Source organism: Nocardia gipuzkoensis (assembly GCF_021183645.1).
Taxonomy (GTDB): Bacteria; Actinomycetota; Actinomycetes; order Mycobacteriales; family Mycobacteriaceae; genus Nocardia; species Nocardia abscessus.
On record NZ_CP089225.1, the window covers coordinates 2,001,047 to 2,113,850 of the forward strand.

The 112,804-nt window shown below is 69.3% G+C and carries 115 protein-coding genes (2 of these 115 cut by a window edge); 58 read left to right on the forward strand and 57 right to left on the reverse strand.

Annotated elements, in window-relative coordinates:
- Both aceA and LTT66_RS09160 read right to left on the reverse strand, forming a co-directional pair.
- Positions 1–17, reverse strand: partial view of an isocitrate lyase gene (aceA, locus tag LTT66_RS09155; RefSeq protein WP_195066410.1) — the 5' portion only. The gene continues 1,273 nt to the left of window position 1, outside the view; the window shows 17 of its 1,290 coding nt (coding positions 1–17); its start codon is at positions 15–17; the stop codon falls past the left edge of the window.
- Positions 18–462: 445 nt separating this feature from the next.
- Positions 463–1,308, reverse strand: a complete 846-nt coding sequence (locus LTT66_RS09160; protein WP_233065880.1) for an alpha/beta fold hydrolase — start codon at positions 1,306–1,308, stop codon at positions 463–465.
- 71 nt (positions 1,309–1,379) lie between these two features.
- Here LTT66_RS09160 and LTT66_RS09165 point away from each other — a divergent pair, with 71 nt between their 5' ends.
- A complete protein-coding gene (locus LTT66_RS09165) occupies positions 1,380–1,814 on the forward strand; it encodes a MarR family winged helix-turn-helix transcriptional regulator (RefSeq protein ID WP_233065883.1) in 435 nt (144 codons plus the stop codon).
- Positions 1,815–2,072: 258 nt separating this feature from the next.
- On the opposite strand, the gene puuE is transcribed toward LTT66_RS09165, so the two are convergent.
- From puuE to uraD, 9 genes are all read right to left on the reverse strand, one after another.
- Positions 2,073–2,993 (reverse strand): allantoinase PuuE, encoded by a 921-nt coding sequence (puuE, locus tag LTT66_RS09170; protein WP_233065885.1) that lies wholly within the window; start codon positions 2,991–2,993, stop codon positions 2,073–2,075.
- Positions 2,990–3,967: an allantoicase gene (alc, locus tag LTT66_RS09175; RefSeq protein WP_233065887.1), complete on the reverse strand. Its 978-nt coding sequence runs from the start codon at positions 3,965–3,967 to the stop codon at positions 2,990–2,992. The genes puuE and alc overlap by 4 nt, the downstream gene beginning before the upstream one ends.
- A gap of 44 nt (positions 3,968–4,011) precedes the next feature.
- Positions 4,012–5,226: a DUF6986 family protein gene (locus LTT66_RS09180; RefSeq protein WP_233065889.1), complete on the reverse strand. Its 1,215-nt coding sequence runs from the start codon at positions 5,224–5,226 to the stop codon at positions 4,012–4,014.
- On the reverse strand, positions 5,223–8,018 hold the full coding sequence (locus LTT66_RS09185; RefSeq protein WP_233065891.1) for a molybdopterin-dependent oxidoreductase: 2,796 nt from the start codon (positions 8,016–8,018) through the stop codon (positions 5,223–5,225). The genes LTT66_RS09180 and LTT66_RS09185 overlap by 4 nt, the downstream gene beginning before the upstream one ends.
- Complete coding sequence (locus LTT66_RS09190; protein WP_233065893.1) at positions 8,018–8,860, reverse strand: FAD binding domain-containing protein; 843 nt, start codon at positions 8,858–8,860, stop codon at positions 8,018–8,020. The genes LTT66_RS09185 and LTT66_RS09190 overlap by 1 nt, the downstream gene beginning before the upstream one ends.
- 290 nt (positions 8,861–9,150) lie before the next feature.
- Complete coding sequence (locus LTT66_RS09195; RefSeq protein WP_233065895.1) at positions 9,151–10,512, reverse strand: 8-oxoguanine deaminase; 1,362 nt, start codon at positions 10,510–10,512, stop codon at positions 9,151–9,153.
- Positions 10,500–11,405, reverse strand: coding sequence for a factor-independent urate hydroxylase (gene pucL / locus LTT66_RS09200; RefSeq protein WP_233065897.1), 906 nt, complete (start codon positions 11,403–11,405; stop codon positions 10,500–10,502). Before pucL ends, LTT66_RS09195 begins: the two co-directional genes overlap by 13 nt.
- 7 nt (positions 11,406–11,412) lie before the next feature.
- Positions 11,413–11,730 carry a hydroxyisourate hydrolase gene (gene uraH / locus LTT66_RS09205; protein ID WP_233065899.1) on the reverse strand — a complete coding sequence of 106 codons (318 nt, stop codon included), beginning with the start codon at positions 11,728–11,730 and terminating at the stop codon, positions 11,413–11,415.
- Entirely contained in the window at positions 11,727–12,230 is a 504-nt protein-coding gene (uraD, locus tag LTT66_RS09210) for a 2-oxo-4-hydroxy-4-carboxy-5-ureidoimidazoline decarboxylase (protein WP_195066402.1), read from the reverse strand. Before uraD ends, uraH begins: the two co-directional genes overlap by 4 nt.
- A gap of 149 nt (positions 12,231–12,379) precedes the next feature.
- On the opposite strand from uraD, the gene LTT66_RS09215 reads away from it, so the two are divergent.
- Positions 12,380–12,976 (forward strand): nucleotidyltransferase family protein, encoded by a 597-nt coding sequence (locus tag LTT66_RS09215; protein ID WP_233065902.1) that lies wholly within the window; start codon positions 12,380–12,382, stop codon positions 12,974–12,976.
- A gap of 13 nt (positions 12,977–12,989) precedes the next feature.
- A complete protein-coding gene (locus LTT66_RS09220) occupies positions 12,990–14,027 on the forward strand; it encodes an XdhC family protein (RefSeq protein WP_233065906.1) in 1,038 nt (345 codons plus the stop codon).
- Here the strand turns inward: LTT66_RS09220 and LTT66_RS09225 are convergent, their stop codons facing one another.
- The 4 genes from LTT66_RS09225 to LTT66_RS09240 all read right to left on the reverse strand — a co-directional run bounded on the left by LTT66_RS09225 (position 14,028) and on the right by LTT66_RS09240 (position 17,722).
- Entirely contained in the window at positions 14,028–15,116 is a 1,089-nt protein-coding gene (locus LTT66_RS09225; protein WP_233065909.1) for an ABC transporter substrate-binding protein, read from the reverse strand. It lies immediately after the preceding gene.
- A 90-nt stretch (positions 15,117–15,206) separates the two neighbouring features.
- Positions 15,207–16,004 (reverse strand): ABC transporter permease, encoded by a 798-nt coding sequence (locus LTT66_RS09230; protein WP_233065912.1) that lies wholly within the window; start codon positions 16,002–16,004, stop codon positions 15,207–15,209.
- 49 nt (positions 16,005–16,053) lie between these two features.
- On the reverse strand, positions 16,054–16,800 hold the full coding sequence (locus LTT66_RS09235) for an ABC transporter permease (RefSeq protein WP_233065915.1): 747 nt from the start codon (positions 16,798–16,800) through the stop codon (positions 16,054–16,056).
- A 118-nt stretch (positions 16,801–16,918) separates the two neighbouring features.
- Positions 16,919–17,722, reverse strand: coding sequence for an ABC transporter ATP-binding protein (locus tag LTT66_RS09240; protein WP_181720689.1), 804 nt, complete (start codon positions 17,720–17,722; stop codon positions 16,919–16,921).
- Positions 17,723–17,876: 154 nt separating this feature from the next.
- Here LTT66_RS09240 and pnuC point away from each other — a divergent pair, with 154 nt between their 5' ends.
- A complete protein-coding gene (gene pnuC, locus LTT66_RS09245; protein WP_233065917.1) occupies positions 17,877–18,566 on the forward strand; it encodes a nicotinamide riboside transporter PnuC in 690 nt (229 codons plus the stop codon).
- A 15-nt stretch (positions 18,567–18,581) separates the two neighbouring features.
- Here pnuC and LTT66_RS09250 read toward each other — a convergent pair whose 3' ends face one another.
- From LTT66_RS09250 to LTT66_RS09270, 5 genes are all read right to left on the reverse strand, one after another.
- The gene (locus LTT66_RS09250) at positions 18,582–19,373 is read right to left on the reverse strand and encodes a DeoR/GlpR family DNA-binding transcription regulator (RefSeq protein ID WP_043699159.1); all 792 of its coding nucleotides are present in this window, start codon (positions 19,371–19,373) and stop codon (positions 18,582–18,584) included.
- A 135-nt stretch (positions 19,374–19,508) separates the two neighbouring features.
- Complete coding sequence (locus LTT66_RS09255) at positions 19,509–20,252, reverse strand: TetR/AcrR family transcriptional regulator (RefSeq protein WP_233065919.1); 744 nt, start codon at positions 20,250–20,252, stop codon at positions 19,509–19,511.
- 113 nt (positions 20,253–20,365) lie between these two features.
- Entirely contained in the window at positions 20,366–21,250 is an 885-nt protein-coding gene (locus LTT66_RS09260; protein ID WP_233065921.1) for a carbohydrate ABC transporter permease, read from the reverse strand.
- Positions 21,247–22,101, reverse strand: coding sequence for a carbohydrate ABC transporter permease (locus LTT66_RS09265; RefSeq protein ID WP_233065923.1), 855 nt, complete (start codon positions 22,099–22,101; stop codon positions 21,247–21,249). The genes LTT66_RS09260 and LTT66_RS09265 overlap by 4 nt, the downstream gene beginning before the upstream one ends.
- Positions 22,102–22,129: 28 nt before the next feature.
- Positions 22,130–23,380 carry an extracellular solute-binding protein gene (locus tag LTT66_RS09270; protein ID WP_233065924.1) on the reverse strand — a complete coding sequence of 417 codons (1,251 nt, stop codon included), beginning with the start codon at positions 23,378–23,380 and terminating at the stop codon, positions 22,130–22,132.
- Between the two features lie 160 nt (positions 23,381–23,540).
- Between LTT66_RS09270 and LTT66_RS09275 the strand changes: the two genes are divergently transcribed.
- The 6 genes from LTT66_RS09275 (at position 23,541) to LTT66_RS37370 (ending at position 30,051) form a co-directional block, all read left to right on the forward strand.
- Positions 23,541–24,452 carry an SIS domain-containing protein gene (locus LTT66_RS09275; RefSeq protein ID WP_233065926.1) on the forward strand — a complete coding sequence of 304 codons (912 nt, stop codon included), beginning with the start codon at positions 23,541–23,543 and terminating at the stop codon, positions 24,450–24,452.
- A 457-nt stretch (positions 24,453–24,909) separates the two neighbouring features.
- Positions 24,910–25,986: an ROK family protein gene (locus LTT66_RS09280; protein WP_233065929.1), complete on the forward strand. Its 1,077-nt coding sequence runs from the start codon at positions 24,910–24,912 to the stop codon at positions 25,984–25,986.
- Between the two features lie 362 nt (positions 25,987–26,348).
- The gene (locus LTT66_RS09285) at positions 26,349–27,509 is read left to right on the forward strand and encodes an N-acetylglucosamine-6-phosphate deacetylase (RefSeq protein ID WP_233065932.1); all 1,161 of its coding nucleotides are present in this window, start codon (positions 26,349–26,351) and stop codon (positions 27,507–27,509) included.
- 14 nt (positions 27,510–27,523) lie between these two features.
- Positions 27,524–28,459 (forward strand): hexose kinase, encoded by a 936-nt coding sequence (locus LTT66_RS09290; RefSeq protein WP_233069084.1) that lies wholly within the window; start codon positions 27,524–27,526, stop codon positions 28,457–28,459.
- 385 nt (positions 28,460–28,844) lie between these two features.
- The gene (locus tag LTT66_RS09295) at positions 28,845–29,669 is read left to right on the forward strand and encodes a class II fructose-bisphosphate aldolase (protein WP_233065935.1); all 825 of its coding nucleotides are present in this window, start codon (positions 28,845–28,847) and stop codon (positions 29,667–29,669) included.
- 52 nt (positions 29,670–29,721) lie between these two features.
- Positions 29,722–30,051: a VOC family protein gene (locus tag LTT66_RS37370; protein WP_408638762.1), complete on the forward strand. Its 330-nt coding sequence runs from the start codon at positions 29,722–29,724 to the stop codon at positions 30,049–30,051.
- Between the two features lie 71 nt (positions 30,052–30,122).
- Here LTT66_RS37370 and LTT66_RS09300 read toward each other — a convergent pair whose 3' ends face one another.
- Together LTT66_RS09300 and LTT66_RS09305 are read right to left on the reverse strand one after the other, a co-directional pair.
- A complete protein-coding gene (locus tag LTT66_RS09300) occupies positions 30,123–30,323 on the reverse strand; it encodes a DUF397 domain-containing protein (protein WP_233065937.1) in 201 nt (66 codons plus the stop codon).
- A gap of 10 nt (positions 30,324–30,333) precedes the next feature.
- Positions 30,334–31,194: a helix-turn-helix domain-containing protein gene (locus tag LTT66_RS09305; RefSeq protein ID WP_233065942.1), complete on the reverse strand. Its 861-nt coding sequence runs from the start codon at positions 31,192–31,194 to the stop codon at positions 30,334–30,336.
- Positions 31,195–31,383: 189 nt separating this feature from the next.
- Between LTT66_RS09305 and LTT66_RS09310 the strand changes: the two genes are divergently transcribed.
- Together LTT66_RS09310 and LTT66_RS09315 are read left to right on the forward strand one after the other, a co-directional pair.
- Complete coding sequence (locus tag LTT66_RS09310; protein ID WP_233065943.1) at positions 31,384–31,686, forward strand: hypothetical protein; 303 nt, start codon at positions 31,384–31,386, stop codon at positions 31,684–31,686.
- A 55-nt stretch (positions 31,687–31,741) separates the two neighbouring features.
- Positions 31,742–32,182, forward strand: coding sequence for a DUF4254 domain-containing protein (locus tag LTT66_RS09315; protein WP_233065945.1), 441 nt, complete (start codon positions 31,742–31,744; stop codon positions 32,180–32,182).
- Between the two features lie 160 nt (positions 32,183–32,342).
- Here LTT66_RS09315 and LTT66_RS09320 read toward each other — a convergent pair whose 3' ends face one another.
- The 6 genes from LTT66_RS09320 to LTT66_RS09345 form a co-directional block, all read right to left on the reverse strand.
- A complete protein-coding gene (locus tag LTT66_RS09320) occupies positions 32,343–32,633 on the reverse strand; it encodes a DUF3349 domain-containing protein (RefSeq protein WP_233065947.1) in 291 nt (96 codons plus the stop codon).
- A 14-nt stretch (positions 32,634–32,647) separates the two neighbouring features.
- Positions 32,648–32,983, reverse strand: a complete 336-nt coding sequence (locus LTT66_RS09325; protein ID WP_233065949.1) for a DUF3349 domain-containing protein — start codon at positions 32,981–32,983, stop codon at positions 32,648–32,650.
- Between the two features lie 11 nt (positions 32,984–32,994).
- Positions 32,995–33,279 carry a hypothetical protein gene (locus LTT66_RS09330; RefSeq protein ID WP_181720704.1) on the reverse strand — a complete coding sequence of 95 codons (285 nt, stop codon included), beginning with the start codon at positions 33,277–33,279 and terminating at the stop codon, positions 32,995–32,997.
- An 11-nt stretch (positions 33,280–33,290) separates the two neighbouring features.
- Positions 33,291–34,508 (reverse strand): inorganic phosphate transporter, encoded by a 1,218-nt coding sequence (locus LTT66_RS09335; RefSeq protein WP_233065951.1) that lies wholly within the window; start codon positions 34,506–34,508, stop codon positions 33,291–33,293.
- Between the two features lie 89 nt (positions 34,509–34,597).
- On the reverse strand, positions 34,598–35,851 hold the full coding sequence (locus LTT66_RS09340) for a lipase family protein (protein ID WP_233065953.1): 1,254 nt from the start codon (positions 35,849–35,851) through the stop codon (positions 34,598–34,600).
- 172 nt (positions 35,852–36,023) lie between these two features.
- The gene (locus LTT66_RS09345; RefSeq protein WP_233065956.1) at positions 36,024–37,535 is read right to left on the reverse strand and encodes an ATP-dependent DNA ligase; all 1,512 of its coding nucleotides are present in this window, start codon (positions 37,533–37,535) and stop codon (positions 36,024–36,026) included.
- A 93-nt stretch (positions 37,536–37,628) separates the two neighbouring features.
- On the opposite strand from LTT66_RS09345, the gene ramB reads away from it, so the two are divergent.
- Positions 37,629–39,035: an acetate metabolism transcriptional regulator RamB gene (ramB, locus tag LTT66_RS09350; protein WP_233065958.1), complete on the forward strand. Its 1,407-nt coding sequence runs from the start codon at positions 37,629–37,631 to the stop codon at positions 39,033–39,035.
- A gap of 82 nt (positions 39,036–39,117) precedes the next feature.
- Complete coding sequence (locus LTT66_RS09355) at positions 39,118–39,363, forward strand: hypothetical protein (protein WP_233065959.1); 246 nt, start codon at positions 39,118–39,120, stop codon at positions 39,361–39,363.
- Between the two features lie 44 nt (positions 39,364–39,407).
- On the opposite strand, the gene LTT66_RS09360 is transcribed toward LTT66_RS09355, so the two are convergent.
- The gene (locus tag LTT66_RS09360) at positions 39,408–40,634 is read right to left on the reverse strand and encodes an MFS transporter (RefSeq protein ID WP_233065961.1); all 1,227 of its coding nucleotides are present in this window, start codon (positions 40,632–40,634) and stop codon (positions 39,408–39,410) included.
- A 74-nt stretch (positions 40,635–40,708) separates the two neighbouring features.
- Here LTT66_RS09360 and LTT66_RS09365 point away from each other — a divergent pair, with 74 nt between their 5' ends.
- Entirely contained in the window at positions 40,709–41,554 is an 846-nt protein-coding gene (locus tag LTT66_RS09365) for a TetR/AcrR family transcriptional regulator (protein WP_233065963.1), read from the forward strand.
- A gap of 469 nt (positions 41,555–42,023) precedes the next feature.
- On the opposite strand, the gene LTT66_RS09370 is transcribed toward LTT66_RS09365, so the two are convergent.
- A complete protein-coding gene (locus LTT66_RS09370) occupies positions 42,024–43,853 on the reverse strand; it encodes an acyl-CoA dehydrogenase (RefSeq protein WP_233065965.1) in 1,830 nt (609 codons plus the stop codon).
- Positions 43,854–44,227: 374 nt separating this feature from the next.
- Between LTT66_RS09370 and urtA the strand changes: the two genes are divergently transcribed.
- The 6 genes from urtA to LTT66_RS09400 all read left to right on the forward strand — a co-directional run bounded on the left by urtA (position 44,228) and on the right by LTT66_RS09400 (position 50,071).
- Positions 44,228–45,502: an urea ABC transporter substrate-binding protein gene (urtA, locus tag LTT66_RS09375; protein ID WP_233065967.1), complete on the forward strand. Its 1,275-nt coding sequence runs from the start codon at positions 44,228–44,230 to the stop codon at positions 45,500–45,502.
- Between the two features lie 299 nt (positions 45,503–45,801).
- On the forward strand, positions 45,802–46,686 hold the full coding sequence (gene urtB / locus LTT66_RS09380; protein WP_233065969.1) for an urea ABC transporter permease subunit UrtB: 885 nt from the start codon (positions 45,802–45,804) through the stop codon (positions 46,684–46,686).
- Positions 46,683–47,825, forward strand: coding sequence for an urea ABC transporter permease subunit UrtC (gene urtC, locus LTT66_RS09385; RefSeq protein ID WP_233065972.1), 1,143 nt, complete (start codon positions 46,683–46,685; stop codon positions 47,823–47,825). Before urtB ends, urtC begins: the two co-directional genes overlap by 4 nt.
- Complete coding sequence (urtD, locus tag LTT66_RS09390; protein ID WP_233065975.1) at positions 47,822–48,676, forward strand: urea ABC transporter ATP-binding protein UrtD; 855 nt, start codon at positions 47,822–47,824, stop codon at positions 48,674–48,676. The genes urtC and urtD overlap by 4 nt, the downstream gene beginning before the upstream one ends.
- On the forward strand, positions 48,669–49,361 hold the full coding sequence (gene urtE / locus LTT66_RS09395; RefSeq protein ID WP_233065978.1) for an urea ABC transporter ATP-binding subunit UrtE: 693 nt from the start codon (positions 48,669–48,671) through the stop codon (positions 49,359–49,361). Before urtD ends, urtE begins: the two co-directional genes overlap by 8 nt.
- Before the next feature lie 8 nt (positions 49,362–49,369).
- Positions 49,370–50,071 carry a GntR family transcriptional regulator gene (locus tag LTT66_RS09400; protein WP_233065981.1) on the forward strand — a complete coding sequence of 234 codons (702 nt, stop codon included), beginning with the start codon at positions 49,370–49,372 and terminating at the stop codon, positions 50,069–50,071.
- A gap of 4 nt (positions 50,072–50,075) precedes the next feature.
- Here the strand turns inward: LTT66_RS09400 and LTT66_RS09405 are convergent, their stop codons facing one another.
- Positions 50,076–50,951 carry an NERD domain-containing protein gene (locus LTT66_RS09405; RefSeq protein WP_233065983.1) on the reverse strand — a complete coding sequence of 292 codons (876 nt, stop codon included), beginning with the start codon at positions 50,949–50,951 and terminating at the stop codon, positions 50,076–50,078.
- A 226-nt stretch (positions 50,952–51,177) separates the two neighbouring features.
- On the opposite strand from LTT66_RS09405, the gene LTT66_RS09410 reads away from it, so the two are divergent.
- The gene (locus LTT66_RS09410) at positions 51,178–51,711 is read left to right on the forward strand and encodes a carboxymuconolactone decarboxylase family protein (RefSeq protein WP_233069090.1); all 534 of its coding nucleotides are present in this window, start codon (positions 51,178–51,180) and stop codon (positions 51,709–51,711) included.
- Here LTT66_RS09410 and LTT66_RS09415 read toward each other — a convergent pair.
- A complete protein-coding gene (locus LTT66_RS09415) occupies positions 51,708–52,475 on the reverse strand; it encodes a TetR/AcrR family transcriptional regulator (protein ID WP_233065985.1) in 768 nt (255 codons plus the stop codon). The genes LTT66_RS09410 and LTT66_RS09415 overlap by 4 nt on opposite strands.
- A 125-nt stretch (positions 52,476–52,600) precedes the next feature.
- On the opposite strand from LTT66_RS09415, the gene LTT66_RS09420 reads away from it, so the two are divergent.
- Positions 52,601–52,978, forward strand: a complete 378-nt coding sequence (locus LTT66_RS09420; protein WP_233065987.1) for a VOC family protein — start codon at positions 52,601–52,603, stop codon at positions 52,976–52,978.
- 388 nt (positions 52,979–53,366) lie between these two features.
- On the opposite strand, the gene LTT66_RS09425 is transcribed toward LTT66_RS09420, so the two are convergent.
- Entirely contained in the window at positions 53,367–54,218 is an 852-nt protein-coding gene (locus tag LTT66_RS09425; RefSeq protein ID WP_233065988.1) for an SDR family oxidoreductase, read from the reverse strand.
- Positions 54,219–54,318: 100 nt separating this feature from the next.
- Here LTT66_RS09425 and LTT66_RS09430 point away from each other — a divergent pair, with 100 nt between their 5' ends.
- Both LTT66_RS09430 and LTT66_RS09435 read left to right on the forward strand, forming a co-directional pair.
- Complete coding sequence (locus tag LTT66_RS09430; RefSeq protein ID WP_195066372.1) at positions 54,319–54,717, forward strand: winged helix-turn-helix transcriptional regulator; 399 nt, start codon at positions 54,319–54,321, stop codon at positions 54,715–54,717.
- Positions 54,718–54,761: 44 nt separating this feature from the next.
- Positions 54,762–55,187, forward strand: coding sequence for a PPOX class F420-dependent oxidoreductase (locus LTT66_RS09435; protein ID WP_233065990.1), 426 nt, complete (start codon positions 54,762–54,764; stop codon positions 55,185–55,187).
- 204 nt (positions 55,188–55,391) lie between these two features.
- Here the strand turns inward: LTT66_RS09435 and LTT66_RS09440 are convergent, their stop codons facing one another.
- Both LTT66_RS09440 and lpdA read right to left on the reverse strand, forming a co-directional pair.
- Entirely contained in the window at positions 55,392–56,099 is a 708-nt protein-coding gene (locus tag LTT66_RS09440) for a polysaccharide deacetylase family protein (RefSeq protein ID WP_233065992.1), read from the reverse strand.
- A gap of 127 nt (positions 56,100–56,226) precedes the next feature.
- Complete coding sequence (gene lpdA / locus LTT66_RS09445; RefSeq protein WP_195097229.1) at positions 56,227–57,630, reverse strand: dihydrolipoyl dehydrogenase; 1,404 nt, start codon at positions 57,628–57,630, stop codon at positions 56,227–56,229.
- A gap of 130 nt (positions 57,631–57,760) precedes the next feature.
- Here lpdA and LTT66_RS09450 point away from each other — a divergent pair, with 130 nt between their 5' ends.
- Positions 57,761–58,831, forward strand: a complete 1,071-nt coding sequence (locus LTT66_RS09450) for an AraC family transcriptional regulator (protein ID WP_233065995.1) — start codon at positions 57,761–57,763, stop codon at positions 58,829–58,831.
- Positions 58,832–59,055: 224 nt separating this feature from the next.
- Positions 59,056–60,081, forward strand: coding sequence for an NADP-dependent oxidoreductase (locus tag LTT66_RS09455; protein WP_233065997.1), 1,026 nt, complete (start codon positions 59,056–59,058; stop codon positions 60,079–60,081).
- Positions 60,082–60,165: 84 nt separating this feature from the next.
- On the opposite strand, the gene LTT66_RS09460 is transcribed toward LTT66_RS09455, so the two are convergent.
- The gene (locus LTT66_RS09460; RefSeq protein WP_233065999.1) at positions 60,166–61,140 is read right to left on the reverse strand and encodes a dipeptidase; all 975 of its coding nucleotides are present in this window, start codon (positions 61,138–61,140) and stop codon (positions 60,166–60,168) included.
- Between the two features lie 223 nt (positions 61,141–61,363).
- Here LTT66_RS09460 and LTT66_RS09465 point away from each other — a divergent pair, with 223 nt between their 5' ends.
- Entirely contained in the window at positions 61,364–61,906 is a 543-nt protein-coding gene (locus LTT66_RS09465; protein ID WP_233066001.1) for an AMIN-like domain-containing (lipo)protein, read from the forward strand.
- A gap of 33 nt (positions 61,907–61,939) precedes the next feature.
- The gene (locus LTT66_RS09470) at positions 61,940–63,997 is read left to right on the forward strand and encodes a prolyl oligopeptidase family serine peptidase (protein WP_233066003.1); all 2,058 of its coding nucleotides are present in this window, start codon (positions 61,940–61,942) and stop codon (positions 63,995–63,997) included.
- Between the two features lie 266 nt (positions 63,998–64,263).
- Here LTT66_RS09470 and LTT66_RS09475 read toward each other — a convergent pair whose 3' ends face one another.
- The 3 genes from LTT66_RS09475 to LTT66_RS09485 all read right to left on the reverse strand — a co-directional run bounded on the left by LTT66_RS09475 (position 64,264) and on the right by LTT66_RS09485 (position 66,933).
- Positions 64,264–65,121 (reverse strand): alpha/beta hydrolase family protein, encoded by an 858-nt coding sequence (locus LTT66_RS09475; RefSeq protein ID WP_181720731.1) that lies wholly within the window; start codon positions 65,119–65,121, stop codon positions 64,264–64,266.
- Between the two features lie 48 nt (positions 65,122–65,169).
- Positions 65,170–65,802 (reverse strand): TetR/AcrR family transcriptional regulator, encoded by a 633-nt coding sequence (locus LTT66_RS09480; RefSeq protein WP_043699260.1) that lies wholly within the window; start codon positions 65,800–65,802, stop codon positions 65,170–65,172.
- 324 nt (positions 65,803–66,126) lie between these two features.
- Positions 66,127–66,933 carry an HAD-IIA family hydrolase gene (locus tag LTT66_RS09485; protein WP_233066005.1) on the reverse strand — a complete coding sequence of 269 codons (807 nt, stop codon included), beginning with the start codon at positions 66,931–66,933 and terminating at the stop codon, positions 66,127–66,129.
- A 54-nt stretch (positions 66,934–66,987) separates the two neighbouring features.
- Between LTT66_RS09485 and LTT66_RS09490 the strand changes: the two genes are divergently transcribed.
- Positions 66,988–67,674 (forward strand): ZIP family metal transporter, encoded by a 687-nt coding sequence (locus tag LTT66_RS09490; RefSeq protein WP_233066007.1) that lies wholly within the window; start codon positions 66,988–66,990, stop codon positions 67,672–67,674.
- Between the two features lie 194 nt (positions 67,675–67,868).
- Complete coding sequence (locus LTT66_RS09495; RefSeq protein ID WP_233066010.1) at positions 67,869–68,069, forward strand: hypothetical protein; 201 nt, start codon at positions 67,869–67,871, stop codon at positions 68,067–68,069.
- Positions 68,070–68,122: 53 nt separating this feature from the next.
- Here the strand turns inward: LTT66_RS09495 and LTT66_RS09500 are convergent, their stop codons facing one another.
- On the reverse strand, positions 68,123–68,575 hold the full coding sequence (locus tag LTT66_RS09500; RefSeq protein WP_233066013.1) for a MarR family winged helix-turn-helix transcriptional regulator: 453 nt from the start codon (positions 68,573–68,575) through the stop codon (positions 68,123–68,125).
- A gap of 101 nt (positions 68,576–68,676) precedes the next feature.
- Between LTT66_RS09500 and LTT66_RS09505 the strand changes: the two genes are divergently transcribed.
- Positions 68,677–69,696 (forward strand): SMP-30/gluconolactonase/LRE family protein, encoded by a 1,020-nt coding sequence (locus LTT66_RS09505; RefSeq protein WP_233066015.1) that lies wholly within the window; start codon positions 68,677–68,679, stop codon positions 69,694–69,696.
- Positions 69,697–69,774: 78 nt separating this feature from the next.
- Here the strand turns inward: LTT66_RS09505 and groL are convergent, their stop codons facing one another.
- On the reverse strand, positions 69,775–71,400 hold the full coding sequence (gene groL / locus LTT66_RS09510; RefSeq protein WP_181720734.1) for a chaperonin GroEL: 1,626 nt from the start codon (positions 71,398–71,400) through the stop codon (positions 69,775–69,777).
- 223 nt (positions 71,401–71,623) lie between these two features.
- The gene (locus LTT66_RS09515) at positions 71,624–71,917 is read right to left on the reverse strand and encodes a hypothetical protein (protein WP_043733678.1); all 294 of its coding nucleotides are present in this window, start codon (positions 71,915–71,917) and stop codon (positions 71,624–71,626) included.
- A 190-nt stretch (positions 71,918–72,107) separates the two neighbouring features.
- On the opposite strand from LTT66_RS09515, the gene LTT66_RS09520 reads away from it, so the two are divergent.
- Both LTT66_RS09520 and LTT66_RS09525 read left to right on the forward strand, forming a co-directional pair.
- Entirely contained in the window at positions 72,108–74,165 is a 2,058-nt protein-coding gene (locus LTT66_RS09520) for an NAD(+) synthase (RefSeq protein ID WP_195066363.1), read from the forward strand.
- 61 nt (positions 74,166–74,226) lie between these two features.
- Positions 74,227–74,901, forward strand: a complete 675-nt coding sequence (locus LTT66_RS09525; RefSeq protein ID WP_233066018.1) for a suppressor of fused domain protein — start codon at positions 74,227–74,229, stop codon at positions 74,899–74,901.
- Between the two features lie 242 nt (positions 74,902–75,143).
- On the opposite strand, the gene LTT66_RS09530 is transcribed toward LTT66_RS09525, so the two are convergent.
- From LTT66_RS09530 to LTT66_RS09555, 6 genes are all read right to left on the reverse strand, one after another.
- Positions 75,144–75,869 (reverse strand): Clp protease N-terminal domain-containing protein, encoded by a 726-nt coding sequence (locus LTT66_RS09530; RefSeq protein ID WP_233066020.1) that lies wholly within the window; start codon positions 75,867–75,869, stop codon positions 75,144–75,146.
- A gap of 54 nt (positions 75,870–75,923) precedes the next feature.
- Positions 75,924–77,012, reverse strand: a complete 1,089-nt coding sequence (locus tag LTT66_RS09535; RefSeq protein ID WP_233066023.1) for an NAD(P)/FAD-dependent oxidoreductase — start codon at positions 77,010–77,012, stop codon at positions 75,924–75,926.
- An 81-nt stretch (positions 77,013–77,093) separates the two neighbouring features.
- The gene (locus tag LTT66_RS09540) at positions 77,094–78,062 is read right to left on the reverse strand and encodes an RNA polymerase sigma-70 factor (RefSeq protein WP_233066026.1); all 969 of its coding nucleotides are present in this window, start codon (positions 78,060–78,062) and stop codon (positions 77,094–77,096) included.
- A 92-nt stretch (positions 78,063–78,154) separates the two neighbouring features.
- On the reverse strand, positions 78,155–79,075 hold the full coding sequence (locus LTT66_RS09545) for a CDP-alcohol phosphatidyltransferase family protein (RefSeq protein ID WP_233069091.1): 921 nt from the start codon (positions 79,073–79,075) through the stop codon (positions 78,155–78,157).
- On the reverse strand, positions 79,075–79,803 hold the full coding sequence (locus tag LTT66_RS09550; RefSeq protein ID WP_233066028.1) for a phosphatidylserine decarboxylase: 729 nt from the start codon (positions 79,801–79,803) through the stop codon (positions 79,075–79,077). The genes LTT66_RS09545 and LTT66_RS09550 overlap by 1 nt, the downstream gene beginning before the upstream one ends.
- Positions 79,804–79,907: 104 nt before the next feature.
- Positions 79,908–80,180: a GlsB/YeaQ/YmgE family stress response membrane protein gene (locus tag LTT66_RS09555; protein WP_181720741.1), complete on the reverse strand. Its 273-nt coding sequence runs from the start codon at positions 80,178–80,180 to the stop codon at positions 79,908–79,910.
- Positions 80,181–80,400: 220 nt separating this feature from the next.
- On the opposite strand from LTT66_RS09555, the gene LTT66_RS09560 reads away from it, so the two are divergent.
- Positions 80,401–81,429 (forward strand): beta-ketoacyl-ACP synthase III, encoded by a 1,029-nt coding sequence (locus tag LTT66_RS09560; RefSeq protein WP_233066030.1) that lies wholly within the window; start codon positions 80,401–80,403, stop codon positions 81,427–81,429.
- An 84-nt stretch (positions 81,430–81,513) separates the two neighbouring features.
- Here the strand turns inward: LTT66_RS09560 and LTT66_RS09565 are convergent, their stop codons facing one another.
- On the reverse strand, positions 81,514–81,969 hold the full coding sequence (locus LTT66_RS09565) for an SRPBCC family protein (RefSeq protein ID WP_195066357.1): 456 nt from the start codon (positions 81,967–81,969) through the stop codon (positions 81,514–81,516).
- Between the two features lie 205 nt (positions 81,970–82,174).
- Here LTT66_RS09565 and LTT66_RS09570 point away from each other — a divergent pair, with 205 nt between their 5' ends.
- The 13 genes from LTT66_RS09570 to mnhG all read left to right on the forward strand — a co-directional run bounded on the left by LTT66_RS09570 (position 82,175) and on the right by mnhG (position 96,425).
- On the forward strand, positions 82,175–82,372 hold the full coding sequence (locus LTT66_RS09570; protein ID WP_233066032.1) for a hypothetical protein: 198 nt from the start codon (positions 82,175–82,177) through the stop codon (positions 82,370–82,372).
- Positions 82,373–82,425: 53 nt separating this feature from the next.
- Complete coding sequence (locus tag LTT66_RS09575; RefSeq protein ID WP_195066355.1) at positions 82,426–84,093, forward strand: FAD-dependent oxidoreductase; 1,668 nt, start codon at positions 82,426–82,428, stop codon at positions 84,091–84,093.
- A 13-nt stretch (positions 84,094–84,106) separates the two neighbouring features.
- On the forward strand, positions 84,107–85,609 hold the full coding sequence (locus tag LTT66_RS09580) for an ATP-binding protein (RefSeq protein ID WP_233066034.1): 1,503 nt from the start codon (positions 84,107–84,109) through the stop codon (positions 85,607–85,609).
- Positions 85,606–85,959, forward strand: coding sequence for a UBP-type zinc finger domain-containing protein (locus LTT66_RS09585; protein ID WP_195066353.1), 354 nt, complete (start codon positions 85,606–85,608; stop codon positions 85,957–85,959). The genes LTT66_RS09580 and LTT66_RS09585 overlap by 4 nt, the downstream gene beginning before the upstream one ends.
- A gap of 72 nt (positions 85,960–86,031) precedes the next feature.
- Positions 86,032–86,472 carry a hypothetical protein gene (locus LTT66_RS09590; RefSeq protein ID WP_233066036.1) on the forward strand — a complete coding sequence of 147 codons (441 nt, stop codon included), beginning with the start codon at positions 86,032–86,034 and terminating at the stop codon, positions 86,470–86,472.
- A gap of 77 nt (positions 86,473–86,549) precedes the next feature.
- On the forward strand, positions 86,550–88,817 hold the full coding sequence (locus tag LTT66_RS09595) for an AAA family ATPase (RefSeq protein WP_233066038.1): 2,268 nt from the start codon (positions 86,550–86,552) through the stop codon (positions 88,815–88,817).
- Between the two features lie 135 nt (positions 88,818–88,952).
- Positions 88,953–90,260, forward strand: coding sequence for a hypothetical protein (locus LTT66_RS09600; protein WP_233066041.1), 1,308 nt, complete (start codon positions 88,953–88,955; stop codon positions 90,258–90,260).
- Positions 90,261–90,370: 110 nt separating this feature from the next.
- Entirely contained in the window at positions 90,371–93,280 is a 2,910-nt protein-coding gene (locus tag LTT66_RS09605) for a Na+/H+ antiporter subunit A (RefSeq protein ID WP_233066043.1), read from the forward strand.
- Positions 93,277–93,654 (forward strand): Na(+)/H(+) antiporter subunit C, encoded by a 378-nt coding sequence (locus tag LTT66_RS09610; RefSeq protein WP_181720752.1) that lies wholly within the window; start codon positions 93,277–93,279, stop codon positions 93,652–93,654. Before LTT66_RS09605 ends, LTT66_RS09610 begins: the two co-directional genes overlap by 4 nt.
- Before the next feature lie 29 nt (positions 93,655–93,683).
- On the forward strand, positions 93,684–95,264 hold the full coding sequence (locus tag LTT66_RS09615; RefSeq protein WP_408638833.1) for a Na+/H+ antiporter subunit D: 1,581 nt from the start codon (positions 93,684–93,686) through the stop codon (positions 95,262–95,264).
- Entirely contained in the window at positions 95,261–95,836 is a 576-nt protein-coding gene (locus LTT66_RS09620) for a Na+/H+ antiporter subunit E (RefSeq protein ID WP_233066047.1), read from the forward strand. Before LTT66_RS09615 ends, LTT66_RS09620 begins: the two co-directional genes overlap by 4 nt.
- Positions 95,833–96,093 carry a monovalent cation/H+ antiporter complex subunit F gene (locus LTT66_RS09625; protein WP_233066049.1) on the forward strand — a complete coding sequence of 87 codons (261 nt, stop codon included), beginning with the start codon at positions 95,833–95,835 and terminating at the stop codon, positions 96,091–96,093. Before LTT66_RS09620 ends, LTT66_RS09625 begins: the two co-directional genes overlap by 4 nt.
- A complete protein-coding gene (gene mnhG / locus LTT66_RS09630; RefSeq protein ID WP_233066051.1) occupies positions 96,090–96,425 on the forward strand; it encodes a monovalent cation/H(+) antiporter subunit G in 336 nt (111 codons plus the stop codon). The genes LTT66_RS09625 and mnhG overlap by 4 nt, the downstream gene beginning before the upstream one ends.
- A gap of 15 nt (positions 96,426–96,440) precedes the next feature.
- On the opposite strand, the gene LTT66_RS09635 is transcribed toward mnhG, so the two are convergent.
- The 5 genes from LTT66_RS09635 to LTT66_RS09655 form a co-directional block, all read right to left on the reverse strand.
- The gene (locus tag LTT66_RS09635) at positions 96,441–97,799 is read right to left on the reverse strand and encodes a phosphatase PAP2 family protein (RefSeq protein WP_408638763.1); all 1,359 of its coding nucleotides are present in this window, start codon (positions 97,797–97,799) and stop codon (positions 96,441–96,443) included.
- A 76-nt stretch (positions 97,800–97,875) separates the two neighbouring features.
- Positions 97,876–99,021 carry a glutamate--cysteine ligase gene (locus LTT66_RS09640; protein ID WP_181720758.1) on the reverse strand — a complete coding sequence of 382 codons (1,146 nt, stop codon included), beginning with the start codon at positions 99,019–99,021 and terminating at the stop codon, positions 97,876–97,878.
- Between the two features lie 11 nt (positions 99,022–99,032).
- Positions 99,033–99,716, reverse strand: coding sequence for a superoxide dismutase[Cu-Zn] (gene sodC / locus LTT66_RS09645; protein ID WP_233066053.1), 684 nt, complete (start codon positions 99,714–99,716; stop codon positions 99,033–99,035).
- A 160-nt stretch (positions 99,717–99,876) separates the two neighbouring features.
- Entirely contained in the window at positions 99,877–100,440 is a 564-nt protein-coding gene (locus tag LTT66_RS09650; RefSeq protein WP_233066055.1) for a LytR C-terminal domain-containing protein, read from the reverse strand.
- Positions 100,441–100,488: 48 nt separating this feature from the next.
- Positions 100,489–100,842, reverse strand: coding sequence for a DUF3263 domain-containing protein (locus tag LTT66_RS09655; protein ID WP_181720761.1), 354 nt, complete (start codon positions 100,840–100,842; stop codon positions 100,489–100,491).
- 182 nt (positions 100,843–101,024) lie between these two features.
- Between LTT66_RS09655 and LTT66_RS09660 the strand changes: the two genes are divergently transcribed.
- The 6 genes from LTT66_RS09660 (at position 101,025) to fahA (ending at position 106,640) form a co-directional block, all read left to right on the forward strand.
- On the forward strand, positions 101,025–101,615 hold the full coding sequence (locus tag LTT66_RS09660) for a peptide deformylase (protein WP_043699366.1): 591 nt from the start codon (positions 101,025–101,027) through the stop codon (positions 101,613–101,615).
- Positions 101,605–102,612: an N-acetylglutamate synthase, CG3035 family gene (locus tag LTT66_RS09665; RefSeq protein ID WP_233066057.1), complete on the forward strand. Its 1,008-nt coding sequence runs from the start codon at positions 101,605–101,607 to the stop codon at positions 102,610–102,612. The genes LTT66_RS09660 and LTT66_RS09665 overlap by 11 nt, the downstream gene beginning before the upstream one ends.
- A gap of 35 nt (positions 102,613–102,647) precedes the next feature.
- Positions 102,648–103,478, forward strand: a complete 831-nt coding sequence (locus tag LTT66_RS09670) for an exodeoxyribonuclease III (protein ID WP_195097277.1) — start codon at positions 102,648–102,650, stop codon at positions 103,476–103,478.
- A gap of 86 nt (positions 103,479–103,564) precedes the next feature.
- Positions 103,565–104,173, forward strand: a complete 609-nt coding sequence (locus tag LTT66_RS09675; protein WP_233066059.1) for a TetR/AcrR family transcriptional regulator — start codon at positions 103,565–103,567, stop codon at positions 104,171–104,173.
- Positions 104,174–104,259: 86 nt separating this feature from the next.
- Complete coding sequence (locus LTT66_RS09680) at positions 104,260–105,456, forward strand: homogentisate 1,2-dioxygenase (RefSeq protein WP_233066061.1); 1,197 nt, start codon at positions 104,260–104,262, stop codon at positions 105,454–105,456.
- On the forward strand, positions 105,453–106,640 hold the full coding sequence (gene fahA / locus LTT66_RS09685) for a fumarylacetoacetase (protein ID WP_233066063.1): 1,188 nt from the start codon (positions 105,453–105,455) through the stop codon (positions 106,638–106,640). Before LTT66_RS09680 ends, fahA begins: the two co-directional genes overlap by 4 nt.
- Positions 106,641–106,747: 107 nt before the next feature.
- Here the strand turns inward: fahA and LTT66_RS09690 are convergent, their stop codons facing one another.
- The gene (locus LTT66_RS09690; RefSeq protein ID WP_233066065.1) at positions 106,748–107,407 is read right to left on the reverse strand and encodes a TetR/AcrR family transcriptional regulator; all 660 of its coding nucleotides are present in this window, start codon (positions 107,405–107,407) and stop codon (positions 106,748–106,750) included.
- Between the two features lie 128 nt (positions 107,408–107,535).
- On the opposite strand from LTT66_RS09690, the gene LTT66_RS09695 reads away from it, so the two are divergent.
- The 3 genes from LTT66_RS09695 to thiC all read left to right on the forward strand — a co-directional run bounded on the left by LTT66_RS09695 (position 107,536) and on the right by thiC (position 111,329).
- Positions 107,536–107,982 carry a hypothetical protein gene (locus LTT66_RS09695; RefSeq protein WP_233066067.1) on the forward strand — a complete coding sequence of 149 codons (447 nt, stop codon included), beginning with the start codon at positions 107,536–107,538 and terminating at the stop codon, positions 107,980–107,982.
- Positions 107,983–108,078: 96 nt separating this feature from the next.
- Complete coding sequence (locus LTT66_RS09700; protein ID WP_233066069.1) at positions 108,079–109,479, forward strand: lipase family protein; 1,401 nt, start codon at positions 108,079–108,081, stop codon at positions 109,477–109,479.
- Between the two features lie 197 nt (positions 109,480–109,676).
- Complete coding sequence (gene thiC / locus LTT66_RS09705) at positions 109,677–111,329, forward strand: phosphomethylpyrimidine synthase ThiC (protein WP_233066071.1); 1,653 nt, start codon at positions 109,677–109,679, stop codon at positions 111,327–111,329.
- Between the two features lie 45 nt (positions 111,330–111,374).
- Here thiC and LTT66_RS09710 read toward each other — a convergent pair whose 3' ends face one another.
- Positions 111,375–111,836, reverse strand: coding sequence for a MarR family transcriptional regulator (locus LTT66_RS09710; RefSeq protein WP_233066073.1), 462 nt, complete (start codon positions 111,834–111,836; stop codon positions 111,375–111,377).
- A gap of 90 nt (positions 111,837–111,926) precedes the next feature.
- Here LTT66_RS09710 and LTT66_RS09715 point away from each other — a divergent pair, with 90 nt between their 5' ends.
- Positions 111,927–112,388 carry an SgcJ/EcaC family oxidoreductase gene (locus LTT66_RS09715; protein ID WP_233066075.1) on the forward strand — a complete coding sequence of 154 codons (462 nt, stop codon included), beginning with the start codon at positions 111,927–111,929 and terminating at the stop codon, positions 112,386–112,388.
- 7 nt (positions 112,389–112,395) lie between these two features.
- On the opposite strand, the gene LTT66_RS09720 is transcribed toward LTT66_RS09715, so the two are convergent.
- Positions 112,396–112,804: the 3' portion of a TetR/AcrR family transcriptional regulator gene (locus LTT66_RS09720; RefSeq protein ID WP_233066077.1), read on the reverse strand. Its footprint extends 149 nt past the window's final position; only the last 409 of its 558 coding nucleotides appear in the window; the start codon falls outside the window, past its right edge — the gene reads right to left on this strand; its stop codon occupies positions 112,396–112,398.

The following is a 112,804-nucleotide window of genomic DNA, read 5'->3' on the forward strand; positions in this document are numbered from 1 at the left end:
GTGCCGGTGGTCGACATCTGTGACTCCACTTCTTCGTTCGGTCCATGCCGCCCGGTCGAGCTACGAGGCAGCTCGTACTGCTGGAGCGGCAATTTGCAGGCTTGCTAGGCCCTTGGGGTGTACTTCCACACGATGGCACACGAAGAAATAGCCGTCTACCTGTTGTTAGTGTGAATCTAAGCTAGGTTTTCCGCACTCTTTGCTAACCCTGCGAAATTTGCCACCGAATTGCAAAGGTGCAATCTACTGGCCGGTAGTGCTGACGTGCGGTTTTAGCGTAACGCTTGTACTGTTAGCGATCGACGGGCGGTCCGGTTCCGGCTCGCCCGGCCATTCCCCACTGTGAGCACCTTCACAAGTCCTGGCGGGCGCCCTTCGTGTGGGCCACGCCACCCGGGGCGGCCCGCGCGCGGTCGACTCCGCGCGGACCGCCCAGGCAAGGAAGCGCCGAGAACCACGCGGCTAGCGGGAGCACTCCGGTTCATCGAGCACTTCACACACGCGCGTGGCATATCCGGCCGGGTGCGTGAGATTCCCGTTGTGCCCGCCGGGAAATTCCACCACCGGCACACCGCGCAGTGCCGCCAGCTCGTGGGCGCACTTGTAGTCGAAGACCTGTCGCGCGGTGGTGCGCCCACAGGCCGGGACTATCCGCACCGGGGACCGCCACAGGGCCGCGACGTCCAAATGGTCCTCCCTGATCGCGGTGAAGTCGTGCCCGAGGAAGTATTCGAAGTTCGCGGCGCGGTCGGGGCCGAGCGGGGGCGCGGTCACGCCGGGTTCGCGCTCCTGGTTCTCCGGATCGATCCCCAGCGTCCGCACCATCGGCGCCAGCGCGGCCCGCCAGCCCTGCGCGGCGAACACCCGCTGACAATGTTCGAGTTCACCGAGCTGGGCGGCGCGATCGGCGGCGGCGAGCAGCCACGGCGTGACGGGCTCGTGCGCGATGAGGGTGTGCAGGCGATCCGGGCGCCGGACGGCCAGATGCAGGCCGATGGCTGCCCCCATGCTGCAACCGAGCATGCGCACCGGCTCGTCGGTCACCGCGTCGAGCAGGCGATACACGTCGTCGGCGTGCGTGGCGACCGATGCGGACACGGCCGGATCACGCGGAGTGCTGCGGGACAGTCCACGCCGGTCGTAGGTGAGGACGGTGAAACGCTTCGCCAGCTGCTCGACCAGATCCCCGCTGCGCCGCGCGTCCCCCTCCCCACTCTGCGCTATCAGCAGCATCGGCCCGCTGCCGCGGATTTCGTAGTAGAGGTCGGCGCCGGAGACCTCGATGGTGCCGGTCGAAATAGTGCTCATGACAGCGAAACTAATCCATTAATTCAGATACATCAATATGGATGCATCTGAATTGATGTAATCTTCCGGTCGTGGACGGAGTCGAACTGTTCCTGCTGGGCCGCACGCTGATGAAGATCGGGGAGGAGGCGTTGCCGACAGCCGGGCTCGGCGGCGGGCACCGGCCCGTGCTTGTCGTGTCCAGCGACATCCTCGAGCACCCGGACAGCACCGTCGGCGAGATCGCCGCGCGCACCGGGCTGCCGCAGAGCGCGGTATCCACCGCGGTCGCCCGGCTCAAGGAAGCGGGCTCGATCACCACCGCGGTCGACCCCCGCGACCGGCGGCGCTCTCTGATCCGCGCGGCCGACAAGGTGTCACCGCGGGTCGCCGAAGTGCGGGCGACACCCGTCGACGACGCGGTAGCGGCGGCACTGACCGACGCAGACCCGGCCGTCGTACGCGAGGTGCTCGACGCGCTCTGGACGCTGGCCCGTCACCTGCGGCCGCGCGAGCCCCGCGCCTAGCTCCGACCTCGCTTACGCACTGTTCCACGGCCGATGCTGTCGCCCGGAATCCGGCGTGATGCGCCCGGCTGCGACCGCGACTGTGCGATCAGGGGAACTCCGCCCGCCCGCGTAACGGGCTCCACACGCGCGGCTCGCAAGGGAACTCGAGACGTAAACACCTTCATCGCAGCCGTACGCGCCAACCATCTGCTGACGAGTGGCACATCAGCGAGAGCCGTACTCGCATTTCGCCACAGCCATGTGCCACTCGTGGGTTCAGGGGGAGGTGGGTGGTGGGTTGAACGTGCGCCAGTGTTCGGCGATGTCGATGCGGCGGGTGATCCAGACTTGGTCGTAGGACTGGATGTGGTCGAGTAGGCGCTCCAGGGCGGCGGTGCGGGCGGGGCGGCCGATGAGGCGGCAGTGCAGGCCGATGGACAGCATTTTCGGGCTGCCTTCGGCGCCTTCGCGGTAGAGGACGTCGAAGGCGTCGCGCACGTGCGTGAAGAATTGGTCGCCGGTCGGGAAACCCGCCGGTGAGGCGAATCGCATGTCGTTGGTGTCCAGGGTGTAGGGCACCACCAGGTGGTCGTGGCCGTGCACGCGCACCCAATAGGGCAGGTCGTCGGCGTAGGAGTCCGCGTCGTAGACGAACCCGCCGTGCTCGACCACCAGTTCCCTGGTATTCGGCGAATCGCGGCCGGTGTACCAGCCCCGCGGCGCGGCGTCCGTCAGGTCGGTCAGGATTCGCACCGCCTCGGCCATGTGCGCGCGCTCGGTGTCGCGATCGGTGAGCTGGTAGGACTTCCAACGCAGACCGTGGCAGGCGATCTCGTGGCCGAATTCCCGGAAGGCCGCCACCGCCTCCGGGTTGCGCTGCAAGGCGCGTGCGACCGCGAAAATCGTCAGCGGCAGTCCGCGCCGTTCGAAGACGCGCAGCACTCGCCACAGCCCGGCGCGCGAGCCGTACTCGTAGAGCGACTCCATGCTCATATGGCGGTTCGGGAACGCTTCGGCGGGCGTCATCTCCGACAGGAACGTCTCGGAGAACTCGTCGCCGTCGAGGACGTTGTTCTCGCCGCCCTCTTCGTAGTTGAGCACGAACTGGACCGCGATCCGCGCCTGCTCCGGCCATTTCGGATCCGGCGGCCGGGAGCCGTAACCGACGAAATCCCGTGTGCCTTCCGACGCGCTCATCCGCCGAGCTCGCCGTACAGCCGCAGCCGCGCCAGTCCGCCGTCCGGGTAGATGTCCAGGCGAACCTCTTCCACCGACGCGGCCATCGGCGCGATCGGGAACCGGTGCCTGGTATCGGGTTGTAGCGCGGTGCGCGGCAGCAGCTCCAGTTCGGTGCCGTCGCTGGTGCGTCCGGTGAGCCGGGCCGCGCCCGGGCTGTTGCCCAGGAAGTAGGAGGTGTCGAGTTCGGCGAGCCGGATCAGTCCCGGTCCGGCCAGGCGGACGCGCACCCAGTCGTTGCCGTCGTCCCTGCGGCGGGCGGTCTCCCAGCCCTCGCCCATGGACCGGGCCCGCCCGGGATAGAGCAGCTGGTTGGGCGAGCTGTAGAAGCGGTTGGAGCAGTCCAGCACCAGCGCGCCGTTCTCCAGCGCGGCCAGATCGAGCGGGCCCAGGCCGAGCAGCCGCGGATCCGGCCGCCCCTCGCCGTGCACTCGCAGCCTGGCCACGCCGCCGTCCGGGTGCATGGTGAGCTTCACGTGCGTCCAGCGCTTCTCGTTCTCGACGGCGAACTGGTTGCGGCTGTCGCCGGTCACCGGAGAGCGATCGACCAGCATCACCCAATCATCGCGCGCGGCTACGGTTTCCGCGGGCGGGTAGTCCTCGATCTCCAGCGCGGACACCGAGACGGCCGGTGGGTAATTGCCCGTGAACCACGCCGTGTCCACGACGATCCCGCGGATCACGCCCGGCACGCCGAGCCGCACGATCGTGGAGTCGTCGCCGGGCTGCCCGCGGTGCCTGCGTGTCTCCCAGCCGTCGTAGATCTGGCCCTTGTGCCCGAAGCTGGACGGCTGGTATAGGGCGGGACCAGGGTTGATCAAATTCTCCTTCTCCGCGAAGAATTCGTCGTTCGCCCAGATCACCGAGCCACCGAGCGGCCGGACCGCCAGATCCGGCAGCAGCGTGAACTCCTCGTCGTCGCCCCGGTCGCGCATCGCGCCTCCTGTGTCTTTCGCAACCGCCCCGTTCGGATGACCGATCACGTCACCTCCGTCGGGATCGGCGCGCGTGCCGCAAGCGCCCGCAGGACCGCCTCGGTCAGCTCGGGAGGCCCTGCGTCCGGGCGGGCGCCGCAGTCGATCCCGCGCAGCACGGTGACGGCCAGCGCTTCCGCGGTGGCGGGCTCGTCGACGACGTCACCACCGCGCCGGGCCAGATAGTCGCGCAAGCGCGGCACCGCCACATCGATCGCCCGGCGGAAGAAGTCGTAGGTGGCCAGCCAGCGTGTGACCAGGTGACCCGGATGCATGTCCCACCCTTGGTAGTACCCCCGCCGCAATGCGCGGGCGACCAGCCGGTGGTGGTTGCGCAGCGCGGCCTCCGGGTCTGCGCCGGGCACGATCTGGGTGGAACCGTCACACAGCCACACCCCGGTCTGCGCGGCCGCCACCTGCATGACCGCCTTCGCGTAATCGGCGGCCGGGTGGTCGAGCGCTTGGTCAGGCGCGGCGACGCCGCAGGCGGCGGTGTAGTCGTAGGTGCCGAAATGCAAGGCGCTACAACGGCCTTCGGACACAGTGAGCATGGGGGCCACCGGCGCGGTGCCGTCCGCCGCGAGAATCGCCTGCGGGCTCTCGATCTGCAGTTCGAAGCGCAGACTGCCCTCCGCTATGCCGTACGCGCGTTCCAGCCCGATACACAGCTGAACCAGAGCCGTCACCTGCTGCACAGCACGGATTTTCGGCACGGTGAAGACGAATCCCTCCGGCACTCCGCCCGCGCTCTCCAACACGAGGTCGAGCGTGCGCAGCGCACGACGACGCTCGCCGCCGGCCAATCCCTTCATCCGGATGCCACTGCGGGCCGGGCCTGCGCAGCGCCGCGCCCAGGCCGCGAGCACGGCGCCCGCCGCCGAGGCCGCGCGGTCCTCCTCGGCGTCGGCGCGCATGCCGTAGCCGTCCTCGAAGTCGATACGCAAATCCTGGACCGGGTCCGCTTCCAGCCGCTTGCGCACGTCGGGCAGCGAGCCGGTCTCGTCCAGCGTGGCCAGCAGATCGTGGTGGCGGTCGAGCAGTTCGACCGCGGTCGCGCCCCATTCCCCTGGCGTCTCCTCGGCGACCCGGTCGGCCGGGACGTAGACGGTATGGATCGGCTGCGACCGGCCATTCGATCCGGGATATCTGCGGCGCAGTTCGGCGTCGACCGCGTCGAGCGTCGACTCGATCCGCGCGCGAACGTTCTCCGGAACCTTCATCGTGACCCCTTCTCCCGCAGGGCGGCCCAGACCCGGTCCGCGGTCATCGGCAAGCGGTCCAGCCGCACGCCCACCGCGTCGCGGATCGCGTTGGCCAACGCCGGTGCGACCGGGTTGTACGGCGACTCGCTCATCGACTTGGCGCCCAGCGGGCCGAGCGCGTCGGCCGTCTCGGCGAAGTACACCTCCGTGCGCGGCACGTCGGCGAACTGCGGCACATGGTAGTGCCGCAGGATTCGCGCACCGACCACCCCGTGCGCACTGCGCATGTCCTCGTACAGCGCCGTGCCGATGGCCTGCGCCGCACCGCCCTCCACCTGCCCGCGACACTGCACCGGGTTGAGCACCGTGCCCGCGTCGGCGGCCTGGATCGACTGGAGGATGCGCACCGAGCCCGTGCCGGGGTGCACGGCGACGCGGAAGGCGTGCACGTTGAAGCTCACCGACCTGGGGCTGCCCCCGTGCTCGGCGTGGGCGGTGAGCTCGCCGCCGGTCAGCAGTTCCTCCGCGCCGAGCAGCCGGTCACCGCAGAACACGCCGCCCGGACCGGGCACGCAGTCCCGCTCCGGGACGCCCGTCAGCTCCGCCGCTCTGGCCAGCACGAGCCCGCGCAACGCGCAGGCCGCCGCGTACACGGCTTTGCCCGCGACCACGATGCCGGTGGAGCCGAAGGCGCCGGTGTCGTAGTCCACCAGGTCGGTGTCGGCGTGCCGGATCACGATGCGGGCGACCTCGGTGTCCAGTGCGGTGGCCGCGAGCTGCGCGTGCACCGTCGTCGTGCCGTTGCCGAATTCCGCCGTGCCGACCCGGATCTCGTAGCGGCCGTCGGGCAGCAGCGACACCGCCGCCGACGACCGGTGCCCGCGCGGCGGGACGGTCGCGATCATCGCGGCGGCCATGCCGGTGCCGATCCGCCACTCCGGGCCGGGCGCGTGCACGTCGTTGCCGCGCAGCAGCGCATGCTCGGCGAGATCGAGACATTGGTCCAGGCCGTAGCTGCCGAAGATCAGGTCGCCCTCGTTCACCGCGGCGCCGACGAACCGGTCGCCGGGCGCCACGACGTTGCGGCGGCGCATTTCGAACGGGTCCATGCCGATCGCGTGCGCCAGCTCGTCCAAGGCCGACTCGACCCCGAAGATCACCTGGCCGAGGCCGTAACCGCGGAACGCGCCGGAGGGAACGTTGTTGGTGTAGACCGCCTGCGCGTCGACCCGCTTGTTGGCACAGCGGTACAGCTCGACGGACTCACCGACGCCGTGATACATCACCCCGCCGCTGTGATTGCCGTAGGCGCCGGTGTCGGCGAGCACGTCGACGGCCAAGGCGGTCAGCACACCGTGGGCGTCGGCTCCCGCCGTCACCGCGACCCGCATCGGATGCCTGCACGTCGCGGAGGTGAACTCGTCGGAGCGAGAGAACTCGTACTGCACCGGACGGCCGGTCCGCAGCACGGCCAGCGCGATCAGATCCTCGGCCAGCATCTCCTGCTTCGCGCCGAATCCGCCACCGACCCTGGCCGCGAACACCCGCACCTGCGCCGAGGACAATCCGAACAGGCGGCACAGTTCGTCGCGCACCAGGAACGGCACCTGGGTGCTGCACCGGATGACCAGCCGCCCGGCGTCGTCCAGCCATCCGACTCCGCCGTGCGTCTCCAGGTGCACGTGCTGTGCGCGTGGCGAATACCAGACGCCGCGCACCACGTGGGCGGCGGCGGCCAGACCGGCCGCGACGTCGCCCACCTCGCCGTGCAGCTCGGCCACCAGGTTGCGGCCGGGATCGGTGATCCGGGCCGAGGCCGGTTTGTCGCCGTGCAGTTTCGGCGCGTCGGCGCGCAGCGCGTCCTGCGGATCGAACACCGCGGGCAAGGTCTCGTAGTCGACGACCAGCAGACGGCATGCCGCGCGCGCGATGGCGACGCTGTCGGCCACCACCGCGGCCACCCGCTGCCCGACGAATCGGACGGTCCGGTCGAGCACATAGGTGTCGTCCGGGTCGTCGGTGCGCAGTTCGTGCCGCGCGGTGGAGAACGGCACGTCCGGCGCGTCGGCGTAGGTGAGTACCGCGTGCACGCCGGGCAGCGCCTCGGCGGCGGCGGCGCCGATCGCGCGGATGCGCGCGTGCGGGTGCGGACTCGTCAACACCGCGAGGTGCAGTGGGGCCGTCGGCGGCGCGGAGGCATCGCCCGGTCGCGGTCCGCCCTCCCCGCGGGGTTCGACCGGCAGATCCAGGGTGAACGGCTCGCTACCGCAGACGATGCGCGGCCCGGCCGGAGCGCCCACACCGGCGCCGGCGGCGGTCGTCTCGGTTCGATCGGGGGCGACAGCGGCAGGATCGTCCGGGGTGAGCGGCTCGCCCAGCGCGGTGCGGATCGCGCGGTACCCCGTGCAACGGCAGAGGTTTCCCTTCATGAGTTCGGCGAGTTCGTCGCCGGACATGCCGGCCTGCTCACCGGCGGCGCATCCCAGCCCGGCCGCCGTGACCACCATGCCCGCGGTACAGAACCCACATTGGAACGCGGCCTTGTCGACGAATCGGCGCTGCACCGGGTGCGGGTGCTCGGGGGTGCCCAGCCCGGCCGCGGTGGTGACGGAACGTCCGGCGGCGCGATAGGCGGGGAAGACGCAGGAGTGCACGGTCATTCCGTCCACCAGCACCGAGCAGGCCCCGCAATCGCCTGTGTCGCATCCTTTCTTCACCGCCAGGGCGCCGCTGTCACGCAGCGCGGTACGCAGGCATTGACCCGGCCGCGCGTCGATCTCGACGGACTTGCCGTCCACCTCGAATCGCATCACTGCCCCCGCAGTTCCCCGGCGACCTCACCGGCGAGCCGCCCCGCGACGTGGCTGCGCCACTGCGGCGACCCGTGCGGATCGTCGAACCAGAGCGCGGGATCGATCGTGGCCATGGCGTCGTGCAGCGCGCCCTCGCTCGGCGGCGCGGCGAAGTCCAGCACAACGGGCCTCGTGGTGGCGGCCGTGATGGTGACCGCGCTGCGGCCGCCGCGTTCGCGCCGCCCCATCACCACGGCGCCGGACCGGCCGAGCGGCGCGAGCGCGATCTTCCGGAAGCTGGTGTGCGCCAACAGGCTCGACCGCGGCAGGCGAATCGATCGCAACACCTCCCCGGGGCGCAGCACCGTGCGCCCAGGACCGATGACGAACTCGCGCAACGGGATATTCCGATCGCCCCCGCCCGCTGCCCACACCACCGCCATCCCGTCCAGCGCGACCAGCGCGCCGAGCACCGCGCCCGCGGGCAACGCGAGACAGACGTTGCCCCCGACGGTGGCGGTGCGCCAGATCTTGTGCGAGGCCAGCAGTGCCCGGCAGGACTGCGCGAACAGCGCGGTCCCCGGCCACAGCTCGCGCAATACCGGCGTCCCCAGCTCACGTCCTGGTCCGGCTCCGGCGAACTCGGCCAGGGTGCAGGTCGCGGCGATCTCCAGTCCGTCGTCCACGATCTCGAACGCGGGCCACCCCAGGCCGGTGATGTCGACCAGGCGCACCAACTGCTCCTGCGGCTCGGAGAACAGGAAGGTCCCTCCGGCGAGCACCGCGGTCGAAGGGCCGAGCACCGCCAGGTCGTCGCGCTCGCGCGCGAGGACCACTTCGCGAATCGTGTCCAGGTCCACGTCTCACCTCGTTCCTGCCTCTCCGTCACCGTAGAGCCAGTCGGTTGCCGCTGTATTGCGCGCGACGCATGTCAGATTGCGCGGCCGTTACCTCGCCGCACGACGACCACCCGCGGCCCGGGAACCATCCCCGTCGAGCGCTCCGCGGGCGTGCCGTCCACGACACCACGGCTCACGCCCGCCTCGACGGGCCGTCCGAGCCGACCTTGCTTCAGTATTGCGCGTCCCGCCTGACCAGGCACGACACCTCGCCCACATCCGCGAGGGAACTTCGGCCCCGGCCGAGTCGCTCACCCGGCTCTGGCGAGCAACGCCGCCTGGGCTCGCGCCACCTCGACGGCGACCACATCCGTGTCGACCGTTCTGACCTCGCCGTCGCGCACCACCTCGCGCCCGTTGACCAGCAGCGCGGCCAGCGGTGGGGCCGAGCCGAGCACCAGGGCGGTCACCGGATCCTCGATCCCGGCGTGCGCGGCCGTGTCCAGCCGCCACAGCGCCAGATCCGCCAGCTTGCCCACCTCGATCGAACCGATCTCGGCCGCCCGCCCCAGCACTCGCGCGCCGCCCATGGTGGCCAGTTCCAGCGCGGTGCGCACGGTCATCGCCCGCGGTCCGCCCCGGTTGCGCGCCCACAGCAGCGCGTGGCGTGGCTCCTCGATCATCGAACCGGCCTCGTTGCTCGCCGCTCCGTCGACGCCGAGCCCCACCGGGACGCCCGCGCGCACCAGGTCGGCGGTGCGGGCGACGCCCGCGCCCAGCCGCGCGTTCGAGGTGGGGCAATGCGCCACGCCGGTACCGGTTCGCGCCAGCGCGTCGATCGCGGCGTCGTCCAGGTGGACGGCGTGCGCGTACCAGACGTCCGGACCGAACCAGTCGAGCCGCTCCAGGTACTGCGCGGGCGTGCAGCCGAAAGTCGCCGCGCAGTAATCCTGCTCATCGACGGTCTCGGCGAGGTGGGTGTGCAGCCGGACTCCGGTGGCGCGGGCCAGCGCGGCCGACTCGCGCAGCAGTTCCGGCGTGACCGAGAACGGCGAGCAGGGCGCCAGCGCGATCCGCACCATGGCGTCGAACGACGGGTCGTGCCAGCGCGCGACGGCCTCCGCACTCGCGGCGAGGATGTCGTCGAGGCGCTCCACCAAGTGATCGGGCGGCAACCCGCCCGCGCTGACCCCCAGGTCCATCGATCCGCGACAAGGGTGGAAGCGCAGGCCGACCTGCGCCGCCGCGGCGATCTCGGCGGCGAGCGGATCACCGCCGTCGCGCGGGAACACGTAGTGGTGATCGGTGGTGGTGGTGCACCCGGTGCGCGCGAGCGCGGCGAGCGCACCCGTGGCGGCCACCCGCACCCCGTCCTCATCGATGCCCGCCCAGGCCGGGTAGAGCGTGGTGAGCCATTCGAACAGCGTGTGGTCGGTGGCCAAGCCGCGGGTGATCCATTGATAGAGATGGTGGTGGGTGTTCACCAGCCCTGGCGTCAGCAGGCAGCCGTGCCCGTCCACCCGCCGCGCATCCGGGCCGAGTTCCGGCGCGTCGCCCGCGCCGACCGCGTCGATCCGGTTGCCCCGCACCACGACGTAGCCGCGGTCGTACTCGGTCCCGTGCGCGTCGATGGTCGCGACGGCACAGTCCGCGATGACGGTCACCTGGTCCACGCGGGCCCCGCTTCCGGCGCGTCGGCACGTGCCACGGTGGCGTGGATCAGCCCGTAGGGCCGGTCGTCGGCGTGGTAGACCTCGCCGCGGTTCTCGAGGCCGAAGCGGGCCAGGTCGTAGTCGAAGTGGTGTTTGTTCGGCGCCGCGAGCCGGATCTCGGCCAGCACCGGGTACGCCACCAGCGCGGCCTTGCCCATCTCGAACAGCGTCTGCTGTAGCGCCTTCGAGTGCAGCGTCGCGAAGGTCTCCACCAACCGGGCCCGCACTCCGGTGTAGACCTCGTCCCAGTCGACGCCTTCGCTGCCCGCGAAGCGCCACTCGGCGACCAGCGAGGTGGCCAGCATCCGGTCGTGCGTCGGCGCGAGCACGGTGAAGTCGTCGGTCAAGAAGTCCGCGAACTCCGAGCCGGTCGACTTCAGGATGGTGAGGTCCTTCACCCCGCCGACCACCCAGGCCCGCCGATCGGCGCCGCTACCGGCCACGGTGACCGCCGCGGTGCGCACCTCGGTCCCCCGGCGCACCCAGGTGTGATCGTGCTCGACGCCGCCCACCGACACGCGCTCCCAGGCGTATTCGTCGACCTCGACGCGTGCGCTGCGCACCGGCTCGATCTCGGCGACGAAATGATCGGCCAGCGCCAGCGCGTAGTCCTCGATGGTCCGCAGGCCCGCCCGCTTCGCGAAGGCGTAGGCGGTGTGCTTCTGCGAGTCGGTGGGCAGGACCTTCGCCTGGTCGCCCGCGATGTACGCGTCGGCGAAGTCGCCACGCAGCACCGTGGAGACGTTCACGTCACGGATCTCGTGCCGTGCGCCCTCCCGGTAGATCCGGACGATCCGGTTCTCCGCCTTGCCGTATCGGTGGTCGGTCAGCACGATCGGCCCGGTCAGTTCCATGCTCGGCTCAGCTCCCTCGATAGGTGGAAAAGGCGAACGGCGACAACAGCAACGGGACGTGATAGTGCCGCTCCTCGGTGACGACGAACGCGATGACCACCTCTGGATAGAAGGTTTCGACGTCCCGGCCCGCGAAGTAGGCGCCGGTGTCGAACACCAGGCGATAGGTTCCGGGTGCGAGCGCTTCGCCCAACGCCCCGACCCGTCCGCCGACATCCGTTTCGCCCGAATCGAGTCGCCGATCCTGCCGGTACAACGTCACCGTGACGCCCGCGGCGGGCGCACCGAGCACCGCGTCCAGCACGTGGGTGCTCAGTGTGCTCATGGCCGCCGCTCCAGCAGCGCGCGCAGCCGGATGCGGTTGATCTTCCCCAGTTCTGTTCGCACGACACGCCTTTCGGTCTCGGGATCATTGCGCAGCCGGGCATTGAGCAGTGCGAGCAACTCCTCGGCCGACCTTCCGCTCGCGCACACCAGGTAGATATGCCCGAACCGTTCCTCATAGGCGCGGTTGCCCGCGGCGAGTGCCGCGCGTACCGCGTCGGCCGCTCCCGCCACCCCGGCCTGCTCCCGGGCCGACGCGGCGGAGTGCGGCCGCTCCCCGATCCGGGGATGCCCCGCGAGCGCCAGGTCGAGTTCGGCCTCCGGCAGTCGCGCCGACGCCGCGTCCGCCGCGTCGAGCAGCGCCGCCACACTGCGGTACGGACGGCCCTCGACCAGCGACCGCGCGAAGCCCGGCGACGAGCAGCAGCCGAGCACCGCCCGGTAGGCCGCGTCGTCGGACAGCGCGTCGAACGCCGCGATTCCGGGTCGCTGATCCGTCATCGGACCAGCATCGAATACGACCCGGTGAGCCGCCACCCGAACGGGATGGATCACGATCGGCGTGTCGCGCGCGCCGACACGGCGGGACCACGTCTGAGCACCGGATTTCCATCGTGCGGCGCAGACCGCCCGGTATTACCTTCTTAGCTATGGCTGACCCTGATCGCCCGGTCGTCGCACCGTGCGCGGGCATCGTGCTCGCCGCAGGCGCCGGGACCCGCTACGGAAAACCCAAAGTGCTCGCCGAGCGCGGCGCCTGGCTGCGCGCGACGGTCGCCGCGCTGCGCGACGGGGGGTGCGATCCGGTCATCGTGGTCCTCGGCGCGACCGGCCCGAAACCGGAGATCGTCGACCTGCCGCCGAACGTGCGCCACGTGTGGGCGCCCGACTGGGCCACCGGGCTGAGCGCCTCACTGCGGGCGGGTCTGATCGCCGCGGCGAGCACCCCCGCCCGCTACGCCGCGATCATGCCGGTGGACACCCCCGATGTCGGCGCCGATGTGGTCGCCCGGGTGCTCGCCGCCGCGCTGGCTGCCCCGAGCGGCCTGGCGCGCGCTGTGTTCCACAACACACCTGGACACCCCGTTGTTATAACCCACAAGCACTGGAATGCGATTTCTGGGTCGTCGGCGGGAGATTCCGGAGCCCGCGCCTATTTGACCGGCAGAAACGATATGGTGTGCGTCACGTGCGACGATTTGGCGACGGGCGTCGATCGTGACTTCCCGGCCACGACCGCACGGTGATCGGAGCTAGCTGATGCGGGACATCGTCGACGACCTGTTGCGGGTGTGGCACTCGGGCCGGACCGGCGGACTCGGCACCGTTGTGCGCACCGTGGGCGCCGCCCCCTTACCGGTGGGCTCGGCGATGCTGGTCGACCCGGAGGGGGGCGTCTACGGTTCGGTCGCCGCGGGCGGGCTGGAGGAGATCGCGTACGAGGCGGTGTTCCAGGCAGCGCGCACCGGCCGTCGCGCGATGCACCGCTTCGGCGTGGCCACCGGCCTGGAGTCGGGCGCCAACGGCGAGGGGATGATGGACGTCTTCACCGAACCGTTCTCTCGAAGACACTTCCCGGAGTTCCCGGATGTCGCCGCCGAGATCGCGGCGCACCGCAGGGTCACCGTCTTCACGGTGGTATGGAACTCCGATGCCGACCTGATCGGCCAGCACCTGATCACCGACAAGAAGCACGCCACCGAACTGGTCGCGCTACCGGATTCCGACGTCTTCGTCTCTTCCTTCGCCCCGCCGCCGCGCCTGATCATCTTCGGCGCAAATTCCTTCGCCGCCGCACTGACCGTGCAGGCCGAGTTGCTCGGCTACCGGGTGACGATTTGCGACTCGCGCCCCAATTTCGCCACGCCGGAATCGTTTCCCGGCGCCGAGGTCGTGGTCGACTGGCCGCACCGCTATCTCAACACGCTCTCCGCTGCCGGTGAAATCGACAACAACACAGCCATAGTCGTCCTATCGCACGATCCCATGTTCGAGATTCCCCTGCTCACCGTGGCGCTGCGACTACCCGAGCTCGGCTACCTCGGCGCCATGGGCTCACGTCAGGTGCACATCCGGCGCATGGAGGATCTCCAGGCAGGCGGTTTCAGCGCGGAGACGCTCGCGCGGCTGCATTCGCCCGCGGGACTCGACATCGGCGCACGCACCGCACCCGAGATGGCGGTCGCCATCGCGGCCGAACTGCTGGCCGCCCGCGCCGCGCAACCGGCGCGAGCGGCCGACCCGCACAGCGGCGAAATCCCGATCACGCCGAAAACCGCTGTGGGGCTTGGCATCTAGTCACTTCAGGCCGGGATTCTCGGCATACACCTCGCGCAGCACGGACAGGTCGAACAGCTGCGCGGCTTTGATATCTATCTTCGCGGTGCGCAGCGCGGCGATGTTCTGCTCGATCAGCGCGTCGGTCATCGAGAGCAAGCCATTCGCGGCCGTGTCCGCCGAGACCACCAGATCGTTCTGCGCGATCGCCTCTTTCGTCTGCTCGGCGAGATCGAGCTTCTGGTCCTTGCCGTACACCTCGACGGCGAGCCGGGCCGACTCGGCCGGGTCCGCCACCGCGTCCTTCCAGCCCTTGATCTCGGCGGCCAGGAACGCCTTCAATTTGTCGCGCTCTTTGTCGATGGTGGACTGCGCCACCGTGAGCGTCTCCGCGACCAGCGGCAGGTTGAAGTCGGCGAACAGGAAGTGCGTGTTCTGGAATCCCTTTGCCGCCAGCGTGATCGGCTCGTTGGTCACATAGCTCACCCACCCGTCGACCTCCCCGTTGGCCAGTGGGGTCGGGTCGAATTGCGCGGGCACGACGGTGACATCGCCCGGCTTCATCCCGTTGGCCGTGAGCAGCGCGTTGAAGATCAGCTGGTTGGTGTCTTGCACGCCGATCTTGCGGCCCCTCATGTCCTCGGGCGAATTGATCGGCCTCGCCGCGGAGGAGACGATCGCGAACGGATTTTTCTGATACGTGGTGGCGACGATCTTGGCCGGGAGTCCCTCCAGGATCGCCGGTGCGGTGGTCTGCGGGGCGGACAGTCCCAGCCACACCTTTCCCGTGTCCAATCCGGCCTCCACCGACGTGCTGGCCGCGCCGCCTGCGATGAGGTCGACCGAGCCGAAACCGGCCTCCCGGAAATACCCTTTCGCGTCGGCGAAGTATTCGCCCGCGAATTCGATGTTCTTCAGCCAGGACAGTTGCACCGCGACCCTGCCGTATTTCGAACCGTCCGCGGTGGTGCCGCCCGAGGAGTCGCCGGAGTTTCCGCCGCAGGCGGCCAGCGCCCCCGCGCCGCCCAGCGCGGCGCCGGCGAGCGCGGAGTAGCGGAGAAACGAGCGTCGGTTCAGGTGCCCGAACGTGGAGCGTTGCACGGGTGTCATGGGCCGAATCTAGGTGTAGCGCGTTTCATTTTCTTTACTTTGACGTTCCGAGCGCGGATTCGCGCGAATTTCGCCGGGATGACCGTCGGATCAAAGCCGTCCCGCTTCCGGCCCGAACCGGGCGAGCACCAGGTTCTCGATGACGCCGACGATCGCGTAGAGCACCACGGAGACCAGCGTGACGAGCACGATCGAGGCCCACAGCTTGCTGTATTGGAATGTGGGGATGGCCCGGATCAAGCTGGCTCCCAGTCCCGTTCCGCTGCCCAGCCACTCGCCGAGCAACGCGCCGATCAGCGCGCCCGGCACCGAGATACGCGCGGCGGCGAACACCGAAGGCAGGGCCGCGGGCACGGCCACCATACGCAACCCGGTCCACCGGGACCCGCCGTAGGCGGCCACCAGCTCCAGCGCCTGCCGCGGCGCGTCGCGCAGTCCCGCCATGATCATGACCAGGGCGGGGAAGAACACCACGATTCCCGCGAGCACCGCGACCCCGGCCAGGCCACGGCCGAACACCAGCACGATGATCGGCGTGAGCGCGACCAGCGGCACCGAGCGCAACAGCATCGCCACCGGGAGAAAGGTCTGCTCGACCGCGGCGAACGACACGAACAGCGCCGCCACCACCACCGCGGCCAGCATGCCCGCGCCGAATCCGATGGCCGCGTCGCGCAGTGTGATCTGCAGGTCGTCCAGGATCGCCTGCCGTGCGGCGGCGGCGTTCGGCGCCGTGACCAAGTAGGTCCAGATATCGCCGGGTGTCTTGCCGACCCGCGGACCGACCTGCGGGAACGCCTTCAGGAAGACGTACCAGATCGCCAGCATCAGCAGCAGCGAGGTGGCCAGCGGCAACAGGAAGATCCCGATCCGTCGCAGGAGCTTCATCGGGCCTCCTCGACCTGGTCGCGCGGAACCCGCTTCGCTGTGGAGCTTTTCATCGCGCCTCCCGCGCGGTCCACGGGGCCGCCAAGCGCGCGGCCAGCGCCACCAGTGCGTATCCGAGTCCGGCCAGCGCCGCCGCGGCCAGCGCCAAACCCCAGGTGCGCGGCACGTTGTAGGAGGTCTGCGCGGCGGTCAGGGCCACCCCGATCCCGCTGTCCACGCCACCGAGGTACTCCCCGATGATCGCGCCCAGCACGGCCGACGGCGCGGCGATCTTCAAGGCCGCGAAGGTGCTCGGCAGCGCCGAGATCGCCTGCACCCGGTACAGCTGCTGCCAGCGTCCGCCGCCGTAGGCGCGCACCAGGTCCAGGCTGGTCCGGTCGGCCGAGCGCAACCCTGCGACGGTGCCGACCATTGTCGTGAAGAAGCAGTACATCGCGGCCAGGAACACCGTCGGCGTGCGTCCGCCGAAGACCACCAGGATGATCGGGCCCAGCGCCAGCAGCGGCGTGCAATAGCTCAGGATCGCCAGCTGGGTGGCCAGCGACTCGATCGGCGGGACCAGCATGATCAGCACGGCCAGCGCGATGGCGAGGCCGTTGCCCCAGATGAATCCCTGCAACGCGCCGAGCGCGGTGATCCGGAAATTGGGACCGTAGAGGTCCCATCCGTCGGTGGACATGGTGTGCAGCACCTGCCAGGGAGTGGGTATGGTGCCGCCCGCCACCCCCAACGCCGCGAGCGCCCACCACACCGCGACCAGCCCGAGCACGCCGAGCGCGCCGCCGAAGCGCTTCACTCCCCACCCCCGGCCCGGACCCAGCACGTGAGCGGGTGCCGCCGCACCGGCCCGCGCGCGCTCGACCGCTGCCTGCCCGGCTTGCCGTGGCGCGGGCAGCGTTCCGAGTGTGACCCGTTCATGCGACTCCTCCTTTCCCCGAAGTCCCGAACAGCAGCTCCGACAGGTAGTCGTGCAACTTGTGGAACTCCGGCGTTCGCATCATCTCCGGCAGCCGCGGGCGCGGCAGGTCGATCTCGACCAGCTCCAGCACCCGCCCCGGCCGCGGGCTCAGCACGGCCACCACGTCGGACAGGAACACCGCCTCCGCGATGCCGTGGGTCACCATCAGCGTGGTCGCGGGCTTCTCGGTCCAGATTCGCAGCAACTCCAGATTGAGCCGCTGCCTGGTCATGTCGTCGAGCGCACCGAAAGGTTCGTCCAGCAGCAGCACGGTCGGCTTCACCACCAGCGCCCGCGCGATCGAGACGCGCTGGCGCATACCGCCGGACAGTTGGGCGGGCTTGGCCTTCTCGAAACCCTCCAGCCCGACCAATCGGATCAGGTCATCGATCTGGCCCGGTTCCGGGGCGATGCCCGCGACTTGCAACGGCAGCTTGATATTCGACTCCACCGATCGCCACGGCAGCAGCGCCGAATCCTGGAACGCGATGCCCAGCGCGTGGTGGCCGCGCAGTTCGGCGGGCGTGGCACCATCGATCAGCGCCGTACCGGCGGTCGGGGTCTCCAAGCCGGCGAGTATGCGCAGCACCGTCGACTTGCCACAACCGGACGGGCCCAGCAGCGACAGGAACGCGCCCTGCTCGGTGTGCAAATCGACGCTCGCCAACGCCTGCACGGTCTTCCGTCCGACCCGGAAGGTCTTGGTCAATCCGCTGAGCTGAATTCCGGTCCCCCCGGCGGTACCGCTCTCCGTCCTCATGACGGCCACGATAAGAGCACCTCATTGCACGGACATTGCGAATCGCGTCGCCGGATTGCGCAATCGTTACGGTCCGCACCGCGGCGGCAGCGTGGATTTCGAATCGCGGCGAGCCGATCGGATGAGATACGCCCCGCCGCGGGTTACACGACAGGTGAACCCGCTCCTCACGCTGCTCGACGCCAAGCTGCACATCGCGGGCTCGGAGATCCTCTGGCGCGAAGTGATCGGCAACGGCTTCGGCCTGGCCTCCGCGATCGGCGGCATGCGGCGGCGTGTCTGGGCCTGGCCGGTCGGCATCGCCGGGAACGCGCTGCTGTTCACCGTGTTCGTCGGCGGCGTGTTCCATACCCCACAGCAGCTGAACATGGCCGGACAAGCCGGACGGCAGCTGATGTTCGTCGCGGTCAGCGTGTACGGGTGGTGGAGCTGGTATCGCCACTCCGCGCGCGAGGCCGGGCTCGAGCACCGCGGCGTCGACCCGCGCTGGGCCGGTCCGCGCGAACGCGTCGTCCTCGTGGTGGCGATGCTCGCGGGCACGGTGGTGTTCGCCCAGCTGTTCGCGTGGCTCGGCTCCTACGGCCCGTGGGCCGAGGCGTGGATCTTCACCGGATCGGTGCTGGCCACCTACGGCATGGCTCGGGGGCTGGCCGAGTTCTGGTTGATCTGGATCGCCGTCGACCTGGTCGGCATCCCCCTGCTGGTGCGGGCGGAGTACTACCCATCGGCCGCTTTGTATCTCGTCTACGCGGGCTTCGTGACCTGGGGATTCCTGGTGTGGACCCGCAGCATACGGCCGGACGCGCAGACCACGCGGCCCCTGGAACAGGCCGCCGTGGAGTAAATCGGTCCGGCTGGCCTACACCACGTCGACCCGCACGCCCGCGGCTCGGATCTTCTCCACTGCGGCCGGATCGGCTTCGGTGTCGGTGACCAGCACCTGCACCTGCTCGATACCGCAGATGCGGGCCAGCGCCGTGCGCTCGAGCTTGTCCCCCGTGGCCACCACCAGCACCCGCCCGGAACGCCGCACCATCTCGGTGGTCACCCCGGCCTCGTCGATGTGCCTGCACTGAGCGCCGCCCTCGGCGGAGATCGCGTTCACGCCGAGCACGAGATCATCGAGCCGCAATTGCGCCAGCGCCCGTTCGGCCAGTGGCCCGTGCAACTCGTAGGATTCCCGCCGCGCCACCCCGCCGAGGACGATGGTGCGCATGTGCGGCCGCAACACCATCTCGCCCGCGATGTTCAGCGCGTTGGTGACGATGGTCAGCTGCTCGTCACCGGCAGGCCCCAAGTCGGTGCGCCGGGCCAGCGCCCTGGCCACGGCCGTGGTGGTGGTGCCGCCGTTCATCCCCACCACCGCGTGCGGATCGACCAGCGACGCGGCGTGTTCGGCGATGCGCTGCTTGGCCTCGCCCGCGGACTGCCGATAGCGCGCGGGCAGGTCGTAGGCCACCGCGGTCGCCACCACGCCGCCGTGCGTCCTGGTCGCCAACTGCTGTTCGGCGAGGGCGGTGAAATCGCGGCGCACAGTGGCGGCGGACACGCCGAGCCGCTCGGCCGCCTCCTCCACCGAGAGCCGCCCGGATTCGGCGAGCAGTTCCAGCAACCGGTTCCATCGCTGCGGACGATCGGTCGGTCCGGTCATCTCACACCGCCCGTTCGCCGCACACGGCGGACGTCGTGCGGCGAACCTGCTGTTTCGGCGAGCACGCGAACAATATGAACACACGCACCCGCCGACCGTAGAGATTCCCCACGTCCGATGCCAAGCCGGGCCGGGTCAGGACACATCGGCCTCTGCTGCCGGTCTGTGCAGCAGCCGCGGCGACTCGGGGCCGCGCCGGTCTTCTCCCTTCGCGCCCAGGTCGACGCGCGGATGGGACAGACCGGAATTCACGAAATACGCGATTTCCTCGCAGATTTCGTCCAGCCCCACCGCCACATCCGGCGCTGTGCTCTGCACCGTTTCCTGGGCGAGGGAGGTGACCGCGCCGATCACCGCCAGCGCGAAGAGATCGAAGCGCCGGGGGCCGGTCTCGCCGCGGCCGACGGCGCGTTCGGCCTCGCTGATCAGCAACGCCGACAGCAGGCGGCGCTGCTGCCTGCGCCACTCCTCCACCGCGGCGCTCACGCCGACCACCTCGACGTAGCACACGCGCGCGCACCGGGCGTCGGCACACGTGACGCCCAGATACGCGCGGAAACTCGCCACCACGCGCGTGGGCAGCGGCTCGTTCTCGGTGGCCGCCAGCGCCGCGAGCGCGCACTCCAGAGCGCGGGAGGTGATGCGGTTGCCCAAGGCGATGAGCAGCGCCTCGCGACTGCCCATGTCCTCGTAGAAGCTGCGTGTGGAGACATTCGCCAGGGTGCAGAGGCGTTCGATGGAGGTGGCCGCGTAACCCTGGGTGCCGAATAGTTCGAGGGCGGCGTCGATCAACCGGGTCTGCCGCTGGGCCACCCGCTGTTCCTTGGACAGCCCGCCGTAGCTGCGACCGTCCTTCAGTCCGTGATCCCGCAGTGTCACCGTTCGATGCTACCGCGCGGCTACCTCCCGGCAGCGCGCCGAACGGACGATTCGATCGCCTCGGCCCTCCAGCGCTCGTGTCATGCGCGGCAACGGATTCCATCGTGTCCGAGCTATTTCACACTGCCCGCCGTCAATCCAGCCACCAGACGCTTCTCGATGACAGCGAACAGCAGCACCACCGGAATGATGCCGACGGTGGAAATCGCGAACACGTACTGCCATGCCGTGTCGTACTGGCCGACGAACTTGGTCAGCGCCACCGACAGCGGCTGATTCTCCGGGGTGGTCAGCACGACCAGGCTCGCGGCGAATTCGTTCCAGCACGCCACCACGACGAAGATCGTGGCGGTGACGATGCCGGGCCAGACCAGCGGGAGGCTCACCCGGGTCAGCGTCTGCCAGCGGCCGAGTCCGTCGAGCATGGCGGCCTCCTCGATCTCCACCGGGATCGCGGCGAAGAAGCTGTGCAGAATCCACACCGCGAAGGACAGATTGAACGCGGCGTTCACCAGGATCATCGCCAGCCAGGTGTCGTTGATGCCGAGCACGAAGAACTCCCGGATCAACCCGGTGACCAGCACCGTGGGCTGCAACATCTGGGTCACCAGCACCACGCCGAGGAACGCACCGCGCCCCGGAAAGCGGTGCCGCGCCGTGTAGTACCCCGCCGGAATCGCCACGACCAGCACCAGCGCGGTGGCGCAGACCGCGATGATGATCGTGCTGGCCAGATTGAACGGCAGCGGCGTCTCCGGGGTGTCCCACATCGTCGCGTAGTTGTCCGGATGCCAGGTCTGCGGCAGATACGTCGGCGGGATGCGCAGGATCTCGGCCCTGCTCTTCAGCGAACCGAGCACCATCACGACGAACGGCAGCAGGAACACCGCGGCGAGCACCACACCGACCGCGGTAAGTTCCCAGCGCCGTCGTCCGGCGCGTTCGGACGACGGCGCGGCCGGGGCGCCCGGCTCGAGTACCTCGGGCCGCGCGGTCATCGGTCGACCTCCCTGGTCGGACGGACCAGCCGAACGTAGATCGCGATGATCACGACGATCAGCGCGAAGTTCAGCACGCTCATCGCGGCGGCGGTGTCGATCTGCTGGTTCTGCCGGATCAGCTTGAACGTGAGCGTCGTGGTGGTGTCCGCCGAGAATCCGGCGATGCTGCCGGTGATCACCTGCAGGATGGGCAGCGAGTTGAACACGTTGATGATGTTGATGATGGTCGCCACCGCGATCGCCGGGCGCAGCTGCGGCAGGGTGAGATAGCGGTAGCGCTGCCACGGGCCCGCTCCGTCGACGCGACCCGCCTCATCGATCTCGGCCGGAATGGATTGCAGTCCCGCCAGAATCGTGTAGGTGGTGAACGGCACCGAGACGAACACCGCGACGCCCATCGCCACGAGGAACGCCTGCGTGGGCTGTTTGGTGAAGCCGTAGCCGCGGTCGAGCACGCCGATGTCGACCAGGAACCGGTTGGCGATACCGACGTCCGGATCGAGCATGTAATAGAAGATCGTCGTCGTCATCACCACCGATGCCGCCCACGGCACCAGGATCGCCATCCGCACCGCGGTGCGTCCGGGGAAGTCCTTGTTCAGGAACTGCGCCAGCGCCGCGGACAGCACCAGGGTGAGCAGCACGACGCCGACCACCCAGACCACGGTGTGGGCCAGCACCGAGCCGAGTTCGGAGATTCCGAACAGGGTGCGGTAGTTGGCCAGTCCGGCGCTGCCCCGGTCCTGGCCGTAGGCGCTGAGGTCCCTGGTGCTGGTCCACACCATGTAGCAGGCCGGGAAGGCGACGATGGCCGCGATCAGGACCAGCGACGGCCCGATCCACGGCAACGCCGCCAGTATTCCTCTGCGCCGCACGTCAATTCGCGGCTTCCTGGATCCGGCGCAATACCTGCGCCGGATCCGCGCCCTGCCCGATGGTGCCCATCTGCTGACGGATGGTGCCCTGCGCCGCGGCCCACTTCGGATTGTTGCTCGGGTAGAACCGCGCCACCGGCAGCGTGGCGGCGAATGCCTTGGTGACCGGGTCGTCGGCGAGCGTCGTCGCCGCGCTGTGGGTGATCGGGATGAAGCCCTCGTGCTTGACGAAGTCGGCGTAGACCGCGGCCGAGTAGAAGTAGTCGAGGAACTTCTTGATCGACTCCGCCTTCCTGCCGTCCTTCTTGAACGCCATCAGGTGATCGGCCACGCCGAGGGTGACCGGCGTGCCGGTCTTGGTCGGCGAGGGCGCGGTCGCGTACCGCAGACCGGGGTTCTTCGCGGTGATCTGGCCGATGGTGGGCGGCAGCGCCTCGATCATGCCGATCTTGCCCTGGATGAAGGCGTTGATCACGTCCTTGCGGTCGGTCGCGCCCGGATTCGGCTGGGTGGCACCGGTATCGATGAGCTCACGCATGGCACGCACCCCCTCCAGGTTCTGCGGGGTGTCCACCGTGATCCGGTCGCCGTCGGCCCAGGAGCCGCCCGCGCCGAAGGTCCAGATGGAGGTCTCGCCCTGCGCCTCCTCGCTGCCCAGCGGCAGGCCGTACCCGGAGACGCCGCCGCCGAGCGCCTGGATCTTCTTCGCCGCGTCGGTCAGCTCGGCCCAGTTCTTCGGCGGCCGGACGATGCCCGCCTTCTCGAACAACTCGGTGTTGTAGAACAGGGTGCGGGTGGAGGCGAACAGCGGCAGCGCGTATTGCGTTCCGTTCAGCGCCGCGTTCTGCGCGAAGGCAGGCTGGATGTCGGCCAGCACCGGCGCGGAGACGATCTCGGTGGCCGGGTAGAGCAGGCCGTCGCTCGCGAAGCCGGCGTAGGCGTCGATGTTGAGGATGTCCGGGGTGGTCGACTGGGACTGCAGTTTCGTGCGCACGACGTCGTTGATCGAGTTCCACGACTCCATCTGCACAGTGACAGTGATTCCCGGATTCTGCTTCTGGAACTCGGCGACGATGCCTTCCCACAGCGCCTTGGTGCCCGTGGCGCCGTCGCTGTAGACGGGGGCGAGGAAATTGATCGTGGTATCGGAGTCCGCGGCGTCTTTCGAACCGAACCCGCAGGACGAGAGGGCCAGCGCGACGCCGGTGACCATCGCGACTCCGGCAAGCACGCGGTGGAATGGTCTTTTCACGAGCAGAACCTTTCAGATTTACCCACCCCGCGCCAGCGCAGGCGCCGATGATGGGAGGACGCACCGTCCGTGCAGCTGAATGTAGCCCGTATTGTGATCATATGTGACTGATTTGATCGTAAATTTGACATGAACGATCACATAGGGTGAAGCTGTTCCGGTGCCAACGCCTGCCGACCACACGCCGGAACCGCATCTGGCCACCGAGGTAGCCACCCAGCCGGACGACTGGACGCACGCCGCGACCGTCGCCGCCGACCATCGCGCCGCACTGCCGAGACCGGGCGAGCGTGTCGCCGTGATCGGCTGCGGCACCTCATATTTCATGTCCCGCGCGATCGCGGCGCTGCGCGAAGGCGCCGGCCTGGGGATCACCGACGCCTGGCCGGCCAGCGCGGTTCGCGATCGCGGATACGAGCGCTACCTGGTGATCTGCCGCTCCGGCACGACCACCGAAGTGGTGCGTGCCATGCGGGACATCCCGGCGCGCACGCCGCGCGCGGTGATCTGTTCCAGCCCTGGCACACCCGTCCTCGAGCTGGGCGATCCGATCCTCATCGACCGGGTCGACGAGCGATCGGTGGTGCAGACCCGCTTCGCGACGACCACCCTGGCCATCCTGCGCAGTCACCTGGGCGAAGACCTGGCGCCGGTGATCGCCCAGGCGCGCGCGGTGCTCGCCGAGGATCCCGCCGAGTCACTGGCCGCGGTACGCCGCGCCGAGCAGATCAGCTTCGTCGGCATGGGATTCGCGGCCGCCCTCGCCGAGGAGGCCGCGCTCAAGCTGCGCGAATCCTGCCAGTCCTGGACCGAGGCGTACCCGGCGACCGAGTACCGCCACGGGCCGATCGCCATCTCGGCGCCCGGCCGGGCGGTCTGGGCCTTCGGGTCACTGGAGCCGGACTTCGCCGACGACGTCGCCGCCACGGGAGCGCATCTGGAACACCGCGACATCGACCCGATGGCGGACCTGCTCCGAGTGCACCGGCTCTGCCTCCTGCGTTCCGCCGACCTGGGCCTCGACCCCGACCACCCACGCGGCCTGAATCGCTCGGTGGTCCTGAAGTCGTGATCGAGGGCGTGCGGTGAATACCGGCCGGGGCTCGGGTCCTTCGATCGCGGACGTTCCGGATACGCCGCGACGAGACCCGGCCCGCCACCGAACCGCCCCGGCGACGGCGATCCTCGGCGTCGACACCCGACTCCGGGCGGCCGCGCGCACCGGCACGCCACCCGAGGTCACCGAACAAGGACATCCGGCGACCACACCGGCGGCGAACACGCCCGGCACCGCCCCACCTAGGACCACTCCGGAGTCCACCACCACACCGAACACGGCCGACACCTCCCCCACCTCGGGGCCGACCACCCAGGCGAACACGGCCGGCATCGCCGCGACCCCATGGATCGCGGACCGATCCGAGCGCGTAGTTGCCCTGGACACGGCGGAGCCCCAGCCCTGTGGCACGACATCACCCCAGGCCGCGCGTGCACCGGCGCGGGAGTTGCCACGAACTACTGTGCCGAGAATGGGAATCGAACAGCCGCGGACGCCGCCGGACTCCGGCGGATCCGGACCGCGCGCCGCGGGAACGGACTGCGCGTGCCGCGACGACCGCCCGGCCGCGCGCCAGGGGTCGGCGGGGCAGTCCGCGGCCGCGCTGGGCACAGCGGCGATCCCGGAGGCGCTGCCGGGCGACGCGCTCGTCCTCGGCGTGGATGTCGGCGGAACCACCATCAAAGGCGAGGTCACCGACGCTATGGGTGCGGCGCTGACCGTGGGTGCGGTCGCCACGCCGTACGGTCCGGCCGCCTTCGACGCGATGGGCGAGCTGGGTGAGCGGTTGCTCGCCGAACTGCCGGAATCCGACCGGCGTCGCGTCCGCCGCGCGGCCGTCGTGCTGCCCGGCATCGTCGACACCGCCCGATCGATCGCGGTGTTCAGCAGCAATGTCGGTTGGCGGGACGTGCACGTCGGTGACCGCTTCACCCACCGCTGGGGTCTGCCGACGCTGATCGAACACGACGTCGCCGTGGCCGGGTGGGCGGAATGGCGGTACGGCGCAGGTCAGGGCTACGACAATGTGTGCGTCGTCATTCTGGGCACCGGCATCTCGGGAACCCTGTCGGTCGGCGGAAGGTTGGTACGCAGCGGCTACGGGCAGGTCGGCGAGTACGGGCACGTGCCGGTGCGGCGTGCGGGCGGGTTGCCCTGCCCCTGTGGCAATACCGGGTGCGTCGAGACGGTCGCGTCGGGCGCGGCCATCGCGCGGGCCTACACCCGCCGCACCGGACATGAGATCGCGGGTGCCGCCGACGTTTTCGCACTGGTATCCACAGACCCCGACGCGGCCGCCGTGGTCGAGGACGCGGTGGACGCGCTCGCCGACGGGTTGGTCGGTATCGTGCACGCCGCCTGCCCGGAACTGGTCGTCCTCGGCGGCGGACTCGCCGGAGCGGGCGCGGCACTCACCGACCCACTGCACCGGGCCCTGGCCGCCCGCCTCCGCCTGGTCCCCCCGCCCCGAGTGGTGCTCGGCCGATTCGGCGCCCGCGCGGGCCTGGCGGGCGCCGCGCTGTTCGCCCGCCAGGGGGCACTGACGTGACGTCGCGTGCGAAACCGCCGAACCGCGTTCCCGCCGGACCTGGACCCGCCCGTCCGGCAGCGCCTCTTCTGCACACAGGGAGGACCCGGCGTGAACAGCGCGTGTGAAACCGCCGATCCGGGGACGCCTCCCGTGCGCGCGTGTGACGCTCGACGACGTGGTGACGACTTCCGCGACTCGAATTCGGCCGGTGCGATCTTGCACCCGGCGACGCACCGCCTCGGGCCCCTCGCGGCCGCCGCACTCCAGTTCACCGGTCGTCGCGCACGGTGGGCGCGTCCCCCGACGTCGCAGCCGGACCCCATACTCGCGGACCGGTCCCGCACGGCGGGCACCCAAATCTCGGGCCGGGAGGCACTGACATGACAGCACACACCGAGCTGATGATCCGGGGCCGCATCGTCTCCGCGAGCGTCGCGTTGGACGACGGCGTGGTGATGGTCTCCGGGGACCGGATCGAGGCGGTTCGGTCGTTCCCGCAATGGCGTGCGGCGCATCCCGGTTTACCTGAGCCGCCATTTTCTGGAACCGTGCTGCCGGGGCTTGTGGATATTCACAATCACGGCGGGTTCGGGTATCGGTTCGACAGCCTGCACGGCGCACAGGCCCGGAAGGCGGCCCAATCGCATCATGCGCACGGCTCGACCACGGTCGTGGCGAGCGTGGTCACCGGTCCCGCCGCGGAGATGGTGGCGCAGACCGCTGCCCTGCGCGAACTCGCCGAGGATGGCGTGCTCGGCGGCATCCATATCGAGGGGCCGTTCCTGTCGCAGGCGCGCTGCGGGGCGCAGGACCCACGCTTTCTGCGCGACCCCGATCTCGGGCTGACCGACGAGCTGCTGGCCGCGGGAGGCGCGCACCTGCGCGCGATGACGCTCGCCCCGGAGCGTCCCGGTTACGCTGCCGTCGCGCGGCGGCTGGTCGACAACGGCGTGGTGGTCGCGCTCGGCCACAGCGACGCCGACTACGCGTCCTTCCGGAAGTCCTTGCTACCTCAGGGATCGGGCCGCCTGGTGACGCACTTGGCGAACGGCATGCCGCCGCTGCACCACCGGCACCCGGGCCCGGTCGCCGCCGCGCTGGTGGCCGCCGCTGCCGGGGACGCGATCGTGGAGCTGATCGGCGACGGCGTACACGTGGATCCGGGCTTCACCGCGCTGGTGTTCGCGACGGCCCCGGGCCGAGTCGCGCTGGTCACCGATGCCATGCAGGCGGCGGGGCTCGGAGACGGTGAATACCAGCTCGGCCCCCAGCCGGTGACGGTGCGCGACGGTGTGGCGCGGATCGCCGACGGGTCGATCGCGGGCGGCGTCAGCACCCTGCTGGAGTGCCTGGCGCGCGCCGTGCGCGTATCCGGTGTCCCGCTGCGGGACGCGGTGCTCGCCGCCACCTCGGTTCCGTCCGCCGCGCTCGGACTCACCGGCGTCGGTGACCTGCGGCCCGGTCATTTCGCCGACATATTGACAGTCAGTGACAATCTCCACTTGCGCGGGGTGCTCAGACGTGGACAGTGGTTGAGGTGATCCTCACCGTGACAATGAATCCCGCGTACGACATGACCTATCGCGTCGAACGCTTCGAACGCGGGCAGGCTCACCGGGTCCGGTCGGTGGAGCAGCGCATCGGCGGCAAGGGCATCAACGTGACCCGGGTGCTGAATCAGCTCGGCAAATACGCCAGGGCCACCGGATTCTCCGACCACGCCTTCGCGGCGGCCGCCGAACTGGAGATGCCGGTCGACTTCGTGCACGCACTGCCCTGGGTGCGCCGCACGGTGGTGATCAGCGAATCCGAGGACGGCACGGCCACCGCACTGTGGGAGCCGGGCGCCCGCGTCTCCAATCCGCATGCCGCCGAGCAGTTGGCGGTGCGGGTGGCGGGGCTGCTGCCCGATATCGCCGGGCTGGTCATCTCCGGTTCGCTACCGGGCGGCATCGAACCCTCGCTGCCCGCCGAGATCGCGCGCACCGCCATCGCGGCCGACGTGCCGACCATCTGCGACATCGACGGCGAGGCGCTGCGGTTGGCCGCCCAGGTGCCGGGCATCGTGCTCATGCCGAACGAGGCCGAATTGCAGTGCCTCACCGGCGCGGAGCCTGAGACCGCCGACGAGGTCGTCGCCGCCGCGAACGCGGTCGTCGAGAACGGGGCGCGCGCCGTGATCGCGACACGTGGCCACGAGGGAATCACCGCGGTGACCGCCGAGGGCGCGTGGTCGGCGACGCTGCCCGAACCGCTCGCCGGGAATCCCACCGGCGCGGGCGATGCCGCGGTAGCGGCGGTGATCGCCGCCCTCTCGTCCGACCCGCGCGCGGATTGGCCCACTCTGCTCGCCGACGCGGTCGCCACGTCTGCGGCGGCCGTGGTCGTCCCGGTGGCCGGTGAGATCGACCGCTGTCTGCGCACCCGCCTCACCCCGACGGTCCGGGTTCGAGAACTGGATTTACCTACACCGCAGAAGGCTTCCCCATGACTGTCGCCCACCACACCCAGCCGGTCGGCCGCCGTTGCGGTTCACCATGCAGCCCGATAACACAGCGCGCGACCGGGCGGGACGCCCGGATGTCACGGCCGGGCCGCGGGTTCCAGCCGCCTTGGTCCCGAGCATCGCCCGGATGGCGAGCCCGGCACAACGTCGACATTCCGACGGCCACCGTCGCCCCATGTGGCGAGCCGCTCATGGCAGGCGAGTCCGCACAGGTGCCGCTGCGGTTCCGTTCGACGGCGCGCAGCACCGGCCGGGTGAGCGCGAAGACCGAAGCGCTGTCCCACTCGCTCGACCGAGTTCCGCCCGACGCCGCCGGTGCCGGAAAGCCCCTGCGCAGCGGGCACATCGCGGTCTCGCGAAAGCACTCACTATGCCGCTGACCTCGATTCCGGAGCTGATCGCCGCGGCACGCCCGGGCGGACTCGGCGCGTTCAACGTGATAACTCTCGAGCACGCCGAGGCGATCGTGGCGGCCGCGGAATCAGCGAACCGGCCGGTGGTGCTGCAACTGTCGGAGAACACCGCGATCTATCACCGGGGCATCGCCCCTCTCGCCCTCGCCTGCCTGCGCATCGCCGCCGACAGCCGTGCCGCCGTCGCGGTCCATCTCGACCACGCCACCAGCGCCGGATTGATCCACACCGCAGTCGATCTCGGTATCGAGTCGGTCATGTACGACGGCTCCGCCCTCGATTACCCCGACAACCTCGACAGCACCGCCGCGATCACCGCTTGGTGCCACGAACGCGGTGTGCACATCGAGGCGGAGCTCGGCGAGGTGGGCGGCAAGGACGGCGCGCACGCCCCCGGCGCGCGCACCGATCCCGACGAGGCGGTCGAGTTCGTGCGCGCCACCGGCGTCGACGCCCTCGCGGTGGCCGTCGGTTCCTCGCACGCCATGCACACCCGCACCGCCGAACTCGACAACGAGCTGATCGCCCATTTGGCCGCGAAAGTCCCCGTCCCGCTCGTGCTGCACGGCTCCTCCGGCGTCCCCGATCAAGGCCTGCGCGCCGCCGTCGAGCACGGCATGACGAAGATCAACATCGCCACCCGCCTCAACATCCGGATGACAACCGCCATCCGCGCGTGCCTCACGAACGACTCCCGCCTCTCCGATCCACGCAAGTACCTCATCCCCGCCCGCGTCGCCATCCAATCGGAAGTCGAACACTTCCTCCACCTCCTCACCTGACAAGCCGCACGGCGTTCGTCACGATGCGCTCGTCGAGTGATCGAGTGGTGCGATGATCCTTCGGCACGTGACGGTCGACTGTTCCTCCCCCTTCGCCCTCGCGTCGTTCTGGAGCGCCGTCACCGGATGGCCGATGGCGGAATCGGACGGCCCCGACGACACCTGGGCGCGACCCTCCACGAAGACACTCCACGAGTGGCACACCACGGAGAGGCCTACTCGCGATTCGCCGCAGCCATGTGCCACTCGCGGCAGAGTGGTCGGCCGGCGGCGCGGGCGAGGGGTGGGGCGCCGCCGGCCGGTTGGGGTGGGCAGGGCAGTTGTCCACCGGTTGGGCTGTCGGTGGATCGCTTCGCACCGACGGAGACACTCTTGTGGATGAAGCTGGGTGCCAGGTGTTGTGGAGCTGAGAGTCGGCTGGGAGACGCGCGCTCGCGGGTGGTTGTCGCTCGGTCAGGCGGGTTCGGAGGCGCGGATCGCGGCGGTGAACGCTGCCCACTGGGTGGGCGTGAACGCCAGCGTGGGCCACGCGTCGGGCGACCCCTGGAACTTGCTGTCCCGGACCAGCACTCGGCTACCGTCGAACCCGACTTCGACGCAGGCGGTGCTGTCGTTCGAATGTGATGACTTGAACCAGCCGACCGCGCTCCCCATGCCGATCACGCTACAGCGCGGCGAGCCTGCGTTCGATCAACGTTATCGACTCGTTCCGCGGGAGCGCGTGCTCGGTGAGAGTGGTGGCGAACATGGTCCCGAGGTGGCGCACCGGTTCGCTCTCCTCGATCACTCCGAGATGGACCAGCGTCTCGGTCCATGCCACGTCGGGTAGGAGTGCCCTCTCGAACCCGAGCAGGTGGAACGACGCACCGGTGAGCAACACACCACCCGGCGCGTCGAACGGTATGACGCGAACGTCGACCGTGTCGGCGTGCGTCTCGGTAACCGACAGCAGATGGCGGAGCTGATCTTTCAGAATCGTCGTACCCCCGGTGCGCTGGGTCAGTGCGGCCTCGTTCACGATCGCGGTGACCCGCAGCGGTTCGGATTCGGTGAGCCTGCGCTGGCGCCGCATGCGGACCTCGACCCAGCGATCGATCTCCACTTGCCGGATTCGCGCCCGGTCGTTGGCGATCACCGCCCGCGCGTAGTCCTCGGTCTGCAAGAGACCGGGGATCAAGATGCTCGTGTAACTCCGGATGCTCTGCGCCCCGTGCTCCAATCCGTAAAGGCGCATCACCTCTTCCGAGAGCATTCCCGCGTACTCCGACCACCACCCGCGCCGCTTCGCGATCTCACGCAGACGCAGCATCTCCGCACGCTCGTCCGGATCGAATTCGAGCAGGCTCATCAGTTTTCGCAGCTTGTCCTCGGCCAGGATTCGTTCCTTCTCCACCTTCGACCAGTACGACAGCGTGAAGCCGAGTTCCTTGGCGATGACCGACGCGGAGACGTCGAACTCGGTGCGGCGGCGCTTGATTCGGAGCATGAGCTCCCAGCGCGCGACCGTGGGCGAGAGTGGTGCCATCGTCCGAGGAATCCTTCCGGCTCCGGCTGTTCGTGCAGATGACCGTACCTGCATCCACGGCGCGCCGAGTTTGTCAAATTGACTGGTCAACTTGACTTATCCAGCGTCCGGCACCTACGCTGCGTGTGCTGTGCATCACAGGCGGGGGCTATGCACTGCCCCCGCTCGGCGGGGATGGAGGGGGTTCTGATGTCCGTGCATGTCGTCGACCGGAACTGGATCGTGAGCGATCGGACGCCGCATCAGGCGCGGCGGGTCAGCGACGACGCGTGGGTGGTGTCCTATCTACGCGGCCGGATGGTTACCACGGAGCAGGCGACGGCGGCGATCCAAGCGGCGGAGATGGTTTCGCTGACGGAGGAGCTGGTGCGCCGGTTCGGGCTCACGGCGCTGGAGGCGGTCGGCCTCGTCGTCCTCGAATCGCCGTGGGACACCGGGCCGATGCGTGAGCGGCACCGATTGCCGCGCCCGGGCAGGCGGCATCATCGGTGATCTTCGCGTCTCGCGTGACGCCCGGTACGACCATTCGATCCAGGGGGTTATCGCAGTGGAACCACTGCCGACGAAAGAGCTCGTCCTGCACGCCTGCCGCACCGCGCCGCGCCGCGACCACCCGATACTGGCGTCCGCCCACTTACTCGCGGGATTACACAAGCGCCGCCTGCGCTGTGAACTGGACGGGGCCAACGATATCGACCGGCATCGCGCCCGGCTCGTCCTCGCCATCGACCGCTGGGTCGCCACCGAGGCGCCACCGCCGCACGGCGGCGCGCACATGCACACCGAAACCGTGGGCATGGTGATCGACCGGCTCGCCCAGTTCTCCGCCTGCGCGTACGAAATCCTCACCGGTGCACCGGAATGGGCAGTGCACAACGCCTGGGAACGCCTCGCCGAACTGGCGCTCGGCTATGAGGATCTCGCGTACGAGGTTGCGGCGGGCCTGCGCCGCCTGCCCTACCTCAGCGGCCCACGCGAACACCCGTGACCCGGTCCGCCCCTGTCTGGCCGACCTCGCCCCTCGATCCGCGCGAACAGCCCAGACTCGAGCCTCACCCCGACCCAGCCGACCACCGCCCTCGATCCGCGCCAACAGCCCGGGCTCGGGCGCGCCCGGCGAAGACGTCGACCGCAGCGAGGAACCGTGCTCACGCCTCATCCGGGTCCGGCCAGGCGTTGGCCTCGACCCGGGCGCGTACCCGGGCCACGTCGGCTTCGGACGGCATGTCGTTGGTGATCTTGGTGATCATCACCTGGATGTCGGTCGCATCGATGTCCGCCTCGGCGGAGCCGGTGAGCGCGGCGGCGATCCGGGCCACCTCCTCGTCGGAGAGGCGGCGGCGCAGCAGCGCGAGCAGCGGGATGTAGTCGGAGTCGGGGACGCCGTCCGGGTAGCCCACCCGCAGCCAGCCGATGATCGCGTTCAGGAAGGGAGGCATCGGCGGCGGCTCGGTCAGTCGGAATCGGCGGGCGGATCGGCCAGCGGCCAGCCGCCCGCGGCCAGATGGGAGGCGACGCGGGCGACGTCCTGCTCGTCCGGCTGCTCCAGGGCGAACCGAGCTATGGCCTGCTCGATCTCGGCGCGGCTGATCTGGCTGTCCGGATTCGACGCGACCAGTTCCTCCGCGATGGCGGCCACTTCGTAATCGGTGAGATGCCGGTGCAGTACAGCGAACAGGGCGACGTAATCCGACTGCGGCACACCTTGCGGGTAGCCCGCGCGCAGCCAGCCCACCACCTTGCCGAGCAGCTTCGGCCGGGTCGGGGCGTGTTTCACTGGATCGGTCACGCTGGCACTCCTCACGCCTGTCCGAACAGATGGATGCCGAATCTGGCGGCGAGGAACGCCTTCGCCGTGTACAGGATTCCGCTGACGATGGCCACGACGACCAGCACGAAGCACGTCAGCGCGAGCGCGAGCGCGGGGTAGTTGCGCCGCACCGTGCCCGTACCCGCGTCGGTCGTCACGGTCATCGACCAGAACCGCACTCCGATCGCGAAGATCATCGGCAGCCCCGCTCCGAGTATCAGCCCGGCCACGGTGACTTTCCACAGCGCGTTCAGATTCGTGACGAGTGTGTGCACGCGTGATCCTCCTACACCTGGGCCGAGTGGTTCGAGTCCGCCGACGGGGTCCGGTCGCCTGCGGCGGGCGGCGGCGCGGCGGGCGTATCGGTCTCGTCGTCCGGCCACTCGTTGACGTTGCCCGTGTGCACCGGATCGCGCCGCGACCGCAGGTACATCAACGCCGACAGTCCGAGCAGGATGCCGAAGACCACCAGCACCCCGGCCAGCCCGCCGATGACGTGGGCAATGGCCCAGCAGATCGCCCCGGCCACCGCGGCCAGCGGCAGTGTGAGCAGCCACGCGACGACCATCCGCCCCATCACGCCCCAGCGCACCTCGGCGCCCTTGCCGAGGCCCGTGCCGAGGATCGAGCCGGTCGCGGTCTGGGTGGTGGACAGCGGCAACCCGAAATGGGCCGAGGTCAGAATGATCGCGGCCGAGGCGGACTCCGCCGCCAGCCCCTGCGGCGAGTCGATCTCGACCAGGCCCTTGCCCAACGTCCGGATGATCCGCCAGCCGCCGAGGTAGGTGCCCGCCGCGATGGCGACGGCGCACGCGGCCATCACCCACAGCGGCAGGTCGTCGTCCTTGGTGAGCGTGCCGTGCGCCACGAGCGCGAGGAAGATCACGCCCATCGTCTTCTGCGCGTCGTTCGTGCCGTGTGCCAGCGAGACCAGCGAGGCGGAGCCGATCTGACCCCAGCGGAAGCCCTCGGTGACCTTGTCCTCTTCGGCGGCGCGGGTGATCCGGTACACCAGCCAGGTGCCGATCGCCGAGACCAGTGCGGCGACGATGGGCGCGAGCACGGCGGGAAGAACGATCTTGGTGAGCACGCCGTCCGATCCGGAGGCCCAGATCACCCCGCTCCAGCCGAGCGCGGCCAGCGTCGCGCCGATCAGACCGCCGAACAGCGCGTGCGAGGAACTCGACGGCAGCCCCAACAGCCAGGTGAGCAGGTTCCACAGGATCCCGCCGACCAAACCGGCGAACACGATCACGAGCAGGTCGTGGCCTCCCACCGCGTCCAGTCGCACGATCCCCTTCGCCACGGTGGCCGCCACCGCGACCGACAGGAACGCGCCGACGAGGTTCAGCACCGCCGAGAGCGCGACCGCCACGCGCGGCCGGAGCGCTCCGGTGGCGATCGAGGTCGCCATCGCGTTGGCGGTGTCGTGGAAGCCGTTCGTGAAATCGAATGCGAGCGCCGTGACGATGACGATCAGGAGAACCAGTAATTCGACGGTCACGCCTCCAGTCTGCTGCACCCTCGATTGCCACAGCCATGCCGGTGAGCGAGAAATCCATCAACCGGCATGGACTAGTCTGGTTCGCCCGGTCAGCCGGAGCGGGTGCAGTGAGCGGCCACCGGACGACCGGCGAACCGATCATCGATCCAGGAGTTCGCGCCGGGGATGCCGCTGAGGCCGACCAGGAAATGTTCGCCGAGATAGACCTGGAAATCCACCGGTGTTCCGGCGCCGCACCAGTCCGCGTAGAGGTTTTCCGCGCCAGCCAGCGGCACCCACGGGTCGTGTGTGGCGTGGTAGAGGAAGACCGGCACCGTCGGCGCGCTCGCGCCCAGCCGATTGGCGGCCAGGATCTCCCTGACCATCGGCAGCTCGGTGGGCGCCGCGGCTTGGGTGAGCGCCTGCACCGGGATCGGCGCCACGACACCGGCGAATTCCTCCGCCGTCATGCACAGGTCCTTGCCGATCTGGGCCAGTCGCCAGCCGTTGTCGTTCATCAGGTCGAGCAGTTCGGGGTATTCCCGCGCCAACCCGAGCGTCGCGGCCAAGAAGACCCCGGATGCGGCGTTGCGGCCGTTCATGGTGGACAGCAGCATGCCGAAGTCGGCGGGGACGCCGCCGAACGCCGCGCCCACCAGATTCAGCTCGGGCGCGTACTCCGGCGCCAGCTGGGCGGCCCACCCGCTGGCGATCGCGCCACCGGAGTATCCGGTGACCACCGTCGGCGCGTCCGGGTGCAACCCGAACTCCGGCGCTCCCACCACGGCCCGGATCGAGTCGAGCACCGCGTGCCCGGCCATCAGTCCCGCCCCGTATGCCTGCCGCGGGCCCTGATGGTCCGGGATGAGCACCGCGTAACCCTTGGCCAGCGGTATGTGGGCGGCCCACAACTTGGCCGACAGCTCGGTCCTGAGTTCGTAGGACGGAGCGCACCGATGCCCCAGCGAGTCGATCGCGGCGTTGAACGACAGCACCGGGCGCGGACCGGGCCCGGTCCATGGCGCGCGCGGCACGAGCAACGTCGCCACCACCGGCACCGGACGATCCTTGGCATCGGTGGACCGGATCAGCAGTTCGGTCGACTGCAACGGGAAAACGGTCAGGCCGGTGCCCCCTGGACGGGACGCGAGAATCGTTCCCGGCGGCAAGGTCTCGAATTCCGGCGGCGGCGTGTAGAACGGATCGTTCAGCGGCGTCGGCAGAATTCCCGAGTATTCGCGGGACGGCGTGAGGAACTGCTCGATCGGATTCGCCTGCGCGGGCGAACCGACCGCACTCACCGTCAAGGCGCCGAGCAGCGCCACCATCAGCCGGACATACCGCCCGCACAGCACAATTCGCATAATCCCACCCGCCCGCCGATTCCTTGTCCGGAAGCACGAACCGGCCGGACCAGGTGCATTGTGGCGGCCATCCGGAACCTTGCGCTGCCCATACTTACAGTGGCTCGACGCGCTCCGCACGCCCGACACGCACCCGGAGCGGGAGCGAGCGCGCTTCACATCGCGGCGACGATTACGGCAGCAACGCGCGGACGGTGTCGATGGTGTCCGCTTCGGCGGGCTCTTTGTCCGGGCGGTAGCGCACCACGCGAGCGAAACGCAGGGCGACACCGCCGGGATAGCGCGGGCTGACCTGCACGCCGTCCAAGGCGATCTCGACGACGAGCGCAGGCCGCAGATACACGGTGTGCTGATCGCGGGAGCGCTCGTGGCGCGGGAATTCCGCCGTCTGCCACTGCAGCAGCGCGTCTGTGAGTCCCTTGAAGGTCTTGCCGACCATGACCGGCTCGCCGGTCTCCGGGTCCCGCGCGCCCAGGTGCAGGTTCGACAGGTAGCCCGTGCGGCGCCCGTAACCCCACTCCGCCCCGAGCACGATCAGATCGAGGGTGTGCGTCGGTTTGATCTTCTGCCAGGCCCTGCCCCGTCTGCCCGCGGCGTATGGCGCGGTCAGCGACTTGATCATGACGCCCTCGTGCCCCGCGGCCAGCGCGCCGTCGAAGTATTCGGCGGCCGTCTCGGCGTCCGGCCGCAGCAGCGCGGGAATGGCATGTTCGCCTGCCACCTTCGTCAGCGCGGCGCGCCGCTCGGACAGCGGAGCGTCGAGCAGATCCCGGCCGTCCAGGTGCAGGCAGTCGAAGAAGTACGGGTGCAGCAGTAGTTCCCGGGTGGAGCTCACCTCGGCGAAGCGGCTCATGGTCTCCTGGAACGGGCGCGGCCGCCCGGAGTCGGTGAGCGCCAGCGTCTCCCCGTCAAGCACGACGCTCGTGCAGTCCAGGGCCGCGACCAGCTCGACGAGTTCCGGAACACCCGCGGTGATCTCGCGCAGCGTCCTGGTGAACACCCGGATCCGATCGCCGTCCCGATGCACCTGGATGCGGGCGCCGTCCAGCTTGTGCTCGACGCTCACCTCGCCCTCGAACTCGATCAGCGCCTCGTCCAGCGTCGCGCCGGGTGAGGCGAGCATGGGCTGGATAGGACGGCCGACTTCGAGCCGGAACTCCGCGAGCGCGGGAGCGCCACCGGTGAGCGCCGCGACGGCGGTGACCGGCAACCGGCCCGACAACATGTACGCCCGGCGCACCAGATCCGGCGGCACGCCCGCGGCGACCGCCACGGCTTCGGCGACCACGGCGGTGAGTGCGCCCTGTCGCAGTTCGCCGGTGAGCAGGCGAACCAGGAAGTTCTGCTCCTGCGCCGTCGCCGCGGACCACAGCGCCGCGAGCAGTTCCTTGCGCCGGACCGCGGACCCGGCGCCGGAGGTACCGGCCAGATCACTCAGCGCGGCGTGCACCGCCGGAACCGACAGCGTCGCCACCGGCGCGGGCGCGCTGTCGAGTGTGGTGAGCGTGCGCCAGCCCGTCCCGATCCGTCCCTGGAGTAGCTCGCCGGACGCCCATGCGACCACCGGGGCGAGCTCCTCGGGCGCGGCCGAGGTCAGCAGCTGCGCCAACGTGGCGATTTTCGTCTTGCGTGACCTGGTCGCGCGCACGGTCTCCGAGGCCACGACGACATCCGAGAACAACACACTGCCGACGGTAGCCGCCGGGTACGACACCTGACGCAACCGAGTGTTAATCATCAATTGGCACAGATGTGAAAGCGCCCATAAACTGGACGCATGGCCAAGACCTACGTCGGCGCTCGGTTGCGTCAGCTGCGAACCGAACGCGGGCTGAGCCAGGTCTCCCTGGCCCAGCAGCTGGAGATCTCGGCGAGCTATCTCAACCAGATCGAGCACGACGTGCGCCCGCTCACCGTCCCGGTGCTGCTGAAGATCAGCGATGTGTTCGGCGTCGACGCCACCTTCTTCTCCGCCCAGGACGACACTCGCCTCATCGCCGAACTCCAAGAGGTGGTGATGGACCAGGAGCTGGGTATCGAGGCCGACGCCCAGGAGATCGCGGACATGGTCTCGGCGCATCCGAGCATGGCCCGCGCGCTGGTCAATATGCACAACCGCTACCGCAACACCTCCGCCCAGCTGGCCGCGGCCACCGAGGACCGGTTCGCCGACAGCGCGGGCAGCGGGGCGATCAGCAAGCCGCACGAGGAAGTGCGCGACTACTTCTATCAGCGGCAGAACTACATCCACGAGCTGGACACCGCGGCCGAAGACCTCACCGCGCGCATTCGCTTCCACGGCGGCGACGTGAACAGCGAGGTCGCCAGGATGCTGCGTGCACACGACGTGCGGATCACCGAGCGCATCGACCTCGGCGAGGGCGTGCTGCACCGCTACGACCCGCAGACCCGGAACCTGGAGATCGCCCCGCATCTGTCCGGCGGCCAGCGGACCTTCAAGCTGGCCGCCGAGCTGGCCTACTTCGAGTGCGGCGAGCTGCTGGAAAAGCTCGTCGAGGAGGGGAATTTCGCGTCCGAGGACGCGCGCAAGCTGGCCATGCTCGGCCTGGCCAACTATTTCGCCGCGGCGACGGTGCTGCCGTACACGCATTTCCACGAGGTCGCCGAAAGCTTCCGCTACGACATCGAACGGCTGTCGGCGTTCTTCACCCAGAGCTACGAGACCATTTGTCACCGGCTGTCCACGCTGCAACGCCCGTCGCTGCGCGGGGTGCCGTTCTCGTTCGTGCGGGTGGATCGGGCGGGCAATATGTCCAAGCGCCAGTCCGCCACCGGTTTCCACTTCTCGGCCAGCGGCGGGACGTGTCCGCTGTGGAACGTCTACGAGACCTTCGCCTATCCCGGCAAGATCATGACTCAGATCGCGCAGATGCCCGACGGCCGCAAATACCTGTGGGTGGCTCGCACGGTGGAACGCCGCGCCACCCGCTTCGGCCAGCCGAGCAAGACCTTCGCCATCGGTCTCGGGTGCGAACTGCGGCACGCGGCCCGCGTGATCTACGCCGACGGCATCGATCTCGACGAAGTGCAGCCGACGCCGATCGGCGCGGGCTGCCGGGTCTGCGAACGCGCCAACTGTCCCCAGCGCGCGTTCCCGCCCTTGGGCAAGGTGCTCGACATCAGTGAACACCGCAGTTCCGTGTCACCGTATGTGCTGAAGTAGTCGCACACCGCCCAGGTCGATTGCCGTCATGGCGGGAGTGGAGGGTTCGCGCCACCCCATGCCCACGGCGATAGTTCTCGTTGTGACGCCGGACGGTTGGCGCCACAGTGTCCTCGACACGCGAGGTGGGATGCTCTGCGGACGCCTGGCGCGTGTCGCCGCTGATGCCACGCCCGAGCAGGCGCGGGCCGCCGCCGTCACGATGCTGCGAGATGCGGCTCGCGAATTCCACGACATGGAGATCGACGTCGCCTGGGATGGTCGGCAGCCCGGGGAGACCTGCACCGGCCGAGTCATTCCGGTGCGGCGGACCGACCGCGGAACATGACGGCCGGTATCGGCGTACCGATACCGGCCGGAGGTCATGGTCGGTCAGGCGGCTTGCGCCCCGCGCTGCATCCTCAGACCGGCCACCGTCATAACCAGCGCGGCGACCAGCAACAGCGCGAGTGTGCAGGCGAGGGTCGCGAAGCCGTGCGGCGCCGCGGCGGCAGCGACCAGCGGGCCGATGGTCGCGCCCACGTAGAAGCTGAACATGGCGACCGACATGGCGGCGGCGCGCGATTCGCCGCCCAGTTCGCCCGCGCTCTGCAACACGGCCGGGGCGATGATGCCGAGCCCGCCGACCAGGACGGCGAGCAGGACGGCCAGCACGGCCGGGTGGGTTCCCTCGAAGGTCGCGATCACCATCGCCGTCGCGGCTATCAGCGCGCCGAGCACGATCTGACCGTGTTCGGACAGCCGGGCCAGCGGCACCGCGAGCAGCGGAAGCGCGATCATCACCGGCAGCGCGCCCGCACGCAGGGCGAGCAGTTCGCCCGAGCCCCGCACCACCCCGGTCAGTTCGAGGCCGGTGTACACCCCGACCATGACCGCCATGCTCATCGCGCCGGCGATCAGCATCGGCAGCAGCGCCCGGATGCGCAGCACCGCGGGAATCGCGGCGTAGCTGTGCCGCAGCGGCTGGTCCCGACCGGTGGGCTTATCCGAGAGCAGCGCGGACCGCAGCACCAGCGCGAGCACGGCGAAAACGATCGCGGAAGCGACGAATACGGTGCGCCACGGGAACGCGCCGACCATCCACTGCGAAACGATCTGCGCGATCACCGTAGCCGCGAGGAACGACGTGGCCACCGACATGGTGGCCACAGCCCGGTGCGCAGGGACGATGCGGGTGGCCACATAGGCCATGATCGCGGGCGGAATGGAGCCGACCACCAGACCCTGCGCGACCCGGAGGGCGACGGCCAGCGGCGCACTGAACGCCAAACCGGTCAATAGTGTGACCACCGATGCCGCCAGCATCCCGGCGACCAGCACCCGGCGGTGACCGTAGCGATCCGACAGCGGCCCGAACAGGACGAAGCCGCCTGCGTAGCCGAAGGCGAACGCGCTGATGATCCAGGTCATCGCGGCCGAACCGACGCCCCAGTCGGCCTGCATGGCGGTGAAAAGCGGAATCGGAACGTACATCTGGCCGGTGGCCAGCAGTGCCGAGAGAACGAAGAAGGGCAGGGTGCGCCCGGTGTGGGCACGCGAAGAGGTGTCTCGGGTGCGTGTGCGGACCGGAGCCGCGGACCGGAAGGTGGGCATTGCCATGAATCGAAGCTAGGCCCGGAACGGACCGGCTGTCAACCAAATAGTTGGTTTAATGGAATGGTAAAGTGCTCGCCATGACGGCCACGATGAAACGCAGTGACGCGACCAGGCAGGCTCTGTTGCGCGCCGCCCGCGACGAATTCGCCCGCTACGGGCTGGCCGGCGCGCGGGTCGACCGGATCGCGGAGGCGGCGGGGGTCAACAAGGAGCGCATCTACGGCCTGTTCGGCAGCAAGGACAAGCTGTTCGACGTCATCCTGATCGACACGCTGCGCGAGTTCATCGACGTGGTGAAACCATTGGCCGACACCGAACCCGGGGACTACGTCGGCAAGCTGTTCGACTACCACCGGGACAACCCGCAACTGTTGCGGCTGATGCTCTGGGAGGCGCTGCACCGCGGCGCGGACGCGCACGACATCGACGGCTGGCGCGCCGCGCACTACGTGCGCAAATCCGACCGCGCCCAAGAGCAGTTCGACGTGGACTCCGCGGACGCGGGCCGCCTGCTGCTGGCGCTGTGCGGCCTGGCCAACTGGTCGCACGCCGTTCCGCAGACCACCAGGCTCCTGCTCGGCGAGGCCGCCGCGGAGGACAAGCACGCCACCCGCGCGTTCCTGATGGAGTTCGCCAGGGCGGCGATGCGCCGCGGCACAGCCCGCGGCGAGCCGGAAGCACGACTCCCGGAGGTCGAACTGGTCAACGATTTGACCGCCAGCGACCAGCAGTCCGAGGTGGACCGGGCCGCTCAGCGCCTCCGCGACGCCCAGGCCGCCGCCGAAGCCGCCCGCACGGACCTGGCCACCGCCCTACGCGCAGCCCACACCGCGGGCGCGAGCGCCAACCAGCTCGCCAGGCAGGTATCCGGCACCCTGTCGCGACCAGTGGTGCTCAAACTGCTGTCCCAGTCCGAGCGCTGACACGACGTCCGCTCCCGCCACGGGCGACCGCAGCTGGTCCGGGTACACCGACACTCCGTCACGGCACCACCGACCTCGACCGTCAGCGCACGGCACCACAGTCGAGGTTTGACGGTAGCCGCCCCCACGCGATCACCCGGCCAATGAACTCATTCGAGCGCATCGAGCGGGACTGCGCCGTGAACGACCCGGCACGCGTGCAAGCGCGGCCGTGCCCCGGCGAACCGCCATACCAACTCGGCCCGGCCTTCACCCGGCCGAGCGCATGCGCTTCGTCCGAAACTCCAACGCCGACGCGCCCAGCGCACCCCAACCCCAGGTTTCGAGCGAAGCGAGACCGAGCATGCGCCGTTCGCGGCCCGGCTCGCGTCCGAGTGGCCGCCGCGTCCGCGACGCAGTCGCCAGCGGCGGTCACTCGGACGCGAGCCACAAGGGGGCCGCGAACACGCGGCGCCGCAGGCGCCGCAAATCAAAACACCGCCTCGTCCAGGTTCATGATGTCGTTGTCGAGTGCGGCGATGATCCCGCGCACCGCGGTGAGGTTCGGCAGCACGTTCTTGGCGAAGAAGCTCGCGGCGGCGACCTTTCCGGCGTAGAAGGGGCGATCCTTCTCCGGCGCGTCGGTGGCCAGTGCGGCGGCGGCGATCTCCGCCTGCACCAGCAGCCGCCAGCCGATGAGCAGGTCACCTACCGCGAGCAGGAAGCGCACCGAACCGAGGCCGATCTTGTAGAGCTCGGCGGGCGTCTGCTGGGCGGCCATCAGGAAGCCGGTCAGCGTGGCCGCCATCGCCTGCACGTCCTCCGCCGCCGTGCGCAGCAGTTCGCGCTCGGTGCCGAAACGACCGGTCTTCGCGTCCAGGAACGCCGCGATCCGCGCGTTGACGTGGCCGAGCGCCACACCTTTGTCGCGAATGATCTTGCGGAAGAAGAAGTCCTGCGCCTGGATGGCGGTGGTGCCTTCGTAGAGCGAGTCGATCTTCGCGTCGCGGATGTACTGCTCGATCGGGTAGTCCTGCAGGAAGCCGGAACCACCGAGGGTCTGCAGCGACTCGGTCAGGTACTGGTAGGCCCGCTCCGAGCCGACACCCTTGACGATCGGCAGCAGCAGATCGTCCACTCGATGCGCCAGATCAGGGTCGGCGCCCGAAACGAGCTGGGCCACATCGGCATTCTGGTGCGCGGCGGTGTACAGGTATACCGCGCGCAAGCCCTCGGCGTACGCCTTCTGCATAGCCAGGGAACGACGCACGTCCGGATGCTGCGTGATGGGGACGCGGGGCGCGGCCTTGTCGGTCATCTTGGTCAGGTCGGCGCCCTGGACCCGCTCCTTGGCGAACTCCAGCGCGTTGAGATACCCGGTCGACAGGGTGCCCGAGGATTTGACGCCGACCATCATGCGCGCGTTCTCGATCACCTGGAACATCTGCGCGATGCCGTTGTGCACCTCGCCGACCAGCCAGCCCTTGGCGGGGACGCCGTGGCCGCCGAAGGTCAGCTCGCAGGTGGGCGAGGACTTCAGGCCCATCTTGTGCTCGACGCCGGTGACGTACACGCCGTTGCGCTCGCCGAGCTCCAAGGTCTCGGGATCGAAGAGGAATTTCGGCACGTAGAACAGCGACAGGCCCTTGGTGCCCGGTCCGGCGCCCTCCGGCCGGGCCAGCACCAGATGGAAGACGTTCTCGGCGGTGTCGCCGACCTCGGCCCCGGAGATGAACCGCTTGACGCCTTCGATGTGCCAGGAGCCGTCTTCTTGGCGGATCGCTTTCGTGCGGCCCGCGCCCACGTCGGAGCCGGCGTCCGGCTCGGTGAGCACCATGGTGCCCTGCCAGCCCTTCTCGAAGCCGACCGTGGCCCAGTGCCGCTGCTGCTCGGTGCCGACGTTGTACAGCACGGACGCCATCACCGGGCCCATGTTGAAGAACGACGCCGACGGATTGGCACAGGTGATCATCTCGGCGACCGCCCACACCAGTACCGCGGGCGCCGGGGTGCCGCCCATGCCCTCCGGCATGCCGAGCCTGCTCCACTCCGCGTCACGCACGGCGGCGACCGTCCTACGGAGCGGCTCCGGAACAGCGATCGAGAACGTGGTCGCGTCGTAGACCACCGGATCGCGATCGGCCGCCGCGAAGGAGTCCGCCACCGGGCCCTCGGCCAGGCGCTTCACCTCGGACAGGATCTCCCGGACGGTGCCGGAATCGAGGTCGCCGTAGGCGCCCGTATCGAGGAGTTTGTCCAGCTCGAGCACTTCGAACAGGTTGAACTCGATATCCCTCAGATTCGCCTTGTAGTGGCCCACCGGGTCCTCCTCGACTCGAGTCCGCGGCCCGCCGCCGCGGCATGGGACGGGTCAGGCGTCGTACGAATCGAAGCGTGCCGCATCGCGGCGACGCTACGCAACCGTAGCCACATCCGCCCCGGCCAGCGGGTTTGCCAGAACCTCACAACTGTTCACCGTCCGTTTACGGGAAAGGTTCACACAGGCGAAACAGACGAAACGGACTTGTCATCGAGAGATATTCCGGCGCAACAACTTCTGTCTACCGTTCGCATCACGAATACAGCCGTTGTATACAGCCCCGTCTACAGCCGTGACCGGGGCGAAGACGGCGATATTCGATGCGGCGCCCAGCCGGCGCCGCCGCAACACCTGATGAGGAGAGGGTTCGCCCCATGCCAGATTCCCGTGCCACCCATCGCTCCAGGCGCTTGATCCGAGCGGTGGCGGCGCCCACCGCGATCGCGCTCGCCGGCCTGTTGCTGACCGCATGTGGCGCCAAGGACGACGCCTCGACCACCGGCTCCAACGCCGCCTCCTGCGTCGACACCTCCAAGGACACGATCAAGGTCGGTTCACTGCACTCGCTGTCCGGCACGATGGCCATCTCCGAGGTCACCGTCGCCAACTCGACCAAGCTGGCCGTCGACCAGATCAACGCCGCGGGCGGCGTGCTCGGCAAGAAGATCGATCTGGTGCTCGAGGACGGCGCCTCGGACCCGAAGACCTTCGCGGAGAAGGCGGAGAAGCTGATCAGCTCCGACTGCGTCGCCGCGGTGTTCGGCGGCTGGACCTCGTCGAGTCGCAAGGCGATGAAGCCGAAGTTCGAGAGCCTGAACTCACTGCTCTACTACCCGGTGCAGTACGAGGGCCTGGAGGACAGCAAGAACATCTTCTACACCGGCGCGACCACCAACCAGCAGATCGTCCCGGCGCTGGACTACCTCAAGCAGAAGGGCATCACCTCCCTCTACCTGGTCGGCAGCGACTACGTCTTCCCGCAGACCGCCAATCGCGAGATCAAGGCGTACGCCGCCGCCAACGGCATCGAGATCAAGGGCGAGGACTACACCCCGCTCGGGTCCACCGACTTCTCCACCATCGTGAACAAGGTCCGCACCGCCAAGGCGGGAGCGGTGTTCAACACCCTCAACGGCGACTCCAACGTCGCGTTCTTCCGCGAGTACAGCAACGCGGGTCTCGAGGCCGCCGAGATGCCGGTGGTTTCGGTGTCCATCGCCGAGGAAGAGGTCGCGGGCATCGGCGCCCAGCACATCGCCGGGCAGCTCACCGCATGGAACTACTACCAGACCGTGGACAACCCGGTGAACAAGAAGTTCGTGGCCGACTACAAGGCCGCCTTCGGCGCCGACAAGCCGACCTCGGACCCGATGGAGGCCGCGTACGCGTCGGTCTACCTGTGGAAGAACACCGTCGAGAAGGCGAAGTCGTTCAAGGTGGAGGACATCCAGGCCGCCGCCGACGGCGTCAGCTTCGACGCGCCGGAGGGCCTGGTCACCATCGACGGCTCCAACCACCACATCACCAAGACCGCCCGGATCGGCGAGATCCGTCCCGACGGGCTCATCTACTCCGTGTGGGACTCCGGCAAGGCCGTGACGCCGGATCCCTACCTGAAGTCCTACGACTGGGCCAAGGGCCTGAAGTAGTCCGCCGCTGTCCGCGGCCCAGCTCTCGGTGACCGCCCAGCGACACAGTCGCAAGGGCGATCACGCGGAGCGAGTAATGAGGGGGGCCGCGGACAGCAACGGACCAGCAGGCAAGGCCGCGAACAACGCGCGAAAACGGCCAAGCAAACCGTTGGTAAAAACGCACGCGCCCCACGTGCCCCGCTCACCAAAACCCCAGGTTTCGAGCGAAGCGAGACCGAGCATGCGCCGTTCGCGGCCCGGCTCGCGTACACGCCGCGACGAAGTCGCGGCAATCAAACACAGGAGCTTTCTCTCCCATGGACGTTGTGATCGGACAGCTCTTCACCGGGCTGAGTCTGGGATCGATTCTCTTACTCGCCGCGCTCGGGCTCTCGCTGACCTTCGGTCAGATGGGCGTGATCAACATGGCGCACGGCGAGTTCATCATGGCCGGTTGCTACACGACCTACGTTGTGCAGAAGGTCATCTCGTCGGCGGGCGTCTCGCTCGTGGTCTCCCTGCTGATCGGTTTCCTCGTCGGCGGCCTGCTGGGCGCCGCGTTGGAGATGGGCCTGATCCGGTGGATGTACGACCGGCCGCTGGACACCCTGCTGGTCACCTTCGGTGTCGGGCTGGTGCTGCAACAGCTGGCCCGCGACATCTTCGGCGCGCCTGCCAAGAATGTGATCGCGCCGGAGTGGCTCAGCGGCGGCGTCACGATCCTGGGCGCGGTGGTGCCGAAGACGCGTATCTTCATCCTCGTCCTGGCGGTCGTCGCGGTGAGCGCGCTGGCCGCGGTGCTCAAGGCCACTCCGCTCGGTCGCCGCATTCGCGCGGTGGTGCAGAACCGCGGATTGGCCGAAACCTCGGGCGTGTCCAGCCGTTTCACCGACATCGGCACGTTCTTCATCGGCTCCGGCCTGGCGGGCGTGGCCGGTGTCGCGCTCACCCTGATCGGCTCGACCAGCCCGACCATCGGGCAGAGCTACCTGATCGACGCGTTCCTCGTGGTGGTCATCGGCGGGCTCGGCCAGATCAAGGGCACGGTGATCGCGGCGTTCGCGCTCGGCCTGCTCAATTCCTACATCGAATACTCGACCACCGCGTCCATCGCGAAGGTCATCGTCTTCGTCGCCATCGTGATCTTCCTGCAGGTCCGCCCGCAAGGTCTGTTCACCGTCCGGACAAGGAGTTTGGCATGACCACGCTCGTACAACGGTGGCGCGCGCACTCCTCGGTCGGCGCGCCTGCCGGATTCGCCGTCGCCGCCGTGCTGTTGTTCGCGGTCGCGCCCGCCGTGCTCAGCGATTTCCGGCTCAACCTGCTGGCGAAGTTCCTGTGCTTCGCGATCGTCGCGGTGGGCATCGGATTGGCCTGGGGGCGGGGCGGGATGCTCACCCTCGGTCAGGGTGTGTTCTTCGGGATCGGCGCCTACATCATGGCCATGCATCTACAGATGGCCGACGCCGCCCGGCTCGGCAACGACGTGCCGGAGTTCATGGAGATCGCGGGCATCCGCGAATTGCCGTCGTTCTGGACGCCTTTCGCGTCGGCTCCGGTGGCACTGCTGGGCATCCTGGTGCTGCCCGCGCTGGTCGCCGCGGTGCTCGGCTACGGGGTGTTCAAGCGGCGCGTGAAGGGCGCCTACTTCGCCATCCTCAGCCAGGCGCTGGCGGCCGCGCTGGCCATTCTGCTCACCGGCCAGCAGGCCATCGGCGGCTTCACCGGCCTGTCGGACTTCCGCGCCTTCTTCGGTTTCAAGCTGTCCGACCCGGTCAACCGGCGCATGCTGTTCTTCCTCGCCGCGGGCACGTTGCTGGTGGTGGTCGCGCTGGTGCGGCAACTGATGCACAGCCGGTACGGCGAACTGCTCGTGGCGGTGCGCGACCAGGAGGAGCGGGTGCGCTTCCTCGGGTACGACCCGGCGAACGTGAAGATCGTCGCCTACGTGGTCGCCGCGTTCTTCGCGGGCATCGCAGGTGCGCTGTTCACCCCGATCGTGGGCATCATCTCCCCCGCCGATATCGGCGTGGTTCCGTCCATCGCGTTCCTGATCGGCGTCGCGATCGGCGGCCGGACCACCCTGCTCGGGCCGGTGCTCGGCGCGATCGGCGTGGCCTGGGCGCAGACGGCGTTCTCCGAGGAGTTCCCCTCGGGGTGGACGTATTTGCAAGGCGTGCTGTTCATCGTGGTGGTCGGTTTCGTCCCGGCGGGGCTGGCCGGACTGTGGCCACTGGTGAAGGGCCTGCGGGACAACCGGTCGCGACGTCCCGCCGCGGCCGCGGCCGTGGTGGCCGAGACGCTGCCGGAACCCGCTGCGGAGAAGGTGGAATCGCGATGACCGAGACGACGCACGAACCGAAGCTCGGCGGCAATGCCGGAATGTCCAGCGAGTATCTCGAGATCCGCGGTCTGTCGGTGAGTTTCGACGGGTTCAAGGCCGTCACCGAGGTGGATCTGACGGTGTTGCAGGGCGATCTGCGCTTCCTCATCGGCCCCAACGGCGCGGGCAAGACCACCCTCATCGACGCGATCACCGGGCTGGTCCCGGCGACCGGGTCGGCGCAGAAGACCGGCGTCGAACTGCTCGGCAAGAAGGTGCACCAGATCGCCCGGCTCGGCGTCGGACGAACGTTCCAGACCGCGAGCGTGTTCGAGCAACTCAGCGTGCTGCAGAACCTCGACATCGCCGCGGGCGCGGGCCGCTCGGCGCTCACCATGCTGCGCCGCCGCCGATCGGTGCTGCCCGCGATCGAGGAAGCGCTGGAGATCACCGGTCTGGCCGAGCTTCGCGACCAGCCCGCCGGGGTGCTCGCGCACGGACAGAAGCAGTGGCTCGAGATCGGCATGCTGCTGGTGCAGAACGCGTCGGTGCTGCTGTTGGACGAGCCGGTGGCCGGGATGAGCGCCGAGGAGCGCGAGGAGACCGGGAATCTGTTGCGCCGCATCGGCGGCGACCGGGTTGTCGTGGTGGTCGAGCACGACATGGACTTCATGCGCGCCTTCGCCAGCTCGGTCACCGTCCTCGCGGGCGGCAAGGTGCTCAGCGAGGGGACCGTCGAACAGGTGCAGGCGGACCCGAAAGTCCAGGAGGTCTATCTCGGCACCGCCGCGGCCGTCGGCACCGAGCTGGAAGACGCCTCGACCGCGCCGGCCCCGGAGTCACCCCAGAAAGGGGACAGCGATGCTTGAACTCACCGATATCCACTCCGGTTACGGCCGCACCGAGGTGATCCACGGCGTCTCGGTGACCGTCCCGGACGACAGCGTGGTCGCCATCATGGGACACAACGGCGCCGGGAAGACCACGCTGCTGCGCACCGCCGTCGGACTGATCGGCACGAAGTCGGGACGGATCGCGTTCGACGGCGAGACCATCACGAAACTGTCGCCGTCGCGGCGGGTGCGCCGCGGGATCGCGTACGTACCGCAGGGACAGCAGAGTTTCCCGCAACTGACCACCGCGGAGAATTTGCAGGTGGTCGCGGACGGCCATAAGCGCGGCAAGGCGCTGATCGACGAATCGCTCGATCTGTTCCCCGCGCTGCGTGAGCTGCTCAGCCGCAAAGCGGGCCTGCTGTCGGGCGGTCAGCGTCAGCAGCTCGCCATCGCGCGGGCGCTGATCACCGAGCCGAAACTGCTCATCCTCGATGAGCCCACCGAGGGCATCCAGCCGTCGGTGGTCGCCGAGATCGAACGCACCATCATCGACCTCACCCGGCGCGGCGGACTCAGCGTGCTGCTGGTCGAACAGCACATCGGCTTCGCCTTGCAGGCGGCGCAGCACTACTACGTGCTGCGATCCGGCCGGGTGAGCTCCTCGGGCGCGGGTGGCGCGGGCGCCGAGAGCGACGTCCGCTCGGCGATGGCGATCTGAGCGCCGCCGTGACCCGCAACAGGGGTCGGATTCCGTTGCGCGAGCAGGTGTACGACTCCTTGCGCCGGGATCTGGCCACCGGAGCCATCGTGCCGACCGAACGGCTCGGCGAAGAACGACTCGCCGAGGCCTACGGGGTGTCGCGCACCCCGGTGCGCGAGGCGCTGGCCCGGTTGCAGGCGGACGGATTGGTCGAGCGGCTCGCCGACGGTCTCTACCCGTACCGTCCCAGGCTGGACGAACTCGATCACCTCTACGAGCTGCGGCTCGTGCTGGAGGCCAGGGGCATGCGGCGGGTGGGCCCGGCCGGCGAGGCGCCCGCGCACGATCTGGATCTCGTGCGCGCCGAACTCGAGACCTGGCGCGCACTGCGGGATCACCCGCCCGAGCCCGGCCCCGCGCTGGTGGCCGCCGACGAACGGTTCCACACCACCTTGCTCACGGCGGCGGGCAACGCCGCACTCGCCGAGGCGCTCACCGCCGTGCACATCCGGGTGCGCCCGGTGCGCACGCTGGACATGCCGACCCCGGAGCGGATCGCAAGGATGACCGCCGAGCACATCGCGGTCGCCGAGCACCTGGTGTCCGGTGCGGTGGACGCGGCGTCGGCCACCCTCACCGCCCATATCGACACGTCGCGAACGCATGTGCTGGCCCGCGCCCAGCACGCGCTGCGCCTGACCAAACTGGGCAGCGCCGTACGGGATTGACGGGTCAGCAGTTCTGCTGGAACGGATAGCAGTCGGTGGGCCGGTACGCGGGCGGTGACGGGGTGACGCTGGTCGTCGGATCGGTCGCCGGACCCGGCTGTGCCGAATCGTGTACCAGCGCGGTGGCGATCACACCGAGCACGAACAGGATTCCGATCACGCCGATCACGACGACCGACCAACCCGCGTAGGCCTGGCTCTTCGTCGCGGCGCCCGGCGTCGGCTCGACACGGGGTTTGGGTGCGCGCGGGATGGCCGTGATCGGCTCCGGCACGTTCTCCTCGAAGCCCGCTTCGAGCAGTTCGGCGCGAGACGGGGCGAGCTGCGCCAAACCGAGCGCGCCGCACGCGCCGATCACCCGGTCGGCGGTCCAGCTGCGCGGCCCGGCGGAGAAGCCCTCCAGGTAGATGCGCAGCTCGGTCGCGTCGGTGACGTTGCCGACGACGACGTCCAAGCCCGGCCGCAGATTCGTGCGGGCCGGGCGCACCACGGCGCCGCGGAACGGGACCAGCACGACGGCGCCGCTGATGTGCCCCGGGTCCTGCAACGCCCGCTGGAGCATGTGCTTGACCGCGTAGATGCCGTGTTCGACTCGGTCGGCAGGGCTGCCGGATTCCGGGTCGTCCAGTTCCACCGGCGCGTCGCTGATCTTCCACTGCCCCTCGGCCGGTGTGCTCAGAATGCCGCTCTGCCTGCGCTGGAACCCGTGCACCTCCAGCACGGTCAGACCACGCGGCGTCCACACCACCGCGTCGACGCGCCGGTTGTCGGCCTCGAGATCGATCACGGCGAGGCCGGTCGTCGGATACGACCGCAGGCACGCGACGAATTCCTGCTCTGCGCCGGAAAGCTCCGCTCCGGGCCTGATCCTCACCAGCATCTGTTCCCCTGCCGACCTGTTGTCCACCTGTCGCCGCGAAAGCCCACTGCGGCTGCGGCCACCCGCACCGGTACTGATGATGACGGGGTACCCGGCCGAAAACCACTCCGAAAGCAAAAGAATCGTGGCCGCTACACGGGATACTGCCAAGTAGGCTCTTTTCTCGGTCGGCACCGACGCCGGCCGCACAGACCACGCGGAGGTGGCAACCAGCATGGTTTCAGCGCTGCAACCACGCATCTCACCCGGACGGCTCCGGGAACTCGGCCCGCTCAACTGGGTTGTCTGGCAAGTGCTTTCCCGCGCGGCGGGCACCGGCGACGCCCACTTGTTCAGCACGCTCGGCCGCACCCGCGGGCTGTTCCGCGGCTGGCTGCACTACTCGGGCAAGCTCATGCCCGGCGGGCGGCTGCCCCGCCACGAGTCCGAGCTGGTCATCCTTCGCGTCGCGCATCTGCGCGACTGCGACTACGAGATGGACCATCACATCCGGCTCGGCAAGCGCGCCGGGGTGACGGCCGAGATTCTCGAGCGGCTGCGCACGGGGCCCGCGGCGGCGGGCTGGTCGGACAAACACCGCGCGCTGCTGGCCGCCGTGGATCAGCTGGTGCAGAAACGCGATCTCGACGACGACACCTGGACGGAGCTGGCCAGCCACTACGACGAGCGCAGCCTGATCGAGATCGTCCTGCTGATCAACCAATACGACGGGCTGGCGTCCACCATCACCGCGCTGCGCATCCAGCGCGACGGAGTCTAGGCGGGCCCCTCGATGCGGCGCGCCAATCCGTCCAGGACCAGCGCCAAACCGAACTCGTAGGCGTGATCGGCGCTGTAGGCGGCGTCGTGTGCCTGGCCCGCGGCCGCGCCGACGCGGGCCGCGAGCGGGTAGCGCTCGGCATCGAAGACTTGCGCCAGCACCGGTGCGGCCCGTTCCCACCACTGCCCGTCGGACATGGCGCTGTCGGACGCCGCACGCTCGCTGTCGATGGCGATGCGGGCGACCGAGGTGACGAAGCCGAGCACGTACGTCAACGCGGCGTCCATGGTGACGTCGTCGAGCCCGAGGTCCGCGAACGCCCTCAACTCGTGGTCGTATTTCGCCGCCGAGCCGGGGCCGAGCGGCGGCCGGGTGGTCGGCAGATAGGCCACCCAGGGATGCCGCGCCAGCATGGCGCGGTTCTCCGCCGCGACCAGGGTGACCCGCTCGCGCCAGGGCAGACCGGTGAGGTCGGCGCGCTCCATCCGCGCGTACACCGTGTCCAGCATCAGATCGATCAGCTCGGCTTTGCCCGGCACGTAGGTGTAGGTGGCCATCGGGGTCAGACCGAGCCGGGTGGCGACCGCGCGCATCGTGAGCGCGCCGATTCCATCCACATCGGCGATCTCGATCGCCGATGTGACGACCGCTTCGACGCTGCTGCGCTGCTTCGGGCCACGACCGGAGCCGGGCGAAATCCGCCATAGCAACTCCAGCGTGCGCACCGGATCACCCGCACCGCTGCGTTCTCTCGGCTGTCCCACCGCCGCCTCCTCACGCCCTCGAAGCACCGATGGTAACGATGTGATCCAGCTCATAGTGCAGTCCATCGAGAAACTCTCTACAACATACAGTGTACCTAGTACAGAGTTTACCGCCGAGGAGGACCATGAACATCACCGCTTCCGTCATCTCGCTCAACGTCCCCGACCCGGTCGCCTCGGCGAAGTTCCTCATCGACCACTTGGGGTTCGAGGAGAAGATGTCCGCCGACGGGTTCGTCTCGCTGGGCCGCGACGATGCCGGGCTGAACGTCGTCTACCTGCGCACCGGATTGGCGAGCTTCAAACCGAAGAGCGCGGCGGGCAGCGCGGGCGAGGGCCTGCTCGTCGCCTTCGTCGTCGACGACATCGATGCCGAATACGCCCGCCTGCAGGGCGAGGGAGTGCCGATCGTGACGCCCATCGAAACCGAGGAATGGGGCGAGCGGTACTTCCAGATGAGCGATCCCAACGGGATCATCATCCAGCTGGTGCAGTGGGTGTGAGCTGGGTTTGATTTGCAGCGCCTGCGGCGCTGCGTGCTCGGTCTCGCTTCGCTCGAAACCTGGGGTTGGGGTGCGCTGGGCGGCATGGAGCGGAGGCCGCCGGATCCGGGCTTCAGCTCGCGAGACCGGGCTGCGCTGATCATCTTCGGTAGCAGGTCCCATCGCGGAGGCGGCCGCCGGAAAGTGCCCGAAGAGCATCGGGCAGGGAAGTGCGGGTGGCTTACCGCGACCACCAGCGCGATCTGCCACACGTCCCGTGCCCGCGCGGGAGGACGGGTTGCCGATGCCGACCATCGGTTCTACCGAGGGGCGCAGCCGCAGCGGAAGATGCCGACGGGCACCACGGCGGCCCTGGGCGGCAGGAGCGGGCAGCGCGTGAGCGGAAGGCTCAGCCGAGCGCTGCGCGGAAGACCTCGACGGCCACGGTAGCCGGTCTGCCGAGAAGTTTCTCCAGATCCCCGGAGCGCACGTCGAGAATGCCCGCGGCGATGCCGGTGTCGGCGTCGGCGAGCGCCTTCGCGTAGGGCTCCGGCAGCCCGGCCTGGATCAGCGCGGCGGCGTAGTCCGCTTCGGGCAGGTCCTCGTAGCGCACCGGCTTGCCCGCGGCTTCCGAGATCGCCTGCGCCAGATCGGCATAGGTGAGCCGTTCGCCGCCACCGAGTTCGTATATCCGGCCCGCGTGACCATCGGTGGTGAGCACTCGCGCGGCCGCCTCGGCATAGTCCGCGCGCGCGGCGCCCGCCACACGCCCCTCGCCCGCGGCTCCGTGCAGCACGCCCGACTCCACCGCGTGCGCGAGGCCGCCCGCGTAGTTCTCCCAGTACCAGCCGTTGCGCAGCAGGACGTGCGGCACCGCCGACGCGGCGAGCACCGCCTCGGTGGCCCGGTGCTCCTGCGCGAGGATCAGCGGGTTGTCGGTCGCGCCCGGAATGCTGGTGTAGGCGAGCAATTCGACCCCCGCGCGCTCGGCCGCGCGAATGATATTGGTGTGCTGCGCTACTCGCGCGCCGAACTCGTTGCCCGAGATCAACAGCAGCCGGTCGACGCCGTCGAGCGCGCGCTCCAGCGCGGCCGGGTCGCCGTAGTCGGCCTGGCGGACGTCCACGCCACGGTCGGCCAGGTCCGCCGCCTTGCGCGGATCACGCACGATCGCGACGACCGGCGTCGACCCCGCGCGCACCAGTTCCTCCACCACGAGTCGGCCCAGCTGCCCACTGGCCCCGGTCACGGCGACGGTCATGACTACCTCCCAAAACTTTGTACGAATCCGTAAGCACTAACTATTCGTAAGTACTATGCATTCCGTAGCCACTGCGGTCAAGTTGGGTACGATGGCTGTCATGACCACCCAGCACGACGTCTCGGCCGAGGCCGACGACCCGACGCTGGAAGCCGACGTCTTCGCCCGCAACTGCACCTCGCGGCCGGTCCTGCAGAATGTCGCCAGTCGCTGGGGCACCCTGGCGCTGGTCGCGTTGCGCGAAGGCCCGTACCGGTTCAGCGCCCTGCGCAGGCGGGTCGACGGCGTGAGCGAGCGCATGTTGTCGCAGACCCTGCAGGCATTGGAACGCGACGGAATGGTGCATCGGGAAGTGCTGGAGACGATTCCGCCGCGAGTCGAATACACCCTCACCGAACTCGGCGCGGAGGTGGCCGCACACCTGGAGGCGCTGATCCGGCTGCTGGAGATCAACATGCCCCGCGTGCGCGAGGCGCAGGCGGCCTACCACCGCGACTGACCCACGACCGGGAAGAGACCGGCGTCACCAGGGGTTACACGGGCATGGAACTCGCCGCCGCAGTCGATTTCGCCCGCGACCACCGCAGGTCCGTGCTCACCACGATCCGCCGCGACGGACGCCCGCAACTGTCCAACGTGCTACACGTCGTCGGCGCCGACGGCCGCATCCGCATCTCCATCACCGCCGACCGTGCGAAGTATCACAACCTCGTCCGGGACCCGTGGGCGGCACTGCACGTCACCCGCGAGGACTTCTTCGCCTACGCCGTGCTCGAAGGCACGGTAGAACTCACCCCGGTGGCCGCCGCGCCCGACGACCCGACGGTCGACGCGCTCGTCGACTACTACCGCACCGCCAACGGCGAGCATCCCGACTGGGACGAATACCGCAACGCGATGGTCACCGACCGCCGCGCCCTGGTGCTGTTCACGCCGACCCACGCCTACGGCATGCTCCCGACCGGCTAGCTGAACGATCCCTGCGGCATGAACTCGACCGGGCGTGGCCGACGTCGTATCGCAGCAGGCCGCTTCGCGAGTCCGGGCTCGACTCGGCAGGCGAGCTCGCGGAGCACTCCGGCGCGACAGCGGGTGCGCATCCACCGCCGGCGTCGGGGCGGCTGACTCGACTCGCCCGCGATGGCGGCTCGGTCGCACACCGGAGCGGCCGGATCAGCGCGACATCAAATCGGAGACGGTGACGAATTCGTATCCGGCGGCACGCAATTCGGCGACGATGCGGGGGATGGCGGCGATCGAGGGGTCGGCGTGCCCGTGCATGACGTGCAGCAGGACGATCGAACCGGGGCGGACTTTGCCGAGGGTCTCGGCGACGATGTCGTCCGCGGTGGCGTCCGCCCGGCCCGAATCGGGCTCGACGTCCCACGTCACGGTGACCCGGTCGTGCTCGGCGAGGTAGTGCGGCAGCACCCACAGCTTCTTGCCGTAGGGCGGACGGAAGGTGATCGGGCCCGCGTAACCGGTTTTCCTGATTTCGGCGTCGGTGCCCTCCACTTCGTCACGGACCGTGCCGGGCGTGACGAAGACCATCCGTCGATGCGTATAGGTGTGGTTGCCGATCTCGTGGCCCGCCGCGGCGATCGCCCTGCCGTGCTCCGGGTGCGCGGCGAGATCACGGCCGTTCAGGTAGAAGGTGGCCGGAACCTGTGCGTCGGCAAGGACTTTCAGCACGTCCGGCGCCCGATCGGACGGCCCGTCGTCCAGGGTCAGCGCGACCACCCTGGCGTCGGTGTGCACCCGGCTGACCACGTGCCCGGCCAACTGGAAGGTGCGCGCTTTCATCAGGTAGAAGGTGCCCGTCCCCAGGAGCACCACCACGACGAGCACCGGCACACTTCCGATCAGCCACCTGCGAAACATGCACGCTGTATAGCAGATCGTCCGAGCCCCCGCCGAGGGCCGACCGCCCTACCGGCGCGGAAACCACTGCCCGACAGACGAAAAGGGCGTGCGATCGATGATCGCACGCCCTTTCACCGCGAGAGGATCAGAAGTTGATCATGTGGCCGGCCAAGCCGTGGAAGGCTTCCTGGAGGGCCTCGCTGAGCGTCGGGTGGGTGTGCACGTTCCGGGTCAGCTCGTTGACCGTCAGATCCCACTTCTGCGCGAGGGTGAGTTCGGGCAGCAGTTCGGAGGCGTCCGGGCCGATGATGTGCCCGCCGATCAGCTCGCCGTACTTGGCGTCGGCGATGAGCTTGACGAAACCGGTCGGGTCGCCGAGTCCGTGCGCCTTGCCGTTGGCGGTGAACGGGAAGGTCGCGACCTTCACGTCGTAGCCCTCGTCGCGCGCCTGCTGTTCGGTCAGGCCGAAGCTGGCGACCTGCGGCTGGCAGAAGGTAGCCCGCGGCATCATCCGGTAGTCGCCGAACGGGACGGTCTCCGCGCCCGCGATGGTCTCCGCCGCGACCACGCCCATCGCCTCCGCAACGTGCGCGAGCTGAAGCTTCGCGGTGACGTCGCCGATCGCGTAGATGTGCGGCACGTTGGTGCGCATGTAGTCGTCGATCCCGATCGCGCCGCGATCGGTGACCTGCACGCCGGTGGTCTCCAGGCCATAGCCGTCGACGCGCGGCGCGAAGCCGACGGCCTGCAGCACCTTGTCGACGGTGACGGTCTCGACCGAGCCGGACTTGTTGTCCTTGATCGAGACGGTGACCTTGGCGCCGTCGTCCTCGATGGACTGCACGGCCGCACCGGTGGTGATGGTGATGCCGAGCTTCTTGTACTGCTTGGTGATCTCCTTGGAGACGTCCGCGTCCTCGTTCGGCAGCGCGCGGTCGAGGAACTCGACGATGCGCACGTCGACGCCGTAGTTCTTCAGGACGTAGCCGAACTCCATGCCGATCGCGCCCGCCCCGACGATCAGGATCGAGCCGGGCAGGTCACGGGTGAGGATCTGCTCCTCGTAGGTGACCACGTTGGCGCTGAGCTGGGTGCCGGGCAGCAGCTTGGTGACGGTGCCCGCCGCGATGATCGCGTTGTCGAACGTGACCGTCTCGGTGCCGCCCTTGCTGAGCTCGACCGACAGCGAGTTCGGGCCGGTGAAGGTGCCCTTGCCGTCGAACTCGTCGATCTTGTTCTTCTTCATCAGGAAGTGGACGCCCTTGACCCGGCCGTCGGCGACCTTGCGGCTGCGGTCGAAGGCGACCCCGAAATCGAAGGTCACCTCACCGGAGATGCCGAAGGTCTTCGCCTCCTTGGTGAAGATGTGGGCGAGTTCGGCGTTGCGCAGCAGCGCCTTGGACGGGATGCAGCCGACGTTCAGGCACACACCGCCCCAGTATTTCTGCTCGACGATCGCTGTTCGCAGGCCGAGTTGAGCGGCGCGGATCGCGGCGACGTATCCGCCGGGACCAGCACCGAGAACGACGACATCGTAGTGGGAAGTCACGAACCGAGCCTAACTCTGTAGCGGGAAGTTCACCCACCCATCCCCCACCACAGTGAGGCGTGGGCCACACCCGACCGGCGGACTCCCGCGAGCGGGAAGAACGGGTGCGCCTGTGCCGTTAGCATGCCCCGTGAGCAGCCGTGTCGATCCGGTCTCGGAGCTGTCTTCCGGCAGCGGCGCAACACCGCCGCCGAACCCGCTGGACGGGACCGCTTCCACCCACCTGACCCGGTTGGTCCGCGACGCCGCCCGAGCCGCCGGAGTCTCCGCCGAGCGGCTGGCCGCCGTCCCGGGTACCGACGACGCGGCGCTCGCGAGTGAACTGAACCGGATACCCCTCCACTCTCTGGCGCGGCTGTGGGACTTGCTCGCCCGGACGAGAACCGGGCCGGGCGCCGGTGTGGCCGTCGCCGCCGCCGCACCGCTCGGCACCCTCACCACCTGGGACTACCTGCTCGCCAATGGTCCGACGCTGGCGGATTCGCTGCGCGCGGCACAGCCGTATCACCGCCTGGTCACCGCGGCCGAGGAGGGCTTCGACCTGACCCACGAACGCGCCCTCACCGTCGGCTTCCGCACCACCGCGCCGGACCCGGAGGCGGTCGCGGTGATCAACGAATACGTGCTCGCCTACTACCTGCGCAGGGCCCGCGAAGCCACCGGTCGCCCCGTCATCCCGGAACGGGTCGCCTTCAGTCGCCCCGCGCCGCCCGACCACCGCGTGCTCGCCGAAGCCTTCGGCACCGACCGCATCGACTTCGGCGCCCCGGTCGACGAGATCACCTTCACCGAGGCCGACGCCACCGCACCGCTGGTCCGCGCCGATCCCCTGCTGGCGGAGCTGCTGCGCAGCCACGCCGACCTGGTAATGGCCACCGCACGACCGATCCCGGGACCGATGGAATCGTTCCGGCTCACGCTCGCCTCGGCGATCGCCGACGGCGACGCCTCGCTCGGGGCCGTTGCCCGCCGACTGGCGGTGAGCACCCGCACTTTGCAACGCCAACTGGCCGAGCAGAGCACCACGTGGCGCGCGGAATACGATCGCGCCCGCTACGAGCAGGCGCGCACCCTGCTCGCCGAGGGACGATTGACCACCGCCGCGATCGCAGGGCGGCTCGGGTTCACCGACGACCGCGCATTGCGCAAGGCCTATCGACGGTGGAGCGGCTCGCCGCCGTCCCAGGCCAGAGGGCGATAGCGCCCACCGCATCGAAACCGGCAACCGCGGCAATGCGGTGGAGCAGGCGGTCCGCCCCGCGACAGACCTGGCACGTCGCGCAGCGGTTCGGCGCGCAAGGACCGGTTGGTGGCGGCGCAGGACCTGGGAACGGAAGCGGAGCGCTCATAGCGTCATCGGTACCGGATCGCACCCGTGCGAGTCCCGAAGGAAGTCGCTCCGCGGAGCTTCGGAAAGGCACCGTCATGACCGAGACCACCTCGACCCTCCCGATCACCTCGCGTGAGTTCCAACTCGCCGCACGGCCGGTCGGCGCACCGACCGCCGCGAACTTCGCCCTGGTCGAACGGCCGATACCCGAACTCGCCGAGGGACAGATCCTGGTGCGCAACACCTGGATGTCGGTGGACCCGTACATGCGCGGACGGATGGACGACCGCCCGTCCTACATCCCCCCGTTCCAGGTGGGCGCGGCGCTGGAGGGTTCGGCGCTGGGCGAGGTGATCGCGTCGGCCGCCGCGGCCCTTCCGGTGGGTACCACCGTCACCCATTTCGCGGGCTGGCGCGACTACTCGGTGGTCGACGCCGCCACCGCCGCACCCGTGGACACCTCGCTCGCCGCACCGCGGCACTACCTCGGCGCGCTCGGCACCACCGGCCTGACCGCGTACGCGGCGCTGACCGATGTGGCGCGGGTCGAACCCGGCGACACCGTGTTCATCTCCGCGGCGGCGGGCGCGGTCGGCAGCGTCGCGGGGCAGATCGCCAAGGCGCTCGGCGCGGCCCGGGTCATCGGGTCGGCGGGCGGCGCGGCCAAGACGGCGCTGCTGCTCGACGAATTCGGCTTCGACGCCGCCATCGACTACCGGGAAGGCGATCTCGCGGGCCAGTTGACGGCGGCCGCTCCCGACGGCATCGATGTGTATCTCGACAGCGTCGGAGGAGAACACCTGCGCGTCGCGGTGGAGGCCATGCATCCCAAGGGCCGCATCGCGCTGGTCGGCGCCATCAGTGGCTACAACGGAGCCGCCGCGGACCCCGGCCCGGACCTCTACCTCGCCGCGACCAAGGAACTCTCCCTGCGCGGCATGCTGGTCACCAGCTACTTCCCGATCTTCGGCGAGTACATCGCCAAGGCCGCAGGATGGCTCGCCGACGGCACCCTACACACCAAGGAAACCGTCTACACCGGTCTCGACCAAGCCCCCGCCGCCTTCCTCGGCGTCCTCTCCGGCGCCAACATCGGCAAAATGCTCGTCCGCCTGCCATGAGCGCGAGTGGCACATGGCCGTGGCGGAACGCGAGTAGACCCTCCGGCGATGTGCCACTCACGGAGAGCCCGCGGGGCGTGGGGGTCAGGTTCGCCAGACTTGCTGGGCGATGCGTAGGAAGTTTCCGCCGAAGACCGCTGTTCGGTCGGCTGGGGTGAAACCGCGCCGGGCCAGCACTTCGTCGAGGCCGGGTCGGTCGGTGGCGCCGGTCAGGTCCTCGGGTGGGACCCATTGGAGTGGACCCCATCTGGTGTACGCCTCGGAGAAAGCGCCCGGATTGTTCCGCATTTCGGCGTTGAAGTCCTCGGCGTCGAACGAATAGTCCGAGCCGATCCCGATGTGCTCGATCCCGACCAGCTCGGCGCCGTACTCGATGTGCCGCGCCATCGCCTCGATCCGCTCTGCGCGCTCGCCGACGGCATTGCGGCCCAGGAAGATTCCGACGCCGTTGATCCCGATCACACCGCCGGTCGCCGCACAGGCCCGCGCCTGTTCGTCGGTGATGTTGCGCGGGTGTTCCCACAGTGCGGCGAAGTTCGAGTGGCTGTAGATCATCGGGACCACGCTCAGCTCGGCCAGCTCCAGTCCGGTGCGCCGGGAGCAATGGGAGCCGTCGGCGAACATCCCGACTTCGTTGAGGGTGTGCACGAGGTCGCGCCCGTATCCGGTGAGCCCGGTGTCCTCGGTGTCCAGGCATCCACAGCCCGCGGCGTTGGCGTGGTTGTAGGCGGGCAGCAGCGATCGCACGCCGAGGTCGTAGAACCGCGCGACGTTGTCCAGGTCGCCGCCGAGCGGGCCGGAGTCCTCCAGATCGAACGCGAGCGCGATGGTGCCGGACGCTCCGATGTCCTCCACGCCGCGGACGAGACGAAACCGGCCGTCCGCCGACGCGGCGCGGCGAAAACGATCCAGCAGCGCCAGGGAATCCGCGGTCGACTGACGCGAATATCCGACGTTCACCGACAGGTACGATCCGGCCGGATAGCGCGCGAGGTCGCCGATGCGCGCGGCGGGCGACAGCGGTAGACAACAGTGCTGTTCCCAGAGAAACGGCGGCAACCTGCGACCTCCTGGTCGGATCGGCATCGGAGCAGCGATCCTACTGTTCAGGCCGTGCCAGCGTCGGCACCACAGCAAACTCCGAGCCGCCGAGGTCCCGCCCGACGCCCGAGTTGTCCGGCTCACCAACGCTTTTGGGTGTTGCGACCTGCGTAACAGCGCATCCCCGAGGTCCGATGCATGTTATACATCAATCCCCTGTGCCCCCGAAGGCGGTGCGACCATGCGTCGCTTGCTTCTGCTGTTGTCTTCCCTCGTGACATTCGCCGGTCTCTGGATCGCGCCCGTCCCCGCGTCCGCCGCTCCGGAATGCGCCTCCGGTTGGGGTTCGATACCCAAGGTGAGCCAGGCCCGAACGCTCGCGCCGCTGACCGGCGTGCGCTCCGGGCGGCACGACTGCTTCGACCGCCTGGTCTTCGACGTCGCCGGGCCCGTGCCGGGTTACCACGTCGGCTACGTCGAGCGGGTGGTCATGGACGGCTCCGGCGCACCCGTGGCGCTGCGCGGCGAGGCGTTCCTGAGCATCACGATCAACGCGCCCGCCTACGACGACTCGTTCACCCCGACCTGGCACCCCGCGAACCGGGCCGAACTCGCCGACGTGCGGGACTACCGGACCTTCCGTCAGGTGGCCTGGGCCGGTTCCTTCGAAGGCCAGACCACGGTGGGTCTGGGCACGCGCGCCCGGTTGCCGGTCAAGGTGCACACCCTCGATGGACCGGGCGCCGGATCGCGCGTCGTTGTCGACGTAGCACACTCCTGGTGAACCCGCCGTGCGCGGCTGGGCCACAATGTGGGGATGAGCGGCGTTGAGCAGAATGTGACCGACCCCTACCTCTGGCTCGAAGAAGTGTCCGACGAGCGTGCCCTGGACTGGGCCCGCGCGCACAATGCCGTCGTGCGCGCCCGCTTCGCCGACTCCGATCGCTTCCGTGAGCTGGAGCGGCGCATCCTCGACATGCTCGACACCGACACGAAGATCGCCTACCCGGCTCGCCGCGGCCCCTGGCTCTACAACTTCTGGCGGGACGCCGGTCACCCCCGCGGCCTCTGGCGGCGCACCACGTTCGCCGAGTACGCCGAAGACGCGCCGAACTGGGACGTGCTGATCGACCTGGACGCGGTCGCCGCTGCCGAGGACGAGAACTGGGTGTGGGGCGGGGCCGCGGTGCTGCGTCCGGAACAGTCCCGGGCGCTGATCAGCCTGTCGCGCGGCGGTGCGGACGCGAAGGTGGTCCGTGAGTTCGACCTCGAACGCAGGGTGTTCCTCGACCCGGCCGACGGCGGCTATTTCCTGCCCGAGGCGAAGTCCGAGATCCGCTGGATCGACATCGACTCGGTGTACGTGGGCACCGACTTCGGTCCCGGCTCACTGACCGATTCGGGATATCCGCGTATCGCGAAACTGTGGCGCCGCGGCACGCCCTTGGACGAAGCGGAAACCGTCTTCGAGGGCGAGCCCGGCGACGTCGCGGTCTCGGCGGGCTACGACCGCACCCCGGGTTACGAACGGCACTACGTCGGCCGGGCCACCGACTTCTTCAACGAAGAGGTCTACCTGCTGGCCGACGACGGCACACTGCGCCATCTCGACCTCCCCAGCGATGCCAGCGAATCCTGGTACAAGGACTGGCTGCTGGTGCGGCTGAAGTCGCCGTGGGAGGTCGGCGGCGCGAGCTACCCCGCGGGCGCCCTGCTGGCCGCCGACTTCGAGAAATTCCTGGCCGGCGCACGGGATTTCGAGGTGATCTTCACCCCGGACGCGCACACCTCGCTGCACGGTTACGGCTGGACCGAGAACCACCTGCTGCTGGTCACCCTCGAGGACGTGCAGACCAAGCTCTACGTGCTGACCCCCGGCGCGGACGGCTGGCGTCGCGAGCCGCTGGCCGACACCCCGCCGATGGCGACCACCAGCGTGCTGAATCTCGACCCGCTGGAGGGCGGCGACGAGTTCATGCTGAACACCAGCGGTTTCACCACTCCGTCCACGTTGCTGGCCAGCGCGGTCGGCGGGCGCACCGAGCGGCTCAAGCAGGAGCCCGGATTCTTCGACGCCGACGGGGTCGAGACCGAGCAGTTCTTCGCCCGATCCGACGACGGCACGCCGGTGCCGTACTTCGTGATCCGCCACCGCGACCGCACGGACGGTCCCGGGCCGACGGTGATGTCCGGCTACGGCGGGTTCGAAGTATCGCGCACCCCGGGCTACAGCGGCGCCTCGGGCATGGGCTGGCTGGAGCGCGGCGGAACCTGGGTGATGACGAACATCCGCGGCGGCGGCGAGTACGGGCCGCAATGGCACACCTCCGTGCAGAAAGCCAACCGGCACAAGGTGTACGAGGACTTCTCCTCGATCGCCGCGGATCTCGTCGCGCGCGGTATCACCACCGCCGACCAGCTCGGCGCGGTCGGGGGCAGCAACGGCGGGCTGCTCATGGGCGTGATGCTGACCCGCTACCCCGAACTGTTCGGTGCGATCGTCTGTCAGGTTCCGCTGCTGGACATGAAGCGCTACCACCTGCTGCTGGCGGGCGCGTCGTGGATGGCCGAGTACGGCGATCCCGACGAGCCGGAGGAGTGGGAGTACATCGGCAAGTACTCGCCCTACCAGAACGCTCGTGCCGACCGCGCCTACCCGCCGATCCTGCTCACCACCTCGACCAGGGACGACCGGGTGCATCCCGGCCATGCCCGCAAGATGGCGGCGCTGCTGGAGGAGCAGGGCCACGAGTTCTGGTACCACGAGAACATCGAAGGCGGCCACGGCGGCGCGGCGGACAACAAGCAGTCGGCCTTCCAAGCGGCACTGATCTACGAGTTCTTCACCCAGATGCTGATCGAGCGACGCGCCTGACCACAGCGCCCAGCCGGACGTAGTCCGCCACCCGCGCACGGCCGGAGCGAAGCCGGAGGTACGCAGATCGACCCAGCCGGACGTCGTCCGTCATTGACCCGCGCATGGCCGGAGCGAAGCCGGAGGTACGCAGATCGACCCAGCCGGACGTCGTCCGTCATTGACCCGCGCACGGCCGGAGCGAAGCCGGAGGTACGCAGATCGACCCAGCCGGACGTCGTCCGTCATTGACCCGCGCATGGCCGGAGCGAAGGCGGAGGTACGCCTCAGCGGTCCCGCAACCACTTCTCGATCTGGTCGACCGTGCTGCCGCACTGCCGGATCCAGCCGTTGTGGCCCAGCGGTTCCGGTTGCCGCCAGCGCGTCACCTCGGCGTTGGGCAGCTTCTCCAGCAGGTGCTCGGCGGAGCTGGGCGGAGTGAGGTCGTCGCCGGTCATCGTGATGGACAGCACCGGGAGGCGCAGCCGCGCGATACGCTCCTCGTAGTCGATGTCCGCGCCGACCGGCACGAACCGGCCGGTGCGCGCCAACCGGGCCCAATCGGAGATCAGTACCTTGGACTGGCGGCCGAAACCCATCGCGACCCGGTCGCCGGGCCAGAAGCCCGCCAGGTTGGCCGTCAGCGACATCGCCGCGGTGCCCACCAGCATGCCCGGACTCGAAAGTCCGCGGTAGCCACGGTAATACGGGGTGCCGGACGCGATCAGGATCAGCCCGCCCAGCCTGCCCCGGATGCGCGCGGCGTACATGACGCCGAGCTGGCCGCCCATACTGTGACCGAGCAGGTACGGCGTGCTGTCCGGGAACTGCTCGCGCACCACCTCGAAGATCGCCGGGAAATCCACCGAGACCAGCTCGTGGTACCCGAAGGTGCTGCTGGAACTCGGCTTCGGCCTGCTGTCGCCGTTGCCGCGCATCTCGCCGATAGCCACGTCGAACCCGCGCTTGGCCAGGGTCGAGGCGAACAGTTCGTAGTAGCCCGCCGGAACGCCGAGCCCCGGCACGATCACCAGGACCGGGCGCGGTGCGTCCGGGGTGACCGGATGCCGGTGCGCACCCTCGGCGGGGACCAACCGCACCGGTACCGTGGTGCCGTCCGGCATCTGGATCGGAACTGTCTGCATTCCCGCACGTTACCGCGCTCCCGGCGCCCGGTCCCGCAGGCCGGAAAGCTATGCGCGGACCGCGCCGATGATCACCCTGCTCAGTACCCGGATCACGTCGTCGAGCGGCGGGCGCGGGTCCGCGCCGCTCCACGAGTCGACCACGTAGTTGACCGCGCCGATGATGGCGAGCATCCTCATCTCGTAGTCGCCGGTGGGTATCTCACCGTGCAGCGCGGCGTCTTCGGCCGCGCCGGCCAGCAGCGAACCCCACTCGCGGCGCACCGCCAAGCGGAACTTCTCCACCTTCGGGCCCGCGCCGACCACTTCGACCAAGGCGACGCGTGCCTTGCGCGGATCGGATCCGATGGATTCGACGTAGGCGCGCACGGCGGCGTCGATGACCTCCAGCGACTTGGCGCCGGACTTCGCGTCCAGCGCCTTCTTCACGGCGTCGCGCGACTCCCGGTCGATCTGCTCGTAGAGCTCTAGGAGTAGGGACTCGCGACCGGTGAATTCTTCGTAGAACTGCCGCGAGGACAGTCCGGCGTCCTTACAGATGGCGCCGACCGAACTATTGGCGTAGCCGTCCCGCGCGAAGACCGTCAGGCCTGACTCCAGAAAACGCGCACGCCGCTGACGCTGCCGGTCCTCCACGGGTTGCCCGGCATACATTCGACCCGTATTCGCATCCTGTGACATCGGGGCAGACAATACAGAAGGGCCCGAACTCATCGTCACCGATCGGGCCCTTCGTTACAACCCCCGGCCGAACGCGAGTTAGCCGAAAGTTGGCTGAGTAGTTGCTAGCTCATTGAGCGGTCGCCGAGCCGAAGCCCGGCGACCATAGTAGTTTGCGCACAAGCACGCTCATCAGCGAATGGAGCATCCGGCAACTCCGATCTGTCCGTAGAACATTCCTTGTCACTGGCTATTTGCCGGAACAGACGATACCTAGCGACGTCGCGATTGCGGGCAATTTTAGAGGGAATCTGTAGAATTTTTGTTTTCATTCCGAGTAGTCGGTTACGGCAGGTTCGCCCGTTCTGTCGGTTCAGCCAGTAATTCCGGCAGACCGGCCACCGAATCGATGACGTGATCCGGCGCGCGCTCGGCCGACTCGAGCACCGCGGGCCGGAATTTGCCGGTGCGCACCAGAACACCGGTCAAACCGGCGTCTTGCGCCGCCAGCACATCAGAGTAGAGGTCGTCACCGATCATCAGGACTTCCGCCGGGTCCAGCCGCATCAGCGCCGCGGCGGTCCGGAAACCGGGCGCCGCCGGCTTACCCACCACCTCGATGCGCGCATTGCCCGCCGCCTCCAGTCCGGGCAGGTACACGCCCGCGTCGACGAGCAGACCCTCCGCCGTCGCCCAGGTCAGCCCGCTGTGCATGGCGACGACGGGTACACCCTCCAGCATCAGTTCCACCACCCGGCTCAGCGCCGAATGGGTGAATTCCGGTCCGGCCCCGCCGATCACGACCACGTCCGGACGATCGGCGTCGAGTGTCAAACCGGTGAGGTCGGCCTCGATGTCGCCATGATTGAGCACCCAGACGGCGGCGTCCGGATAGCGACCGCGTACGAACTCGGCGGTGAGGCGTGCCGCAGTGACGATCTCGGCGGAGTCGACCTCGATGCCGGTGTCGCACAGGCGTTCCGCGATCTCGGCGCAGGTGCGCGAGGTGGTGTTGGTCAGAAAGGCTCGGCGCAGACCGCGCTCGCCGATCCGGCGCACCGCGGCGGCGGCGCCCTCGATCTCCCGCCAGGAGGTCACCAGGACGCCGTCGATGTCGTAGAGCACGCCTCGAATCCGACCGCGGTCAGGCATGGCTTCAGCGTACGACCGACCGGCGGGCCCGGCAGGCTGACTTAGGGTGATCCCATGCCGCAAGCGTTGCTCTACGGCCTCGGAACGGCCGTGCCGCTGATCCTCGGCGCCGCCATCGGGCTGCACCGGCGACTGCCGAAGGCGTTGCTCGCCTCGCTGATGGCCTTCGGAGCGGGCACGATGATCGCGGCGGTATCCAACGAGTTGTTCGAACCAGCCTTCCGCCAGAACGCGGCCATCGCCGGGTTCGCGCTGTTCGCGGGCGCGGGCGTCTACGTGGTGGCCGACCACCTCATCGAGAACGAGCTCGGTCCCCGCGCGCTCGGCTGGGCGCTGATGCTCGGCACGGTACTCGACGGCGTTCCGGAGAACACGGCGCTGGGTGTCTCACTGACCGGAGGCGGCGGACTGGTCCTGCTGGTGGCGGTAGCGGTGGGCAACGTTCCCGAGGCGATCAGCGGCGCCGCGTTGATGCGCGATCAGCACGGCGTGGCACGGCGCCGCGCACTGTGGCTGTGGACGGCGACCGGCGCGGTGCTCGTGCTGGTCACCGTGCTCGGAAACGCGTTGTCGGACAACCTGTCCGAGACGCACATCGGAGCGGTGCAAGCGTTCGCCGGCGGCGCGACGATCGCGGTACTGGCCGACTCGCTGATGCCGGAGGCCTACCGCGAAGGCGGCTGGTGGGTCGGGATGGCCACGGCGGCAGGGTTCCTCGTGGCCTTCCTCCTGCCGGGCTGACACCGCTCCCGCCGGCCAGGATCAGCGCCGGGCTCCGGCGATGACGGCGTCCAGCAGGCCGGGGACACGCTCGTTCAGGTCGACGCGGCGCAGTTGTACCAGCCGGTCGCGGCCGGAGGCGAAGGTCGTCGTGACGCCCACGTCGCGCAACACCTTCCAGTGGTGCGAGGCGGTGGCCGCCGTCGAACAACCTGTTGGTCGTCGCGGCATCGGTACCGCAGAGCATGCTCGCCTGGTTGCTGCTGGCCATGGGCATCGGCCAGGCGATCGGCAACGCGCAGGCGGGCCGGGCGGTCGACCGCTACGGCCCGCGGCGCACGCTGACGGTGGGGCTGGTCGGCGCGCTCCAGAAGGCCCAGTCCCCCAGCAAGACTCCATCCCCCGCCCCTGCCTGATCCGCGCCCGCGCAGTGGCGCATCACCGCGCGATGCGCCACTGCACGCGCGGGTCAAGCAGCCGGGTCGGGACGGATCGAGTCCAGCCGATCGGCACATCGAGTGAGCAACTCCTTCAGGGTGTCTCGTTCGGCGGCGGTGAACTCCTCGGCCAAGGCGCGTTCGACGCGGATCGCGCGCTCGTCCGCGTCGCGCATGAGCGCCGCGCCCTTGTCGGTGAGCGTGGTCTCCAGGACGTTCTTGTGCCACGGATGCGGTGTGCGCTCGATGAGACCGCGGTCCTGCAGATTGCCCAGCACGGTGTTCATCGACGGCGGGGTGACCCCACAGAGCCGGGCCAGGGCCGCGGCCGAGATACCGGGGTTCTCGGCGAGGTACAGCAGCGCGGCGTACTGGGGGACGGTGACGCCCGCCGGCTTCAACGCGGCGTTCTTGGCCGTGTTGAGGGACTGCTCGGCACGTTTGAGATACGAGCCGATCCGTTCGGCGGCGGGCATCGACGTCATAAGCGCATGGTATCCGCACGTCTAGCAGTTTCAGCCTTGACTGATATTAGAGTTCTAATATAAATTCGGGCACATTATTCAATGTGAATACGATTGACCGCATGATCTCGAAGAGGTGTCCGATGCCCCACGCCCTGCCCCGTCGCCTGCTGTCGAGCCTGGCTGCCGGAAGCGCCTGCCTCACGCTCGTCGCCTGCGGCACGAGTGACGCGCCCAGCACTGCCGTCCACACCGCCTACGAATTACCCGGCGCCCGCGTCTACCCAGAGGGCATCGCGGTGGACGCACGCACCGGAGACAGCTACGTCGGCTCCTACAGCACCGGCGCGGTCTATCGCGCGACACCGAACGCGCGACGGGCCGAGGTCTTCCTGCCCGAAGGCGCGGGCGGCCACAAGACCGCTAACGGCTTGAAGGTCGACGCGGCAGGCCGGCTCTGGGTCACCGACTCGACCACCGGAGTCACGGTGTACGACATCGCGACTCGCGCCCTGCTCGCCGACTTCACCGTGCCGGGCGCCGACCCACGCTTCGTGAACGATCTCGCCATCACGCCGGACGGCACCGCCTACTTGACCGACAGCGTGCGGGCAGTCGTCTATCGCGTCACCCCGGACCAACTGGCCGCCGCCCGGGCACAGGGCGGGCGCGGCGAACTGACCCCGCGATTCGACCTGCGCTCCGTGCTGCCACCGATCGAGCCGGGCGCGTTCACGCTGAACGGCATCGTCGCCGATCCGGCGGGCCGCTATCTGCTCACGGTCGACATGCCGCGCGGCGAGTTGTACCGCATCGACTTGACCCAGGAAGCGAGCCCGATCGGCGAAGTCACCCTGCGCGGCGGCGATCTACGGCAGGGCGACGGCCTCGAACTGCGCGAGGGCACCCTCTGGGCCGCGCACAACACCACCAACACGATCAGCCGCTGGACCATCTCCGACGACGGCGCCACCGCGACGCTCGCGCAGCAGCGCACCGACGAGAGCCTGGCCATTCCCACGACTCTGGCCCGCTCCGGTGACCGAACCCTGATCGTCTCCTCCCAATTCGACAAGGGCGGTCCGATGGCGCCGGGCAGCCCGAAGACCCCGTTCGCCGTCGTCACCCTCGACGGGATCTGACGCCGAAACGCCGGAAGCCGGCCCACCTCGCGGTGGACCGGCTTCCGGTTCGAACTGTGTGCTGCCGGGTGGCCGGACTCAGAAGTCCATGCCGCCCATGCCGCCGGTCGGGTCGCCGGCGGGAGCGGCGGACTTCTCCGGCTTGTCGGCGACAACGGCCTCCGTGGTCAGGAACAGGGCCGCGATCGAAGCCGCGTTCTGCAGCGCCGAACGGGTGACCTTGACCGGGTCGGCAACGCCGGCGGCCAGCAGGTCCTCGTACTCGCCCGAGTCGGCGTTCAGACCGTGGCCCGCGGGCAGGTTCGACACCTTCTCGGCGACCACACCGGGCTCGAGGCCCGCGTTGAACGCGATCTGCTTCAGCGGAGCCGACAGCGCGACCCGCACGATGTTCGCGCCCGTGGCCTCGTCACCGGACAGCTTCAGGTCGTCCAGCGCCGGAGCCGACTGCAGCAGGGCCACGCCACCACCGGCGACGATGCCCTCCTCGACGGCCGCCTTCGCGTTGCGAACGGCGTCCTCGATGCGGTGCTTGCGCTCCTTGAGCTCCACCTCGGTGGCCGCGCCCGCCTTGATCACTGCGACACCGCCGGCCAGCTTGGCCAGACGCTCCTGCAGCTTCTCCCGGTCGTAGTCCGAGTCGGAGTTCTCGATCTCGCTACGGATCTGCTGAACCCGGCCCTTGATGGCCTCCGGGTCGCCCGCGCCCTCGACGATGGTGGTCTCGTCCTTGGTGACGACGACCTTGCGCGCCTGGCCGAGCAGCTCGAGGCCCGCGTTCTCCAGCGACAGGCCCACCTCTTCGGTGATGACCTCGCCACCGGTCAGGATGCCGATGTCGGCCAGCTGCGCCTTGCGGCGATCGCCGAAACCGGGGGCCTTGACCGCGACGGACTTGAAGGTGCCGCGGATCTTGTTCACGACCAGGGTCGACAGGGCCTCGCCCTCGACGTCCTCGGCGATGATCAGCAGCGGCTTACCGGCCTGGATGACCTTCTCCAGCAGCGGCAGCAGGTCCTTGACGGTGGAGACCTTCGAGCCGACCAGCAGGATGTACGGGTCCTCGAGGACCGCTTCCTGACGCTCCGGGTCGGTGACGAAGTAACCGGAGATGTAGCCCTTGTCGAAGCGCATACCCTCGGTGAGCTCCAGCTGGAGGCCGAAGGTGTTGCTCTCCTCGACGGTGATGACGCCTTCCTTGCCGACCTTGTCCATGGCCTCGGCGATCAGCTCACCGATGGACGAGTCGCCCGCCGAGATACCCGCGGTAGCAGCGATCTGCTCCTTGGTGTCGATCTCCTTGGCGGTGTCGAGCAGCTTGGCGGTGACGGCCTCGACGGCCTTCTCGATGCCACGCTTCAGGCCCAGCGGGTTCGCGCCGGCCGCGACGTTGCGCAGACCCTCGCGCACCAGCGCCTGGGCGAGCACGGTCGCGGTGGTGGTGCCGTCGCCCGCGACGTCGTCGGTCTTCTTGGCGACTTCCTTGACCAGCTCGGCGCCGATCTTCTCGTACGGGTCCTCCAGCTCGATCTCCTTGGCGATGGACACACCATCGTTGGTGATCGTGGGGGCGCCCCACTTCTTCTCCAGGACAACGTTGCGACCCTTGGGGCCCAGCGTCACCTTGACCGCGTCGGCGAGGCTGTTGAGGCCCCGCTCGAGGCCGCGGCGGGCCTCTTCGTCATACGCAATTGTCTTGGCCATGGCGTTGTTGAGATCCTCCATGTGTATGGCTGACACACAGGACGACCGCTGGTTGGGTCGCCCCAGTTACGCTGGCCAGGTTCGGTGCCCGCGACGGACGACCGAGGGTGTCTACGGAACCCGGTCTCACCGTCCCGACCTGGCACTCACAGGTCGAGAGTGCCAAGAGCATTTTTAGCACTCTAGGGTGGCGAGTGCAAGGTCCGGCCGCGCCGCCGCGCCGCTAATGGCGGTCATCGACGCGCAGGACCAGCGCGACGAAGGCGTCGGTGCGGCGTTCCTCGGGCGTGCGGGGCTCGCCCTCCTCGACGGTGACGAGCTCGGCGTCGTGCAGCAACAACTCCGCCTCCACCCGCATGATGGCGCGAATGAACGGCGGCGCGACGTCCGGCGGCAGGTCGCCGTTCACCACGTAGCTGCCGTCCGGTTGGGACTCGGTGGACACATACGAAAGCGCGCGCAGCAGATCTGCGCGCCGTTCCCCCGCTATTAGGTCGGAATCCATTTCATCCGCCATTGCTATAGCTTAGCCGCCAGGGGTTCACATCTTCGGCCGGACGATTCGCCGCCTCCGGCCCGGACGGCGAAAAAGCAGCTCAACGGGCCTTTTCACGGGCAGCCGGGAATTCGACGCCGCGCCAGCGCGCCTGCCGGGGCGTAGATTCCGACTGGACCATGATCAACCTCATCCCGGAAGGGGACGCAGGGTGGCCGACCTGCCCTTCGATTCGCTCTACCGGCACGGCTTCGCTCGGGTGGCGGTCGCGGTGCCCCGGGTACGGGTGGCCGACCCCGCCTACAACGTGGAGCAGACCGTGGAACTGGCCGCGCAGGCCGCGGCGGCCGGCGCGGTGCTGACGGTGTTCCCCGAGCTGGGCTTGTCCTCCTACACCGCCGACGACCTGTTCCACCAGGACGCGCTGGACGCCGCGGTCGAGGCGGCGCTCGAGCGCGTTGTCGCGGCGAGCACGGACATCGACACGGTGCTCGTGGTGGGCGCCCCGGTGCGGGCGCAGGGCCGGTTGTTCAACTGCGCGATCGCCATCTGCCGCGGCCTCGTGCTCGGCGTGGCGCCGAAGAGCTACCTGCCGAACTATCGGGAGTTCTACGAGACGCGCCAGTTCGCGGCGGCGCGGGAGGTGCTGGAGGACCACGTCACGGTAGCCGGGCACCGGGCGCCGTTCGGGTCCGATCTGCTGTTCCGCGCGAACAATCTGGACGATTTCGTCTTCCACCTGGAGATCTGCGAGGACGGGTGGGTGCCGTTGCCGCCGAGCGGGTTCGCCGCGCTGGCCGGGGCGACCGTGCTGGTCAACCTGTCCGCGAGCAATATCGTGATCGGGAAGGCCGACTACCGGCGGTCGCTGTGCACCTCGCATTCGGCGCGGTACCTCGCGGCCTATCTGTACTCCGCGGCGGGGCACGGCGAGTCCACCACCGACCTCGCCTGGGACGGACAGGCGCTGATCTGCGAGAACGGCGACCTGCTCGCCGAGGGCGAGCGGTTCTGCGATCATCCCCAGCTGGTCACCGCCGACCTCGACCTGCGCCGCCTCGCCGCGGATCGCTTGCGTACCACCAGCTTCGCCGACAATGTGCACGACCACCGGGACAGGCTGGTCGCGATGCGGCGCATCGACGTCCGGCTGCCCGTCCCCGAGGCTCCGGTCCCGCTGCGCCGCGAGATCGAGCGCTTCCCCTACGTGCCCGCCGACCCGGCCCAGCGCAACGAGCGCTGCGCCGAGGTGCACCACATCCAGATCGAGGGCCTGAGCACGCGTTTGCGCGCCACCGGGCTCGAGCGGGTGGTGATCGGGGTGTCCGGCGGGCTGGACTCCACCCAGGCGCTGATCGTGGCGGCCAAGGCGATGGATCGGCTCGGCCTGCCGCGGTCGAACGTGCTGGCCTACACCATGCCCGGATTCGCGACCAGCACCAGGACCAGAACCGACGCGCACCGTCTGATGGCCGCCCTCGGCGTCACGGCGCGCGAGATCGACATCCGCCCCTCGGCCACCCAGATGCTGCGCGACCTCGGCCATCCGGCCGCCGACGGCGCGCCGGTGTACGACGTCACCTACGAGAACGTGCAGGCGGGCGAGCGCACCTCGCATCTGTTCCGGCTGGCCAATCTGCACGGCGCGCTCGTGGTCGGCACCGGCGACCTCAGCGAGCTCGCGCTCGGCTGGTGCACGTTCGGCGTCGGCGACCACATGGCGCACTACAGCGTCAACGCCTCAGTGCCCAAGACGCTGATCAAATACCTGATCGCCTGGGCGGTGGACACCGAGCAACTCGGCCGCGAAGCGGGTGCGGTGCTGTCATCGATCCTGCGCACGGAGATCTCCCCCGAACTCGTTCCGAACGCCGATCCCTCGGCACCGGCCCAGAGTTCGGAGGCCACCGTCGGCCCGTACGAGTTGCAGGACTTCCACCTCTATTACACGCTGCGCTTCGGTTACCTGCCCAGCCGCGTCGCCTACCTGGCCAGGCACGCGTGGTCCGATCCCGCGACCGGCCGCTGGCCCGACCTCGTCCCGGCCGACCAGCGCAACGCCTACGACCTCGCGACGATCAAGCACTGGCTGGGCGAGTTCCTGCTGCGCTTCGTGCAGACCAGCCAGTTCAAGCGCTCGACGCTGCCGAACGCGCCGAAGGTCGGCTCCGGCGGATCGCTGTCGCCGCGCGGCGATTGGCGTGCGCCGAGCGACGCCTCGGCGGCGGCCTGGCTGGCCGAACTCGCCCGCAACGTGCCCGACGCCTGACCCGTCCTGAGCGTCGGACGCCCTCGCGTACGGCCGGACGCGCCGTGCCTATGGTGACTGGGTGAGTGAGAAACCCGGCTGGGATGCCATCGACGAGGCGTTGCGGCCGCTGTACGGCGATATCGAGCCCTTCCACTGGGCATCCGACCACCCGTGGTCCCTGGGTGGGCCCGACCCGCTCGACGGGATCAGCGCGTACCCCCGCACCGACCCGGTGCCGCACTGGCACTACGTCAGCTACGGGATGACCGAACTGTACGAGAAGGAATGGGACAACCCGGCGGAGTCCGGCTGGGGCTTCGAATTCACCTTCCGGTTGGCGCGCGAGCCCGGCCACACCGAACCGCCCGTGTGGCCGGCGAACTTCGTGCAGAACCTCGCCCGCTACGTCTTCCAGTCCGGCAAGTGGTTCGAACCGGGACACACCATCAAAGCGAACGGGCCGATCGCGGCGGGCCACGCGGACTGCACCAATCACGCCGTCTGTTTCACGGCCGACCCGGAACTGGGCGCCATCGACACCCCGCACGGCCGCGTGCTGTTCCTGCAGATCGTCGGGCTGACCATGCGGGAATACCGCGCGGCCCAGGGCGGACGCGCCCTCGCGCTGCTCGCCGAACTGGAACCGCGACTACCCCTGTACGTCACCGACATCCACCGCGAGCCTTTGATCGCCGAGCCGAAGCCGCAGGCTCGTTGGCCGCGGTGGGGCGGCGGCCTGGCCGGACGGGCGTGATCAGGCCGCTCGCCTCACCGGTAGGCCGGTCGCGGCGGTCCGGCGTGGCCCGGGGTTCCCGGCGCCCCGGGTGCGCAACGCCCGCCGCCGCCGCGCCCGTGCGGTCCGCGCACCGCGGAACCCGTTGACGACGTTGCGCATACGGTGGCCCGGCGCCGATCGCCGGGGCAGCCCGATCACCAGCAAGGACAGTGCGAAAGCGAGTGCGATCCCCGCGCGGAACCTTCCGCAGCCCATCGGGATCAGGGTTTCTCGGTCGTGAAGGACGCGAGCACCTCGACCAGATGCGTTTCGACACTCACCTTGTCGACACCGAGATCGCTGAGCAGGCCCGCGCCGTTCTCCTGTTCGAGCAGGGCGAGCAGAATGTGCTCGGTGCCGATGTAGTTGTGCCCCAGCCGAAGCGCCTCGCGGAAGGTGAGTTCCAGGACCTTCTTGGCCTCCGCGCCGAACGGGATCAGCGGGGGGACTTCCCCTTCGCTCGCAGGCAGGGACGCGGAGGCCGCGGCGGAGAGCACGTCGATCGCCACACCGCGAGCGACGAGTTCCTGCACCGCGAGCCCCTCCGGTTCGGTGAGCAGGCCCAGCACCACGTGCCCGAGGGCGATTTCGCGGTTGCCCGCCGTGCGCGCCGCCTCCTGTGCCGCCATCACGACCGCCCGCGCCCGCGCGGTGAAACGAGCGAAGCCAGCGTTCGGGTCCATGGCCGCCGCCGCGCCCGGATCGGGCACTTTGGGCACGAACCGCTTCTGCGCGGCCTGCTTGGTGACGCCCATGCTGGCCCCGATGTCGGTCCACGAGGCCCCGGAGCGCCGGGCCTGGTCGACGAAGTGGCCGATCAAGTGGTCGGCCACCTCGTCGAGGTGATTCGCCACGACCACGGCGTCGGACAGCTGCTCGAGCACGTTGTCGGGACGGGCTTTCTTGATGCCCTCGATCAGGTCGTCGAGGCGGAATTGTGAGGTCATGCGTCAACGATAGGTTGACGATGCTCGATCGTCAACGGTTGGTTGACGTTTTGTTCAGGGGCGTGCCTGCCAAGCCGCGGCGCGCACGATGCGCTCCTTCACCCACGCCGCCGTCCGCCCGGTCAGCACCGTCCGCGCCGGTGCGTCGTCGGCGTGCACCGCCTGGACCACCCCGTCCCGGCGCCCCAGGCTGAGGCAATGGAGCACATACCGGAACTCGAACTCTTCCGGCTCCCGGCCACGCATCCGCGCGACGACGGCATCGGCCGCGTGCTTGCCGGTGGGCAGCGCCGTGGCGCACGCCATGCGCAGATCCCGACCGCCCGGCCCTCCGATGACGGCCGCGTCACCTGCCGCGTAGATGTCCGGGTGCGACACCGAACGCAAAGTCGCGTCGGTAAGCACCCGGCCGTCGGAATCCACCGCCAGGCCGGACCGGGCGGCGAGATCGGGCACGCGAAACCCCGTGGTCCACACTGTCGTCGCGGCCTCGACCAGCGAACCGTCGGCCAAGCGCGGGCCATCGGGCGAAACCTCGATCACCTTGGCGCCGGAGCGGATCTCGACCCCGAGACGCTCCAGCGTCCGCCTGATGTGCGCCTGCGCCCGCGCCGACAGCCAAGCGCCCGGCTCCTCCGAACCGAGCAGCAGCACCCGGGTGCCCGGATGCGATTCCGCCAGCTCCGCCGCCAGTTCGATGCCGGTCGCCCCGGCCCCGACGACCGCCACCGGTCCGCCCGGCACCGGCAGCGAGTTCACGTCCTGCTGCGTCGCCACCGAGTAGGCGTGTGCGGCCACACCGGGAACGCTCTCGACATCGGCGATGCTGCCGAGGGCGTAGACCAGGGTGTCGTAGTCGACGGCCTGCGCCGCGTCGAGCACCACGCGCTTTCCGGCCGTATCGATGTCCGTCGCCCGTGCGTTCACGAACTCGATCCCGTTGCGCTCCAGCAATTCCCGCAGATCCCATGCGGGAATGCGCTGGCCGGACGCCTGCTGGTGCAGCCGCACCCGCTCGACGAACGACGTGTGGGCATCCACCACGGTGATCCGCGCGTCCCGCGCCGTGCGAGCTAGCCTGCGGGCCGCCGCCAGTCCCGCGTATCCCGCGCCGAGCACGACGATCCGATGCTGTCCGGTCATGATGTGGCTCCTTTCGATCGGCCATCACCCTTCAGACCGGACAGGCCCCCGGAACCTGACAAATCAGAGCCGTGAAGCGCGTCACACCGGGCGCCGACGCCCATCCGGCAGCGCACCGACGACGCCGTCAGGCCCGGTCGACCGCGCGAAATAGGTCAGTTTCTCCGGATTGACGATCAACCGCAGCGCGGTGACCGCTCCGTCGGCCACCTCGACACCCACCACGAGCAGCGGCGCGCCGTCCACCCGCACGACCGCGGCCGGAGCACCGTTGACCTCCTCCACGAGCAGCCGCATCCCGGGTACCTCCCAGCGCCACAGACCCGCCAGGTACCGCGCCACGTGGTTCGCGCCGAGCACCGGCCGCCGGGCCGCGTTGACCTGGCCGCCGCCGTCGGCGGTCGCGCTCACGTCGGCGGCGAGCATCCGCTCCAGCGCCTCGATGTCGCCCTCGCGCGCCGCCTTCAGGAACCGCTCGATCAGTTCGTGGGCGTGCCCTGCCGGGATACCGAAGCGGGCCCGGCCTTCTCGCACGCGCTGGCTCGCCCGGCGGAAGATCTGCTGGGAGTTCGTCTCGGTCACCTCCAGCATGTCGGCGATCTCACGGTGGGCGTAGCCGAAGGCCTCGCGCAGCACGAAGACGGCGCGCTCGACCGGGGTCAGCCGCTCCAGCGCGGTCAGCAGGGCCAGCGAGACCAGTTCGCGCTCTTCCACGGTCTCCAGCGGACCGAGTTCGCCGCGGCCGGTCGGCACCGGCTCGGGCAGCCACGGCCCGACGTAGGTCTCCCGCCTGGCCCGCGCCGAAACCAACCAGGTGCGGCAGAGATTCACCAGCGCCGTGGTCAACCACGCCTCGGCGGAACGGATTCGGGCGCGATCGGCGCCGTCCCAGCGCAAGTAGGTCTCCTGCACCGCGTCCTCGGCCTCGGTGGCCGAGCCGAGCATCCGGTAGGCGAGCGCGAACAGCCGCGGTCGATGCCCCTCGAATTCCCGCAGGCCCTCCAGCCGCTCCGGGTCTTCAGGCCGTACCGGTCGGGTGACGCGAGACATGCGTCCAGGTCCCGCGTTCAGTGCCGCTGCCGATTTGGGCGTGCCCGACGAGTTACCCATGTACTCACGAAACCAGTTGTCACCCGAAAGAGCTACAAAAGATCCGAACTCGATGGCGGATGACCGTTCTGGCGCTGCTTCGCACCAGGGCGGCGCAGTCGCAGACGAGCCGACGAGCCGCGGATGGCCGGTCGCCGGATCGCGGGAAGCCGCCGGTCGGCCCGGCGCTGCGCCCGGCGTTCGGCGGGTTTGTGGGTCCAGGTCTCCGGACGCGCGGCCACCCAGCGCTGGGAATGCCAGGCGAACGGGATGTGACCCAGGTACAGCGCGACCAGCACCAGCAACAGCACGATCGGATAGGTGACCAGCGCCGCCGCGGCGAGCGCGACCAGGAACAGCAGTCCAGCCGCCGCCTGCGGGGCCACCGACACCGACTTCATGGCGAGCGTCGGAATGGTGCTGACGCACAGCGCGGCGGCGAACACCGTCCACGCCGCGACCTCGTAGAAGCCGACCCACCAGCCGTCGCCGAACTGCACGAACAGCGCCACCGGCACCATCGCGATGAGCGCTCCGGCGGGAGCGGGCACGCCGACGAAGTACTCGCGCGCCCAGTCCGGCCGGGTGTCGTCGTCCATCAGGGTGTTGAACCGGGCCAGGCGCAGCACGATGCTGACCGCGAACAGCAGCGCGACGATCCATCCCACGCTGTTGCTGCTGAGCAAGGTCACGTACAGCACGAGCGCGGGGGCGACGCCGAAGGAGATGGCATCCGACAGCGAGTCCAGCTCGGCGCCCATCTTGGTGGTGGCGTCGAGCATCCTGGCCAGCCTGCCGTCGAGGGTGTCCAGCACGGCCGCCGCGCCGATCATGGCCAGCGCGATGTCGAGCTCGCCGTCGAGGCCGAACTTCACCGCCGACAGCCCGGAGCATAGCGCCAGGATGGTGACGATGCTGGGCAGCAGGCGGATGCTCCGCCGCCGGCGCCGCTGGGTGGGTGCCGCCGCTTCCATCACGAGTCGGCGGTTGAGCCGAGCACGGCGAGCACGGTCTCGCCGCCGATGGTGCGCTGACCGGGCTGTACGAGTAGTTCGGTGCCCGGCGGGAAGTACGTGTCGACCCGAGAGCCGAAGCGGATCAGGCCGTAGGTGTCGCCGATGGTCAGCACGTCGCCGACCTGGGCGTCACAGACGATGCGCCGCGCGAGCAGTCCGGCGATCTGCACCACGACGACCCGGCTGCCCTCCGGCGTCTCCAGGAGCATGGTGTTGCGCTCGTTCACCGCACTCGCCTCGGGCAGGTCAGCGGACCGGAATTGGCCGGGCTGGTGCTGCACCGTGCGCACGATGCCGGAGACCGGCGTGCGCTGCACGTGCACGTCGAGCACGGACAAGAAGATGCTGACCCGGGGCAGCGGCTCGTCGCCGAGGCCGAGCTCGGCGGGGGGAGCGGCGGTGTCGACCAGGGCGATCTCGCCGTCGGCGGGGGCGACCACGACGCCCGGCCGGTTCGGCGGCACGCGATGCGGATGACGGAAGAAGGTCGCGCACGCCGCCGCGGCGAACAAACCCGTGCGCCGCACCCATCTGCGCTTGCCGCCGACGACGGCGACCGCGAGGGGCGCGGCGACGAACGGGAGCCCGGCGGGATGCAACGGGGGGATCGCGTTGCGGACCAGGTCGACGACGTGGCCGACTCCGGTTCGTTCAGGCGTGCCGGGCGGGGTGGGACGGCGGGCCACAGGCTCCTCTTTCGTGCTCGATGCAAAACGGGTTGCGCCTCCTCAACGATAGGACGGGCGCAAGCGTTCACACCTTACGGGAAAGGAGCCTGTGGCACGCGGGGTCAGGACCTGACTCGGGCCCCCGTGACCAGTCGAACCAGGAACAGCAGGATGACCGCGCCGCCCAGGCAGGTGAAGAAGCTGAACCAGAGCCCGGCGCCATCGACGTCGACTCCGAACAGCTTCAACAGGAACCCACCGAGCAGACCACCGACCACCCCGACGACGATATTCAGCAGAATGCCCTGCTGGGCGTCCGTCTTCATGATCTTGCTGGCGATCCATCCGGCCAGACCGCCGATGATGATCCATCCGATAATCCCGAGACCGAGCATGGTGTCCTCGCATCCTAGTTGGGCCACGCCTCGTGCAGCAGTGGCGTGCTCGGTCGAGATACCCAGCGATTGTCGGAATACGCGCGGCGAATTAGCGACTTTCGGGCTAATATGAGGAAGCCTCATGTCTATCCACCGATGGACAGTGGCTGATGAGGGACCGATTTCGATGCTTCGGGGAACACCCGGCGGCGCCGCCGCAGGTACATAGGAGACGCAGATGGCTGCTCGAATCGCCCAGACCACCGGGGCTGAGCACACGGCGCTTCTCGGGCTCGGCGTTTACCGCCCTGCTCGAGTGGTCACCAACGACGAGGTGGCAGGTCCGATCAACTCCAGCGACGAGTGGATCCGCACCAGGTCGGGGATCAAGACCCGGCGGTTCGCCGACGAATCGGAGACGATTCAGAGCATGAGCGTCGCGGCCGCGCGCGGCGCGCTGGAATCCTCGGGCATCGCGGTCGACCAAGTCGATTGCGTGATCGTTGCTACCTCGACCCATCTGTTGCTGACGCCGGCGGCCGCGCCGCGCATCGCCACCGAACTCGGCATGAACGGCGCCGCCGCCTTCGACGTCTCGGCCGGCTGCGCGGGCTTCTGCCACTCGATCGCGCTGGCATCCGATCTGGTCCGGGCGGGCACCGCCGCACACGTGCTCGTGATCGGCGTGGAGAAGCTGACGAACACGGTCAACCCGACCGACCGCTCCACCGCCTTCCTTTTCGCCGACGGCGCGGGCGCGGTGATCGTGGGGCCCGCCGACGAGCCGGGCATCGGCCCCACCGTATGGGGCTCGGACGGCACCCAGCACCACGCCATCCGGCAGGACAAGGACTGGATGGAGTACTTCCACGAGATCGATGAGAAGGGCCTGGAGGCGGTGCGGCCGTATCTGGCCATGGAAGGCACCGCGGTGTTCCGGTGGGCCGCGCATTCGCTGGAGAAGGTCTGCCGCGACGCCATCGACCGCGCCGGCCTGTCTCCGGAGGACCTGGACGCGATGATCCCGCACCAGGCCAACGGCCGCATCATCGAGATCATGGCGCGGGTGCTGAAGCTGCCCGAGCACTGCGCGCTCGCCAACGACATCGAGGAGGCGGGCAACACCTCCGCCGCCTCGATCCCGCTGGCGATGGAGGCGCTGCTGCGCAAGGGCGAGTCCAAGCCGGGCGACACGGCCCTGCTCATCGCGTTCGGCGCGGGCCTCTCCTACGCGGCGCAGGTCGTGAACCTGCCCAACTGGAAGTAACGCCGCACTCGCCGCGGTGCCGGCACGGCCTCCCGTGCCGGCACCGCGTGACGCGTGTCCGACGGCGAAGTCGCCGCGCGGGGCTCAGGCGCCCGCCTCGACCGCCGTCTTGATCTTGCCCAGCGTCTCGTTCATGCCGCGCACCAACTGCTCCTCGAACGGGAGCTCACCGCCGAGCACCGCGTCGATCGCCTTGCGGGAGAACCAGGTGGTGCCGTTGGGCACGTCCCGCCGCTCGATCAGCCGCGTGCCGGACTCGGTCGGCTCCAGGGTGTAGCTCCACACCGTCCGGTTCTCGGTGACCCGGAAAGCGAACGCCTGGTTCGGCTCGAAACGCACGATCCGGGAGGTGGTCGGCCAGTATTTCTTGCCGTCGCGATTGAGGTTGATCGTCCAGGTGCCCGCCCGGAGCGAGCCGAGCGCCACCATGCGCACACACTGCGGGCTGAACTCCGGCATCCGCTTCAGATCGGAGACCACCGCCCACACCCGCTCAGGGGGTGCGGCGATGTCGATGGTGGCTTCGAGATTCTTCGGCAACGCTGCCTCCGGGATACGAGCGACGGACCGATGGCCGGTTATCCGAACGCGTATGGACGATGCGCGCACATTTTAGACGGGAAGACAGCTACGTCACATTTCGCTACCGACGCACCGGCCGCTGTAATGCGCGGCGGACGATCACAGATAGATGAAGCAACAGACACTGCCTCCAACTTTCGGCGTCAACGTGAGGTGATCGGCCGTGAAACTGCGCTCCCTGCTGCATCGTCGACCAGCGAACCAGGTTCCGCTACTGCCCGCCATCGAGCCCGAGGACGGGCGAAGAGCCCGCGGCGCGTCGGCATTCCGGCACACCGCCCGCGCGGCCGCACCGGAAGAACGTCTGGAGCGCCTGCTCACTCCGCGTGAGCTCGATCTCGTCCTGCACCATCGGCTCTGAGCCCTGGGCGAACGCCCACGACAGACCGCACCCGCAGGCTCCATACTCGTCAGGTGAGTTCACCCGCTGCTACGAAACCGGCCATCCTGAGCGTCGACGACGATCCGGGCGTTTCCCGGGCGGTCGTCCGCGACCTGCGCCGCCGTTACGGCGCCGATTACCGGATTCTGCGCGCTGAATCGGGTGCGCAGGCGCTCGAGGCGCTGCGCGAGATGAAGCTGCGCGGACAGCCGGTCGCGGTGTTGATCGCGGACTATCGGATGCCGGGCATGGACGGCATCGAATTCTTGGAGCAGGCGATGGACCTGCATCCCTACGCGCGCCGCGTGCTGCTGACCGCCTACGCCGACACCAACGCCGCGATCGACGCGATCAACGTCGTCGACCTGGACCATTACCTGCTCAAGCCGTGGGACCCGCCGGAGGAGAAGCTCTACCCGGTGCTGGACGGCCTGCTGGAGGCCTGGCGCGGCAGCGAGCATCGGCCGGTCACCGAGACCAAGGTGGTCGGCAATCGCTGGTCGCCCCGCTCGTCGCAGGTGCGCGAATTCCTGGCCCGTAACCAGCTGCCCTATCGGTGGTACCTGGCCGACGAACCGGAGGGCGCGCGCCTGCTGGAGGCGGCCGGGGCCGACCCCGAGCGCTGTCCGGTGGTGATCACCTCGGCGGGCGAGGCGCTCGTGCAGCCCTCCGACAGCGAACTGGCCCGGAACGTCGGCCTGACCGTCGCCGCGGCCGGCGAGTTCTACGACCTGATCGTGGTGGGCGGCGGTCCCGCCGGCCTGGGCGCGGCGGTCTACGGCGCGTCCGAGGGCCTGCGCACCGTGCTCGTGGAACGGACCGCGACCGGCGGGCAGGCCGGGCAGAGTTCGCGCATCGAGAACTACCTCGGCTTCCCCGATGGCCTGTCCGGCGCCCAGCTGGCCGACCGGGCGCGGCGGCAGGCCGCGAAGTTCGGCGCCGAAGTGGTCACCACGCGCGAGGTGGTCGCGCTGGAGGTCAACGGGTCCGCGCGCACCGTTCGGTTCGCCGACGGCGGCAGCCTGTGCGCGCACACCGTGATCATCGCGACCGGCGTCGACTACCGCCGCCATCCGGCACCGGGCGTCGACGATTTCACCGGGCGCGGCGTGTACTACGGCTCGGCCATGACCGAGGCGTCCGAGTGCGCCGATCACGAGGTCTACATCGTGGGCGGCGCGAACTCCGCGGGCCAGGCCGCGGTGTTCCTGTCCCGCAACGCGCGCACCGTGCACCTGCTGGTCCGGGCGGATTCGCTGGAGCAGTCCATGTCGCACTATCTGATCCAGCAGATCGCGCAGATCGGCAACATCCAGGTGCACACCAACACCGAGGTGGTCGCCGCCGACGGCGCCGATCACCTGCAGCAGATCGTGCTGCGCGACAACCGCACCGGCGCCGAGGAGAAGGCCGACGCGGAGCGGCTGTTCCTGTTCATCGGCGCCGCGCCGCAGACCGAGTGGCTCGACGGTGTCGTCACCCGCGACGACGCGGGTTACGTGCTCGCCGGGCCGGACCTGATGGTCGACGGCGCACGCCCGGCGGGCTGGGAGCTGGCCCGGCCACCGCACCATCTGGAGACGAGTGTGCCCGGCGTGTTCGTCGCGGGTGACGTGCACGCCGAGTCGGCCAAGCGCGTCGCCTCCGCCGTCGGCGAGGGCGCGATGGCCGTCATGCTCGTCCACCGTTATCTCGCCTGATCAGGAGGCCGCAATGACTTCGAACCAGACCGCGGACCGCAGCAGCAGGCTGGTGTGCGACCCCGCCGAACTGCGCACCCTGTTCCTGTTCGAGAAACTGAACGACGAGCAACTGGAATGGCTGTGCGCCGACGGCCGGATCGAGACCATCGAACCCGGTCTCGTCTTCCGCGAAGGCGAACCGGCCACCTGCTTCTACGTGCTGATGGACGGCGAGGTGGTGCTCACCAAGCAGTCCGGGGGCGCGGAGATCGAGCTGGTCCGCACCGAGCACCACGGCTCCTACGCGGGCGCGTGGATGTCCTATATCGGCGACAAGGTCGACCAGACCTACAACGGCTCGATGTACGTGACGCGGCCGTCGCGGTTCTACGTGCTGGACGCCGAGGTCTTCGCCCGGATGATGCACGAGTGGTTCCCGATGGCCGTGCACCTGCTCGAGGGGGTGTTCTTCGGCAACCGCAACACCAACGCGCGCATCGGTGAGCGCGAACGGCTGCTCGCGCTCGGTTCGCTGTCGGCGGGTCTCACCCACGAGCTGAACAATCCGGCCGCCGCGGCGGTGCGCGCCACCGCGGGCCTGCGCGAACGAGTCGCCGGCATGCGGCACAAACTCGCGATGATGGCGGAGGGCAAGTTCGATCCGTCCTCCCTCGGCGCCTTGGTGCGCCTGCAGGAGGAGGCGGCCGCCCAGGTCGCGAAGGCGCCGGAACTCTCGCCGATGGAGGCCGCCGACCGCGAGGACCTGCTCGGGGAATGGCTGGAGGAGCACGGCATCGCCGACGGCTGGAACCTCGCGCCGAACTTCGTCCAGGCCGGCTTCGACACCGACTGGCTGGAGCGGGTGGCCGCCACGCTGGAGGGCGCTCCCGAACAGGTGTTCCAAGGCGCCATCCGCTGGCTGAACTACACCATCGAGACCGAGTTGCTGATGAACGAGATCGGCGATTCGACCACGCGCATCTCCTCGCTGGTCGGCGCGGCGAAGCAGTACTCGCAGATGGACCGGGCGCCGTTCCAGGTGGTCGACATCCACGAACTGCTCGACAGCACGCTGGTGATGCTCAGCCGCAAGATCGGCGACGGGGTGCGCGTGGTCAAGGAGTACGACCGCACCCTGCCCCAGGTGCCCTGCTACGCCGCCGAACTCAACCAGGTGTGGACCAACCTGATCGACAACGCGGTGTACGCGATGAACGGCGAAGGCACCCTGAGCATCCGCACCTGGCACGAGAACGACTGCGCGGTCGTCGAGATCGGCGACACCGGCTCCGGCATCTCGCCGGAGGCGCGCAACCGGATCTTCGAACCGTTCTTCACCACCAAGCCGATGGGCGAGGGCACCGGGCTCGGACTGGACATCTCGTTCCGCATCGTGGTCAACAAGCACAACGGGGACATCCGGGTGGACTCCGAGCCGGGCGACACCAGGTTCACCGTCTGGCTGCCGCTGCACCGCCCCGGACCGGAGCAGATCGACGGCGCCGCCGCGGCGAACACGGAAGGACAATCATGACCGAGCGACTCGCGGGCATCGATCCCGCCGTACCACCCAGCGGTCCCGGCTGCGCGGAGTGCGAGCAGGACTCCGGCTGGTGGGTGCATCTGCGCCGCTGCGCCCAGTGCGGGCATGTCGGCTGCTGCGACACCTCCCCCGCCCAGCACGCGACCGGTCACGCGAAGAGCACCGGTCACCCGTTCATCCAGAGTTTCGAGCCGGGCGAGGACTGGTACTACAACTTCGAGACCGGAGAGATGTACACCGGCGGACCGGAATTGGCGCCACCGCACAGCCATCCGGCCGATCAGGGCGTGCCGGGCCCGCGCGGGCGCGTTCCGGCGGATTGGCAGGCACACATCCACTGATCCCGGAACAACCGGTACGCTGCTGCGAACGCCGGGGCCTCCGGCACCAAGATCCACCCGGGAAAGCACGGTATGAAACGAACTTCCGCCATCGTCCTGGCCCTCGGGACGGTGGGTTTCCTGCTGGCAGGCTGCGGCGGAGCGGACGAGTCCACCGACGCGAACGGATTGCGCAAGGGCTCCGCGAGCGCGACCACGTCCGCCTCGGCCGCGCGCACCACGACCGCTCCGGACACCGCGACGCCGGACACCCCGGCGGAGACGGAGGCACCGGCCACGACGAAGGAGAGCGACCCCTCGCTCGGCCCGGCGTCCAGCACCACCTGCGGTGAATTCCGGAAGCTGGACACCGACGGCGAGAAGGCGCTGATCGAGCAGATCCTCGCGGAGAACCCGGGCGGCCCGTTCGACGGCAGCCCGAACGTCGCGCTGGGCACCGCCAAGCTGGTGTGCCTGTCGCCCAGCGTCGCAGGCACCTCGGTCGCGATCGCCGCCGGAATCGTGAAGAAGTAGCCGGACAATCCTCCCGCACAGGCCCCCCGGAACGATGAACCGTGACCGATGCCGGGCGCGCGCGGCAGAATGGCCTAGTGGCAGAACTGGCACTCACCGCCCGCTTGAATCCCTCCGCAGCTGACGCCCGGCGCGGGGTGGTCCGCCTGCATCCGGAGGCGCTGACCGCACTGGGATTGCGGGAGTGGGACGGAATCATGCTGGTCGGCTCACGGCGCACGGCAGCGGTGGTCGGCGTGGCGCGCCAGGGAACGCCCGCCGGGGTCGCACTGCTCGACGACGTCACGTTGTCCAACGCGGGGTTGCGCGAGGACGCGACAGTGGTGATCTCCCCCGCGACGGTCTACGGCGCGAAACAGATCACGGTGAGCGGCTCGGCGCACGCCACCCGGACGATTCCGGCCGCGACCCTGCGGCAGGCGCTGCTCGGGAAGGTCGTCACGGTCGGCGACGCGGTGTCGCTGTTGCCGCGCGATCTCGGCCCCGACATCAGCTCCACGGCGGCCACCCAGGCGCTGTCGCGCACTTTCGGCATCGCCTGGACCACGGAGTTGCTCACCGTCACCGCCACCGATCCGCGCGGGCCGGTGAGCGTGCAGCCGAATACCGCCGTCGTCTGGGGCGCGGGAGCGGTCGCCGCACGCGACGCCGCCGATCTGGCCTCGGCCGGAACCCCGATCCCGGTGGGCGAGGCCTCGCGCGGCGCCATCGAGGCCGCCGTCTTCGACACGGCCGCGGGCACCAACGGTGCCGCGGCGGGCCGGATCGGCGCGACGGGGGACTCCACCGCGACCATCTCGGTCGAATACCTGGCCGGTGTACGCAGCCAGGCCGCGAAGCTCGGCGAATGGCTCACCCTCGCCTTGGACGAGCCCGAACTGCTGCGCACGCTCGGCGCGCGCCCGCACCTCGGCGTGCTGATCACCGGCCCGGCCGGTGTCGGCAAAGCGACGCTGGCCCGCGCGGTCGCGGCGCCGCGGCGCGTGGTGGAGCTGGACGGCCCCACCATCGGCGCGGCCGAGAGCGGGGCGCGGCTGCGCGTGGTCGCCGAGGCGGTGGCCGATATCGGCTGCGGCAAGGGCGGCGTCCTGCTGATCACCGACATCGATGCGCTGCTGCCCGCGGCCGCCGAGCCGGTCGCCACGCTCATCCTCGACCAGTTACGCGCCGCGATCGCCGAACCCTGCGTCGCGTTCCTCGCGACCACGGCGCACCCCGCCGGAATCGACCAGCGGCTGCGGGCGCCGGACCTGTGCGACCGCGAACTCGCGCTACCGTTGCCGTCGGCCGCCGTGCGCAAGGCGCTGCTGGAGCAGCTGCTGCGCCGGGTGCCCACCGCGCAGCTGAAACTCGACGAGATCGCCGCGCGCACGCCGGGGTTCGTGGTGTCGGACCTGGCGGCGCTGTGCCGGGAGGCGGCGCTGCGCGCGGCGTCGCGCGCCAGGGAGCAGGGCGAGCCGCAGCTCACCCAACCCGACCTGCTCGGCGCGCTCGAGGTCATCCGGCCGCTGTCGCGCTCGGGCATGGAGGAACTCGCCATCGGCAGCCTGAGCCTGGCCGACGTCGGTGACATGGCGGAAACCAAGCAGGCGCTGACCGAGGCGGTGCTGTGGCCGCTGCGGCACCCGGACTCCTTCGCCCGCCTCGGCATCGAGCCGCCGCGCGGGGTGCTGCTCTACGGCCCGCCCGGCTGCGGCAAGACCTTCCTGGTGCGCGCGCTGGCCGGTACCGGTCAGCTCAGCGTGCACGCGGTCAAGGGCGCCGAACTGCTCGACCGGTGGGTCGGCTCGTCGGAGCGCGCGGTGCGCGAGTTGTTCCAGCGGGCGCGCGATTCCGCGCCGTCGTTGATCTTCCTGGACGAGGTGGACGCGCTGGCCCCGCGCCGCGGCCAGAGCGCCGACGCCGGTGTCGGCGACCGGGTGGTCGCGGCGCTGCTCACCGAGCTCGACGGCGTGGAACCGCTGCGTGACGTGGTGGTGCTGGGCGCGACCAACCGGCCGGAGCTGATCGACCCGGCGCTGCTGCGGCCGGGCAGGCTGGAACGGCTGGTCTTCGTACCGCCGCCGGACGCCGCCGCCCGGCGGGAGATCCTGCGCACCGCCGGCCGCGCGGTGCCGCTGGCCGCCGACGTCGACCTGGACGCGCTCGCCGAGAAACTGGACGGCTATTCCGCCGCCGACTGCGCGGCGCTGCTGCGCGAGTCCGCGCTCGCGGCGATGCGCCGGAACATGCACGCGGCCGACGTCACCGCGGCCGACGTGCTGGCCGCCCAGGCGGTGGTGCGGCCCTCGCTCGACCCGTCACAGATCGACACGCTGCGCCGGTACGCGGACAGCCGCGGCTAGATCGCGAGCAAGGCGCGAACTTCAGACAACCCCTGATAATTCGGGTTGAGCCGCAGTTTTACATTCAAAGACATTTACTGGCGAATTTTCGGCAATCATCAGATCGGGTGCGCACCACGGGTATGTTCGACAATCGTGCGCAGGGTCAGGGTCGGCGAGATCGTCGACGCGACCACGGCCTTCACCGGAGCCGCGGTCGCGGGCGTCACGCTGTTCCTGCCGGTCACCGTCAGCGCCCAGAGCCAGTCCACCTCGTACCGGATCGCCGGCCTGCTCAACAGCGTGCCGCGCAGCGCGGCGCTGGGGGTGATCGTCGCCGTGGCGGTCGCGGTGCTGGTCTCCACCACCACGCGGCCACTGACCGGATGGGCGACGGCGACGGCCGCCGCCGCCGCACAGCTGATCAACCACTTCGCCGGGCGCCAGGCGTCGACGGCCGAGATGCTCACCACGCAGAACTACATCGACTCGGTGTGCGCCGCGGTACTGCTCGGCGGGCTGGGAGCCGTGGTGTTGCGCCGCCCGCTGCCCGGCGCGGCCTTCGCGGTGGGCGGAGTGGGATTCTTCGGCTTCGGCGATCTGGCGGAACTGCTGAACATCAACGTGGACGCGTACGCGGTGCTGGAGACCCCGACGCGCTGGATGCTCGGCGCGGCGCTGGCCCTGCTGATGATCAGCACCCTGCACAACTGGAAGCGCACCGAGGAGCCGAAGACGCCGCGCATGGCGATCGCACTGCCGGTGACGCCGATCCTCGCCGCCATGGTGCTCGCGCTGGTGGTCCTGGCCGGCACCGAGTGGCTGGGCCGCCAGTACAGCAAGCTGCCCGCCGAGAGTCACGTGGTCGAGATCGGGATCGTCGTCGCGGCGACGATCGTCAGCGCGACCGCCGCTGCCATGCTGCTGCCCGGCCGCGACGGCACCGGCGTGTATCTGGCCGTGAGCCTCACCGCGGCCGTCGACGCCGTGGGTTACGCGGTCCGGCCCGGCTGGACCTCCGCGGTGCTGATCGCCTTGACCGCCGCCGGGCTCGCCATCGGCGCCCGCATGCCCTCGGCCGCCCTCGCCATCCTGCTGCTCGCCGGTATCACGGTCTTCGCGATCGTCACCTCGACCTCCGCGGGGACCGTCGCCTTCGCGGTGATCAGCGGCGTCATCGCATTGACCGCGGGTTACTGCTGCGGCACAGCGCGACCGCACTACGCGCCCAGCGGTGTGCTCGCGATCGCCGCGCTCTACCTTCCCTCGGCGGTGTCGGTGATGCCGGACAAGTTCAAGGACTGGCGCGAGGACGTGGCGGTGCACGACGCCACCCCGGGCCGCACCGCGCTCGCCATCGTCATCGGCAGCGCGATCGGACTCGTCGTACTGCGCAAATTCCGGCCGCGCAGCAAGCCTCAGGCAAAGGGGCAATCGGAAAGCCAATCATTAGCGGATATATAGCCGCTGTTCCAGCGGATGGCGGACGCCATACTTACCCCTTCCGCGAAAAATGCAGGCTTTACGTAGGATTGTCCCGGACACCCCGCCGCCCCTACCCGACGGAGTGAAGTTTGCTCGCAATCCTGCTCGCTCATGCCGCAGCCGCCTTGACGGCACCGCTGTGGGTGCGGGCACTGGGGCGCAACGCTTTCTACCTGCTGGCCTCGGTGCCGCTCGGCTGTCTCGGCTGGGTGATCGCGAATTGGTCCGAGCCGCAGCGCCTTCGCCTGAGCTGGGCGCCGAGCATCGCGTTGAACATCGACCTGCGCTTCGACGCGCTCGCGGCGGTGCTGTGCGCGCTCGTGCTGGGCATCGGAGCGCTGGTCCTGGTCTACTGCGCCAGGTACTTCGAGAACGACCAGGCGCGGCTCGGAGTGTTCGCCGCCGAGCTGGTCGCGTTCGCTGGCGCCATGTTCGGCCTGGTCACCAGCGACAACATGGTGCTGCTCTATGTGTTCTGGGAAGCGACGACGGTGCTGTCGTTCCTGCTGATCGGTCACAACGCCGAGCAGGCGGCCAGCCGCAGGTCCGCGATCCAGGCCCTGCTGGTGACCGGCGCGGGCGGATTGGCGATGCTGGCAGGCATCGTGGTGCTCGGCACGGCGAACGGCAGCTATCTGCTGTCGGATCTGCTGGCCGCGAATCAGCCGCCGAGCGGGATCGCGGTCGACGTCGCGGTGGCGCTGCTGCTGGTGGGCGCGCTCACCAAATCCGCGGTGGTACCACTGCATTTCTGGCTGCCCGGCGCGATGGCAGCGCCGACGCCGGTGAGCGCGTACCTGCACGCCGCGGCGATGGTGAAGGCGGGCGTGTACCTGATCGCCCGGCTCGCACCGGTCTTCGCGCAGAACCCGGTGTGGCATCCGCTGGTGCTCACCCTCGGCCTGGCGTCCATGCTGCTGGCGGGGCTGCGATCACTCCAGGTAGTCGATCTGAAACTGGTGCTGGCCTTCGGCACGGTGAGCCAGCTGGGATTCCTGATCGTGCTGGTCGGCATCGGCACGCCGGACGCCGCGCTGGCGGGTGTGACGATGATCGTCGCGCACGCGCTGTTCAAAGCGTGCCTGTTCCTGGTGGTCGGGATCATCGACCACGGTGCGGGAACGCGCGACCTGCGCGAGCTGTCCGGTCTCGGCCGCCGCGCTCCGGTGCTGTACGGCACCGCCGTCCTCGCGGCGCTCAGTATGGCCGGCATCCCACCGCTGCTCGGTTTCGTCGGCAAAGAAAGCGCGCTGAGCGCCGTCATGGACGCGGACGTACTCACCGCTCCCGCACGCGGGGCGGTGCTGGCCTGCGTCGTGCTCGGTTCGATGCTGACGGTCGCTTACAGCATCAGGTTCGTCCAGGGCGCTTTCGCCGACAAGGGTGTCGCAGGTGAGCCCGCTCCCGGCGCCACCACACCGCTCGCCCACCACCCGAGCGAAGTGCCCGTCCCCGCGAGCCGGCCGGAACCCGAGGACCGTCTCCACTGGCACCCGCCGGGTGCGCTCTTCCTGGCGGCACCGGCGCTCCTCGCCGTCGCGGGCCTGGTGGCCGGTCTCGCGCCGTCCTGGTTGGATGCACGGTTGCGCCCCTACGCCGAAACACTTGCCGGCACGCCGGTTTCCCATCTCGCGCTGTGGCACGGATTCAACCCCGCCCTGGCGGCGACGCTGCTGGTCGTCGTCGGCGGTTTCCTGCTGTACCGGCTGCGCGACCGCTTCCCGGAATCGGCGCACCCGCGCCTGGGCAATGCCGACCGCGCCTATGACGCCACGCTGCGCGCCATGGACACCCTCTCCCTGCGGATGACCGGCGCCGTGCAGCGTGGGTCGCTGCCGCTGAGCCAGGCCACGATCCTGGTCACGCTGATCATCCTGCCGACCGTACTGCTCGCCCTCGGCACCCGCACCGGAGTCACGTTGCGCCTGTGGGATTCGCCGCTGCAACCGGCCATCGGGGCGATCATGGTGGTCACCGCGCTCGCCGCGACGGTACTGCGCAACCGTTTGGCGAGCGTGCTGGTCGTCGGCGTGACCGGTTACGGCAGTGGTGTGATCTTCGCGCTGCACGGAGCGCCGGACCTCGCACTCACCCAATTCCTGGTGGAGACGCTGACGCTGGTGATCTTCGTTCTCGTGCTGCGCGCTTTTCCCGCGCGGATCGAGGCGAGCCGCAGGACCGCGTTCAAGGTGCGCCGGGCGCTGCTGGCGGGGGGAACGGGAACGGTGGTCGCGGTCCTGGCCGGGTTCGCCGTCGCGGCCCGCACCGCCGAACCCGTCTGGCCCCGGATCCCCGACGCCGCTTACGAATTCGGCGGCGGCAAGAACGCCGTCAACGTCTTGCTCGTCGACCTGCGGGCATGGGACACCCTCGGCGAGATCTCGGTGCTCGTCGTCGCCGCGACCGGCGTGGCCTCACTGGTCTTCCGCAGCAGGCGTTTCGGCAGCGCACCACGGGCGGCGGACTCTCCCGACTACGATCCGGCGCTGGTGAGCTGGCTGCCCGCGGGCCGGTTGGTCGACCGGGCCGAGCGGTCGATGGTCCTGCAGATCACCACGCGCCTGGTGTTCCCCACCATCATGGTGCTGTCGGTCTACTTCTTCTTCTCCGGCCACAACGCCCCCGGCGGAGGCTTCGCGGGTGGGCTCACCGCCGGGCTCGCGCTGACCCTGCGCTATCTCGCGGGTGGCCGCTACGAGCTGGGCGAGGCGCTCCCCGTCGACGCGGGTCACGTCCTCGGGGCGGGCCTGCTGCTGGCGGCGGGCACCGCGGTGTCGTCACTGCTGCTCGGCGCGCCTCCGCTGTCCTCCGCGATCATCGAGGTTTCGCTGCCCGTGGTCGGGCACGTCAAGGTGGTCACCGCGCTGCTGTTCGATCTGGGCGTCTATCTCATCGTGGTCGGCCTCGTGCTGGATGTGCTGCGCAGCCTCGGCGCGCGGCTGGACAGCGAGCTGGCCGACGCCCAGACCTCCGCGGCGAAGGGCGGTTCCGGCGCATGACGGCCAATCTGACCTTGCTTGTGGTGATCGGTGTCCTGGTCGCGTGCGGGGTGTACCTGATCCTGGAACGCGCGGTGTCGAAGATGCTGCTCGGGTTGATCCTGTTCGGCAACGCGGTGAACCTGCTGATCCTCACCGCGGGCGGCGGCGACGGTGAGCCGCCCATCCACGGCGCCGCCGACACCGAGGAGATGGCCGATCCGCTCGCGCAGGCGATGGTGCTCACCGCGATCGTGATCACCATGGGCATCGCCGCATTCGTGCTCGCTCTCGCCTACCGCGCCTACATGCTCACCACCAGCGACGACGTCGCCAACGACGAGGAAGACGCGGAGGTCGCCCGGCGGCGGGCCGGAGAGGACCCGGAGACGTGAGCCCCGCTTCCGGCCTGCTGCCGATCCTCATGCCGCTGCCGGTGCTCGTTCCGCTGCTCGGCGCCGCGGCCACGCTCGTCTTCGGCCGTAGGCCCCGGATCCAGAGCGCGGTCAGCGTCGGCGCGCTGTCCTGCGTCGTGGTGATCTGCGGCCTGCTGCTGTTCCTGGCCGACCGGGACGGCACCACCGCGTTGCAGGTCGGCAACTGGGCGGCCCCGATCGGCATCACGCTGGTGGTGGACCGGCTCTCGGCGGCGATGCTGCTCGTCTCGTCCATCGTGCTGCTGTCGGTCCAGCTCTACGGCGCGGGCCAGAACATCCGCGACGGCGACGAACGGCAGCCGACCTCCATCTACCGGCCCACGTATCTGGTTCTGACCGCCGGTGTCTCGGCCGCCTTCCTGGCCGGTGACCTGTTCAACCTCTTCGTGGGTTTCGAGATCCTGCTCGCGGCGTCGTTCGTGCTGCTCACCGTGGGCGCGACCACCGAGCGCATCCGGGCGGGCGTGGCCTACGTGATGGTGTCGACGGTCGCGTCACTGATCTTCCTCACCGGCATCGGACTGACCTACGCGGCCACCGGGACGCTGAACCTCGCCCAGCTCGCCGTCCGGTTCGCCGCCGTGCCGGAGGGCACGCGCACGGCCGTCTACGCGGTGCTGCTGGTGGCGTTCGGCATCAAGGCAGCCGTCTTCCCGCTGTCGAACTGGCTGCCCGACTCCTATCCGACCGCCCCGGCCCCGGTCACCGCCGTGTTCGCCGGCCTGCTCACCAAAGTCGGCGTCTACGCGATCATCCGGACGCACTCGCTGCTGTTTCCCGACGGCGGCTTCGACTCGGTGCTGCTGGTGTGCGGCCTGCTCACCATGCTCGTGGGCATCCTCGGCGCCATCGCGCAGAGCGACATCCGCCGTCTGCTGTCGTTCACGCTGGTCAGCCACATCGGATACATGGTGTTCGGGGTCGGGCTGGCCAATGCGGCCGGGCTGGCGGGCGCGGTGTTCTACGTCGCGCACCACATCTTGGTGCAGACCGCCCTGTTCCTTGTTGCCGGGCTGATCGAGCGGCAAGCCGGATCGACTTCGCTGCGCCGATTGGGCGGGCTCGCCGCGGCCAGCCCGCTGCTGGCCGTGCTGTTCTTGGTTCCCGCGCTCAATCTCGGTGGCATTCCCCCGTTCTCGGGGTTCATCGGCAAGGTGGCGCTCCTGCAGGCGGGCGCCGAGAAGGGCAGCGTGCTGGCCTGGGTGCTGGTAGGCGGCGCTGTGCTCACCAGTCTGCTCACCCTGTACACCGTGGCCCGGGTATGGAGCAAAGTGTTCTGGCGACCGCGCGAAGACGCGCCCGAGGGTCATCTCACCGCGGCGAAGCCGCCGACGTTGATCGAGGACACGACCGACGTGCACTACGACGAGCGCACCGATCCCGGCCGGATGCCGCCGCTGATGGTGCTTTCCACCGCGGCGCTCGTCGCGGTCGGTCTGTGCCTGACGGTATCGGCCGGTCCGATCCTCGCCATCGCCGACCGGGCGGCGATCGACCTGCGCGATCCCGGCGTGTACATCAGTGCGGTGCTGGGCGGCTCGCCCGGCGATCCGGGAGGTCCGCGATGAGCGCCGAGCAGACCCGGCGGGGACCGCGGCGCGACACGGTGGTCCGGGTCGGCATCCTGGTGTGGCTCACCGTCGTCTGGCTCGCCCTGTGGGGCGATCTCAGCGTCGCGAACATACTGGGCGGGCTGGTGGTCGGCGCATTGATCATGGTGGCGCTGCCCCTGCCGAGAGTGCCGGTGACCGGTCGGTTGAATCCGCTTCCGCTGGTCGAATTGATCGTGGTGAGTGCGTATTACGCGCTGAAGTCGAGTCTCCAGGTCGCGTGGTTCGCGCTCCGCCCCGCCGGGACGCCGGTGTCCGGGGTCCTGCGGGTGTACTCGGCCACGCGGTCGGATCTGGTGCTGGTGCTGTGGACCGACCTGCTCAACCTGATCCCCGGCACCATGGTGCTGGAGATCGACCGCGGGCGCTGCGTCGTCTACGTACACGTCCTCGACGTGGGCAGCGACTCGGCCGTGGCCGAGTTCTACCGGACCACCCGGCGGTTGGAACGCCTGCTGATCGAAGTGTTCGAACGCCCGACCGGATGGCCGCACTCCCGGCCGAGCACGCCACCGGAGGTGACAGCGTGACCGTCGTCGCCGTCCTCGCCGCCGCCATCCTGGCCGCGGCCGCCCTGCTCACCACCTACCGCGTCGTGGTGGGACCGAGCACCCTGGACCGGGTCGTGGCCGTCGACTCGCTGATGGCGATCGCCGCCTCCGGGCTGGCCGTGTGGGCGGCCTACAGCGCCGACACCACCGTGGTGCCCGCGATCGTGGTGCTGGCGCTGGTCGGCTTCCTCGGCTCGGCCGCGGTGTCCCGATTCCGGGTGCGGGACGACACATGAACCTCTGGCAGGTGCTCGCCGGCGCCCTGATCCTGTTCGGCTCGACGCTCGCGCTGACCGCCGCGATCGGGATCGTGCGCTTCCCCGACACGCTGACCCGGATGCACGCCGCCACCAAGCCGCAGGTCGTCGGGCTGATCCTGGTGCTGGTGGGTGCCGCGATCCAGCTGCGCGGCCACGGCAACGTCTGGGCGCTGGTGCTGGTCGGGCTGTTCACCCTGCTCACCGCCCCCGTGATCGCCCACATCATCGGCCGCACGGCCTACCGGGAGCAGCGCCACCGCGACGGCCTGCTGCGCGTCAACGAGATGCGCGACGACCACGTCGATTAGCCCGCTCGACCGGCTTCAGCGCGCGGCGGGCTCGACTTCCCGTTCGGCCTGGCGCGGCACTCGCACCGTCGCGAACCACGTCGCGTGGAACGCCGCCGCCAGTCCGGCCAGCAGCCCGAGCACGACGGTGCCCGCGAGCACCGGGTACTCGGCCATCGGCACGGCGAGGTACCGGTAGGACAGCAGCAGCGCGGCCAGCACGACCACGCCGGAGGCGACCAGCCGGACCCGGAACCATCCCCAGCCGCGCTCCGGCTCGCGCAGCGCCGATTCGACGGTGAGGCACAGCACCGCGCCCGCGACCAGGTCGACGCCGTAGTGGTAACCGAAACCGAGGGTGGCGGTCAAGGTGGCCAGCAGCCAGAACGCGCCACCCCAGCGCAGCCAGCGCGGAGCGAGCTCGCCGTCGAGGCCGCGGCGGGTGTGCAGGAACATCGACAACGCCCAGGCCGTGTGCATGGAGGGCATGCAGTTACGCGGAACCGCGGCGTCGAACGGCAGCGGCATCGGAGTCCGATCGATCGGCGGCACCACGCCCGGCCAGTAATTGCCCAGTTGCAGCCCGTTGCCGTCGGGTCCGTACGCGAACATCGGCCCGACGACCGGGAACAGCACGTAGACCAGAGGCCCGATCAGCCCGAGCACGAGGAAGGTCCGCACCAGATAGTGCGACGGCCACCGGCCTGAGGACACCACTCGGCGCAGCTGCCACACAGCCACCACGATCGCCGCCACGGGCAGCTCGATATAGACCCAGTGCAACACCGCGTAGACCACCGGCCCGAGCGCGTCGACCGCACGGCCGAGCACCCATGACGGGTCGCCCAGCGCATGGTCGGCCAGCATCACGTACTCGTCGAGCACGGTGGGCCTGCCGATCACGGTGACGTGCAGCCACACGTCGCCGACCTTGGTGGCCAGGACGAGCAGCGCGCCGAGCGCGACCGCGTGCAGCGCGTCGCGACGTTCGCGGCCGGACCAGCGCAGCCAGGCCACCAGCGCCAGGCCGGTCAGCACGAGCACCGGACCGTTGCCGATCGCGAACGGCTCCCCCGCCAGCAAGCGGGCGCCCGCCCACACCACGTCGACGGCCACCGCGACGCCGAGCGCGACCCATCGCCGCCGGGCCGAAATACCTACCAGCGCAAGCACCAGCCCGGCCCAGGGCACGGACATGGATTTGGGTGTACCGACGTAATCCCGCGCCAGACTCTCCAGCGGGCCTTCGAATCCCTGCCACATGGCGACGACCTGCAGCATGAGCAGCAGGACCGGCACCGCGGCCACCGCCGCGGTGACCCGAACCCGGGTCTGTGGCACGCGACGGCTCGGTGCCGCGCTTCCTGCTCTGGAACCCGGGTCTTCGACTAGCATCCGACCATAGTAAACGGGGGGTGAACGCCGTCCCCCTGGCCAGCTGAACGGCAACCGGCCTATCCGCTGCCGGGCGTTACTGTTTCAGCTCCTCGACCAGCGCGTCCACCACCGCGACCAGATCGCCCTGCGAAGCCGCGGCAACCCGGCGCTGCCGCTGATAGGAGGCGCCCCGCTTGGGGATCTCGGCCACCAGCGCGAGTTCGTCCGCGCAGCCCAGCCGCGCCGCCGTCGGCTCCAGCCGGTTCAGCAGATCGTTCAGGTCGTCGGTGACCAAACGCTCGTTACTGTCCGCGTCGGTGATGATGATCGCGTCCAGCCCGTAACGGGCGGCGCGCCACTTGTTCTCCTGCACATGCCACGGCGGCAACGTCGGCAGGTCCTCGCCGTTCTCCACGCGGTGATCCAGGTCGACGATCAGGCAGTGGATGAGCGCGGCCATCGCGGCGAGCTCGGCGCGAGTGGAGATGCCGTCACAGACCCGCACCTCGATGGTGCCCCACTTCGGCGCCGGGCGGATGTCCCAGTGCATGCCGCCGAGCTGCGTGAAGACCCCGGTCTTGAGCTGGTCGTGCACGAAGTGCTCGAACTGGTTCCAGTTCTCGAACTGGAACGGCAGGCCCGCGGTCGGCAGCTGCTGGAACATCAGCGTCCGATTGCTGGCGTAGCCGGTGTCCGACCCGGACCACATCGGCGAGGACGCCGACAACGCGAGCAGATGCGGATACGACAGCAGCAACGAGTTGAGGATCGGGAACACCTTGTCGCGGTGGGAAACTCCGACGTGCACGTGCACGCCCCAGATCATCATCTGCCTGCCCCACCACTGCGTGCGGTCGATCAGCTCGTCGTAGTGTTCCGACCTGGTCAGCTGCTGGGCCGACCACTGCGCGAACGGATGGGTGCCCGCGCAGAACACGTCGACGCCGAGCGGGTCGCCCGCGCGGCGCACCGTGTTCATGGTGCCGGTCAGATCCTCCACCGCCGCGCCCACGGTCTCGTGCACGCCGGTGACGAGCTCCACGGTGTTGCGCAGCAGTTCCTTGGTCACCTGCGGGGTGCCGTCGTGGGCGCGCAGGTCACCGAGCGAATCGAAGACCTCCGCGGCGGTATTCGACAGATCGCGGGTCACCTTGTCCACCAGCGCGATCTCCCATTCGACCCCGATGGTGGGCCGGGGCGAACCTTCGAAGGGAACGTGCTCGATTCCTGCCCCGGCCATATGCCACCGCGCTACTGGATCACGCCACAGGCGACACGGCCACCCGCGTCGCCCGTCGCTAGGGTCGATTCGTCGGGGCCCGCGACGCCATCGGCACGGACGTAACGGTTGGGGATGTTGCCGAAGTTGTCGGCGTCGGCGTGGATGATCAGGGCCTTGCCCTTCACGTCGTCCAGCGTGACCTTGTCGGTGGTGGTGACCAGCTTGGCGGCGCCGTCGGAGCGCACCTCCAGCGAGGTCAGATCACCGCTGGCCGGGTGCGCGTTGGCGCTACCGACCTGCAGATGACCACCGGCGGACAAGAAGTCGCCTGCCGGGCCGCCGGTCGGCGCGACCGAGTTCGCCTCGCACTTGCCGACCTGGTGCACGTGCAGGCCGTGGAAGCCGGGACGCAGCCCGTGCGCCTCGACGGTGACCTGCAGGTGGCTGCCGTCCTCGGTGAAGTTCGCGGTGCCGACCGAGGCGCCCGAGGGGTCCTTGAGCTCCACCTTCGCCCCGGACGCGGTGTGCGGCATGCCGTGCTCGGTGCTCGACTGTCCGGCCGGAGCGGGGGACCCGGTCCACACCGGCGGGGTCGTCCCCTGGACGTCACTCGACTCCTGGCTGTTCGAGCAGGCGGCGAGGCCGAAGACCGCGACCGCGAGCACCGGGGTCACAGTCCGCCAGGACGGGCGTCGGGTTGTGGACGGGGCCATCGGGGAACTCCTTTACGAGTACCGAGTTTACGAGTAAAGCTGGGTGGACACGTTCGTTACCGGACAAGATGATGCCACGCCCGCCGTGTCACGCCCTCGACAGGGCGGCGCGCCTTCATCCGGTCTCGGCCGGTCCGCGCGGACGCGGCGGCCACACGGGTCAATTACCCGTGACGATCACCGTTACACCCGGCCCGGAGTCCCCGATCCCGCTCGACTTCGGTGCGACCGACGCGCCCAGCTCGTCGGCGACGGCCTGCGCCGCCTCCTTGTCGCCGGGCGAATTGCCGTAGTACACCGTGGTTTTCGCGATGTTGGCGCCCGGGTAGTTGCCGGTTTCCGCGATCGTCCAGCCACTCGCCGAGAGCTGGTCGGCCGTCTTGGCGGCGAGCCCGGGCACCATGCTGTTGTTGAGCACGCGCACCGGCACCGAACGGGCCGCGGTGGACGTGGTCGGCGCGGCGGTGGTGGTCGGCGTCCCGGTCGCCACCAGGGTGGACGAGGACGCGGCCGGCGCCTTGGGCGCGGTCGTGCTCGCCGGGACCTGAGGCGCGGCCGACGCGCTCGAAGTCGGTGTTTCGCTGGTTCCCGAGGCGTCGGTATCGGCATCGGAATTCGACAGCGACATCGCGCCGAGGCCCGCGAAGACGATGGCCAACGCGATCAGCACCATCGCCAGGGCACGCAACGGTGGCCCACCGGAGGTGGGATTCGGGTAGCTCACCCTCGCGAGCCTAGTCGCACGGGGCGGGTCCGGGTCGGCATCGCCGGGTCAGACCTGGAATCCCAGGCGCCGCGCCGCCCGCGCCTTCTGCCTGCTCGCGCGCAGCCTGCGCAGCCGCTTCACCAGCATCGGGTCGGCGGCCAGCGCCTCCGGCCGGTCGACCACCGCGTTCAGCACCTGGTAGTACCTGGTCGGCGACATGGCGAACAGCTCGCGGATCGCCTCTTCCTTCGCTCCCGCGTACTTCCACCACTGTCGCTCGAAGGCCAGGATGTCGAGGTCGCGGCGGCTCAGTCCGTCGCCGTCGGCCTGCTCGGCCGCGGCGTGTCCAGCCGTGCCGTCTTCGCTCGCGGCGAGGCCGTCCTGGATCGCGGAAAGATTCCGTGCCGCTGCGCCGTCCATCTCGCTCCCTCGCCGAGTGACCACCAGACGAAAATGGTGCTTGTACGTCGCGGAATATTCAACCACGCGCACCGGGAATCGCCCGGTCCACGGCGCGGCGTGTTCGCTACCCGCCGGTAGTGTCCGTGCCTGCCGTGGCACCCGAGGCGGTGTGACGTGGCCCCCACGGCAATAATTGAGCCATGGCAATCCTCCCGATCGTGATAGTCGGCGACCCGGTTCTGCACAACCCGACCGAGCGGGTCACCCAATCGCCGGAGGAATTGGCTCCGCTCATCGCGGACATGTACGACACGCTCGACGCGGCGCACGGCGTCGGACTCGCGGCCAACCAGGTCGGCGTCGGGTTGCGCCTGTTCGTCTACGACTGTCCTGACCTCGGCCCGGACGGCACCGCGACCCGGCGCCGCGGGGCAGTGATCAATCCGGTGCTGGAGACCTCGGACATTCCGGAGACCATGCCCGACCCGGACGACGACGAGGAGGGCTGCCTGTCGGTGCCCGGCGAGCAGTTCCCCACCGGCCGCGCCGAATGGGCCAAGGTGACCGGCACCGACGAGCACGGCGAGCCGGTCGAGGTGGAGGGCAAGGGCTTCTTCGCCCGCATGCTCCAGCACGAGGTGGGGCACCTGGACGGGTTCCTTTACGTGGATGTCCTGATCGGCCGCAACGCACGGGCCGCCAAGAAGGCGATCAAACGGAACGGCTGGGGCACACCGGGTCTGAGCTGGCTGCCCGGCACCGACCCCGATCCGTTCGGGCATGACGACTGACCCCGCCGCCGGCCTGCCCGATATCCCGCTCGGCCGCCGCGTGGTGCTGCGCTATCAACTCCCCGCGGGTTATCCCCAACCGCTGACCGACGTGATCGGCGAACTCGTGTCACTGGACCCGCCGACCGTGCGCGGCGCCGACGGCGCGGTCGTCTCGGTCGCGCCGGACCGCGTGATCGCGCTGAAAGCCATCGGCCCCAGGCCGATTCGCACGAAGGAGATCCGCGCGCTGGAGGCAGCGGCCGCCTACGCCTGGCCCGGCGTCGAGCACACCTGGATCGACGGCTGGCTGGTGCGGGCCGGTCACGGGTACACCGGTCGCGCGAATTCCGCTGTGCCACTGGGCAGCTCCGGGAACCCCGCCGTCGTGTCCGCGGAGACGCTGCACCGCATCGGCGAGTGGTACACCGCGCACGGTCTGCCACTGCAGCTCGCGCTGCCCGATCGGCTGGCCCCGGCGCCGCCCGGCTGGCACCGCTGGCGAGAGACGCTCATGCTCGCCATCGATATCGACAATTTCGTTCTGCCCCAGGGCCCTTCGATGGTGCGGATCGCGCCCGCACCCGACGCCGACTGGCTGGAGATGCACCGCTATGGCGGCGAAGATCCGGCCGGGCGGGCGATTTCCGCCCCCGCGCCGCTTCCCGAGGTGCTGACCGCGGTGCTCGACGGCGAACTCGGCTTCGCCTCGCTCGGTCTACCGCGTCCCATCGCGATCGGCCGCGGCGCGCTCACCACCGCACCGGACGGACGCCGCTGGGTCGGCCTCACCTGTGTGGCGGTCGCCGCCGCGCACCGCAGGCACGGGCTCGGTTCGCTGGTCTGCGCCGAACTGGTGCGCTGGGGCCGCGACCGCGGCGCGACGCACGCCTATCTCCAGGTGGAGGCCACCAACGGGCCGGCCCGCGCGATGTACCTGGACCTGGGTTTCGTCGAACACCACGCCTACCGCTACGCCGCGCCGGAACCCCTCGCCGGGCCCGGCGGCCTGCGGTAGAACAGACCTGTAAACACCTCCGAAGGAAGGCCGCAGTGCGTCTCGCCACCTGGAACGTCAACTCGATCCGCTCCCGGCTCGACCGTGTCGCGGACTGGCTGGACCGCCAGGACATCGACGTGCTCGCCCTCCAGGAGACCAAGTGCCGGGACGACCAGTTCCCGTTCGAGCGTTTCGACGAGCTCGGCTACGAGGTAGCGCACTTGGGGATCAACCAGTGGAACGGGGTGGCGATCGCCTCCCGGGTCGGCCTCACCGACGTCGAGTTCGCCTTCCCCGACCAGCCCGGATTCGACAAGGACGCGGGCGAGTCGCTGATCAGCACGCCGGTCGTCGAGTCCCGCGCGATCGGGGCCACCTGCGGTGGCGTGCGGGTGTGGAGCCTGTACGTGCCCAACGGCCGCACCTTGGGCGATCCGCACTACACCTACAAGCTGGAATGGCTTGCCGCGCTGCGGGACAACGGCGCGCGCTGGCTGGCCGAGGACCCGCAGGCCAAGATCGCGCTGGTGGGCGACTGGAACATCGCGCCGACCGACGACGATGTGTGGTCCGTGGAGTTCTTCGCCGACAAGACGCACACTTCGCAGCCGGAGCGCGATGCCTTCCAGGCCGTCGTCGACGCCGGGTACGCCGATGTCATGCGTCCGTTCGCACCGGGGCCGGGCGTCTACACCTACTGGGACTACACGCAGCTGCGTTTCCCGCGTAAAGAGGGGATGCGCATCGATTTCGTTCTCGCCTCCCCCGCCCTTGCCGCCACCGTGACCGACGCGATGGTCGACCGCGAGGCACGAAAGGGCAAGGGCGCCAGCGACCACGCCCCCGTGATCGCCGAATTCGCCGACGGGCCCGAGCACCCGTGACCCGCCCCGCACAACCGCCTTTCCCCCGCCGCAGCGGGAACCGGGCAGCGAGCGCCAGGCTGGGCGGCCTGAACGGCGATCCGTCGATGGGACCACGGCAGCGGGCGCAACACCTCGGCCCGGAGCGCCGCCGCCCGCAGGTACTCGACACCGCGCTCGCCATCGCCGTGGAGCACGGCGTCGCCGCGGTGACCATGGCCGCGATCGCGGAGCGGATGAAGGTGACCAGGCCGGTGGTCTACGCCTGCTTCGCCGATCGGGTCGAGCTGATCGAGGCGCTGATCCAGCGCGAGGAGGGCTACCTGGTCAGCGGGGTGTTCGAGGTGGTGACGCCGCGCGATGTGGACGCGGACGAGACCGTGTTCGTCGAAGGTTTTCGCGCGCTGCTGACCAAGGCCGCCAGCAGGCCCGACGCCTGGCGGCTGGTCTACGGCAATCCCGACCCCGCCGTGGCGAATTCGTTCGGTCGTGGCCGCGCGCTCGTGATCGAGCGCTGCGCCAAGCTCCTGCGTCCGACATTGCGGGCGTGGGGCACCGTGGACGCCGAGCGCAAGCTGCCCGTGCTGGTGGAGCAGTGGGTATCCGCCGGGGAGGGGGCCGTGCGCGCGCTGCTCGCGGACCAGGACGGCTGGACACCGGCGGATCTCGGCGCGTTCGTCGGCGCCGCGGTCTATCGCGCCCTGCGAAACGCCTGATCAAGCGGAATTCCCGCGCCGCACGGCCGGGCCGATCACTACGATGGTGATCAACTATCCGACCACCGGCTGGCGGAGGAACGGTCATGGCGTTCTATCGGCAAGTGGGTGCGGTACCGCCGAAGCGGCACACCCAGCATCGTGACGAGCAGGGCCGGCTCTACTACGAGGAGCTGATGGGCGAGGAGGGCTTCTCGGGCGACTCCTCGCTGCTCTATCACCGCGGCCTGCCGCCCGCACTGGTCGACTCGACGGTGTGGGAGCTGCCCGATCAGCGGACGACGCCGAATCATCCACTGCGCCACCGCCATCTGCGCCTGCACACCCTGTTCCCCGGCGACACCCCGGCCGAGACCGATCCGGTCACCGGGCGGCGCCTGCTGCTCGGCAACGCGGACGTGCGCATCTCCTACGTCGTCGCCAAATGCGGATCACCGCTGTACCGCAACGCGATCGGCGACGAGCTGGTGTACCTGGAATCCGGCGCCGCGGTGGTCGAGACGGTGTTCGGCGCGCTGCCCGCGCGCCAGGGCGACCAGGTGCTCATCCCGCGTGCCACGACCCACCGCTGGCGGCCGACCGGCCCGGAACCGTTGCGGGCGTATGTGATCGAGGCGACCGGTCATATCACGCCGCCGAAGCGCTACCTGTCGAAGTTCGGCCAGTTGCTCGAGCATGCCCCGTATTGCGAGCGCGACCTGCACGGACCGGCCGAGACGATCACCGCGTCCGGCGCCGACGTCGAAGTGCTCGTCAAGCATCGGCCGGGCGGACAGGTCGTCGGCACCCGGATGGTCTACGCCACCCACCCGTTCGACGTGGTGGGCTGGGACGGCTGTCTGTATCCGTGGACCTTCAACATCGCGGATTTCGAGCCGATCACCGGACGCATCCATCAGCCGCCGCCCGTGCATCAGGCGTTCGAAGGCGGCAACTTCGTCGTCTGCAATTTCGTTCCGCGCAAGGTGGACTACCACCCGCTATCGATCCCGGTGCCCTACTACCACTCCAACGTCGATTCCGACGAGGTCATGTTCTACTGCGGCGGGAACTACGAGGCGCGCAAAGGGTCGGGGATCACGCAAGGCTCGGTGTCGGTGCACCCCGGCGGCTACGCCCACGGTCCACAGCCCGGCGCCTACGAGAACAGCATCGGCATCGAGTACTTCGACGAACTGGCCGTCATGGTGGACACCTTCCGCCCGCTGGAACTCGGCGAGGGCGCTCTGGCCTGCGATGACCCGACCTACGCGTGGACCTGGTCCGGGCGGGGCCCCGAGTGAGGACCAGGGTCGAGGTACCCCCCGGCTCGCTGTTCGGTGCGGACAACCTGCCGTACGGGGTTTTCGCTCCGGAGGGCCGAGCTCCCCGGGTAGGGGTGCGGCTCGGTGACCAGGTCATCGACTTGGCCGCGGTACTGGATGACCCGGTGTTCGCCGCACCGAGCCTGAACGCCTTCCTGGCCCAGGGCCCCGCACGCTGGCGCGCGGTCCGCGAAAGGGTCCGCGAATCGGTCGACGGCGAGATGGACGGCGCCGCCGTTCACCGTCTGGCCGACGTGGAACTGCGGCTGCCCGTGCGGATCGGCGACTACGTGGATTTCTACGCGAGCATCGATCACGCGACGAACCTCGGCCGCCTGTTCCGCCCGGACGGTGACCCGCTGCTACCGAACTGGCGTCACCTGCCGGTCGGCTATCACGGGCGGGCGGGCACCGTAGTGGTCTCCGGCACCGCGGTGGCGCGGCCCCGCGGCCAGCGCGCAACGGCTTCCCGCGCACCGGATTTCGGCCCGTCGCGGCGGCTGGACATCGAGGCGGAACTCGGCTTCGTGATCGGGGTCGGCTCGCGGCTCGGCGTACCGGTCGGGATCGACGAGTTCGCCGACCGGGTCTTCGGCGTCGCGCTGGTCAACGATTGGTCCGCGCGCGACATCCAGGCTTGGGAGTACCAGCCGCTCGGCCCGTTCCTCGGGAAGTCGTTCGCGACCTCGATGTCGCCGTGGATCACCCCGCTGGCCGCGCTCGAGGCCGCGCGGATACCGCTGCCCGAGCAGTCGCCCGCGCCCCTGCCCTATCTGCGGGGAACCGAGCCGTGGGGCCTGGACATCGAGCTCACCGTGGCGTGGAACGGCCAACCGGTCACGTACCCGCCGTATGCCCGGATGTACTGGTCACCGGCGCAGATGCTCGCCCATCTCACCGCGAACGGCGCATCCACCCGCACCGGCGATCTGTACGCCTCCGGGACCATCTCCGGTCCCGCACCGGACCAGCGCGGCTCGTTCATCGAGTTGTCCTGGGGCGGCAGCCGCCCGGTCCTGGTCGACGGGCGAGAGCGCACCTTCCTGGAGGACGGCGACGAAGTGACGATCACCGCGTCAGCTCCCGGTCCGCGTGCGGCCCGGATCGGATTGGGCGCGGTCACCGGGCGCATCCTCCCCGCGCATCCCACCGACGACCCCTGAATCGAGGGCTTCGCAGAAAATCCTACGGCCAGTAGCGTTCGCTTCCGGAGGGTTCCATACGAACTGATCCAGCGCCCTCCTCGCGTCGGTCGCGCCGGTGCGAGGAGTCAGCCGTCGGTGCGAAGCTCGCCGGGTCGGCGGCCGGACTCCACTACGGTGACGAAGTGGGTGAGGTCATCGATCAGGGTGTCGGGGGACGGGGCCGGGTCGGTGTGCAGCCAGTCGGCGACGAGTTCGAAGATGCCGCCGATGGTGGCCAAGGCCAGCTGCGGGCGATCGCCGGGAGACCACTGTCGATCGAGAAACGCCGCCGCCCAGCGGCGGTTGGCGCGGCGTTGCCGTTCGACCTCGGGTGAGATACCGCCCGCAGCGCCGAAGGTCACTTTGCCCAGTCGCGGATCGTCGGTGATGGCGTGCACGAACGCGCCGACGATCGCCGCCACGCGCTGCGGCCAGGCCGCGTCCGCGGTGGTGGCCGCTATATCCGCGACGCGTTGCTGAATCTGTGCCGTCACCTGCTCGAGCAAGGCGAGGTAGCACGCTTCCTTGCTCTCGAAGTGGTCGTAGAAGCCCTTGGTCCCCACGTACGCGCGCTGGCAGATCTGCTCGATCGAGGTTCCGGCGAAGCCCTGTTCGGCGAAGAGTTCGGTGGCGGCGTCGAGGAGCTGGCTGCGCCGCTGGGCGCTGCGCTGCTCGGCGTCGAGTCCACGGATCCGGCGCCGCGCCGGGCTCGCGGCAGGCCGCGCGGCGGAGGTGCTGCGGGTCATGCCTCGACGATAGCCGGGGAACGCCAGTCGGCGCCGGGTGCCGCAGCGGCCCACCGGCGCTTGAGCGCGACCCCATCCGGGTACGCCGCCGCTACAGCCGCCACATACGCCGGACAAGGAGCGAGGTCATGACCGATCGCCCGGATGTTGCGCACCGCCGCCCCGACGGCGTCGACGACGCCACCGTCGCCGCCACCGGCAAACTGTCGGAAGCTCTGGAAACCGTCGAACGCGCCCGTGGCCACCTGTACGCCTTCCACCAGCTGACCGGCGGAGCCGATCTGGCTCTCGACCAAGCGGTGGAGCTGTTCCGCGAGGCCGGTCACGCTCGATTCGCCGATCGGATAGCCGCCGAGCTGATCGGCCGCAACGTCCTGACCGGACGCTGGACGTTCCAGATCGTGGAGGAGTACGACGACGGTTACTACGGCCTGTTCCGCGACATCGAACGAGCCGCCCGGGACGAATTGCTCGACGGTCGCCGCCACATCTACGAGGCCGAGATGAAGGAGGCCCGCCGCACCCACGGCGCGCCGGGCCATTCGGCTGCGCCGGAGACCACGGAAGACCCGTAATCACAGCCGAGCATCCCGCCGAGAGCGGGCATGGCGCATTTTCAACAAGAACCCTTGTTGGTAAACAGATGCCATGCTGTAATCACTGTCACGTCGATGAGGAAGGACGTGGCGGTGAGCATTGCGGAGCGAAGCGGCCCTCGCGGCGTGCGCGCGCTGGCGGCGGTTGTGGTGACGGTGGTTGTGGCGGGCTGCACCCTGCTCGCGGGAGCGGCACCCGCGGCGGCGGTGCCACTCCCTCGATCGGATTCGTTCTACGAAACGCCGGAAGGACTCGAGTCCCGCGAACCGGGCGAGATCCTGCGCGCACGTGAGGTGCGCTTGGCAGTGCTCACCGCGCTCCCGCTGAATGTGCGGTCCTGGCAATTGCTGTACCGGACCACCGATCTGTTCGGGCAACCCGCCGCGGCGGTGACCACGGTGCTGTTGCCTGCGGGCGCCGATCCGCACCGCTCCCGTCCGCTGGTCTCGTTGCAGTTCTACTACGACAGCGCGAGCCCGGATTGCGCCCCGTCGTTCGTACTGCGCCAGGGCGCGGGTCTGCCCGGACTCGAAGGCATCCACTCCCAGAGCGAACTGATCGCGATCGCGGCCCTGCTCAGCCAGGGCTGGGCGGTGTCCGTCCCGGACTACGAGGGGCTGGACGGGCATCTCGCGGTGGCCGAAGAACCTGGATACATGACGCTGGACGGCATCCGCGCCGCCGAGCGCTTCGAGCCGTTGGGCCTGGACGGCCCGTCCACCCCGATCGCGCTGTGGGGGTACTCCGGCGGCGGGATGGGGTCGGGCTGGGCCGCCGAGATGCAGCCGGCCTACGCACCGGAACTGAACGTCAAGGGCGTTGCTCTCGGTGCGCCGACCTCGGACGTGGTGTCCCTGCTGCACGTCAACGGCTCGATGTTCGCCAGCCTCATCGGCATCGGCATCTCGTCGCTGCGCAAGGCGTACCCGACGTTCCGCGCGGCGTCCGACCGCTACCTGACGCCCGAGGGCAGAGCGCTGATGGACCGGACCGCGACGCAATGCCTGCCGCGCAACGCGCTCACCCAGATGTTCGTCGACTATCAGCGCATGCTGACGATTCCGATCGCCGACTTCCTCGCCGTCCCGGAGATAGCAGAGGTGTTCGACGCGACCGTGCTGGGCCGCAACATTCCCACCGCACCGATCTTCCTCTACCACGGCGTCTTCGACGAGGCGGTGCCGATCTGGACCAATGAGCGCTTGGCACAACAGTATTGCGCGGGCGGCGCTTCCGTTCTGTTCAAGCGCGACCACCTGAGCGAGCACCTGACGCTGCCCTCGCTGGGCATGGCGGACACCTTCAATTGGCTGAAAGAGCGCCTGGCGCCGAACGCTCCGGATCAGCCCGGCTGCCGCACCGAGGACGTCGTGTCCATGCTCGCCGATGCCGACGCGTTGATGTCCCAGCTCGAGATCAATCTGAACGCGACCTTCGGCGCCTTCGGATTCCCGATCGGCCCGCGCGAGCGCTGACGCCGCCACCTGGTAGTTCACCCCATCCCGGCGAATCGCCGGGCACGGCTTGGGGTCGTCCGGGTATGGTCGGGCGGGAAAATTTCACAACCAACGGGGGCTCGCACCAGCGGGCTGAGAGGACGGCTAGCCGAGAGGCGTCAGGGCCGTCGACCGTATGAACCTGACCGGGTAATGCCGGCGTAGGGAGGAAAAAGATGGCACTCGCCAATGCGTCCGACGGCCGATCCGCACCCGTCGACAGCGTCACCACCGGCCCCATCGAGGGCAGCGTCAAGCACTATCTAGAGGTCGAGGACCTGCGCATTCCGGTGCGCCGGGTCAACCTGACCAACGGAGAGCACTTCGACGTCTACGACACGTCCGGCCCGTACACCGACGAGACGGCGGCGATCGATCTCGAAGCCGGTCTACCGAAGCTGCGCGACACCTGGGCCAAGCCCGAGGGGGCGGGTGCACCCACCCAGCTCGCCTGGGCTCGGGAAGGCATCATCACGCCGGAGATGCGCTTCATCGCCGCGCGCGAAGGGGTCGCGCCAGAGGTGGTGCGCGAAGAAGTGGCCGCGGGCCGCGCGGTGATCCCCGCCAACCACAAGCACCCAGAACTCGAGCCGACCATCATCGGCAAGAAATTCCTGGTCAAGATCAACGCGAACATCGGCAACTCGGCCGTCTCCTCCTCGATCGCCGAGGAGGTGGAGAAGATGGTGTGGGCGACCCGCTGGGGCGCGGACACCATCATGGACCTGTCCACCGGCAAGAACATCCACGAGACCCGCGAGTGGATTCTGCGCAACTCCCCCGTCCCGGTCGGCACCGTGCCGATCTACCAGGCGCTGGAGAAGGTGAACGGCGATCCCACCGCGCTCACCTGGGAGATCTACCGCGACACCGTGATCGAGCAGTGCGAACAGGGCGTGGACTACATGACCGTGCACGCGGGCGTGCTGCTGCGCTACGTGCCGCTGACCGCCAAGCGGGTGACCGGCATCGTCTCGCGCGGCGGGTCGATCATGGCCGCCTGGTGCCTGGCGCATCATCAGGAATCGTTCCTGTATACGCACTTCGAGGAACTCTGCGAGATCCTGGCGCGCTACGACGTCACCTTCTCCCTGGGCGACGGCCTGCGGCCCGGCTCCATCGCCGACGCCAACGACGAGGCGCAGTTCGCCGAACTGCGCACCCTGGGCGAACTGACCAAGATCGCGAAATCGCACGGCGTGCAGGTGATGATCGAGGGCCCCGGTCACGTGCCGATGCACAAGATCGTGGAGAACGTCCGGCTCGAGGAGGAATGGTGCGAAGAGGCGCCGTTCTACACCCTCGGCCCGCTCGCCACCGACATCGCACCCGCCTACGACCACATCACCTCGGCCATCGGCGCCGCCATCATCGCGCAGGCGGGCACCGCGATGCTCTGCTACGTCACGCCGAAGGAGCATCTGGGCCTGCCCAATCGCGACGACGTGAAAGTGGGCGTGATCACCTACAAGATCGCCGCGCACGCCGCCGACCTCGCCAAGGGCCACCCGCACGCACAGCAGCGCGACGACGCGCTGTCCAAGGCGCGTTTCGAGTTCCGCTGGCGCGATCAGTTCGCGCTGTCCCTGGATCCGGACACCGCGCGGGAGTACCACGACGAGACACTGCCCGCCGAACCCGCCAAGACCGCGCACTTCTGCTCCATGTGTGGCCCCAAGTTCTGCTCGATGCGGATCTCCGCGGACGTGCGCGAGTACGCCGCGCGCCAGGGCCTGAACGAGGCCGAGGCGCTGGAAGCCGGCATGGCCGAGAAGTCGGCCGAGTTCGCCGACCGCGGCAATGCCGTCTACCTGCCCGTCGTCTCCTAGTGACCTCCCGCCGCCCGCTGTATTCCGGCGGGCGGCGGGATTGCTCTACTCTTCCGCGCGCAGCAAGGCGGTCACCCGCAGCGACGTCTCGTGCAGCCGGTCGAACACCGCGAGTACGAGTTCCATCTGCTCAGCGGTGTAATCCGCCATGGCCGCGCCGAATTCGTTCGCCAGTACCTCGTAGTGCGGCGCGATCTTGTCGATCTTCTCCTGGACCACGCTGACGATGACCCGCCGCCGGTCCTGCTCGTCGTGTTCCCGGCGGACGTAGCCCGCTTTCAACAGCCGGTCGATCATCCGCGTGATGGCGCCGGTGGTCAGGCCCGTCTGGGTGGCGAGTTCGCCCGCCGTAGCCGGGCCGCCGAGGCGCAGCAGGTTCAGGCAGCGCAGGTCGGTGACGTGCAAGCCGAGTCGATCGGCCACCGCCTGGTGCATCATCACGGCGTCGGTGGCACTGCGCTGGGCGGCCAACGTCAGCGCGACATCCAACTCCGCACGGTTCGACATGTTGACAACCTTGCCATACTCGGTAAGTATCTTACTCAGTCAACTATTTACTCGATCAATTATTGATCGATTCATCTTACGGGAGTTGCCATGTCCGTGGACCAGCGCACCGACGAGGACGCCATCCGTGACCTGCTCGATCGGCAGGCCGAGGCGTGGGCCGCCGGCGACGCCGAAGCTTTCGCCGCCGTGTTCACACCGGACGCGGATTACGTCACCTGGGTCGGCACGCACTTCAAAGGCCGGGCGGACATCGCCGTCTCGCACATATCGCTGTTCGAGAAGTTCCTGAAGGGCACTCACCTGGACGGGGAGATCACCCAACTCCGTTTCCTCACCCCCGACGTCGCGGTCGTCCACGGCAAAGGCGCGGTACTCAAAGGCAAACAGCGGCGTACTCGACGCAACACGAAAGTGCAGACCACCGTCGCCGTGCGGCGAGACGGCCGATGGCAGATCGCCGCGTTCCAGAACACCAAATACCACTGGCTGCTGGAAACCTTCGCGAGGAAGTTCGATTCACGTCAGACCCCGTCCGCGCCGCGGGGCTGAGCGGCGCTCACCGCACCGTCTGCTCGATCAGGCGGCGGGCCGCGCGATCGGTGCGCTCGACCTCGCCGGTGATCAGCCGGTCCTGCAAAATGCCGCGCAGTCCCGAAACGAGCAGGGTGGCAACGGCTTCCGGGTCATCGATGGAGTCGAGTCCGCGCAGCCCGTCGGCCAGCGCCGAGACGAAGACGACGATGGCCGAGGTGGCGTAGTCGATGTACGGACTGCGCGGGGCGCACGCCGCGCCGAGGACTTGGAGCATCACCCGGACGCTCGTGCGGCCGTCACCCGAGGTATTGGCGGTCCAGAAGTTCCACAGCCGAGCGCGGAGTTCGGACGCGTCCCGGATGCCGGCGAAGAGGGCCGCGATATCGGGGCGCTGCGTCGACAGTGCTTGGACCAGCAGTTCCTCCTTGGTC

Bases quoted from the DNA above. Each gene is read 5' to 3' on its own strand.
- LTT66_RS09160 (WP_233065880.1), bottom strand. From the start codon at position 1,308: ATGAGCACTATTTCGACCGGCACCATCGAGGTCTCCGGCGCCGACCTC.
- puuE (WP_233065885.1), bottom strand. From the start codon at position 2,993: ATGAGCGCGTCGGAAGGCACACGGGATTTCGTCGGTTACGGCTCCCGG.
- alc (WP_233065887.1), bottom strand. From the start codon at position 3,967: ATGCGCGACCGGGGCGACGACGAGGAGTTCACGCTGCTGCCGGATCTG.
- LTT66_RS09180 (WP_233065889.1), bottom strand. From the start codon at position 5,226: ATGAAGGTTCCGGAGAACGTTCGCGCGCGGATCGAGTCGACGCTCGAC.
- LTT66_RS09185 (WP_233065891.1), bottom strand. From the start codon at position 8,018: ATGCGATTCGAGGTGGACGGCAAGTCCGTCGAGATCGACGCGCGGCCG.
- pucL (WP_233065897.1), bottom strand. From the start codon at position 11,405: ATGGAACTGACCGGGCCGATCGTGCTGACCGACCACCGATACGGCAAG.
- uraH (WP_233065899.1), bottom strand. From the start codon at position 11,730: ATGAGCACACTGAGCACCCACGTGCTGGACGCGGTGCTCGGTGCGCCC.
- uraD (WP_195066402.1), bottom strand. From the start codon at position 12,230: ATGACGGATCAGCGACCCGGAATCGCGGCGTTCGACGCGCTGTCCGAC.
- LTT66_RS09215 (WP_233065902.1), top strand. From the start codon at position 12,380: ATGGCTGACCCTGATCGCCCGGTCGTCGCACCGTGCGCGGGCATCGTG.
- LTT66_RS09220 (WP_233065906.1), top strand. From the start codon at position 12,990: ATGCGGGACATCGTCGACGACCTGTTGCGGGTGTGGCACTCGGGCCGG.
- LTT66_RS09225 (WP_233065909.1), bottom strand. From the start codon at position 15,116: ATGACACCCGTGCAACGCTCCACGTTCGGGCACCTGAACCGACGCTCG.
- LTT66_RS09230 (WP_233065912.1), bottom strand. From the start codon at position 16,004: ATGAAGCTCCTGCGACGGATCGGGATCTTCCTGTTGCCGCTGGCCACC.
- LTT66_RS09240 (WP_181720689.1), bottom strand. From the start codon at position 17,722: ATGAGGACGGAGAGCGGTACCGCCGGGGGGACCGGAATTCAGCTCAGC.
- LTT66_RS09250 (WP_043699159.1), bottom strand. From the start codon at position 19,373: ATGACCGGACCGACCGATCGTCCGCAGCGATGGAACCGGTTGCTGGAA.
- LTT66_RS09260 (WP_233065921.1), bottom strand. From the start codon at position 21,250: ATGACCGCGCGGCCCGAGGTACTCGAGCCGGGCGCCCCGGCCGCGCCG.
- LTT66_RS09280 (WP_233065929.1), top strand. From the start codon at position 24,910: ATGGGAATCGAACAGCCGCGGACGCCGCCGGACTCCGGCGGATCCGGA.
- LTT66_RS09285 (WP_233065932.1), top strand. From the start codon at position 26,349: ATGACAGCACACACCGAGCTGATGATCCGGGGCCGCATCGTCTCCGCG.
- LTT66_RS09290 (WP_233069084.1), top strand. From the start codon at position 27,524: ATGAATCCCGCGTACGACATGACCTATCGCGTCGAACGCTTCGAACGC.
- LTT66_RS09295 (WP_233065935.1), top strand. From the start codon at position 28,845: ATGCCGCTGACCTCGATTCCGGAGCTGATCGCCGCGGCACGCCCGGGC.
- LTT66_RS37370 (WP_408638762.1), top strand. From the start codon at position 29,722: ATGATCCTTCGGCACGTGACGGTCGACTGTTCCTCCCCCTTCGCCCTC.
- LTT66_RS09300 (WP_233065937.1), bottom strand. From the start codon at position 30,323: ATGGGGAGCGCGGTCGGCTGGTTCAAGTCATCACATTCGAACGACAGC.
- LTT66_RS09305 (WP_233065942.1), bottom strand. From the start codon at position 31,194: ATGGCACCACTCTCGCCCACGGTCGCGCGCTGGGAGCTCATGCTCCGA.
- LTT66_RS09310 (WP_233065943.1), top strand. From the start codon at position 31,384: ATGTCCGTGCATGTCGTCGACCGGAACTGGATCGTGAGCGATCGGACG.
- LTT66_RS09320 (WP_233065947.1), bottom strand. From the start codon at position 32,633: ATGCCTCCCTTCCTGAACGCGATCATCGGCTGGCTGCGGGTGGGCTAC.
- LTT66_RS09340 (WP_233065953.1), bottom strand. From the start codon at position 35,851: ATGCGAATTGTGCTGTGCGGGCGGTATGTCCGGCTGATGGTGGCGCTG.
- ramB (WP_233065958.1), top strand. From the start codon at position 37,629: ATGGCCAAGACCTACGTCGGCGCTCGGTTGCGTCAGCTGCGAACCGAA.
- LTT66_RS09360 (WP_233065961.1), bottom strand. From the start codon at position 40,634: ATGGCAATGCCCACCTTCCGGTCCGCGGCTCCGGTCCGCACACGCACC.
- LTT66_RS09365 (WP_233065963.1), top strand. From the start codon at position 40,709: ATGACGGCCACGATGAAACGCAGTGACGCGACCAGGCAGGCTCTGTTG.
- urtA (WP_233065967.1), top strand. From the start codon at position 44,228: ATGCCAGATTCCCGTGCCACCCATCGCTCCAGGCGCTTGATCCGAGCG.
- urtB (WP_233065969.1), top strand. From the start codon at position 45,802: ATGGACGTTGTGATCGGACAGCTCTTCACCGGGCTGAGTCTGGGATCG.
- urtC (WP_233065972.1), top strand. From the start codon at position 46,683: ATGACCACGCTCGTACAACGGTGGCGCGCGCACTCCTCGGTCGGCGCG.
- urtD (WP_233065975.1), top strand. From the start codon at position 47,822: ATGACCGAGACGACGCACGAACCGAAGCTCGGCGGCAATGCCGGAATG.
- urtE (WP_233065978.1), top strand. From the start codon at position 48,669: ATGCTTGAACTCACCGATATCCACTCCGGTTACGGCCGCACCGAGGTG.
- LTT66_RS09405 (WP_233065983.1), bottom strand. From the start codon at position 50,951: ATGCTGGTGAGGATCAGGCCCGGAGCGGAGCTTTCCGGCGCAGAGCAG.
- LTT66_RS09420 (WP_233065987.1), top strand. From the start codon at position 52,601: ATGAACATCACCGCTTCCGTCATCTCGCTCAACGTCCCCGACCCGGTC.
- LTT66_RS09425 (WP_233065988.1), bottom strand. From the start codon at position 54,218: ATGACCGTCGCCGTGACCGGGGCCAGTGGGCAGCTGGGCCGACTCGTG.
- LTT66_RS09430 (WP_195066372.1), top strand. From the start codon at position 54,319: ATGACCACCCAGCACGACGTCTCGGCCGAGGCCGACGACCCGACGCTG.
- LTT66_RS09435 (WP_233065990.1), top strand. From the start codon at position 54,762: ATGGAACTCGCCGCCGCAGTCGATTTCGCCCGCGACCACCGCAGGTCC.
- LTT66_RS09440 (WP_233065992.1), bottom strand. From the start codon at position 56,099: ATGTTTCGCAGGTGGCTGATCGGAAGTGTGCCGGTGCTCGTCGTGGTG.
- LTT66_RS09455 (WP_233065997.1), top strand. From the start codon at position 59,056: ATGACCGAGACCACCTCGACCCTCCCGATCACCTCGCGTGAGTTCCAA.
- LTT66_RS09465 (WP_233066001.1), top strand. From the start codon at position 61,364: ATGCGTCGCTTGCTTCTGCTGTTGTCTTCCCTCGTGACATTCGCCGGT.
- LTT66_RS09470 (WP_233066003.1), top strand. From the start codon at position 61,940: ATGAGCGGCGTTGAGCAGAATGTGACCGACCCCTACCTCTGGCTCGAA.
- LTT66_RS09475 (WP_181720731.1), bottom strand. From the start codon at position 65,121: ATGCAGACAGTTCCGATCCAGATGCCGGACGGCACCACGGTACCGGTG.
- LTT66_RS09480 (WP_043699260.1), bottom strand. From the start codon at position 65,802: ATGTCACAGGATGCGAATACGGGTCGAATGTATGCCGGGCAACCCGTG.
- LTT66_RS09485 (WP_233066005.1), bottom strand. From the start codon at position 66,933: ATGCCTGACCGCGGTCGGATTCGAGGCGTGCTCTACGACATCGACGGC.
- LTT66_RS09490 (WP_233066007.1), top strand. From the start codon at position 66,988: ATGCCGCAAGCGTTGCTCTACGGCCTCGGAACGGCCGTGCCGCTGATC.
- LTT66_RS09500 (WP_233066013.1), bottom strand. From the start codon at position 68,575: ATGACGTCGATGCCCGCCGCCGAACGGATCGGCTCGTATCTCAAACGT.
- LTT66_RS09505 (WP_233066015.1), top strand. From the start codon at position 68,677: ATGATCTCGAAGAGGTGTCCGATGCCCCACGCCCTGCCCCGTCGCCTG.
- groL (WP_181720734.1), bottom strand. From the start codon at position 71,400: ATGGCCAAGACAATTGCGTATGACGAAGAGGCCCGCCGCGGCCTCGAG.
- LTT66_RS09515 (WP_043733678.1), bottom strand. From the start codon at position 71,917: ATGGCGGATGAAATGGATTCCGACCTAATAGCGGGGGAACGGCGCGCA.
- LTT66_RS09530 (WP_233066020.1), bottom strand. From the start codon at position 75,869: ATGACCTCACAATTCCGCCTCGACGACCTGATCGAGGGCATCAAGAAA.
- LTT66_RS09535 (WP_233066023.1), bottom strand. From the start codon at position 77,012: ATGACCGGACAGCATCGGATCGTCGTGCTCGGCGCGGGATACGCGGGA.
- LTT66_RS09540 (WP_233066026.1), bottom strand. From the start codon at position 78,062: ATGTCTCGCGTCACCCGACCGGTACGGCCTGAAGACCCGGAGCGGCTG.
- LTT66_RS09545 (WP_233069091.1), bottom strand. From the start codon at position 79,075: ATGGAAGCGGCGGCACCCACCCAGCGGCGCCGGCGGCGGAGCATCCGC.
- LTT66_RS09555 (WP_181720741.1), bottom strand. From the start codon at position 80,180: ATGCTCGGTCTCGGGATTATCGGATGGATCATCATCGGCGGTCTGGCC.
- LTT66_RS09560 (WP_233066030.1), top strand. From the start codon at position 80,401: ATGGCTGCTCGAATCGCCCAGACCACCGGGGCTGAGCACACGGCGCTT.
- LTT66_RS09580 (WP_233066034.1), top strand. From the start codon at position 84,107: ATGACTTCGAACCAGACCGCGGACCGCAGCAGCAGGCTGGTGTGCGAC.
- LTT66_RS09585 (WP_195066353.1), top strand. From the start codon at position 85,606: ATGACCGAGCGACTCGCGGGCATCGATCCCGCCGTACCACCCAGCGGT.
- LTT66_RS09590 (WP_233066036.1), top strand. From the start codon at position 86,032: ATGAAACGAACTTCCGCCATCGTCCTGGCCCTCGGGACGGTGGGTTTC.
- LTT66_RS09610 (WP_181720752.1), top strand. From the start codon at position 93,277: ATGACGGCCAATCTGACCTTGCTTGTGGTGATCGGTGTCCTGGTCGCG.
- LTT66_RS09615 (WP_408638833.1), top strand. From the start codon at position 93,684: ATGCCGCTGCCGGTGCTCGTTCCGCTGCTCGGCGCCGCGGCCACGCTC.
- LTT66_RS09620 (WP_233066047.1), top strand. From the start codon at position 95,261: ATGAGCGCCGAGCAGACCCGGCGGGGACCGCGGCGCGACACGGTGGTC.
- mnhG (WP_233066051.1), top strand. From the start codon at position 96,090: ATGAACCTCTGGCAGGTGCTCGCCGGCGCCCTGATCCTGTTCGGCTCG.
- LTT66_RS09635 (WP_408638763.1), bottom strand. From the start codon at position 97,799: ATGCTAGTCGAAGACCCGGGTTCCAGAGCAGGAAGCGCGGCACCGAGC.
- LTT66_RS09640 (WP_181720758.1), bottom strand. From the start codon at position 99,021: ATGGCCGGGGCAGGAATCGAGCACGTTCCCTTCGAAGGTTCGCCCCGG.
- sodC (WP_233066053.1), bottom strand. From the start codon at position 99,716: ATGGCCCCGTCCACAACCCGACGCCCGTCCTGGCGGACTGTGACCCCG.
- LTT66_RS09655 (WP_181720761.1), bottom strand. From the start codon at position 100,842: ATGGACGGCGCAGCGGCACGGAATCTTTCCGCGATCCAGGACGGCCTC.
- LTT66_RS09660 (WP_043699366.1), top strand. From the start codon at position 101,025: ATGGCAATCCTCCCGATCGTGATAGTCGGCGACCCGGTTCTGCACAAC.
- LTT66_RS09665 (WP_233066057.1), top strand. From the start codon at position 101,605: ATGACGACTGACCCCGCCGCCGGCCTGCCCGATATCCCGCTCGGCCGC.
- LTT66_RS09675 (WP_233066059.1), top strand. From the start codon at position 103,565: ATGGGACCACGGCAGCGGGCGCAACACCTCGGCCCGGAGCGCCGCCGC.
- LTT66_RS09680 (WP_233066061.1), top strand. From the start codon at position 104,260: ATGGCGTTCTATCGGCAAGTGGGTGCGGTACCGCCGAAGCGGCACACC.
- LTT66_RS09690 (WP_233066065.1), bottom strand. From the start codon at position 107,407: ATGACCCGCAGCACCTCCGCCGCGCGGCCTGCCGCGAGCCCGGCGCGG.
- LTT66_RS09695 (WP_233066067.1), top strand. From the start codon at position 107,536: ATGACCGATCGCCCGGATGTTGCGCACCGCCGCCCCGACGGCGTCGAC.
- LTT66_RS09700 (WP_233066069.1), top strand. From the start codon at position 108,079: ATGAGGAAGGACGTGGCGGTGAGCATTGCGGAGCGAAGCGGCCCTCGC.
- thiC (WP_233066071.1), top strand. From the start codon at position 109,677: ATGGCACTCGCCAATGCGTCCGACGGCCGATCCGCACCCGTCGACAGC.
- LTT66_RS09710 (WP_233066073.1), bottom strand. From the start codon at position 111,836: ATGTCGAACCGTGCGGAGTTGGATGTCGCGCTGACGTTGGCCGCCCAG.
- LTT66_RS09715 (WP_233066075.1), top strand. From the start codon at position 111,927: ATGTCCGTGGACCAGCGCACCGACGAGGACGCCATCCGTGACCTGCTC.